Annotated in this window: 96 protein-coding genes, 2 tRNA genes, 2 pseudogenes and 1 riboswitch (1 of these 101 running past the window's edge); of the genes and pseudogenes, 74 read left to right on the top strand and 26 right to left on the bottom strand. The window is 41.5% G+C overall.

What is annotated here, in order from left to right; all coding sequences use genetic code 11:
* The 4 genes from nei to ACTWPM_RS10765 all read right to left on the bottom strand — a co-directional run.
* Positions 1-569, bottom strand: the 5' portion of a protein-coding gene (nei, locus tag ACTWPM_RS10780; protein WP_443133041.1) for an endonuclease VIII. The gene continues 271 nt to the left of window position 1, outside the view; only the first 569 of its 840 coding nucleotides appear in the window; its start codon is at positions 567-569; its stop codon lies off the left edge, out of view.
* 67 nt (positions 570-636) lie between these two features.
* Positions 637-1,506 (bottom strand): SDR family oxidoreductase, encoded by an 870-nt coding sequence (locus ACTWPM_RS10775; protein ID WP_443133040.1) that lies wholly within the window; start codon positions 1,504-1,506, stop codon positions 637-639.
* Positions 1,507-1,706: 200 nt separating this feature from the next.
* A complete protein-coding gene (splB, locus tag ACTWPM_RS10770) occupies positions 1,707-2,735 on the bottom strand; it encodes a spore photoproduct lyase (RefSeq protein ID WP_443133039.1) in 1,029 nt (342 codons plus the stop codon).
* On the bottom strand, positions 2,729-2,992 hold the full coding sequence (locus tag ACTWPM_RS10765; RefSeq protein WP_443133038.1) for a transcriptional regulator SplA domain-containing protein: 264 nt from the start codon (positions 2,990-2,992) through the stop codon (positions 2,729-2,731). The genes splB and ACTWPM_RS10765 overlap by 7 nt, the downstream gene beginning before the upstream one ends.
* 169 nt (positions 2,993-3,161) lie before the next feature.
* Here ACTWPM_RS10765 and ACTWPM_RS10760 point away from each other — a divergent pair, with 169 nt between their 5' ends.
* The 5 genes from ACTWPM_RS10760 to ACTWPM_RS10740 all read left to right on the top strand — a co-directional run bounded on the left by ACTWPM_RS10760 (position 3,162) and on the right by ACTWPM_RS10740 (position 7,181).
* Positions 3,162-3,698, top strand: coding sequence for a GNAT family N-acetyltransferase (locus ACTWPM_RS10760; RefSeq protein WP_443133037.1), 537 nt, complete (start codon positions 3,162-3,164; stop codon positions 3,696-3,698).
* A gap of 153 nt (positions 3,699-3,851) precedes the next feature.
* Positions 3,852-4,721, top strand: coding sequence for an ABC transporter ATP-binding protein (locus ACTWPM_RS10755; RefSeq protein WP_443133036.1), 870 nt, complete (start codon positions 3,852-3,854; stop codon positions 4,719-4,721).
* Positions 4,705-5,445 (top strand): ABC transporter permease, encoded by a 741-nt coding sequence (locus tag ACTWPM_RS10750; RefSeq protein ID WP_443133035.1) that lies wholly within the window; start codon positions 4,705-4,707, stop codon positions 5,443-5,445. The genes ACTWPM_RS10755 and ACTWPM_RS10750 overlap by 17 nt, the downstream gene beginning before the upstream one ends.
* A 5-nt stretch (positions 5,446-5,450) precedes the next feature.
* Positions 5,451-6,560 (top strand): sensor histidine kinase, encoded by a 1,110-nt coding sequence (locus ACTWPM_RS10745; RefSeq protein ID WP_443133034.1) that lies wholly within the window; start codon positions 5,451-5,453, stop codon positions 6,558-6,560.
* A 12-nt stretch (positions 6,561-6,572) separates the two neighbouring features.
* Entirely contained in the window at positions 6,573-7,181 is a 609-nt protein-coding gene (locus ACTWPM_RS10740; protein ID WP_443133033.1) for a response regulator transcription factor, read from the top strand.
* 45 nt (positions 7,182-7,226) lie between these two features.
* Here ACTWPM_RS10740 and ACTWPM_RS10735 read toward each other — a convergent pair whose 3' ends face one another.
* Together ACTWPM_RS10735 and ACTWPM_RS10730 are read right to left on the bottom strand one after the other, a co-directional pair.
* Positions 7,227-9,605 (bottom strand): immune inhibitor A domain-containing protein, encoded by a 2,379-nt coding sequence (locus ACTWPM_RS10735; protein WP_443133046.1) that lies wholly within the window; start codon positions 9,603-9,605, stop codon positions 7,227-7,229.
* A gap of 372 nt (positions 9,606-9,977) precedes the next feature.
* On the bottom strand, positions 9,978-11,174 hold the full coding sequence (locus ACTWPM_RS10730; RefSeq protein WP_443133032.1) for an MFS transporter: 1,197 nt from the start codon (positions 11,172-11,174) through the stop codon (positions 9,978-9,980).
* Positions 11,175-11,822: 648 nt separating this feature from the next.
* Between ACTWPM_RS10730 and noc the strand changes: the two genes are divergently transcribed.
* The 4 genes from noc (at position 11,823) to ACTWPM_RS10710 (ending at position 15,211) form a co-directional block, all read left to right on the top strand.
* Positions 11,823-12,686: a nucleoid occlusion protein gene (gene noc / locus ACTWPM_RS10725; protein ID WP_443133031.1), complete on the top strand. Its 864-nt coding sequence runs from the start codon at positions 11,823-11,825 to the stop codon at positions 12,684-12,686.
* 114 nt (positions 12,687-12,800) lie between these two features.
* Complete coding sequence (locus ACTWPM_RS10720) at positions 12,801-13,574, top strand: ParA family protein (protein ID WP_443133030.1); 774 nt, start codon at positions 12,801-12,803, stop codon at positions 13,572-13,574.
* A complete protein-coding gene (locus tag ACTWPM_RS10715) occupies positions 13,555-14,400 on the top strand; it encodes a ParB/RepB/Spo0J family partition protein (RefSeq protein ID WP_443133029.1) in 846 nt (281 codons plus the stop codon). The genes ACTWPM_RS10720 and ACTWPM_RS10715 overlap by 20 nt, the downstream gene beginning before the upstream one ends.
* 106 nt (positions 14,401-14,506) lie before the next feature.
* Positions 14,507-15,211 (top strand): DUF554 domain-containing protein, encoded by a 705-nt coding sequence (locus ACTWPM_RS10710; protein ID WP_443133028.1) that lies wholly within the window; start codon positions 14,507-14,509, stop codon positions 15,209-15,211.
* 62 nt (positions 15,212-15,273) lie between these two features.
* On the opposite strand, the gene yyaC is transcribed toward ACTWPM_RS10710, so the two are convergent.
* The gene (gene yyaC / locus ACTWPM_RS10705; protein ID WP_443133027.1) at positions 15,274-15,894 is read right to left on the bottom strand and encodes a spore protease YyaC; all 621 of its coding nucleotides are present in this window, start codon (positions 15,892-15,894) and stop codon (positions 15,274-15,276) included.
* A gap of 89 nt (positions 15,895-15,983) precedes the next feature.
* Between yyaC and ACTWPM_RS10700 the strand changes: the two genes are divergently transcribed.
* From ACTWPM_RS10700 to rpsR, 7 genes are all read left to right on the top strand, one after another.
* A complete protein-coding gene (locus tag ACTWPM_RS10700; protein WP_443133026.1) occupies positions 15,984-17,003 on the top strand; it encodes a YkvI family membrane protein in 1,020 nt (339 codons plus the stop codon).
* Between the two features lie 68 nt (positions 17,004-17,071).
* Positions 17,072-17,959, top strand: a complete 888-nt coding sequence (locus ACTWPM_RS10695) for a mechanosensitive ion channel family protein (protein WP_443133045.1) — start codon at positions 17,072-17,074, stop codon at positions 17,957-17,959.
* Between the two features lie 17 nt (positions 17,960-17,976).
* Entirely contained in the window at positions 17,977-18,174 is a 198-nt protein-coding gene (locus ACTWPM_RS10690; protein WP_089750468.1) for a DUF951 domain-containing protein, read from the top strand.
* A gap of 221 nt (positions 18,175-18,395) precedes the next feature.
* Positions 18,396-19,493 (top strand): redox-regulated ATPase YchF, encoded by a 1,098-nt coding sequence (ychF, locus tag ACTWPM_RS10685; RefSeq protein WP_443133025.1) that lies wholly within the window; start codon positions 18,396-18,398, stop codon positions 19,491-19,493.
* A 137-nt stretch (positions 19,494-19,630) separates the two neighbouring features.
* Positions 19,631-19,924 carry a 30S ribosomal protein S6 gene (gene rpsF, locus ACTWPM_RS10680; protein WP_014645361.1) on the top strand — a complete coding sequence of 98 codons (294 nt, stop codon included), beginning with the start codon at positions 19,631-19,633 and terminating at the stop codon, positions 19,922-19,924.
* Between the two features lie 12 nt (positions 19,925-19,936).
* Positions 19,937-20,437 (top strand): single-stranded DNA-binding protein, encoded by a 501-nt coding sequence (gene ssb / locus ACTWPM_RS10675; protein ID WP_224894886.1) that lies wholly within the window; start codon positions 19,937-19,939, stop codon positions 20,435-20,437.
* 22 nt (positions 20,438-20,459) lie between these two features.
* Positions 20,460-20,687 (top strand): 30S ribosomal protein S18, encoded by a 228-nt coding sequence (gene rpsR / locus ACTWPM_RS10670; RefSeq protein WP_014645359.1) that lies wholly within the window; start codon positions 20,460-20,462, stop codon positions 20,685-20,687.
* 54 nt (positions 20,688-20,741) lie between these two features.
* Here the strand turns inward: rpsR and ACTWPM_RS10665 are convergent, their stop codons facing one another.
* Positions 20,742-21,179 carry an Rrf2 family transcriptional regulator gene (locus ACTWPM_RS10665; RefSeq protein WP_443133024.1) on the bottom strand — a complete coding sequence of 146 codons (438 nt, stop codon included), beginning with the start codon at positions 21,177-21,179 and terminating at the stop codon, positions 20,742-20,744.
* Positions 21,180-21,973: 794 nt separating this feature from the next.
* Here ACTWPM_RS10665 and hmpA point away from each other — a divergent pair.
* Complete coding sequence (gene hmpA / locus ACTWPM_RS10660; RefSeq protein WP_443133023.1) at positions 21,974-23,197, top strand: NO-inducible flavohemoprotein; 1,224 nt, start codon at positions 21,974-21,976, stop codon at positions 23,195-23,197.
* Positions 23,198-23,214: 17 nt separating this feature from the next.
* Here hmpA and ACTWPM_RS10655 read toward each other — a convergent pair whose 3' ends face one another.
* Together ACTWPM_RS10655 and ACTWPM_RS10650 are read right to left on the bottom strand one after the other, a co-directional pair.
* Positions 23,215-23,841 (bottom strand): YczE/YyaS/YitT family protein, encoded by a 627-nt coding sequence (locus ACTWPM_RS10655; RefSeq protein ID WP_443133022.1) that lies wholly within the window; start codon positions 23,839-23,841, stop codon positions 23,215-23,217.
* Positions 23,842-23,975: 134 nt separating this feature from the next.
* The gene (locus ACTWPM_RS10650; protein WP_443133021.1) at positions 23,976-25,661 is read right to left on the bottom strand and encodes a peptide ABC transporter substrate-binding protein; all 1,686 of its coding nucleotides are present in this window, start codon (positions 25,659-25,661) and stop codon (positions 23,976-23,978) included.
* A 241-nt stretch (positions 25,662-25,902) separates the two neighbouring features.
* Between ACTWPM_RS10650 and ACTWPM_RS10645 the strand changes: the two genes are divergently transcribed.
* The 4 genes from ACTWPM_RS10645 (at position 25,903) to ACTWPM_RS10630 (ending at position 32,645) form a co-directional block, all read left to right on the top strand.
* A complete protein-coding gene (locus tag ACTWPM_RS10645) occupies positions 25,903-27,066 on the top strand; it encodes a pyridoxal-phosphate-dependent aminotransferase family protein (protein ID WP_443133020.1) in 1,164 nt (387 codons plus the stop codon).
* Positions 27,066-28,649, top strand: a complete 1,584-nt coding sequence (gene serA / locus ACTWPM_RS10640; protein WP_443133019.1) for a phosphoglycerate dehydrogenase — start codon at positions 27,066-27,068, stop codon at positions 28,647-28,649. The genes ACTWPM_RS10645 and serA overlap by 1 nt, the downstream gene beginning before the upstream one ends.
* A gap of 740 nt (positions 28,650-29,389) precedes the next feature.
* Positions 29,390-30,958, top strand: a complete 1,569-nt coding sequence (locus ACTWPM_RS10635; RefSeq protein ID WP_443133018.1) for a phytoene desaturase family protein — start codon at positions 29,390-29,392, stop codon at positions 30,956-30,958.
* Between the two features lie 169 nt (positions 30,959-31,127).
* A complete protein-coding gene (locus tag ACTWPM_RS10630) occupies positions 31,128-32,645 on the top strand; it encodes an AbgT family transporter (RefSeq protein WP_443133017.1) in 1,518 nt (505 codons plus the stop codon).
* 732 nt (positions 32,646-33,377) lie between these two features.
* Here the strand turns inward: ACTWPM_RS10630 and ACTWPM_RS10625 are convergent.
* On the bottom strand, positions 33,378-34,193 hold the full coding sequence (locus ACTWPM_RS10625) for a histidinol-phosphatase (RefSeq protein ID WP_443133016.1): 816 nt from the start codon (positions 34,191-34,193) through the stop codon (positions 33,378-33,380).
* 168 nt (positions 34,194-34,361) lie between these two features.
* Here ACTWPM_RS10625 and ACTWPM_RS10620 point away from each other — a divergent pair, with 168 nt between their 5' ends.
* The 4 genes from ACTWPM_RS10620 to dnaB (ACTWPM_RS10605) all read left to right on the top strand — a co-directional run bounded on the left by ACTWPM_RS10620 (position 34,362) and on the right by dnaB (ACTWPM_RS10605) (position 39,257).
* On the top strand, positions 34,362-35,306 hold the full coding sequence (locus ACTWPM_RS10620) for a YybS family protein (protein ID WP_443133015.1): 945 nt from the start codon (positions 34,362-34,364) through the stop codon (positions 35,304-35,306).
* Positions 35,307-35,339: 33 nt separating this feature from the next.
* The gene (locus tag ACTWPM_RS10615) at positions 35,340-37,313 is read left to right on the top strand and encodes a DHH family phosphoesterase (protein ID WP_443133014.1); all 1,974 of its coding nucleotides are present in this window, start codon (positions 35,340-35,342) and stop codon (positions 37,311-37,313) included.
* On the top strand, positions 37,310-37,756 hold the full coding sequence (gene rplI, locus ACTWPM_RS10610; RefSeq protein ID WP_443133013.1) for a 50S ribosomal protein L9: 447 nt from the start codon (positions 37,310-37,312) through the stop codon (positions 37,754-37,756). The genes ACTWPM_RS10615 and rplI overlap by 4 nt, the downstream gene beginning before the upstream one ends.
* A 139-nt stretch (positions 37,757-37,895) precedes the next feature.
* A complete protein-coding gene (gene dnaB, locus ACTWPM_RS10605) occupies positions 37,896-39,257 on the top strand; it encodes a replicative DNA helicase (RefSeq protein WP_014645346.1) in 1,362 nt (453 codons plus the stop codon).
* A gap of 125 nt (positions 39,258-39,382) precedes the next feature.
* Here dnaB (ACTWPM_RS10605) and ACTWPM_RS10600 read toward each other — a convergent pair whose 3' ends face one another.
* The gene (locus tag ACTWPM_RS10600; RefSeq protein WP_443133012.1) at positions 39,383-40,237 is read right to left on the bottom strand and encodes a Cof-type HAD-IIB family hydrolase; all 855 of its coding nucleotides are present in this window, start codon (positions 40,235-40,237) and stop codon (positions 39,383-39,385) included.
* Positions 40,228-41,007, bottom strand: a complete 780-nt coding sequence (locus ACTWPM_RS10595) for a DeoR/GlpR family DNA-binding transcription regulator (protein ID WP_443133011.1) — start codon at positions 41,005-41,007, stop codon at positions 40,228-40,230. The genes ACTWPM_RS10600 and ACTWPM_RS10595 overlap by 10 nt, the downstream gene beginning before the upstream one ends.
* A gap of 231 nt (positions 41,008-41,238) precedes the next feature.
* Here ACTWPM_RS10595 and ACTWPM_RS10590 point away from each other — a divergent pair, with 231 nt between their 5' ends.
* Both ACTWPM_RS10590 and ACTWPM_RS10585 read left to right on the top strand, forming a co-directional pair.
* A complete protein-coding gene (locus ACTWPM_RS10590) occupies positions 41,239-42,528 on the top strand; it encodes an adenylosuccinate synthase (protein WP_443133010.1) in 1,290 nt (429 codons plus the stop codon).
* A 75-nt stretch (positions 42,529-42,603) separates the two neighbouring features.
* Positions 42,604-43,158 carry a TIGR00730 family Rossman fold protein gene (locus ACTWPM_RS10585; RefSeq protein WP_443133009.1) on the top strand — a complete coding sequence of 185 codons (555 nt, stop codon included), beginning with the start codon at positions 42,604-42,606 and terminating at the stop codon, positions 43,156-43,158.
* A gap of 35 nt (positions 43,159-43,193) precedes the next feature.
* On the opposite strand, the gene ACTWPM_RS10580 is transcribed toward ACTWPM_RS10585, so the two are convergent.
* A complete protein-coding gene (locus ACTWPM_RS10580) occupies positions 43,194-43,676 on the bottom strand; it encodes a hypothetical protein (RefSeq protein ID WP_443133008.1) in 483 nt (160 codons plus the stop codon).
* A 155-nt stretch (positions 43,677-43,831) separates the two neighbouring features.
* Between ACTWPM_RS10580 and ACTWPM_RS10575 the strand changes: the two genes are divergently transcribed.
* From ACTWPM_RS10575 to ACTWPM_RS10520, 12 genes are all read left to right on the top strand, one after another.
* Positions 43,832-43,908, top strand: a tRNA-Asp gene (locus ACTWPM_RS10575).
* Between the two features lie 199 nt (positions 43,909-44,107).
* Positions 44,108-44,180 (top strand) — tRNA-Phe (locus ACTWPM_RS10570).
* Positions 44,181-44,492: 312 nt separating this feature from the next.
* The gene (locus tag ACTWPM_RS10565) at positions 44,493-45,803 is read left to right on the top strand and encodes a peptidoglycan DD-metalloendopeptidase family protein (protein WP_443133007.1); all 1,311 of its coding nucleotides are present in this window, start codon (positions 44,493-44,495) and stop codon (positions 45,801-45,803) included.
* Positions 45,804-46,467: 664 nt separating this feature from the next.
* Positions 46,468-47,172, top strand: coding sequence for a response regulator YycF (gene yycF, locus ACTWPM_RS10560; RefSeq protein ID WP_443123162.1), 705 nt, complete (start codon positions 46,468-46,470; stop codon positions 47,170-47,172).
* A gap of 7 nt (positions 47,173-47,179) precedes the next feature.
* Positions 47,180-49,015: a cell wall metabolism sensor histidine kinase WalK gene (gene walK, locus ACTWPM_RS10555; RefSeq protein ID WP_443133006.1), complete on the top strand. Its 1,836-nt coding sequence runs from the start codon at positions 47,180-47,182 to the stop codon at positions 49,013-49,015.
* Complete coding sequence (locus ACTWPM_RS10550) at positions 49,012-50,361, top strand: YycH family regulatory protein (protein ID WP_443133005.1); 1,350 nt, start codon at positions 49,012-49,014, stop codon at positions 50,359-50,361. Before walK ends, ACTWPM_RS10550 begins: the two co-directional genes overlap by 4 nt.
* Positions 50,362-50,378: 17 nt before the next feature.
* Positions 50,379-51,332 (top strand): two-component system regulatory protein YycI, encoded by a 954-nt coding sequence (locus ACTWPM_RS10545; protein WP_443133004.1) that lies wholly within the window; start codon positions 50,379-50,381, stop codon positions 51,330-51,332.
* The gene (locus ACTWPM_RS10540) at positions 51,329-52,123 is read left to right on the top strand and encodes an MBL fold metallo-hydrolase (RefSeq protein WP_443133003.1); all 795 of its coding nucleotides are present in this window, start codon (positions 51,329-51,331) and stop codon (positions 52,121-52,123) included. The genes ACTWPM_RS10545 and ACTWPM_RS10540 overlap by 4 nt, the downstream gene beginning before the upstream one ends.
* Positions 52,124-52,203: 80 nt before the next feature.
* Positions 52,204-53,427, top strand: coding sequence for a S1C family serine protease (locus ACTWPM_RS10535; protein WP_443133002.1), 1,224 nt, complete (start codon positions 52,204-52,206; stop codon positions 53,425-53,427).
* 670 nt (positions 53,428-54,097) lie between these two features.
* On the top strand, positions 54,098-55,117 hold the full coding sequence (gene ltaE / locus ACTWPM_RS10530; protein WP_443133001.1) for a low-specificity L-threonine aldolase: 1,020 nt from the start codon (positions 54,098-54,100) through the stop codon (positions 55,115-55,117).
* Positions 55,118-55,235: 118 nt separating this feature from the next.
* Positions 55,236-55,412 (top strand): hypothetical protein, encoded by a 177-nt coding sequence (locus ACTWPM_RS10525; protein ID WP_443133000.1) that lies wholly within the window; start codon positions 55,236-55,238, stop codon positions 55,410-55,412.
* Positions 55,413-55,613: 201 nt separating this feature from the next.
* Positions 55,614-55,717, top strand: a riboswitch (purine riboswitch).
* A 187-nt stretch (positions 55,718-55,904) separates the two neighbouring features.
* A complete protein-coding gene (locus tag ACTWPM_RS10520) occupies positions 55,905-56,774 on the top strand; it encodes a 5'-methylthioadenosine/S-adenosylhomocysteine nucleosidase (RefSeq protein ID WP_443133044.1) in 870 nt (289 codons plus the stop codon).
* A 65-nt stretch (positions 56,775-56,839) separates the two neighbouring features.
* Here ACTWPM_RS10520 and ACTWPM_RS10515 read toward each other — a convergent pair.
* A pseudogene (locus tag ACTWPM_RS10515) lies at positions 56,840-58,170 on the bottom strand (FAD-dependent oxidoreductase).
* Positions 58,171-58,417: 247 nt separating this feature from the next.
* Here ACTWPM_RS10515 and ACTWPM_RS10510 point away from each other — a divergent pair.
* The 5 genes from ACTWPM_RS10510 (at position 58,418) to rlmH (ending at position 62,327) form a co-directional block, all read left to right on the top strand.
* Entirely contained in the window at positions 58,418-58,879 is a 462-nt protein-coding gene (locus ACTWPM_RS10510) for an NUDIX hydrolase (RefSeq protein WP_443132999.1), read from the top strand.
* Positions 58,869-59,348: a hypothetical protein gene (locus tag ACTWPM_RS10505; RefSeq protein WP_443132998.1), complete on the top strand. Its 480-nt coding sequence runs from the start codon at positions 58,869-58,871 to the stop codon at positions 59,346-59,348. Before ACTWPM_RS10510 ends, ACTWPM_RS10505 begins: the two co-directional genes overlap by 11 nt.
* 81 nt (positions 59,349-59,429) lie before the next feature.
* A complete protein-coding gene (locus tag ACTWPM_RS10500) occupies positions 59,430-60,692 on the top strand; it encodes a M48 family metallopeptidase (RefSeq protein WP_443132997.1) in 1,263 nt (420 codons plus the stop codon).
* Positions 60,693-60,838: 146 nt separating this feature from the next.
* Positions 60,839-61,723, top strand: a complete 885-nt coding sequence (gene rbsK, locus ACTWPM_RS10495; RefSeq protein WP_443132996.1) for a ribokinase — start codon at positions 60,839-60,841, stop codon at positions 61,721-61,723.
* Positions 61,724-61,847: 124 nt separating this feature from the next.
* Positions 61,848-62,327 carry a 23S rRNA (pseudouridine(1915)-N(3))-methyltransferase RlmH gene (rlmH, locus tag ACTWPM_RS10490; protein ID WP_443132995.1) on the top strand — a complete coding sequence of 160 codons (480 nt, stop codon included), beginning with the start codon at positions 61,848-61,850 and terminating at the stop codon, positions 62,325-62,327.
* A 283-nt stretch (positions 62,328-62,610) separates the two neighbouring features.
* On the opposite strand, the gene ACTWPM_RS10485 is transcribed toward rlmH, so the two are convergent.
* Entirely contained in the window at positions 62,611-63,267 is a 657-nt protein-coding gene (locus ACTWPM_RS10485) for a hypothetical protein (RefSeq protein WP_443132994.1), read from the bottom strand.
* 463 nt (positions 63,268-63,730) lie between these two features.
* On the opposite strand from ACTWPM_RS10485, the gene ACTWPM_RS10480 reads away from it, so the two are divergent.
* The 5 genes and pseudogenes from ACTWPM_RS10480 to ACTWPM_RS10460 all read left to right on the top strand — a co-directional run.
* Positions 63,731-63,889 (top strand): hypothetical protein, encoded by a 159-nt coding sequence (locus ACTWPM_RS10480; protein WP_443132993.1) that lies wholly within the window; start codon positions 63,731-63,733, stop codon positions 63,887-63,889.
* Positions 63,890-64,063: 174 nt separating this feature from the next.
* Positions 64,064-65,113: a LytTR family transcriptional regulator DNA-binding domain-containing protein gene (locus ACTWPM_RS10475; protein ID WP_443132992.1), complete on the top strand. Its 1,050-nt coding sequence runs from the start codon at positions 64,064-64,066 to the stop codon at positions 65,111-65,113.
* A gap of 203 nt (positions 65,114-65,316) precedes the next feature.
* A complete protein-coding gene (locus ACTWPM_RS10470; RefSeq protein WP_443132991.1) occupies positions 65,317-66,165 on the top strand; it encodes an ABC transporter ATP-binding protein in 849 nt (282 codons plus the stop codon).
* Positions 66,165-66,866, top strand: a complete 702-nt coding sequence (locus ACTWPM_RS10465) for an ABC transporter permease (RefSeq protein WP_443132990.1) — start codon at positions 66,165-66,167, stop codon at positions 66,864-66,866. Before ACTWPM_RS10470 ends, ACTWPM_RS10465 begins: the two co-directional genes overlap by 1 nt.
* A gap of 185 nt (positions 66,867-67,051) precedes the next feature.
* A pseudogene (locus ACTWPM_RS10460) lies at positions 67,052-67,267 on the top strand (23S rRNA (pseudouridine(1915)-N(3))-methyltransferase RlmH); the annotation flags it as partial.
* A 90-nt stretch (positions 67,268-67,357) separates the two neighbouring features.
* Here ACTWPM_RS10460 and ACTWPM_RS10455 read toward each other — a convergent pair.
* Complete coding sequence (locus ACTWPM_RS10455) at positions 67,358-68,434, bottom strand: YkvI family membrane protein (protein WP_443132989.1); 1,077 nt, start codon at positions 68,432-68,434, stop codon at positions 67,358-67,360.
* A gap of 236 nt (positions 68,435-68,670) precedes the next feature.
* Here ACTWPM_RS10455 and ACTWPM_RS10450 point away from each other — a divergent pair, with 236 nt between their 5' ends.
* The 8 genes from ACTWPM_RS10450 to ACTWPM_RS10415 all read left to right on the top strand — a co-directional run bounded on the left by ACTWPM_RS10450 (position 68,671) and on the right by ACTWPM_RS10415 (position 78,456).
* On the top strand, positions 68,671-69,921 hold the full coding sequence (locus ACTWPM_RS10450) for a PucR family transcriptional regulator (RefSeq protein WP_443132988.1): 1,251 nt from the start codon (positions 68,671-68,673) through the stop codon (positions 69,919-69,921).
* Positions 69,922-70,024: 103 nt separating this feature from the next.
* Positions 70,025-71,155, top strand: coding sequence for an alanine dehydrogenase (ald, locus tag ACTWPM_RS10445; protein ID WP_443132987.1), 1,131 nt, complete (start codon positions 70,025-70,027; stop codon positions 71,153-71,155).
* Between the two features lie 60 nt (positions 71,156-71,215).
* Entirely contained in the window at positions 71,216-72,334 is a 1,119-nt protein-coding gene (gene alr, locus ACTWPM_RS10440; protein ID WP_443132986.1) for an alanine racemase, read from the top strand.
* A gap of 196 nt (positions 72,335-72,530) precedes the next feature.
* Complete coding sequence (locus ACTWPM_RS10435) at positions 72,531-74,279, top strand: PrpR N-terminal domain-containing protein (RefSeq protein ID WP_443132985.1); 1,749 nt, start codon at positions 72,531-72,533, stop codon at positions 74,277-74,279.
* 191 nt (positions 74,280-74,470) lie between these two features.
* Entirely contained in the window at positions 74,471-75,475 is a 1,005-nt protein-coding gene (locus tag ACTWPM_RS10430) for a 2-keto-3-deoxygluconate permease (protein WP_443132984.1), read from the top strand.
* Between the two features lie 29 nt (positions 75,476-75,504).
* A complete protein-coding gene (locus ACTWPM_RS10425; RefSeq protein ID WP_443132983.1) occupies positions 75,505-76,842 on the top strand; it encodes a four-carbon acid sugar kinase family protein in 1,338 nt (445 codons plus the stop codon).
* The gene (pdxA, locus tag ACTWPM_RS10420) at positions 76,805-77,803 is read left to right on the top strand and encodes a 4-hydroxythreonine-4-phosphate dehydrogenase PdxA (RefSeq protein WP_443132982.1); all 999 of its coding nucleotides are present in this window, start codon (positions 76,805-76,807) and stop codon (positions 77,801-77,803) included. Before ACTWPM_RS10425 ends, pdxA begins: the two co-directional genes overlap by 38 nt.
* 122 nt (positions 77,804-77,925) lie before the next feature.
* Positions 77,926-78,456 carry an RDD family protein gene (locus tag ACTWPM_RS10415; RefSeq protein WP_443133043.1) on the top strand — a complete coding sequence of 177 codons (531 nt, stop codon included), beginning with the start codon at positions 77,926-77,928 and terminating at the stop codon, positions 78,454-78,456.
* 130 nt (positions 78,457-78,586) lie between these two features.
* Here ACTWPM_RS10415 and ACTWPM_RS10410 read toward each other — a convergent pair whose 3' ends face one another.
* The 3 genes from ACTWPM_RS10410 to ACTWPM_RS10400 form a co-directional block, all read right to left on the bottom strand.
* The gene (locus ACTWPM_RS10410; RefSeq protein ID WP_443132981.1) at positions 78,587-79,330 is read right to left on the bottom strand and encodes an ABC transporter permease; all 744 of its coding nucleotides are present in this window, start codon (positions 79,328-79,330) and stop codon (positions 78,587-78,589) included.
* 17 nt (positions 79,331-79,347) lie between these two features.
* Positions 79,348-80,259 carry an ABC transporter ATP-binding protein gene (locus ACTWPM_RS10405; protein WP_443132980.1) on the bottom strand — a complete coding sequence of 304 codons (912 nt, stop codon included), beginning with the start codon at positions 80,257-80,259 and terminating at the stop codon, positions 79,348-79,350.
* Between the two features lie 950 nt (positions 80,260-81,209).
* A complete protein-coding gene (locus ACTWPM_RS10400) occupies positions 81,210-82,208 on the bottom strand; it encodes a tRNA dihydrouridine synthase (protein WP_443132979.1) in 999 nt (332 codons plus the stop codon).
* Positions 82,209-82,868: 660 nt separating this feature from the next.
* Between ACTWPM_RS10400 and ACTWPM_RS10395 the strand changes: the two genes are divergently transcribed.
* On the top strand, positions 82,869-84,866 hold the full coding sequence (locus ACTWPM_RS10395; RefSeq protein ID WP_443132978.1) for an Eco57I restriction-modification methylase domain-containing protein: 1,998 nt from the start codon (positions 82,869-82,871) through the stop codon (positions 84,864-84,866).
* Between the two features lie 87 nt (positions 84,867-84,953).
* On the opposite strand, the gene ACTWPM_RS10390 is transcribed toward ACTWPM_RS10395, so the two are convergent.
* Positions 84,954-87,749, bottom strand: a complete 2,796-nt coding sequence (locus tag ACTWPM_RS10390) for an HsdM family class I SAM-dependent methyltransferase (RefSeq protein ID WP_443132977.1) — start codon at positions 87,747-87,749, stop codon at positions 84,954-84,956.
* Positions 87,750-88,294: 545 nt separating this feature from the next.
* On the opposite strand from ACTWPM_RS10390, the gene ACTWPM_RS10385 reads away from it, so the two are divergent.
* Positions 88,295-88,456, top strand: coding sequence for a hypothetical protein (locus ACTWPM_RS10385; RefSeq protein ID WP_443132976.1), 162 nt, complete (start codon positions 88,295-88,297; stop codon positions 88,454-88,456).
* Positions 88,457-88,849: 393 nt separating this feature from the next.
* Here the strand turns inward: ACTWPM_RS10385 and ACTWPM_RS10380 are convergent, their stop codons facing one another.
* Positions 88,850-89,806, bottom strand: a complete 957-nt coding sequence (locus ACTWPM_RS10380; RefSeq protein ID WP_443132975.1) for a hypothetical protein — start codon at positions 89,804-89,806, stop codon at positions 88,850-88,852.
* A gap of 92 nt (positions 89,807-89,898) precedes the next feature.
* Here ACTWPM_RS10380 and ACTWPM_RS10375 point away from each other — a divergent pair, with 92 nt between their 5' ends.
* From ACTWPM_RS10375 to ACTWPM_RS10335, 9 genes are all read left to right on the top strand, one after another.
* A complete protein-coding gene (locus ACTWPM_RS10375) occupies positions 89,899-90,192 on the top strand; it encodes a hypothetical protein (RefSeq protein ID WP_443132974.1) in 294 nt (97 codons plus the stop codon).
* A 398-nt stretch (positions 90,193-90,590) separates the two neighbouring features.
* Positions 90,591-91,883 (top strand): metal-binding protein, encoded by a 1,293-nt coding sequence (locus tag ACTWPM_RS10370; RefSeq protein WP_443132973.1) that lies wholly within the window; start codon positions 90,591-90,593, stop codon positions 91,881-91,883.
* Positions 91,884-93,832: 1,949 nt separating this feature from the next.
* Positions 93,833-94,516, top strand: a complete 684-nt coding sequence (locus ACTWPM_RS10365; protein WP_443132972.1) for a hypothetical protein — start codon at positions 93,833-93,835, stop codon at positions 94,514-94,516.
* Between the two features lie 189 nt (positions 94,517-94,705).
* Positions 94,706-95,425, top strand: coding sequence for a DnaD domain-containing protein (locus tag ACTWPM_RS10360; RefSeq protein ID WP_443132971.1), 720 nt, complete (start codon positions 94,706-94,708; stop codon positions 95,423-95,425).
* Complete coding sequence (locus ACTWPM_RS10355) at positions 95,422-95,748, top strand: hypothetical protein (RefSeq protein WP_443132970.1); 327 nt, start codon at positions 95,422-95,424, stop codon at positions 95,746-95,748. The genes ACTWPM_RS10360 and ACTWPM_RS10355 overlap by 4 nt, the downstream gene beginning before the upstream one ends.
* The gene (gene dnaB, locus ACTWPM_RS10350; RefSeq protein ID WP_443132969.1) at positions 95,745-97,022 is read left to right on the top strand and encodes a replicative DNA helicase; all 1,278 of its coding nucleotides are present in this window, start codon (positions 95,745-95,747) and stop codon (positions 97,020-97,022) included. The genes ACTWPM_RS10355 and dnaB (ACTWPM_RS10350) overlap by 4 nt, the downstream gene beginning before the upstream one ends.
* 248 nt (positions 97,023-97,270) lie before the next feature.
* Entirely contained in the window at positions 97,271-99,991 is a 2,721-nt protein-coding gene (locus tag ACTWPM_RS10345; RefSeq protein WP_443132968.1) for an AAA domain-containing protein, read from the top strand.
* Positions 99,992-100,279: 288 nt separating this feature from the next.
* Entirely contained in the window at positions 100,280-102,022 is a 1,743-nt protein-coding gene (locus tag ACTWPM_RS10340; protein WP_443132967.1) for an MrcB family domain-containing protein, read from the top strand.
* Positions 101,994-104,468, top strand: a complete 2,475-nt coding sequence (locus ACTWPM_RS10335) for a DUF2357 domain-containing protein (RefSeq protein WP_443132966.1) — start codon at positions 101,994-101,996, stop codon at positions 104,466-104,468. Before ACTWPM_RS10340 ends, ACTWPM_RS10335 begins: the two co-directional genes overlap by 29 nt.
* 80 nt (positions 104,469-104,548) lie before the next feature.
* On the opposite strand, the gene ACTWPM_RS10330 is transcribed toward ACTWPM_RS10335, so the two are convergent.
* Positions 104,549-105,466 (bottom strand): DUF5655 domain-containing protein, encoded by a 918-nt coding sequence (locus ACTWPM_RS10330; protein ID WP_443132965.1) that lies wholly within the window; start codon positions 105,464-105,466, stop codon positions 104,549-104,551.
* A 145-nt stretch (positions 105,467-105,611) separates the two neighbouring features.
* On the opposite strand from ACTWPM_RS10330, the gene ACTWPM_RS10325 reads away from it, so the two are divergent.
* Genes ACTWPM_RS10325 through ACTWPM_RS10315 form a run of 3 tightly spaced genes read left to right on the top strand, consistent with a single transcriptional unit; the run spans position 105,612 to position 111,863 of the window.
* Entirely contained in the window at positions 105,612-106,808 is a 1,197-nt protein-coding gene (locus tag ACTWPM_RS10325; protein WP_443132964.1) for a DUF6361 family protein, read from the top strand.
* The gene (locus ACTWPM_RS10320) at positions 106,801-108,573 is read left to right on the top strand and encodes a phospholipase D family protein (protein WP_443132963.1); all 1,773 of its coding nucleotides are present in this window, start codon (positions 106,801-106,803) and stop codon (positions 108,571-108,573) included. The genes ACTWPM_RS10325 and ACTWPM_RS10320 overlap by 8 nt, the downstream gene beginning before the upstream one ends.
* Complete coding sequence (locus tag ACTWPM_RS10315) at positions 108,570-111,863, top strand: DEAD/DEAH box helicase (protein WP_443132962.1); 3,294 nt, start codon at positions 108,570-108,572, stop codon at positions 111,861-111,863. The genes ACTWPM_RS10320 and ACTWPM_RS10315 overlap by 4 nt, the downstream gene beginning before the upstream one ends.
* Before the next feature lie 142 nt (positions 111,864-112,005).
* Here the strand turns inward: ACTWPM_RS10315 and ACTWPM_RS10310 are convergent, their stop codons facing one another.
* Both ACTWPM_RS10310 and ACTWPM_RS10305 read right to left on the bottom strand, forming a co-directional pair.
* Positions 112,006-112,287: a hypothetical protein gene (locus tag ACTWPM_RS10310; protein WP_443132961.1), complete on the bottom strand. Its 282-nt coding sequence runs from the start codon at positions 112,285-112,287 to the stop codon at positions 112,006-112,008.
* 218 nt (positions 112,288-112,505) lie between these two features.
* Positions 112,506-112,871, bottom strand: coding sequence for a hypothetical protein (locus ACTWPM_RS10305; protein ID WP_443132960.1), 366 nt, complete (start codon positions 112,869-112,871; stop codon positions 112,506-112,508).
* Between the two features lie 226 nt (positions 112,872-113,097).
* On the opposite strand from ACTWPM_RS10305, the gene ACTWPM_RS10300 reads away from it, so the two are divergent.
* Positions 113,098-113,967: an alpha/beta fold hydrolase gene (locus tag ACTWPM_RS10300; RefSeq protein WP_443132959.1), complete on the top strand. Its 870-nt coding sequence runs from the start codon at positions 113,098-113,100 to the stop codon at positions 113,965-113,967.
* A 39-nt stretch (positions 113,968-114,006) separates the two neighbouring features.
* Here the strand turns inward: ACTWPM_RS10300 and ACTWPM_RS10295 are convergent, their stop codons facing one another.
* Positions 114,007-114,456 carry a hypothetical protein gene (locus ACTWPM_RS10295; protein ID WP_443132958.1) on the bottom strand — a complete coding sequence of 150 codons (450 nt, stop codon included), beginning with the start codon at positions 114,454-114,456 and terminating at the stop codon, positions 114,007-114,009.
* A 297-nt stretch (positions 114,457-114,753) separates the two neighbouring features.
* Here ACTWPM_RS10295 and ACTWPM_RS10290 point away from each other — a divergent pair, with 297 nt between their 5' ends.
* On the top strand, positions 114,754-115,119 hold the full coding sequence (locus tag ACTWPM_RS10290; RefSeq protein ID WP_443132957.1) for a hypothetical protein: 366 nt from the start codon (positions 114,754-114,756) through the stop codon (positions 115,117-115,119).
* A gap of 104 nt (positions 115,120-115,223) precedes the next feature.
* The coding region (locus ACTWPM_RS10285; RefSeq protein ID WP_443133042.1) for a helix-turn-helix domain-containing protein at positions 115,224-115,343 on the top strand (120 nt) is incomplete at its 3' end.

The raw sequence follows: 115,343 nt of genomic DNA, 5'->3' as shown, positions 1-115,343 counted from the left end.
CAATCCATTGGTCTTGAGTCAGGATGGATGTTAGCGGCAAATAGAATTTCACTCCGCAGATAATTCCCTACGCCTGCAATAAAGCTTTGATCCAGTAGTAAAGAACTCCATTTCCTTCGGTGGAATCGCTTCTCCTTAAATCGGTCGATCAGCTCTTTACGAGGAATGGAATCATTCAGCAGATCCGGACCGACTTTGGCTATAAACGGGTGCTCTTCTACTTCCTCATCCCTTAAAACTTCGATGTCAGAAGCACTGTATAACAGGGCAGACTTCTTCTCGTTATGAATAGCCAGCCTCAGCTGCCGATTGGTCTTCGGATAATTATAGGCATTCCGGACGTACCATTTTCCGTACAGCTGGTTGTGAGAATAGATGGTGTAGCCCTGATCAAATCGAATCAGCATGGCTTTTCCACGCGTTTCTACACGTTTGACCATAGCTCCCTGAAACACATCTTCATAATCCTTGAGCTGCTCAAACGCAAAAGATATTTCAAGCACAGGGCGGCCGCTCAACGCTTTTTCCACGTGATCAGCCGCCCTTCTTATTTCTGGACCTTCTGGCATATACAGTTCTCCTCTCTTCTTCTATTTATTTTGTAAAAGAAGAGAGCTTTTGGCAAGAAATAACGCTTTAGCTTGAAGTGTACAGACCGCCATTGATGTGAATGAACTGACCGGTCATGTACGTAGAATCATCGGAGGCAAGCAGTACATAGCTGCCTACGTGTTCAACGGGCTGGCCAGGGCGTCCCATTGGTGTATTGGTACCAAATTGCTCCACTTTGTCTTCTCCAAAGGTGGAAGGAATTAATGGCGTCCAAATTGGACCAGGAGCCACTCCATTTACGCGGATTCCTTTGTCTACGAGCTGTTTAGCCATGGAACGAGTGAAAGCTACTACAGCGCCCTTAGTTGCCGTGTAATCGACGAGATGCGGATTCCCTGTATAAGGGTTAATGGAAGCTGTATTGATAATGGAGCTTCCTTTTTTCAAGTGAGGAATCGCTGCTTTCGTCATATAGAAAATGGAATGAATGTTCGTTTTGAAAGTACTCTCCCATTGTTCTGCTGTGATATCCATTAAATCATCGGTTGGATGCTGTTCAGCTGCATTATTCACTAAGATGTCAAGCTGTCCCAGTTCATTGACTGTCCGTTCGACCGCGTCCTTACAAACGGATTCTTCTCCTACGTCTCCAGGAATCAGAATAGCGCGGCGTCCTTGCTCTTCTACTTGCTTTTTCGTGTATTCCGCATCTTCATGCTCCTCAAGATACGAAATCGCCACGTCGGCTCCTTCTTTTGCATAGCCAATGGCTACCGAACGGCCAATTCCGCTGTCTCCACCGGTAATAAGAGCGACTTTGCCCACTAATTTGTTTCCACTTTGATAGTCCTCATCAGCTTGGAGCGGCTGAGGATTTAATTGTCCTTCTACTCCAGGTTGTTTCTCCTGTTCTTGTTTAGGCTGACCTTGTGTTTGTTTTTGTGAACGATCCATATTGAAATCCTCCTTTTATTTTATCACTATAATTTCGTAATTATCTCATTCCACAATTAGGAAAAAGATAAACAAAAGGAGGGAATTCTAAAGGTATTGCAGAAACTTTTGAGAGGTAGGGTGATTGTTTACTAACCACTGCCATTAAGTAAAAAAGCTTCTCTGCCTCATACAATCACATGTAGAGGCAGCGAGCTCTTTTAGGTAAAGTATTCTAATTTGGCTTCAGGAAAGTACTGTTCAATATATCCGCCCAGTACTTCCTGCATTTCTTTTTGTTCATCCTTCTGGTAAACATATTTTCCGATGCCATAACGGCCCCACTTATACTTTCGCTTTTCTTCATCCATCTCAAGCTTGGTCATGGGGTAATTTTTTTGAATGACGCGTTTTGCCGGTTTAGTAAAACGATGTTGAATCAGCTCAAAGGTAAGGTCTTTCGTTGCTTTTTCCGGAAGCTTATCATACAGTTTCTCAAACAAAATTCGATAACCTTCTTTCCAATCATCATAAAGATAGATAGGAGCAATGATAAAGCCTAAGGGATAGCCTGCTTCAGCTACTTTCACAGCTGCTTCAATGCGGTCATCGAGCCGGGATGTACCTGGTTCCAGGTATTTGATTACATAATCCGCATTCATACTAAAACGGAAACGTGTGCGGCCATTGTGTTTTGCATCAAGCAAATGATCAACGTGGGCAAATTTGGTTACAAAACGTAAGCGTCCATGTTCGGACTGACCGAAGTACTCAATTGCCCGCTTTAAGGTGTGCGTCAGATGATCGACGCCAACGATATCGGAGGTACAGGAAGCCTCAAATCTCGTTTCTTCTGGGGCACGTTCTTTCATATAGGATTCTGCCGCTTCAAACACCTCTTCGACATTTACATACGTGCGGATATAAGGTTTACTGCCCATAGTGGTTTGCAAGTAACAGTAATGGCAATGGCCCATGCATCCTGTAGCAAATGGAATGGCGTATTCTGCAGATGGTTTGGAAGTATCGAACTTCAGCGTTTTTCTCACACCAACAACCAGCGTCGATTTCGCCATCCGATATTTTTGAAAATCATTTTCTCCAGGCAAATTGCGGACTTGGTTATGGGAGGTGGTCTCTCGAATCTCAATACCCATATTTTCAAATTTTTCTTTGAGTTCTTTACCCAGGGGATATTTGAGGGCTCCGGGTTCGATATAGACGAGTTCTGGTACAAATGGTTTTACCACTGTAGTCCCTCCGGTTCAATGCCGCCGCCAAATGTTTCATGATAGGCGCGTTCAGCTTCTCCCTGGGAAGCATATACAGCTATTTCAGAATCCAGCGGGAAATACGTCTCGTATAGAAAAAGTGCTAAACCACCCGGGTTTTCTGGATCTTTCACAACGGCTGCTTCCTGTACATTAGCCACATCATACGTATGCGGGTTGCGATAGATGACATACACAATATCTCCCGCACGATAGTTGGGTTGTTGAAATTCCATAATCACACCTGCTTTCCATAGTTTGTGTTCATTTTTCCACAAAACTTGAAATTTATTAGCCAAATGCTTTATTTTCGATTTTTAAAAAGAGCATTTACACTAAATGGGCGGATTGAGTAAGCTTAACTGAAAGCTAAATTATGATTTAAATTTAAAAAGGAGTTTTACTATGAATTGGCCGCTAACGACCGGACGTCTACATTTACAACCGTATGAACTGGAGCAAGCAGACCGGGTGGCAGAGCTTGCTGGTGACAAAGCCGTGGCAGCTACTACCTTCGTTCCTCATCCATACACCCTTGAAGATGCTCAAAACTGGATACGTACTCATGAAGAGTGGATCAAAGAAGGAAAGGCTTATCCTATGGCAATGGTATTGAAATCGACAAATGAACTGGTAGGCACGATGACTCTCCGAGTAGATCATAAACATCAGAAAGGCGAGCTTGCTTATTGGGTTGGGAGAGCTTACTGGGGAAGGGGATACGCCTCGGAAGCGGCAGCTCGAATGGTTGAGTATGGGTTTAAAACTTTGAATTTACATAGAGTGTGGTCTGCAGCAATGAGTGAAAACCCAGCTTCTACCAGGGTGATGCAAAAGGCTGGACTGAGTTATGAGGGGAGATTGAAGCACGATATCTACCACAGGGGTGAATACAAGGATATTGATGTTTATGGCATGATTGCTGATGAATATCGTTCATGAAAAGCTTACATACTCAATAGAAACAGCTGGTGATCTGTAGTCATCAGTTGTTTTTTTATGACAATTGTCATCTGAATAGGTGACAAACCTTTCTAACTCTTTTTATTAATCACCATTAGAATAATAAGTAACTTCTCAAAAGGTGGGATGAAGATGCTTTGTATTAACCATGTCTCTAAACATTTCAAAAAGCACAAAGTCCTGAATGACATATCTTTTTCGTTACAACCAGGCGAAAGCATTCTTTTACTAGGTCCAAATGGTGCCGGAAAAACGACGTTGCTGCGTTTGATTATGGGCCACCATCAAGCGGACGCAGGAAATATTGAGTGGAAAGATCCTCAAACGCAAGTAGGCTTTGTTCTGCAGGATGCTTCCTTAATGGATCGAGTGACAATTAAGGAATTAATCCAATTTACAAGAGGTCTCTATCCAAACCCTATAAAATATTCAGAAGCTCTGTCTCTTTCTGGACTAGAAGAGAAAGAATCCGTCAAAACGGAGCAGCTAAGTATTGGTCAGAAGCGGAAGCTGATCTTTGCCCTTGCTTTAATCGGTCGTCCCAAGCTTCTGATTATGGATGAGCCGACAGCAGGTATGGATGTATCAGCAAGAAAGCATGTCTATCATCAAATTCAAGAGCTTAAGGAAAATGGGATGACGATCTTGATGACTACGCATCTTTTAAATGAAGCCTCCTTATTAGGGGACCGTGTATTACTATTAGAAAAAGGAAAACTTGTCACTGACGAAGCGGTGGAGAGCATAGAAAGCTATAAAAAGTGGATACGATTCAAAACGGAAACTAATCATTCAGATTCTATGCTGAAAGCAGCTGGGTTCAACTGGAATCTATTATGGAAAAGGTGGGAGCTTCAAACAGAAGATACTGATGGGTGGGTCAGATGGCTGGTCGAAAAGGAGATTTTCTTTACGGAATTATCGATCGATAAACGCTCAATGGAGGAATATTTTGAAGAAATGACCAGTAAGGGAGGAGATTTAAATGAAGACGTTGTATAAAACTACTAAGATCGAATTATTGCGCATGTTCCGGAATAATTATTTTGTCGTTTTTTCCATCGTCATGCCGTTTATCTTCTATGCCATCTACACCTCGTCTATAAGCGGAAATATGGCGATTGAAGGTACGGAGTGGAAGGCTTATTTCCTTGTCTCGATGACCTGTTTCAGTTTAATGAGTTCCTCAGTTACTACAATGGGAATCCAGCTTCTTAACGATCGGCTGCAGCCCTGGATGAAGTGGCTTCAATCGCTGCCTATAAAGCGCTGGGAATACTTCATGGCGCGATTCTTGTCTTTGATGGTTCTTAATGGACTGATTATTGTCCTATTATTTACCGTAGCTGCAAATTGGAAAAATATTGAGCTCAGCCTGTTAGCGTGGGTGAAGATAGGCGCATGGGTGTGGGGTGCTATTATTCCTTTCCTGGCTCTTGGAACATGGGTGTCGGTATTTAAAACGACGGAAACGGCTGCTGGTTTTGCTAATGTGGCTACTTTAGGTCTCGCGCTTATTGGCGGACTGTGGATGCCGCTCAACCAAATGCCAGCCCTTGTGCAAATGATCGGTGAGTGGACACCAGGCCATTTGTATGCTCAGGGAGCATGGGCGCTATTAGCAGGAGAGGCCATTTCTTTTGCAACGATAGGTTTACTACTATTGTACTTTGCCTTATTTTTAAGTGGTTCTCTGTTAACTCATCGCTATCTTCAGAAGGAGTGACAGAAATGAATTTTCGGTTATTTCCCAGGAAATATGGAAATCTTCCTTTGCTGTGGTCTATCTATTTAATTTTCCCTTTGATTTATTTCTTAGGAATGGGAGGCTTAGAAGGAAGTGTTGGTCTCTTAGGCCTGTTCATTTTTATATACTTATACAGAGATATTTATTGGCATCCACCTCGTGCAGTTTTTCATATCATCATAATGACAGGAATTCTTGCCTGGATGATTTACTATTATCATGAAGGGCTTCTGTACACGGCTTTATATACAGCAAATATGCTCAGCTTTGTCCGAAAGCGGCTGCATTTCAGCTTGCTTTATGTTCTACAATTAGGTTTAATCGGGGAGATTTTTCTCCTGGATCGCCTGGCGATACGGGAGATCGGTTTTTCTTATATTTTTGCTGCCGTTATGATGCTGCTCGTAATCCCTTTGCTCACCCGGTATGAGATTAAGTGGGCAAATACTAAAAAAGAATTAGACAGAGCGAATGAGCGTATTGAAGAGCTGGTCAAGCAGCAGGAGCGCGAACGAATTGCCAGGGATTTACACGATACGGTAGGCCAGACTTTATCTATGATTACATTGAAAAGTGACATTGCCGGTCGAATGTTACATAAAAACGTCGAGAAAACTGAACAGGAGATTAGAGAAATTAATCATATTTCACGTTCGGTCCTTAATCAAATTCGTGAAATCGTGTCGGATCTTAAACAGCTGAATTTAGAAGAAGAACTTAACGTGTCCAACAAGCTTCTGCGTCAGGCCGGCATAGAGTCATATGTAAAAACTCCCGAACAAATGGGTGGGCTGAACCAGCTTTATGAGAATATCCTCGCCTATAGTCTTAGAGAGTGTGTAACGAACGCCATTCGTCATAGTGGTGCTACTCAATGCTTCATCACGCTTAAGGAGCAGCCAGACCAGATTATTCTTCAAGTATTGGATAATGGAGTAGGGTTCTCAGGCCGCAAGGGTAATGGACTGTTAGGTATGGAGGAAAGAATACATATGATCAGTGGAGCTGTTTCCATGAAAAACATCGATAAGCTGGGCTGTCAGATTGATATTCAGGTACCTAAAGTTCAAAAATCAGAAGATACAGCGTCTTAAGGGGGGAGAGAAATGATTCGGGTATTGATTGCAGAGGACCAGACGATGCTTCGCGGAGCTCTCTGCACGATTTTGGATATGGAAGATGATTTTGAGGTTACAGGTGCTGCAAGCCATGGAGAAGAGGCGTTGCAAATGATTCAAGACCATGAACCGGATATTGCCCTGCTGGATATCGAAATGCCTCTTCTTACCGGGATTGAAGTATTAAAAGAAATTCGGCGTCTGCAGTTCCCAACGAAGGTAATCATTTTAACCACTTTTTCCAAAAGAATATATATTAAAGAGGCGTGGGAGCACCAAGTAGACGGATATTTATTAAAGGATACACCTAGTGAAGAGTTAGCTAGAAATGTTCGTCAGGTATATAAAGGGCAGCAGGTCGTAAGCCCCTCCCTTGTCAGTCAAACTGTCCTAAATGATGAAAATGAGCTCACGGGAAGAGAAATAGAAGTTCTTTTGCGTGTGGAAAAGGGGTACAGCACGAAACAGATTAGTGAAGCCATGCATTTAACCAATGGGACGATACGAAACTATCTCTCAGAGACTATGAATAAATTAGATGCTCAAAATCGCACGGAAGCCGCCTTTATTGCCAGACAAAAGGGATGGCTTGATTGATAAAAAAAAGAACTCCTCATTTAAGAGGAGTTCTTTTAAAATTGATTATTTGTACATTAATACTTTACCTACAGTACCATCTTTACTTTGACCAGTTACACGGAACTTCAGACCGTAGTCAGGAACGTCACGTCCTGCATCTACCAATCCTTCATTCAAGTAGTTTTCACTGTCATCGAACAATGGTGTGCGTTTTGTGAAGTTATCTTTAATTGTAACCCCGTTAATCTCAGTATAATCAATAAACATTTTGTCTGTTTTATTTAAACTGAATGCCGCATCGTGAACCTGATAGCGTGTGCTCGCTACCTCTCCATTACTCCAATTAAGGGTGTGCTGGTCTGCATCGACAACGCCTACAAAGCCATCACCCGGGTGAATACCTGTCCAGTTTTCACTATATTGCTTATCGACATACCAGACCAGTAACCCGTCGTCGAACGTCATCAAGCTGTCACCACGGCGGATGTTGGCAAGGCCTTCATCAACACCATTGTGGCTGCGCCATTCTAGCAGATAGTAATGCTCAGAGCGTTTAATTCCATCATTTTTCGTGAAACCATCGAGATTAAACTTAGGCTCACCTTCAGCATCGTCGAACACGATTTCTTCTCCATCGACTACGAAGGATAAATCATCAGCGTATAAGCCAGGATTCGATACTGCTGTATCCGTTACATATTCAATGGCTACTTCAACTTCTTGTCCAGCATAAGCAGACAGATCGAATGAAGCATCAATCCAGCCATTGGATGACCCAGTAATTCCATTTCCAAGATTGGAATCATTTGGGTTATCATTGGTCGTGATATCACTAGCAATAGGCTCTCCGTTAACTGTTACATAAGCATAATCCCAGTCTTTTTCAATGTCATACCACGTTTTAAAATTAAACTCGGCAGAGGTGGCATCAGTTAAATCTACCGTTTTCGTCAAATAATTATGCAAATCATCCGCACTTCCGGAGAAATATTCATACTCCCCGCTTGCCGGCTCGTTGATAACCGTTTCTTTTTGCGGCAAATTAACCTTAGCGACGTCATTATTTGTCCCTTTGGTCACAGCTTCGTCGAGAAGAACTTCTGTCCCTTTTTCATTGATGTCTTCTACATTAACTTCTGAACCAGATAACCAGTTTCCTTCTGTCCCTTTATTATCTACGACGGCAGAAGCTTGAAGCATTTCTTTCATGTATGGGCTGAATCCAGTCGGCATCGTACCTGGAATATCTCCTGCCCAGCTTCCGCTCGACATAATTGACCAGTAACTGACCGGCTCGCCTTCCCCAGTGTACTGAGTATCGTATTCGTCAGGCAGACCTAAATCGTGGCCAAACTCGTGGGCCATGACCCCTACTGCCCCGTCTTCAGGTTCAATGGTATAATCGTATGCCGCCATAGAGCCGCCCCAATATCCAACAGTAGCTTCAGTATTACTAATTGGAGTCACTCCGCCCAGGTTCCATCTATGAGACCAGATAGCATCAGAACCAAGAGATCCTCCGCCTGCTTCTTCACCCACGCCGGAGTGAATAACCATTAGGTGGTCAACAAGACCGTCTGCTTCCAAGTAGTTTCCATCTCCGTCCAGATCATAACGATCCCACTTGTCGTAGTCAGCAATATTTACACTTGGATCGGCTGCGGCTAATTCAAGTGCTTCTTTCACAAGACCGCGGGCATTGACGTCACTGTCATCTTCAGTCGGATAGTTTCCGCCATAGGCTGCAGCTGGTTTACTTGCTGTGTACCAGCCCGCCACATCCCCTTCGACAGAATAACTACCGCCGGATTGTTTCTCATAGTACTGTTTCATGGAATCATAGGTTTCGCCATCTGGACCTGTCCAGCCGCCATCACCGAACAGCATGTCCTGATAATGCTCTCGGGAGTAAGCGTCTTCACCATCATAGTACATATCCGTTTCATCAGCGGTCATGGAATTAGTACGCTTGTCCGGATAATCGATGAGCAGGACCAGCACTTTGTCCTTACGCATCTTGCCATTGTAAGCTTCTTCCGTCACACCCTCGGGTGCATTTTTCTTCGCTTGACCCAGTTTATTTCCTTTTCCATTGGTTAAGCTGTTGTTTTTCATTTCACCCTGAAGCTTTTCTTTCGCTTCTTTTGCTTCGTCGTTTAATTCGCCTTTATCTTTCTTAGCTGCTTCAGATTTTGCTTTTAGGAATTTGTTTAATCCTTTTTGAGCTTCTGAAGGACTTGCATTTGGAGCAATTTTTCCATCCTCTTTCAACATCTCTATTAGCTTTTCATCATTCGCAATTGCGAGATCAAAAGGTGATCCCTCGTGCGAATGTGATTTATGTAAATCTTCGCCTTCATCTTGGTTTACTGTGCCTGCACTTGCACTTACGGGCCCGAAGGCTAGTATAAGGGCTAAAGCAGATGTGATAATTCTCCCCATTTTCTTCAAATTAATGTCTCCCTCCACATTTTGTAAAAATAAGCTACATTTACAAATCTACCAAAATTACAAAATTTATCAATATATTATTTTTAATTTTCTAAAAATAATGAATAGTGCCCAGAAGCGGATTTAAAGCGTTGAAGTGAAGCAGTGAATCCACTCTAAGAACACCGATGAAAGGTGTAAAATTACATGATTCGTTATAATGTGATATTATTTTACTGAAATAAAATTAGAGGCCCCGGTTTATCTCTGAACTACATATAGAAAAAGTAGGACATTGATCCTGTATACCGAAGACCTATATATAAGAAGAAAACAGCCCTTCCCTATGGAAATGGCTGTTTTTTTACTGGAAATTAATAGATTTCACTGATCTCCAATTATTCTCTTCGGCCGGATAGGGATGGAAACACCGATTAAAGCGATAACGGCACAAGCCAGGAACATCGGTGTAAATCCACCAAGTGCGATCCCGCTTACTGTCGTGAAAATCAGTAAATCAAATCCTGAATCAAGAATCGATAGTAAAGAAATAGTTGTTGCCCGCACATTAGATGGAATCAAGTCGTTGGATAGTTGAGAATAAATGGGATAGCGAATTGCGCTCACCAGTTTCAGGATGACGATGACTCCAAGAACCACCGAAAGGTACGTATTAAATAAGGCTGCTAGTGTGAGCCCAATTACTGCGAGGATTCCTGTGATCCCTAATAAAAGAACACGGTTCATTTTACTCGTCATCCATCCAATGGATCGTGAAGCAACAAAACCTAGGAAACCTGCGGCTGCATAGACGATCCCAATCCAGTACACCGGCAGTCCGGCATCTACGAGCAGCTTTTGATCGAATTTCTCAAATATTGCTGTAGCGGGTATAAATACGAGCGATATGTTTATAAACATCCATAACACTTGAGGAGTTTTTCGGATCGCCTTCACCCCTGCCCATATCTGACGGAACGGGGTCTGTTGCTCTCCCTCGTGCTGGGGTGGATTTTTTATCGACAGCAGTAAAAAGAACTGAACCGTCATAAATGCCAGACTTAAGCCAATCAGCAGCTGAAACTGCTGTTCTGTTAAATCTTTAGCGATAAAAGCTCCTATAACGACAGCGATGATGGAGACGATAAATGTAGCTGAACTAATTTGGCCGATCGCTTTATCCATAAATCTTTCTTCGTTAGAGAGCTTCAGAGATTCGTAAATAAGGGCTTCGTCTGCTCCACTAAAAAAAGTAGCAGCAAAACCAGTTAGAAAACTGCTTAGGAAAAACACCCAGGGCTCAAAGGCCACCAGTAGTAAACTATGACTGACAATAGCGAGTGCCGAGCCTATTAAAAAGGCCGCTTTTGGTCCGTACCTGTCAGCCAGGACCCCGGTTGGGATTTCACCGGTAAGAACGCCAATGCTGAAAAAGGTTAAGACCAGAAGAATTAATGACTCATCCAGTCCCCTTTCGAAGTAAAAAAGTGTAAGGACAGGTTGTATGAAGCGGACGCTTCCAAACAACTCGGCCCAAAATAGAAAACGAATATTATGAGCGGCTAATGTATTCTTTTGCAAAATGTTATCCTCCTGCTATACAGTAATAGGTCTGGTATAGATACAGGAGTAAAAAGCGTGCAGTGATTGTACTAATTTTTAGCTTGCTTTCACCCCTGCTTCTGAATGGGAAAATAAGATGAAAGTTTTTGACATGATTTGTTCCTCCCTGGTTAGATGTAATAGAAATCGGTTCCCCCTACTGGAAAAGTATTCTCCTTATAAGCGGAACCTTCAAGGATACATATTCATCAGGAAAATTTTTATTCCTGCTGACTTTTATACAAAAAGGTTTCCTGGGCATTAGGGGCACCTTCATTTTACAGCTATCATTTGAAGGGAACCGGAGGAACAGGTAAGCTATAGACAGAATGATTTTTCAGGAAAATATATCGACGAATTCTGCTACAAACAAAGGCACTTGGAAGGGATATAATCCTTATTACATACCGTTATCCATTAGTAATCTGTGTTTTTTCGACAACTAGAATGAATAATTCTTCTTCCCTTATGATACTTTTACTAGAATAAATATGATAAAATAGATAGAGAGTTAAAACGGCATATATGTGCGCAGCAGCCGAGAAGCCTGCGGCGCTTTTTCTATTTCAATTTTTAAGAAAAATATTAATGAGCATAAGCTCGATCGTATAAAGGTGGTGTCTGATCGTGTTACATCCTTTTGGTCGTTTGTTCGGATTGGGGGACAAAGCGGAACCGGAATCTGAAGATAACAACAGTGAAGAAGGCTACAGTCCTGATGAAGTGATGCAGGTTCCTGTAGACCGTGTTCAGCCGAACCGTTACCAGCCCCGAGCGATTTTTAATAATGAGAAGATCAGCGAACTTGCCCAGACGATACATACGCATGGGATGATTCAGCCGATTGTTCTCCGTCGGATAGATGAGGAAAATTATGAACTGATTGCAGGAGAGCGCAGGTGGCGTGCCGTCCAAACGCTGGGCTGGGAGACAATTCCCGCAATTATCCGTGATATGAATGATTCCCAGACGGCATCTGTCGCTCTTATTGAGAATCTGCAAAGGGAAGAATTAACGGTCATTGAAGAAGCTACGGCTTATGCCAAACTGATTGAACTTCATGAGCTTACGCAGGAAGCCCTTGCTCAGCGGTTAGGTAAAAGCCAGTCAACTATTGCTAATAAGATGCGTTTATTAAAATTGCCCGAATCGGTTCAACAGGCAATTATGGATAAGAAAATTACAGAACGCCATGCAAGAGCACTGATAGGAGTTAAAGATCCCGAACTGCAGGAAACGATACTCACTGAAATCCTTGAAAAACAGCTGAACGTGAAGCAGACGGAAGAACGGATCGCTAAGCTGAGTGACCCTAAACCTAAGAAGAAAAAACCGACACTTAAAGGTGTGAACAAAGATATGAGGATTGCAATGAATACCATTCGGCAGTCTCTCACCATGGTTTCGGATACAGGGATTGACTTGGAAACCGATGAAGAAGATCATGATGATTATTATCAGATCACGATAAAAATTCCTAAGAAAAAATAATGGACGGTTCTACCCATCTTGCCTTTTGCAGAGATGGGGCTTTTTTTAACTCTATCCCCCTGTTTTTCAATATAATAGTAAAATAAGAGAAAGAACATAGAGGCAGGTGACTTGATGGGTAAAGTGATTTCGATTGCTAACCAAAAAGGAGGCGTAGGGAAAACTACTACTTCCGTCAATTTAAGCGCGTGCCTGGCTTATTTAAACCATAGGGTCCTTCTTGTTGATATTGATCCTCAAGGGAACGCAACCAGTGGCACCGGTATTGAAAAAGGAGAAATTGATCAGTGTATCTACAATGTACTGGTGGAAGGATTAAGCGCAGAAGACGTCTGTTTACCAACTATGGTGGAAAATTTAGATGTCCTCCCCTCCACTACTCAGCTGGCACGTGCTGAAACTGAGCTCGTTCCACATATTTCGAGAGAAGTCCGATTGAAACAGGCTTTTTGGAAAATCAAAAAAGAGTATGATTATGTGATTATCGATTGCCCACCTTCTCTTGGTCTTCTGACTATGAATTCGCTCACAGCTTCAGACACCGTCTTAATCCCTGTTCAATGTGAATATTACGCGCTGGAGGGGCTTAGCCAGCTGCTGAATACCGTACGAGTCGTACAAAAGCACCTCAACAAACAATTGATGATTGAGGGGATTTTACTAACGATGTTAGATGGACGAACCAATCTTGGCCTTCAGGTGATTGATGAAGTGAAGAAGTATTTTCAAGATAAAGTCTATCAATCTATTATTCCCCGTAATAGTCGGCTGAGTGAAGCTCCCCGTTATGGCAAGCCCGTAATTTTGTATGATCCGAAGTCTCAGGGAGCAGAAGTATATTTAGAATTAGCAAAGGAAGTGATCGCGAATGGCGAAAGGGTTAGGTAAAGGGAGTAAAGCAGTATCTCAGGAAATGGAGCGTAAAGAGGAAGAACAGATCCAGGAAATTCCGGTCCATGAATGCCGCCCTAATCCGTATCAACCAAGAAAGCATTTTACCGATGAAGCCATCCAGGAATTGAAGGAATCTATAGAAGAACATGGCATCCTTCAACCATTGATCGTCAGAAAAAGCATTAAAGGTTATGAAATCGTGGTCGGCGAGCGCAGATTCCGTGCAGCGAAGCGAGCGAATCTGAATACGGTCCCCGCCCTGGTACGCGTCTTAACAGATGAACAGATGATGGAACTTGCTCTGCTTGAGAATTTACAGCGTGAGGACTTAACCCCGATTGAAGAGGCCAAAGCATATCAGAATTTAATGAATGAGCTTTCTTTAACTCAGGACTCACTTTCGAAGAGGCTAGGAAAAAGCCGTTCCCATATTGCTAATCTTGTGCGGCTGTTATCGCTTCCGCTGGAGGTAACCAGGAAAATAAATGAAGGAACTTTATCGATGGGTCACGGGCGGGCACTGCTTGGATTAAAAAATCGTGAACAAGTGATCGCTCTTGCCGCACGGATTGAAAAAGAAGGGCTTAATGTGCGTCAGGCCGAGCGGCTGATTTTTGAAAACAACCAAAAAAACCGGGCTGAGAAAAAGGAACAGCCTGCGAAAGATATTTTTATAAGAGATCGGGAAGAGAGTCTCAGGGAGCGTCTAGGTACGGGAGTAACGATTCATAAAGGGAAACGCAAGGGGAAAATTGAAATAGAATTTATGGATGAAGAAGACCTCGAACGTATCCTGGAATGGTTTGATAAAGAATCTTGAAACAAACCTGGTGACTCAGACCGGGTTTTTTTGTTGTTTTTAAAGAGTTCGCTGGCTTTATTATCTCTTGTTCCACGTGAAACAAAAAAATATAGGAGAGAATCTCATGGTATTATTAGGTACATTTGTGAATGGTTTATGTATTATTGTGGGTACACTTTTAGGGTTGTTTTTTACTAAGATTCCCGAGCGCTTTAAGGAAACGGTCATGAGCGGTGTTGGCCTGGCTGTTATATTAATCGGCCTCCAAATGGCCTTTGAAACAGATAACATTGTCATTGTCCTGTTAAGTTTATTAACCGGTGCGATTATTGGTGAAGCGGTTCATTTAGAAGATAAGCTCGAGTACATAGGAAGATTTATTGAACGGAAGTTTACCAAACCTGATCAGGAATCCAGTATGGCTCAAGGATTCATTACGGCGTCCCTCATTTTCGTTATAGGGGCTTTATCCGTCATCGGAGCCCTGGATAGTGGACTTCGTAACGATCATGAAGTCCTAATAACAAAAGCCATCATTGATGGATTTGTGTCGCTCGTCTTAACTTCCACACTTGGAATCGGTGTTATTTTTTCTGTCATTCCGGTCGTGTTGTATGAAGGATCTATTGCCTTATTAGCCACTCAGATCAACCGCTGGATTCCCCAGGATATGCTGGATTTATTCATCATGGAAATGACAGCTACCGGGGGACTGCTGATCGTTGCCATCGGTCTTAATTTATTGAAATTAACGAAGATCCGTGTAGCCAATCTGTTACCCTCTCTTCTGATGGTCGGCGTGGTGTTCTTTATTTACCAATGGTTCTAAGGGCTGCTGATAAGTCTTTGATAAGGCTTATGAGTAGCCTTTTTATTTGGATGAACAAACCGTCACTTCATTGTTTTAGGCAGTCGGTTGATGGTTCCTTTGAAAAAAGGTGCAGCCTCCATTGTTTGTTTTACACGTTTAGCATCGGATAGTTGAATACCTGCTGCAACTTTAGCTGCCATTTGCATCACCGTATGAAGACGGGTGTTTTGTAACACGACATGTTCCATGAATCCACTGACGTTGACCATCCCGCTAATGTGTAGGTCTCCTATAGGCGGCAGTTCTTTCTTTAAAGCGGATCCAGGGCAAATGGAGCCTTTTCCGAGCACCACAGAACCTACGGAGGTTGACTTACCTAAGCACGCATCTACCGCCAGGATAAAGGGGTGGTTGTGCTTTCGTTTAATCCGGCTTATTTTTTCAATTAAATTAAGGGCATGCAGCGGTTCTTCCAGTGTTCCATAGAGATGAAAGGTCTGGAGAGGTTGCTGCTTTAGCATCGAGCCCACCAGAGGGCCGAATGCATCACCTGTCGATCGGTCCGTTCCTATACAGGCAATGACGATGTTTTTAGAAGGGGGCAGCCATTCTTTCAAATGCAAACTAAGGGTCTCACTCATTTCAGGATCTTCTGTCTTGAGACGTCTTTCTTCCTTTGAGAACTTGTCTTTAAAATTCATAGCTTCTCCTCCACACACATAGTAGTAACAGTATATAAGGTTGTCCGTCGTTCTATACGTGGCAAATACATAGAGGTGGAGGATCGTTCATGATAAAAGCTGGGATTAAGTGGATGTTTTTAATTGTAGGAACGATGATTGGGGCGGGATATGCTTCAGGAAGAGAGCTATGGCAATTTTTTGGACAGGACAGCAGCTTGGCTATCTTTTTGTTTTCCATCATGTTCATTCTGTGTTGTGCCGTAATTATGAAGATCAGCTTTAAGAAGCAGAGCGGCGATTATTTACCTGTTCTGCGGGCGATTGTTGGAAAGCATTTAACAGGAATCTATGATTGGATGATCATCATTTATCTGTTTACGATGACTATCATCATGCTGGCAGGAAGCGGAGCCACCTGGCAGGCCTTTCATTTCTCCTACCGCTTCGGAGTCATGGCACTTGTCGTTCCACTAATTCTTTTGTTTGTATGGGATGTCAAAGGAATCGTTACTGTAAACAGTGTCGTGCTTCCATTATTAATTACCGGTCTAGTCTTTGTTTTGATTGTTTTTATTAATGATCAGCAGCTCGAGCTGTTCGGTCACCTTCATGAGATAACAAATTGGATGTCTGCTTTTCCTTTCACTGCTCTCAATATCCTTCCTTTGATTGCCGTGCTTGGGGCAATAGGGAATCAGGTGAAGCATAAGGGCGAAATATGGATTGCCAGCGCAGGGAGCGGTATTATTCTAGGGGTCATATCCTATCTTTATAATCAAAGTCTAATAGAGATTTCAGATGAGATTCTGCTCTATGAAATACCTTTATTCGCCATTTTGAAACATTATCCGTACGAGATGATGTTGTTTATGTCCGTCATGCTCTGGATTGCCATTTTCACTACGGCAGTATCAGGTACGCTTGGGCTTGCCACGCGCTTCCGCACCTATTTAAAACAGCCTCTTTGGATTGTGGCGTTGGCAACTGTTGCTGTTATGCTTCCATTTACATCGTTCGGATTTTCCACGCTGGTGGAGTACTTGTATCCCCTTTATGGAATCCTAAATTTATATGTCCTTTTCTCCCTTCTTTTTTATCCTTTACGTTCGCGATTCAAAATTCGCTGAAAACCTGTTAAAATGAATTTCATATTCATAGTCGTACAGGAGGGGAAGCGTTGAAAGCGGACGAAGCTGTGCAGGAAGCTTTAACCAGATGGGAGGAAGCAGTAGCTTATGTGACAGGGCCTGAATTATGGACTGCTCTAGCTATAGGATCCCTGAAAATCATCTTTATACTGTTAATCTCGTTTTTAGTGATCCGCATAGGAAAGCGAGTGATCTCGCAGTTTTTTGAAAATCGGCGGCGGGGACCTTTTAAAATTACCCAGCGCCGGGAAGCTACATTAAAAAAATTGGTGATCAACGCTTTGACGTATGTGGTGTATTTTGTCTCGTTTATTATGATACTTGAAGCTTTTACTTTGGATGTAGGCGCTTTGCTCGCAGGTGCAGGAATTGCCGGTCTCGCGATCGGTTTTGGAGCCCAGAACCTGGTTCGTGATATCATTTCCGGATTCTTCATCATTTTTGAAGATCAGTTTTCTGTAGGTGATTATATTCGCACATCCGGGGTCGAAGGATTTGTCGAAGAGGTAGGAATCCGCACGTGTAAAGTCAAATCTTGGACAGGTGAGGTTCACATCCTGCCTAATGGAAATGTCACACAGGTTACGAACTTTTCCATCCATAATAGTGTCGCAGTGGTGGACGTAAGTATTGCGTACGAAGAAGACATTGCAGCCGCCGAACAAGTGATTTTGGATCTGATGAAAGAGCTGCCAGCTCGTTATGAAGCGATGCTCGATGTACCTGAACTTCTAGGGGTACAAACTTTAGGTGCTTCCGATGTTGTCATGAGGATTATCGCAGATACCCAGCCAATGGAACATTGGGCAATGGCTCGTGCAATCCGGAAAGAAGTAAAAACCCGTCTAGACGAAAAAGGAATTGAAATTCCATTTCCGCGTATGGTTATGTATTCCCGTGAAGATGATAAAGCTTTACAGGAAGTTAATGAGTAAAAATAGGAGGGAACTCCATGGCAGACAAAAATTATGAATTGAATGATGTCGTTCAAATGAAGAAACCTCATCCGTGCGGGGAAAACCGCTGGAAAATCATCCGTATGGGAGCAGATATCCGCATTAAGTGTGAAGGCTGCGGCCACAGTGTTCTGATCCCGAGGAAAAAGTTTGAATCTAAAATGAAGAAAAAGCTGGAACCATCTGAACAGTAAATCCATTTCTCCCTTTAAAAGCTCCCTGAAATAGGTGAGCTTTTTAATTTTAGAGTGGAAAGTTTAATCAAACCTGGAAAATGGATAGAATGAATTTAAAAAACACGAAGGAAGACGCCTCTCATTTTGCTTTTCCACAGGTTGTTATTTTCAGACACAGTATCTATAATTGATATGACTAGCATGCATGTATGTAAATCCTTAAGGAGTGAAAGTCTTATATGGCACTAACAGCAGGAATCGTAGGTTTACCGAACGTAGGGAAATCTACGCTATTTAACGCAATTACACAAGCAGGAGCTCTGTCGGCCAACTATCCGTTTGCCACAATAGATCCGAACGTAGGAATCGTGGAAGTACCGGACAGTAGGCTGGAGAAGCTGACCGAGCTTGTTAAACCGAAGAAAACCGTCCCTACCGCTTTTGAATTTACCGATATTGCCGGCATTGTGAAAGGGGCAAGTAAAGGTGAAGGACTTGGTAACCAGTTCTTATCCCATATCCGCCAGGTCGACGCGATCTGCCACGTAGTCCGTGCATTCGAAGACGATAACGTGACGCACGTATCAGGGGAAGTCGATCCTATCACTGACATTGAAACGATCAACCTGGAGTTAATCCTTGCCGACCTCGAAACAGTTTCCAAACGAATGGACAGAGTAGCTAAGATGGCTCGTCAAAAAGATAAGGATGCTGTAGCGGAATACACGGTTCTTGAGAAACTAAAAGAATCATTAGAGGAAGAAACCCCGGCTCGCGCTGTTGAATTCAGTGATGATCAGGAAAAAATCGTGAAAGGCCTTCATTTACTCACTTCAAAGCCCATCCTCTATGTGGCGAATGTCAGTGAGGATGAAATTGGCCAGGAGGATAATGACAAGGTTAAACAAATCCGTGAATTTGCAGCAAAAGAGAATGCAGAAGTTATTGTTGTCTGTGCAAAAATTGAATCCGAGATTGCTGAGCTTGATGGAGAAGAAAAAGAAGAGTTCCTTGAGGATCTTGGTATTGAAGAATCTGGACTTGATCAGTTAATTAAAGCTACGTACAACCTTCTTGGGCTGGCCACTTACTTTACGGCTGGTGAGCAGGAAGTAAGAGCCTGGACCTTTAAAGAAGGAATGACAGCTCCACAGGCTGCTGGAGTCATTCACACGGATTTCCAGCGTGGTTTCATTCGTGCGGAGACAGTTTCGTATGAAGACCTGGTGGATGCAGGCACCATGGGTGTCGCACGGGACCGTGGCCGTGTTCGTTTAGAAGGCAAAGAGTATTTAGTGAGAGATGGCGACGTTATTCACTTCCGTTTTAACGTATAAGCGAGGATCCTTCCGTTTTAGTATTGTATTTCTTGGACAACTTTGTTATAATACTACATTGTGAGTAATTAAGAAAAGATTACTCCTTGCTCCTGTCAAGAATAGGAGCCGTTAAGTCCATAAGGAGGTGAAAACGGATGAGTAGAAAATACGAAATCATGTATATCATCCGCCCAGATATCGAGGAGGAAGCTAAAACAGGAATCATTGATCGTTTCAGCAATATCCTTCAAGATAATGGCGCGGAGGTAGAAGAAGTTAAAGAAATCGGCAAGCGTCGTCTTGCTTATGAAATTAACGACTACCGTGATGGTATCTATGTAACAGTCGACTTCAACGGTACACGTGAAGCGATTAATGAATTCGACCGTCAAGCGAAGTTCACGGATGATATTATCCGTCACATCGCAGTACGCGAAGATGACAAATAAGGAGTGGTTCTGATGTTAAATCGTGTCGTGTTAGTCGGCAGATTGACGAAGGATCCTGATTTACGCTATACGCCAAACGGAGTGGCCGTCGCCAACTTCACCATCGCGGTGAACCGACCATTCTCTAATAATCAAGGTGGTCAGGACGCAGATTTTCTTAACTGCGTGGTCTGGAGACGTGCTGCAGAAAACTTAGCCAACTTTATGAATAAAGGCAGTCTTGTAGGAGTTGACGGACGATTACAGTCCAGAAGCTTCGACAACCAGGAAGGCAAGCGTGTATTTGTAACGGAAGTAGTTGCAGATAGCGTACAATTCTTAGAATCCAAAGGAAGTTCTTCCCAGGGTGGAAGTAATCGTGGAGGCTCAGGATACCAGGCAAATCAGAATCAACAACCATCTGGAAATAATTTCGGATCAAACAACAACAACAATAACAATCAACGAGATGAGGACCCATTCGCAGATAATGGAGAGCCCATCGATATATCAGATGATGATTTACCATTCTAATTAAGAAAGAGGTGAATGCGACATGGCACGTCGTGGACGCGGAAAACGTAAAAAGGTGTGTTTCTTCACAGCTAATGGAATTACACACATCGATTACAAAGATGTTGATCTACTAAGACGTTTCGTTTCTGACCGAGGAAAGATTCTTCCTCGTCGAGTAACTGGAACATCTGCTAAATATCAGCGTAAATTGACCAAAGCAATCAAGCGCGCTCGTATTATGGCTCTATTGCCTTACTCTACTGAATAGTAGCGTTAATAAAAAACCGTGAAGTCTATTTTAGACTTCACGGTTTTTTTTTATTCAGGAAAGCTGCATAAGCGCGCGCAGTTCATCGCGGTTCGAGACAAGATCTTCTAAAGTATAACCGTCGAGAACTTGAAAGAAAGCTTGCAGCGCATCTTTCAAGACATGCCTAAGCTTACAGGCAGGCGTAATCACACATTCATTCGTCTGGCAGTCAAAGCACTCCAGTAAATAAAAGTCATCCTCCATAGAACGGACAACTTTTCCAATGTTAATGTCTTCAGGCTTATGAGCAAGCTTAATTCCGCCGGAACGCCCCCGCACCGTATGAATAAGCTCTAATTTATTTAATTCGTGAATGATTTTCCCTAAGTGGTTTTCAGAGATATTAAATACCTCGGATATCTCTTTTTTATTGGCAAGCTGACCTTCTCTCTTAGCAGCTGTGAAAATTAATACTCGCAGAGCATAATCTGTATATTTTTTTAAACGCATAGGTCAACCCTCACTCTTCTTATTTGTTCTGTATATTTCCGTGTGGATTTACAGTTAAGCTCCCAATACTGGAAGACTCAGTTTCGAGATAATTGGTTATGAGGAAGGTCCTCCGGGGGACGAATTCGCTTTCCGTGGGCATGTGCTGAGCCTCCTCAGTCTTCGACTTCCGGGGTCTCACCGATCATGTTTATCCCACAGGAGTCTACATCGTCCCCCTCCGGACCTTGCGATATATGGAGCTCGAAATCATGCTTGAAACGCTCCGGATTATGATGGAAATAAAATTATAACCATGAGCGTGTATGTGTCGCTACTTCCCACTATAGAAGCATTTGAGCCGAATCCTACACCCCAATCGCATACAGAAAGGTTCCGTTCACTCTTCAATCATAGGGTGGCGAAGGAAACAAGGAGACTCCCGCGGGAGAAGGAGCGAGGCGAGACCCCACAGGGAGTGTCAACGACCGAGGAGGCTTGCCAGTTCCCCCGCAGGAAAGCGAGTTGTTTCCGTAGCCGCCCTCATCCTACTTTTCGGCGACGGACCTGAATGATCTCGAAAATGAGTCTTACAGTAAACGGCCCGATTGCTTAATAAGGCTTTTTAATAAAAAATCAACAATAACGTTTAACAGAGCATTTTTTTAATCTTACCACAGCAGCCAATCCTATGTCTTATTTTCAGATTTTATTAGCACATTAACGGAATTGTCATAATTGATGTATTTATAATACACCTTTCTTCTGTATAATAAAGATATATTATAAATACATCTTTTACGGAGGGATTTTTAATGACTGCGCAAACTAACCAATTGTTAAATGACCAAACGATTAAAGTGATCAAATCAACCGTACCTGTGTTAGAAGAACATGGAGAGGCCATTACTACCCATTTTTATCAGCAGCTATTTCTGAATCATCCTGAATTGAAAAATATTTTTAACCAGACCCATCAAAGAAAAGGAGACCAGCCTCGGGCCTTAGCCAATACCGTGTATGCTGCAGCAAAGAACATTGAAAATCTGGAAGCTATTCTCCCAAGGGTTAAACAGATCGCTGAAAAACACCGGAGTTTGAACGTCTTGCCAGAACACTATCCAATTGTAGGCGAGTATTTGCTGAAAGCCATTAAAGATGTACTTGGAGATGCAGCGACTGATGAAATATTACAAGCATGGGGAGAAGCCTACGGGGTTATAGCTGACGTATTTATTAAAGTAGAAGATGGTATGTACAAGGATGTACGTCGTCAGGAAGGTGGCTGGACAGGATTCCGTGATTTTAAAGTGATTAAAAAGAAAGAAGAAAGCGATGTCATTACATCCTTTTATCTACAGCCGGTCGATGACCAGCCGCTAGCCGATTATAAGCCTGGCCAATACTTAACGATTAAAGCTGAAATTCCAGGAGACTCTTATGATCATTTACGTCAATACAGTTTGTCGGAGGCTCCAGGCCACCCGTACTACCGGATTAGTGTGAAAAGAGAAGAAGCAGGTGAAGAGGTGCCGGACGGGATCGTTTCTAACTGGCTGCACAAACAAGTAAGCGAAGGTGATATCATTCCTGTCAGTGCACCAGCGGGAGATTTTTATCTGGATGAACGTACAGAAAAACCGCTTGTTTTATTAAGCGGCGGTGTGGGGCTTACCCCGATTCTGAGTATGGGAAGAGCGGTGCGCGAGATGCAGCCTGATCGGGAAGTATATTTTATTCATGCGGCTCAAAACGGCTCAGTCCACGCATTTAAGAAAGATATGCAGACCATGGGAGAGAACACAGTAACAAAAATTATTTATGCTCAACCGACAGAGGATGACCGTCTGAACCAATCGTTTGATAAAGAAGGATACGTGGATCTTCCCTGGTTAAAAGAAGCGGTCCCTCAGGACAGCGAGTTTTATTTCTGCGGTCCGGAAGGATTTATGAGGGCTGTCAATCAGGCCCTGAAGGATTGGGATGTATCAGAAGATAGCATTAACTATGAATTCTTCGGCCCTCAGGGAGTTCTGTAAGTTTTATTGACCCGGTATTAGCTGCCAGCTGGAGCAAGTCTCTGGTCAAGCCGGTTTACGAGATTCATAAATCCGTGAATGGCTGGCCCGCTCAGAAGGGTGATAAGAATGGTCCCCACTCCAATGGCACCTCCAAAAAGAGCGGCGGCTATGACCAAAAGGATACTGATGAGTACACGTGAAGTAGTAATCGTCCACCCTGTCAGCTTACGGACCACCAGCATCATCCGGTCAAAAGGATTTGGGGCAAAATCTGCCTGAAGATTGATGGCAATACCTAAGCTGGCAAATAAAATACCAGTCAGTAAACAAAGAATTTGAGCCATAAGGTTTGGTGATAATATCAGGTCGTTTGACCGGATGATCCACAGCCATAGATCAATCCCTATACCGGTTAGAAGTGAGGTTGCAAGCGCCAATAGTTCAGGACGTTTCCGCTGGGCGGCTGCATTGAAAAGAATAATCGTGAGACCGACCACGATTTCCCAGCTGCCGATGGTCAGACCAAAAGACCGGTATAACCCCACAAGTAATGCATCAAAGGGAGAGGTGCCTAGTTGTGATTCAATGGTTAGGGCGATGCCTAACGTTAAGATAATAATTCCTAAAGAATAATATAAACCTCTTTGCCAGATTCGTAACATAGTCCCTCTCCCTTCTTAATATCCGACTTGATGTTTTGATGCTAGTCACTATAACGCTCAGAAGCTCAAGTTACAAGAAATTTGCACGTAAAAAAGGCCAGGAGGCATGTCTCCTGGCCTTTTCACTATTCTGATTAATTTTCTACGTGAGCCCATTTGAATTCAAATTCAGGACCGGTAGAGGTGGTGAATACCCCTTTAATGTTTGGTCTGAATAATTGAGCTTTAGCATCTTGATAAATTGGAGCTACAGCTTGATCTTCTTCAAGAAGTAATTTCTCTGCTTCCATGAAGGCTTCAAAACGTTTCTCCGGCTGCTGTGCATATTCTCCGTTGGCTTTTTCAATAAGAGAATCGTATTCTTCACTTGAATAGTTCATATTATTGTTCTGCCCGTCGGTCACATACATGTTCAAGTAAGTGTTCGGGTCTACATAGTCAGGTGCCCAGGTCGCAGCTTCCATTTCGAATTCAGAAGCACTATCACGACGTACACGTTCTTTAAATGGTACTTCCATTATATTAATGGTTAAACCATCAAGTGTGGTTTCCAGCTGGTTCTTGTAATAAGCCAATGTTTTCTTAGAGGTTCCTGTATCATCTCCAAGAAGTTCAATGGTAACTGAATCTGTACCTAGAGCTTCAAGGGCTTTCTGCCAGTGCTCTTTGGCTTTTTCTTTGTTGGTCTCTACCAGTGGGCCCTGTGCCTCACGGTATCCTGTATCGCTGTTAGGCATAGATACGAAATTAGAAGGCACATATCCTTCTGCAGGAACGGATCCATCATTTAAAATTTCATTTACCAGATCTTCCCGGTTAATCGCTAATGAAATTGCCTTACGTGCATCTACATTTGCCAGGGCTTCATTGGCTTCCTGGTTAAATTTAAAGAAGTACAAGTATGGTTTTTTCACGACTTCAAAAGCTTCGTCACTACGATACTGATCGACAAATTCAGCATTAAGTTCTGTCTGATCGATTTCTCCAGACTGATAAAGGTTTACCCCTGTAGAAACCTCTTTAATTACTTTAGCGTTTATGGTTTCAAGTTGAACAGTTTCAGCATCCCAGTAATCTTCATTCTTCACAACTGTCCAGCCTTCACCGTGACTCCACTCGGTCATCTTGAATGGACCGTTGGCTAATGTATGTTCGGCTTCTGTGGCGAAGTCTTCGCCTTTTTCTTCTACGTAGCTTTGGTTAATTGGCATAAATGTAATAAATACAGTCATGGATTTGAAATAAGGTACAGGTTTTTCAAGCTGTACTTCTAATGTTTTATCATCTACAGCTTTGACACCCAATTCTTCGGGTTCCACTTCGCCATTGCTGACGGCAGTAGCGTTTTTAATGATGCCTCCAAGGAAGTACGGTCCATATTCAGAACCTGTATCCGGGTTAACAGCTCGTCTCCATGAATAGACGAAATCATTGGCTGTTACTTCATCTCCGTTGGACCACTTAGCATCACGCAGTTTAAATGTCCACGTAAGGCCATCATCACTTACCGTGCCTTCTTCAGCCATTCCTTCTGTAAGGTTACTGTTTTCATCTAGACGGTAAAGACCCTCCAGTGTTTCGCCGGCCCATTGGAATCCGACTGAATCTGTAATTAAGGAAGGATCCATGCTTGGAATCTCACTTTTTGCTGTTACGGTTATGGTTTGATCGCCTGAAGCATTACCTTCTGAGCTTTCTTCTGTGTCATTTCCACCTTCACTAGACTCTGATGAATTGTCATCGCCTCCACCGCTGCATGCTGCTAATACAAAAATGAGCATAAGTGTGAAAAGCAACCAGATTTTGTGGTTTTTTCTCAAGTGTAACTCCCCCTATTTTTTCAAATATATGTACTTTTTGAATTATACAGATAATTATGAATTTTTTCAACGTAATTTTTTTGTAAAAACTGAGGAAAAAGCATCATTACTGAAAATTCAAATTAGATTGACAACACTAATTCTTTTGATAGGATAAAGGAATATCATTTCTTTTTCTAATCAGCAAACGACTAATAATAGGAAAAGAGAATAGAATTTTATGAGAAGGGTGGTTCTAGAAATGAACCGGGAATGGGATTTATTGCATACCCCTGGTCCGACGCCGATTCCGCCAAGTGTCGATCGGGCTATGATCCAGCCAATGATTGGTCATAGGGGACAAAAATGTAAAGATTTAATAAACAGAATTACTCCGCGCGTGAAATCAATTTTTGGTACCTCTCAGGATGTGCTTCTGCTAACAGGAAGTGGAACGTCTGCATTGGAATCAGCTGTAGTGAATACGACTAAGCCGGGGGATGAAGTCATCGCTGTGGTTGCCGGTTCTTTCGGTGCGCGCTTTGCACAAATCTGTGAGTCCTATGAACTGAATGTCCATCGGATTGAGCTGGAATGGGGAGATGCTGTTCAAGTTTCTCAAGTGGAAGAAGCTCTAAAGGCTCACCCTGAGACGAAGGCAGTCTTCCTGACTCATTGTGAAACTTCTACCGGAGTTATGCACCCAGTCGAAAAAGTGGCTGAGAAAGTGAATGAGATCAGTGAAGCTCTTGTATTAGTAGATGGGGTTTCATCCATAGGAGGAGCTAAGATTGAGATGGATCAATCTGGAATCGATCTCTTAGTGACAGGATCTCAAAAAGCCATGATGCTCCCTCCAGGTCTTGCTTTTGCAGCGGTCAGTGATCGTGCCTGGGAGGTAATTAATGCCAATGACCGACCACGCTTTTATCTGGATCTAAGAACATATAAGAAAAAGCTGAGCGATGGTCAAACTCCTTTTACCCCGGCTTTATCTCTTCTATTCGGATTAGAGGAAGTCTTAAATCTAATCGAAGAAGAAGGTCTGGATCATGTATTTGAGCGCCATCAACTCATGAAAAATATGACCCGTGAGGCTTGTAAAGCTCTTAATCTTCCATTATTAGTGGACGATGAGAGTGCTTCTACTACTGTTACTTCTATTCAGCCTTCTACTTTTGATGCTGAACAATTCAGGAAGCTTGCGAATGAAGAATTCGGACTTATGGTAGCTGGCGGGCAGAACCATATGAAAGGTGAAATCTTCCGAATCGGTCATATGGGATATTGCCGTCCGGCCAACGTTCTTCAGTATGTAAGCATTCTGGAAGTTATATTAAATCGATTAGATCATGAGTTTACACCTGGGGCTGGAGTTGTAGCAGCACAGGAAGTTTATCTCAATCACACCAGGGAGGGAAAATAATGTACCGCGTGTTAATTTGTGACCCTTTAAGTGAAGAAGGAATCCGTCCTTTACTGGATGCAGAGGATGTAGAAGCCATTGCAGACCCCTCTCTTAGTCATGAAGAACTTCTGGAGGCAGTAAAGTCTGTTCAAGCTATTATTGTCAGAAGCCAGACGCAAGTAACCAGAGAAGTGATTGAACATGCCGAAAACTTACAGGTGATTGGACGTGCTGGAGTTGGCGTGGACAATATTGATCTGGATGCGGCAACGGAACACGGGGTAGTGGTTGTTAATGCTCCTGATGGAAATACCATTTCCACAGCAGAACATACGATGGCCATGCTGATGTCGCTTGCACGCAATATCCCTCAGGCTTACCACCAATTACAAAATAAACGCTGGGATAGGAAGAAATTTGTCGGCGTTGAATTAAAAGATAAAACGATCGGCGTTGTCGGCTTTGGCAGAATTGGTCGAGAAGTAGCTCAGCGTGCTAAAGGACAAAGAATGAAAGTCATTGCTTACGATCCATTTCTCAATCAGGAAAAAGCTGATAAAGCAGGTGTAGACCACGGTACTTTGCAGGAAGTGCTGCAGCAGGCTGACTTTCTAACCGTTCATACACCTTTAATGGAAGAAACTAAACACTTAATTGATCGTGAAGCTATCCAGCTCATGAAACCTGGAGCCAGGATATTAAACTGTGCCCGCGGCGGAATTGTTGATGAAGATGCTCTGTATCAGGCTATTCAAAGTGGAAAAATTGCCGGAGCGGCGCTTGACGTGTTTGAAGAAGAGCCGGCAACTGAGCATCCGCTTCTTTCTCTTACAGAAGTCATCGCTACCCCGCACCTCGGTGCGAGCACGATAGAGGCTCAGGAAAATGTGGCTACCGATGTGAGTTACGACGTCATGGAGCATTTGAGAGGCGGAACTGTGAGGAACCCTGTCAACATGCCTTCCGTTTCTTCAGAAATGATGGAGCAGCTCTCCCCATATTTCAAGCTGTCTGAACGCCTGGGAGCTTTCTTATCCCGTGTGGTAGAAGGAACGCTTGAGCGCGTAAGTGTGTATTATTCAGGGGAATTGACGGATGTTGATACGACCCCGCTTACGAGAATCGCGATTAAAGGAATTTTACGCAGACACATCGGACAGCGTGTGAATGACGTAAATGCTTTTAAAACTGCCTCTGATAAAGGGATCGTAATCAATGAACAGAAGTCGACATCAACCAAAGGGTTTACGAACCTGCTTACGGTAGAAATTGAAACCGATCAGGAAAAACGAAGCATTGCAGGTACTTTGTTAAATGGTCTTGGAGCTCGTATTGTCCAGCTGGATCAATACTCCATTGACGTGGTTCCAGATGGAAACTTAATTGTTATCCATCACCGAGACCAGCCTGGTGCCATCGGACGTGTAGGTAGTCTCTTGTCCGAGCACAATATGAACATTGCTACCATGCAGGTAGGAAGAACCAATCAGGGCGGAGATGCTGTTATGGTTCTGACAGTGGACAAAGAAGTGGAGTCGGAGTGTCAGGATCGACTGGCAGAAATTACGGATATTAATAAAGTTCAGTGCTTAACTCTATAAGGTAGAATCTATTCCCGGGGACCTGCTCTCCGGGAATTATTTTATTAAAAAAAGGTATGAAAAGTGTTGGTACTCTTTCTAAGCGAGTTGTTCATAAGGCCGGTTTGTGGAGGACGTAGATTCAAGATATTGAGTGGAGAAAGGGGATCCAGGGAACGGCTTGCTTTCCTCGGCCCTGCACGACGCAGGATCGTTCGACGTTGCCACAGGACGTGGCGACCTTAGTCGAACATCCCATGTGCTGAGCTTCCTCGAGCTAACGCTCTCCGGGGTCTCACCGATCACGTTTATCCCTCAGGATTCTTCATCATCCCCCTCCGGACCTTGCCAAATCAGAAGCTCGAAAAAGCTTCATTCTTTACCAGCTTGAGAAGAAATAATCACGTGGGCGAGGATACATTTTTTAGCCTAGAACGATGCGGGATATCCTGTTATATAAGCATTTTTGGCAGGTTAAGGAGGAAAGGATACTCTCTTTCCCAAGGGCCCGTTCCCCCATAGGAAAGCGAGTTATTTCCACACCAACCCTTTCCTCCATTCTAGTAACGGGCCCAATTGTCTCGCAACTGAGTCTTCCAGTAACGGGAGCTTATCCCAAAGAATGAATTCAAAAAGTTAAGAGGATCTTTATTAGACCAGACCCCTAGTCCAATAGAAGCATGAAAAAGTTTAATTCGTCTTGTTTTTGGTAACAGGAGAGTAGCTGAACTCTCTACATATAAGGAAGAGGAGGAGACGAATTGACCAAAAAGTATGATGCCGTTGTAATTGGAGCCGGACATAATGGACTAATCTCCGCCATCCAGCTGGCGGAAAAAGGGTGGAAAGTGCTGGTCTTAGAAAAGTCATCGAAACCCGGGGGCGCTTCTAAGTCTGGAGAAGTAACGGAGCCTGACTATGTTCATGATTTATATGCGATGAATATTAATTTATTTTTAGGATCGCAATTTTATCAGAAATACGGAGAAGAAATGCAGCGTTTTGGTTTTGAACCAGTCGTAAATGATAAGCCCTACGCTAGCGTTTTTCCAGATGAAACAGGGATTGGAGCTTACCAGAATCGTAAGGAAATGTTCAAAAGCCTGGCTTATCATTCGACCGATGATACGTATGCCTGGAAACATTTAAGCGATTATTATGATCAAACCACTCCGCATTTTATGCCTCTCATGCAGATGGAACTTCCCTCCTATGAAGCCTGGAAGCATGTGTTAAAGTCCATGAAGCAGTTGAAACTGAATGGATTGATGGAACTTGGAAGTCACTTGCTGCAGTCACCCCGTGAATTTGTTGATCACTGGTTTGAAGACGATAAAGTGAAAGCAATGGTGGCGCCGTGGGGACTTCACTTAGATTTTGGTCCTGATGTATCCAACGGAGCGGTTTTTCCATTTCTCGAGTCCATTTTAAATCAGCGGAATGGCATGACTTTCTCCAAAGGCGGCATTCAGAAAATGATCGATAGTATGGTCAAAATGCTTGAAATTAGGCTGGGTGAGATAAGGACAGAAGCATCCGTGGAGCGAGTACTTGTCGAAAGCGGCCAGGCATATGGAGTGGTCCTGGAAGATGGAGAAGAAATAGTAGCCGATAAAGCTGTAATAGGTAATGTAACGCCCACCCAAATGGTGAATCGTCTGCTGAATGTGAACGAGATCCCGGATCACTATCTAAAACAAGCAGAAAATTACCGCTATGGACCGGCGACGATGATGATTCATCTATCACTGGACGAGCCTCTTCAGTGGAAAGCGGGAGAGAAATACTCAGAATTTGCTTACGTCCACATTGGTCCTTATGTGGAAGACTTAGCAAGAACTTATACGCAGGCTATGAATGGAGAGCTCCCGGACAGTCCCCTGCTGATCGTCGGTCAGCCGGATGTCATGGACGAGACCCGCTCTCCGGAAGGGAAATCAACGCTCTGGATTCAAGTGAGGGCCTTGCCTTCTCACGTGAAAAAAGATTCGCTGAATGAAATTGAAGCAGATGACTGGTCCAACATAAAAGAGGCTTATGCGGACCGGGTTATAGAGAAACTGTCTGCCTACACCCATAATAGTAAGCGCGCCATTCGAAAAAGAACCGTACTTTCCCCCGCAGATCTTGAGGGAGAAAATCCTAATCTTGTCGGAGGGGATAGTGTAAGCGGAAGTCATCACATCTTCCAAAACTACGTATTCCGTCCGTCTCCAGGTTATTCCCGCTATCAAACACCGATTGATCGCTTGTATATGGTAGGAGCTGCAACTTGGCCTGGTGGTGGATTGAACGGCACCTCTGGCTGGCTGCTTGCTGAAAAACTATAAAATGCCTGCCCTGGGAGAATTTCTTCCAGGGCTTTTTTCATTTGGCGCTTGAAAACGCTTGTATATACATCCTTTTTACAAATTAGTTTCAATGCTTTGACTTTCAACGGAAGACTTGTTAAATTAAATTCCGACCTAAATAATCAACATTAACAAGGAGGTCTGGTGTATGTCAGAGAAAAAAGCAACCCCATCGTCACCTCGAAGATTTTTATTTCGAATATTAGACGGCATTGAGTGGCTCGGAAATAAGCTTCCGTCTCCACTTCTATTGTTTGCAATATTAGCACTTATTGTAGTTATTATATCGGGTATATTTTCTTCTGTTTCCGTGACGAACCCTACGACAGAGGAAGTCATTCAAGTCAAAAATTTATTCAGCCTAAGCGGCCTGGAGTACATTTTTAACAGTGCCGTTGAAAACTTTATAGGATTCCCGCCGCTTGGAGCGGTTCTTGTTACCATGCTTGGGATAGGATTGGCTGAACAAACCGGATTAATTAATTCTTCATTAAAAGGAATTGTATTTTCTTTCCCTAATCGCTTGCTTACGGCAGCGCTCGTATTTGCCGGTGTCATGTCCAGTGTCGCCGTGAATGCCGGATATGTGGTCCTCCCACCTCTTGGCGCCGTGCTTTTTCTAGGATTAGGCCGCCACCCATTGGCTGGTCTGGCCGCTGCGTTTGCTGGTGTATCGGGAGGATTTGGAGCCAACCTGGCACTCACTTCAACCGATGCTGTACTGCAGGAATTGACCGTTGAAGCAACCCGCACGCTTGACCCTGCCTATGCGGAAACGATTACCGTTACGATGAACTATTTCTTTGCAGCAGTTTCTGTTCTCTTAGTGACTGTGGTCGGTACGCTTGTGACAGACAAGATTGTCGAGCCTCGACTAGGCCGCTATGAAGGCGGAGAAAATGGAGATATTGAGAAACTTACCTCTCTTGAAAAAAGGGGGATGCGCCTCGCAGGTCTAGGGTTCCTGATTACTTTTGCCTTGATGGTCTATCTGTCGTTCGGACCGCTTCGCGGCGATGGTGCTTACATCGATTCACCATTTTTTAATGCTCTGGTTTTCGTTATTTTCATATTATTCCTTGTACCAGGTCTGATTTATGGAATTGTAGTAAAAGAAATTCAGAATGATAAGGATCTTACGAAGCTGTTAGGAAAAACAATGGCCAGTATGAGTGGATATATTGCCCTGGCTTTCACGGCCGGTCAATTTATTGCTTATTTCCGTGAAACCAACCTTGGAACTGTGATCGCTTTTAAAGGAGCGGATTTCTTAAATTCCACTGGATTCGACGGAATCGGTCTCATCCTGACGTTCCTGGGTCTGACTATGGTTGTGAACTTCTTTATTGGAAGTTCTTCGGCCAAGTGGACCATCTTAGCCCCGGTATTTGTTCCGATTATGATGAACCTTGGCTATTCTCCCGAGTTTACAACTTTGCTGTACCGCATTGCCGACTCGGTGACGAACATGATTACGCCGCTGCTTCTTTATTTCCCGGTAATCATCGCCTTTGCCCAGCGTTATGATAAGAAGCTTGGTATTGGAACGTTAATTTCCATGATGATTCCTTACTCCGTCGCATTTCTATTAGCCTGGCTGGTTATGCTGCTGGTTTGGGTACTGCTCGGTATTCCAGTAGGACCAGGAGCTCCTATCAGTTATTAATAGGACGATTTATACAACTAAGAAAGCAGACTTCCTGACGAAGGAAGTCTGCTTTTTCATAGACTCATTTAATTATGATGGGTGATTTCCATAATAGTCTTATTAAACTAACGGGCCGTTTAGTTGACGACTCAGTTTAGAGATATCTTGGGTCCGTTGCCAAAAATAGATAAGGGTGGCTACAGAAACAACTCGCTTTCCTGCGGGGGAACTGGCAAGCCTCCTCGGTCGTTGACACTCCCTGTGGGGTCTCGCCTAGCTCCTTCTCCCGCGGGAGTCTCCTTGTTTCCTTCGCAACCCTATGATTGAAGAGTGAACGGACCCTTCTATAGGCGAAAAGGGGAGCTTGATCCTCAAATGCCTATACAACGGGATTCATCCAACTGGATAAGCTCGTTGTTAAAAATGTCTCTCCATCATAAACCAGAGTTTTTCAAACATGATTTCGAGCTCTATATATCGCAAGGTCTGGAGGGGGACGATGTAGACTCCTGCGGGATGAAAATGACAGGGGAGACCACGGAAGGCGAAGCCTGAGGAGGCTCCGCGCATTCCCGCGGAACGCGAAATCGTCCCCCTCCGGACCTTCCGCCCCTCCAATGTCTCGAAACTGAGTCTTCCACAAACGGGAGCGTATCTGAAAGAAACAACATCGATATTAACCAGTGGTTAATAAGGCAATAAATCCTGCTAAAAAAGAGCCGGTTCTCCGGCTCCTTTTTGTATTCCTATTTATTTGAGAGGATGGACGGAGGCCTCGCGGTTCGTAAACACATGGACTTCCTCATATCCAGCCGACTTAGCCAACTCAACTGCCTCTTCATACCGGTGACCCACATGGTCCGGTTTGTGAGCATCGGAACAGAGAACGATTCCAACACCCGCATCTTTACAAATTTGCAGCAGTTCAGGATCCGGATACATTTCCCCGACCGGCTTTCTGAGCCCGGCTGTACTAATTTCAATGCATGTACCTGTAGAAGCCAGTGCTTCAGCTGCTCGTTTATACTGTTCACGCAGGAATTCCTGATCGTCAGGACGGTAACCAAACACTTTAATCACATCAATATGACCGACAAAATCGAATAGTCCGGATTCCGCAAGCGTCACGACGCGGTCGAAGTACTGGCGGTAGACTTCATACAGATCCCGTTTTTCGTATTCCTCCCGGAAAGTAGCAAGGTCAATCCCCCACTCATCAATCCAGTGTACAGAACCGATGACGTAGTCAAAAGGGTGCTCAGAAATAAAAGCTTCCATTTCTTTTTCTTTTCCAGGCATGTAATCCATTTCGATGCCCATTTTGATCGTCAGCCCTTGCTTTTCGGCCTCATCAAACATACTCTGATAAGTACTGAAATCGAGTGTTCTGCGGTTTTCTACCCATGGATTAGACAGAATAGGTCTTGTTTCTTGAAAAAAGTAGGCATGTTCGGAGATGCCTAATTCCTGTATTCCTTCTTCTTTTGCTTTTTCAATGTAAGTTTTTAAATAATCGACCTCCAGGTTGCCGGTTTCAGCCATGTGTACATGATAGTCGGTCCGCATGATCATCCTCCTTAAAATTCGCAATATTACATTTAATCATATCAGAGAATAAGCTATTCTACCAAAATCGTCACTTTCTATAAGAAGTATGAGAAGAATAGGAAAAACGATATATGTTAAAATAGATAAGCTAGTAGATGGAAGATAGAAATAGAGGTGTTTCTGGAAATGAATGACACAAAAAGAATTACGGAAGGGGCTTTAATGACAGGCGTTTATCTGCTATTGTTATTGGTAATTATTTTCATGCCAATCTGGCTTGGACCTGTCCTGTTATTTACGCTTCCCGTTCCTTTCATATTTTACAGCTATCGGCATAATTGGAAATCAGGAGCTTTAATGTTCATAGCTGCCTTATTGTTTACCCTGCTATTTGGTCCGGTTTTTTCGATGTTCACTTTATTAGCTGGGGTGGGTGGAGTCTTCTTAGGCGGAGCTCTGCATAATAAACAATCTTCCTTGGAGGCATGGGCTGCCGGGTCAGTCGGCTTCAGTATCGGCACAGCCGGTATTTATCTGGCTTCTCAGTTATTGTTCGGTGTGAACTGGGGGGAGCAGATCAGAAACAGTCTGAATGATGCTCTGGCCAGAACAGATAATATGCTCTCTAATATGCTCGGAGGCGAGAATACGGAGGAGCAATTAGGAGCGGTAGAAGAGCTGGTTGAATTTTTACCGGATATTATTCCGAGCATCCTTGTTATGACAGGGATTGTGTTTGCTTTTGTCAGTCAGTGGCTTGCGTATAAGGTGATTAATCGAGTGGAGCAAAAGCAATTCCGCTTTCCACCTTTTAAAGAGTTCAAGCTGCCGACCGCGGTTTTGTGGTATTACTTTTTTGCATTGATTTTGACGTATATTCCTACGGAAGAAGAAGGAATGCTCTATTTAGGAGCGATCAACGTATTCACGTTAGCTGGCGGCCTTCTAGTACTGCAAGGGTTCTCTTTTATCTTTTACTATGCAGAAGTAAAGAAGTGGTCAAAGACCATACCGGCGGTAATTGTAGTTATTTGCCTTTTACTTCCACAAATACTACTGTATCTTGTGCGAATCTTAGGTATAATTGATATAGGATTTTCCTTGAGAGAACGGATACAAAGAAAGAAATGACGAGCTCGTATATGATGGTAGGAGCTGAATGGAATGCCTAACTTTTTTAAAAAGCCAACAATGAGCGGACACTTATGGATCATTTATGTGATTTCCTTAGTCCTGCTTGCATTTATTTGGTATTATCAGTGGACGCTTGGGATGATGATGACGCTGTTCTTAGCAGCCTCGATCTTCTACAGTGTCCGAACTGAGCAGAACATGATTAACGAAACGGAAGAATATATTTCGACTCTTTCCTATCGAGTGAAGAAAGTAGGAGAAGAGGCGCTGCTTGAGATGCCTATCGGTATTATTTTATTTAGTGAAAACTATAAAATTGAATGGGCTAACCCTTATATGAATCGGTTTTCTAAGGATGACACCATCGTAGGTAAATCTCTTAAGCAATTATCTGATCAGTTGATAGCTCCTATAAAAGAAGATGAGAGTGAAGTTTGGATTACTGTGGGTGATTATAAACTTCAGACGATTATTAAAAAAGATGAACGACTGCTTTATTTATTTGATCGTACGAAACAAACAGAGATTCATAATCTCTATAAAAACGAACAAACCGTTCTGGCTATTATCTTCCTGGATAATTATGAAGAAATTACGCAGGGAATGGATGATACGGCCAAGAGTCATATCAACTCCCAGGTAACTTCTATTTTAAATAGGTGGGCTGGGGATTATGGCATCTATTTGAAGCGGACCTCTCAAGAACGTTTTGTGGCTGTAATGAACCAGGAAATCCTGAAGAAATTAGAAAAAGCCAAGTTCGAAATACTTGATGATGTCCGGGAACTGATTACAGACCAGAATGTGCCTCTTACGCTGAGTTTCGGTATTGGTGTTGGTCCGATCAGTCTGCCTGAACTGGGAGAACTGTCTCAGTCCAGCCTGGACCTTGCTCTCGGCCGTGGCGGTGATCAGGTCGCGATCAAGGATGATACAGGAAAAGTACGGTTCTATGGCGGTAAGACGAATCCTATGGAAAAAAGGACGCGCGTTCGAGCCCGTGTTATTTCCCACGCCATGAAAGAACTCGTCCAGGAAAGTGAAAAAGTTCTGATTATGGGGCACAAATCACCGGATATGGACTCGGTAGGGGCTTCTATCGGAATCTTGAAAATTGCTCAGGCCAACGATAAAAAAGCAGCGATTGTCCTCGATCCGGATGATATTGATACCGGTGTTCAGCGCATGATCGAAGAAATTGAACAGGATGAAGAGTTGTGGCAATACTTTATCGCGCCGGAAGATGCCCTGGAAATGGTGACAAATGACACCTTGCTCGTAGTGGTAGATACGCATAAGCCTTCCTTAGTTATGGAAGAGAAATTATTATCAAAAACGGAGCACGTGGTTGTGATTGACCACCACCGCCGGGCAGAAGAATTCATCTCTGATCCTACGCTTGTCTATATGGAGCCGTATGCTTCCTCGACAGCGGAACTAGTGACGGAATTGCTAGAATACCAGCCTAAGAAACTCAAGCTTTCAATGCTTGAATCCACGGCTCTGTTGGCGGGAATTATTGTCGATACCAAGAGTTTCACGCTCCGGACCGGATCACGAACGTTTGATGCTGCTTCGTATCTGCGTTCAAAAGGAGCCGACACGGTTCAGGTGCAGAAGTTTATGAAAGAAGACCTGGACGTTTATATCCGAAGAAGTAAATTAATTGAGCGAGCGGAAGTGTACCGTGATGGAGTAGCCATATCAACCGGTAATAAAGGGGAAACCTATGGCCCCGTCATTATTGCGCAAGCTGCCGATACTCTTCTCACCATGAGTGGTGTGGCCTCATCCTTCGTTATATCAGAGCGTAAAGATAAACGTATTGGCATTAGTGCCCGTTCTCTAGGCGATATTAATGTTCAGGTTATTATGGAACGAATGAATGGGGGCGGTCATTTAACCAATGCTGCTACCCAGCTTGAAGACACAACGATTGAAGATGCGAAAGCATTATTGCAAGATATAATTGACGAATATTTTGAAGGGGGAGACACAGAATGAAGGTAATTTTTAATCAAGATGTTAAAGGAAAAGGGAAAAAAGGCGAAATCAAGGACGTATCTGATGGCTATGCCCGCAACTATCTTCTTAAAAATAACTTAGCGGTCGAAGCTACTAAAGGAAATGTCCAGGCTCAAAAAGCGATCGATGCGAAGCAGGAGCAGAAAGCTCAGGCTGAAATCGATGAAGCAGAAAAGCTGAAAGAAACCTTAAAAGATATGGAAGTTAATTTAACAGCTAAGTCCGGCGATAATGGTCGTCTGTTCGGTTCCATTACAAGCAAGCAGATTGCTGAAGAATTGAAGAAAGCTCATAATATTAAAATCGACAAACGAAAAATCGAACTGGATGATCCTATCCGTAACCTTGGTTACACGAATGTGCCGGTAAAACTTCACCCTGAAGTCACTGGTACGATCCGTGTTCACATCGAAGAAAAATAAACGACCTGACTTGGACTTGAACTTTCGTTTATGAAGCATCTATTATGAGCACCTGGCCTTTGAACCCTCAGCACAAATGTGTGAAGCAGTAAAGGTTTCGGGTGCTTATATTTTGTTTGAACCAGAGGAGGAACAGCTAGTGAGTGAAGTATGGAATGATCGCACGCCGCCCCATAATATTGAAGCTGAACAGGCGGTACTGGGTGCGGTCTTTTTAGAGCCTGAAGCCATGTCCACTGCCTCAGAATATTTGCTGCCCGAAGACTTTTACCGTGCCAGCCATCAACGGATTTTTGAAGTGATGATGACGCTCGCTGATAAAGGCGAACCGATTGATCTGGTGACGGTAACTTCAGCTTTATCCAATAACAAAGTCTTAGAAGAAGTGGGAGGGGTTTCCTACCTCACTGATGTGGCTAATTCTGTACCCACGGCAGCCAATATTACGTACTATACGAAGATTGTCAGCGAGAAATCTACGTTAAGAAGTTTAATCAGGACAGCCACGAACATCGTCACGACCGGTTATTCGGAAGAAGAAGATTTAGAGGATGTCCTGAACTCGGCTGAAAAAGACATTCTGGAAGTGTCCCAGAGGAAAAATTCCAGTGCTTTTAAGAGTATTAAAGACGTATTAATAGATGTGTATGATAATATCGAACAGCTTCACAATCAGGAAGGCGGGGTAACTGGAATTCCGACGGGCTATCGTGACCTGGACAATATTACTTCCGGTTTTCAGCGAAATGATTTGATTATCATCGCCGCCCGTCCTTCCATGGGTAAGACCGCCTTTGCTTTGAATATTGCGCAGAATGTGGCTGTTCATACAGAAGAGAATGTTGCTATTTTCAGTCTGGAGATGGGCGCAGATCAGCTCGTTTCCCGTATGCTGTGTGCAGAAGGAAACATTGATGCTCAGCGGCTTCGTACGGGTCATATGGAAGCGGAAGACTGGAATAAGCTGACCATGGCTATGGGGAGTTTATCGAATGCCGGAATTTATATTGATGATACACCGGGTATCCGTGTGAGTGAAATTCGCTCCAAATGTCGTAGATTAAAGCAAGAACACGGTCTTGGTATGATCCTGATCGATTATCTTCAGTTAATTCAGGGAAGCGCCAATTCCAAGGAAAACCGACAGCAGGAAGTTTCGGAGATTTCACGTTCCTTGAAGGGGCTTGCGCGTGAGCTTAACGTTCCTCTTATTGCCTTATCTCAGCTTTCACGTGGCGTTGAATCCCGACAGGACAAGCGTCCAATGATGTCTGACTTGCGTGAATCAGGCTCAATCGAGCAGGATGCCGATATTGTGGGTTTCTTATATCGTGATGATTATTACGATCAGGAATCTGAGAACCAGAACATTATCGAAATTATTATATCCAAACAAAGGAATGGCCCTGTTGGTAACGTCGAACTTGCCTTTGTGAAGGAGTATAACAAGTTCGTAGATTTGGACCATCGCTATAGTGAAGCGGACATTCCTCCGGCCTAATCATAGGAGGCATAAACACCCCCGGCATAAGCTGATCAACAGTTCATGCCGGGGGTGTTTTCTGTCTATCCATATTTATTTATGGATAATATTGTCACCTCAGGTCATCCATATATTGGGAATCTTTAGCTCAGCCAATGATAGATGGCTTCGGCTACTCCGTGTTGGTCATTATGGGAGGTTGTAAAATCACTGGCTTCTTTTACTATATCTTTCGCATTTTCCATGGCTGCACTATGGCCGGCCGTATGAAGCATGGAAAGGTCATTCGGACTGTCTCCGATAGCGGCGGTTTCGCTGATGGGAATACCTAAATGGTCAGCCAGCTTTTGGAGTGCGAGGCCTTTGGAAGCATCTTTATGCTCGAATTCAAAGTTATGATTGGCTGAACTGACAAGAGTAAGATCGGGATTTGATTCAAACGTGCGCCAGCCTTTGTCCAGCTTTTCCTGTTCAAATGAGAAGGCGAGTATATTATAGATGGGGGATCCCGACTCCGTAATATCTTTATAGGAATCGATATGATAAAAACCGGTCTGACTGAATTGTTTCTCCAGTGCTTGTTCCAGCTCTTCTAAATCAGCATCAGGATTAGAACTCTTGATACGATCCATTTCTATTTGTAATAGATGGCGACCATTTTGAGGGGTTAATATGGAAGAATCACTGAATACTTCATAATAAAATTTTTCTTGTTCCAGCCACTTTAAAATGGTTTCTGCATCTTTTTCTTCAATAGGTACGGAATTGAACAGGGTGCCGTTCGGCCGGTGAATGGTAGCTCCATTTGCACCAATGACCCAGGTGGCGAGACCTGTATGGGCGAATACTTGTCGAACATCGAATTCCGCTCGTCCGGTAGCGACCACTACTTCTACCCCTTTTTGCTGGGCATGCTTTATAGCATCTATATTCTCCTGGCTAATTGTGTGGCTGCTGTTTAAAAGGGTTCCGTCTAAATCAATCGCAATTAACTCCATATGTCTTTCTCCTCCTCTGTTACAAGTAAGTCCACTTGATTGATTTCAAGCAGCTCCTGAAATTTACGGTCCGGCATGCGATCCGTAATAATGACATCAATATCTCCTAAGGTGGCGAACTGGAAGAATTCCGTGACTCCGATCTTAGTGTGGTCAGCAAGTACAATCACCCGCTTGGCTTGTTCCATCATCTTGCGCTTAACCATGCCATCTTCTTCATGACCGATGGTTAACCCTTGCTCTGAGACCCCTACCACACCTATAAAGGCTTTATTTACATGATATTGGTTCAGTTTGTCGATGGTAGAGGTTCCATACAGAAAACCGTGTTCTTTATGCAGTTGTCCGCCAAGAAGATGAATTCTAACATGATCTTTATTTGATAGAATTTCAGCCTGGTGGATGGAGTTCGTGATCACTGTGATCTCTGTGTCTTCTATTTGATCCGCACAGGCCTGAACAGTTGTCGAAGTATCAAGAATGACGGTTTCACCTTCTTGCAGGAGAGCAGCGGCACGCTTTCCAATTTCTCTTTTTTCAGCCGATACGGTGTGAAGACGATGACGATAATTTCTGATCTCTGGGTCGGTTTCAGGGGAGATCGCTCCCCCTCTGGTTCGGACAATCGCTCTTTTATTTTCTAATTTTACAAGGTCTCGTCTTGCGGTGTCTCTGGAAACATGAAATAGTTCACAGATTTGATCCACGGAGATCCGACGGTGTTCGTTTATGTAATCCACGATTTCAACCAATCGTTCTTCTTGATACATCGATTCCCTCCCTCCCTGCATTCATTATATAAGTCATCATAAGTCAGTGAGGATAATATTTCAATCTATATAAGTAAATGTAAGCAATTATAATGAAATGCGATGTGTGATAACCGAACTATTAATTGTAATATTTGACTTATTGTTCGGAAATTGCGTTGACTTGCAAGGATATCATTGGTAAACTGACGGTGGAAATAATATAAAACAAATTTTTGGCGGAGGTGCCTTATGTCGTCAGTAGTTGTAGTCGGAACCCAATGGGGAGACGAAGGAAAAGGCAAGATTACCGATTTTCTATCACAAAATGCCGAGGTTGTTGCACGTTATCAAGGTGGAAACAACGCGGGCCATACGATTAAATTTGATGGCGTTACTTATAAATTGCATTTAATACCTTCTGGAATCTTTTTTAATGATAAAACGTGTGTACTTGGAAATGGCATGGTCATTGATCCTAAAGCGTTGCTCGAGGAACTGAAATACTTACATGATAAAGGAGTATCTACAGAGAACCTTCGAATCAGCAACCGTGCTCACGTCATCCTTCCTTACCACTTGGAGCTTGATGCTCTGCAGGAAGAGCAAAAGGGTGCGAATAAAATTGGTACCACGAAAAAAGGAATCGGGCCAGCCTATATGGACAAAGCCGCACGTATGGGCATACGTATAGCTGATCTGATGGATAAAGAAAGCTTTCAGGAAAAGCTGGAACAGAATCTGGAAGAGAAAAATCGTTTGTTTGAAAAAGTTTATGAAACTAAACCGTTCACTGTCGAGGATATTCTCGAAGAATACTACGATTATGGCCAGCAAATTGCAGAATATGTCTGCGATACCTCCGTTGTTTTGAATAACAACCTGGACGAAGGACGCCGTGTGCTATTCGAAGGCGCTCAAGGGGTTATGCTTGATATTGACCAGGGTACCTATCCTTTCGTTACCTCTTCCAACCCAATTGCCGGCGGAGTGACCATTGGTTCCGGTGTCGGCCCGTCTAAAATTAAGCATGTGGTTGGTGTGTCTAAAGCGTATACGACACGTGTAGGAGACGGTCCTTTTCCAACCGAACTGGATAATGAAATTGGTGACCAGATTCGTGAAGAAGGGAAAGAATACGGCACTACGACAGGAAGACCCCGCCGTGTCGGCTGGTTTGACAGTGTAGTAGTCCGCCACGCCCGCCGCGTGAGCGGAATTACAGACCTTTCTCTTAATTCTGTGGACGTATTAACAGGAATTGAGACGTTGAAAATTTGTACGGCTTATAAATACAAAGGTGAAATTATGGAAGAATTTCCGGCTAGTTTGAAAGTGCTGGCTGAATGTGAACCGGTGTATGAAGAAATGCCGGGCTGGACAGAAGATATTACCGGTGCCAAAACATTGAGTGATCTTCCGGTTAATGCACGCAATTACATCGAACGGGTTTCACAGCTGACGGGCATCCCGCTTTCCGTATTTTCTGTAGGACCGGATCGTAACCAGACCAATATTGTACGAAGTGTTTACAGCGAATAAATTAAGTTATAACGCCTGACTTGGCTAAGTCAGGCGTATTTTGCTTAGGATAAGAAGAGAAGGAGAGTGTTTCACGTGAAACAAATATGTGTATTTGCGGGCTCAAGTGCGGGTCACAATCCAGCGTATGCCGAAGGAGCCAAGAAACTCGGGAAAGCATTTGCTGAAAAAAATATTGAGCTGGTATATGGCGGAGCTAAAAGCGGTTTAATGGGGGTGCTTGCAGACAGCATACTCGAGCAGGGAGGAAAGGTAACAGGAGTCATGCCTACTGAGTTATTTGACCGTGAAATTGCCCACACGGAACTCAGCGACTTTATTGAAGTGAATACGATGCATGAACGAAAAGCGAAGATGAGCGAACTTGCTGATGGTTACATCGCCCTCCCTGGTGGATTTGGAACATTTGAAGAGCTGTTTGAGACCGTGAGCTGGGCTCAGATAGGACTGCACCAGAAGCCTGTGGCTTTATTTAATATTGAGGGGTATTATACGCCTTTGAAACGATTAATTGAGCATGCCATTGAGGCAGGATTTGTCCCTGAAACGAATCGGAGCATCATTGTAGATTCCGCTGACCCCTATGGACTATTAGATATGATGAACAACTACGATTCGAGGAATCAATAAAAAAACAGACCAGCCGCTAGCGTTGGTCTGTTTTTTTACACATTTATTGTTTTCACAAATGAAAGCCCCAGGTAACGATAGGTCACGTTAATCCGTTCAATAGGAGTATTCTCTGTTATGCTCAAACCATAGATCCTTTCAGGGGTTTCAGAATCAGCTTTTGCCTGCTTGGAGAATGGAATCGGAGCACTTTTGGGTTCGAGTGTAATCGTCTCGTAGTCTTGCATTCCGTATTCTTCTTCATAAGGCTGATAGGTATCTGTAATAATAAATCCTTTAGTAGAGTTACTGACCTGCATGCGAACTTTTGAGGGAGCTTCATTTGCATTGATCGAAACATCGGTAATATGGATGTCTCCTAATAGATTCTTGTTTCCAAGGGCGACAATCACCGATAACTTGTCGCTAGTCGTTCCAATCGAACCCTGCGTGAGGGGCGGGTTCATTTTTAAGTAGCCGAGCAGTCCAATTATTAAAATTATAAGTACAAAAGAAATAGAGCGTAGAATTTTCTTCAAGGGATCCCTCCTTCCTATAAAGTAGTTTTATAAAAGTATATGTGTATTCCCGTGGGTGATATGAAAAGCAAAATTCAGCCCGTAAGAAAAAATAGTATTGCGCCCGGTATATGCATGTGATATGATGTTAAACGTCGCAGTAAGAAAGCCATCATGGTCCGGTAGTTCAGTTGGTTAGAATGCCTGCCTGTCACGCAGGAGGTCGCGGGTTCGAGTCCCGTCCGGACCGCCATTGCTATTATAACACGTGGATCGTTAGAAATTTAACGAATGAACGTGAATAGTTTTTGACAAATAAATGCTTTTTTACTTAATGAACGTGCTGAAAATCGTTCAACTGCGAATGAATAAGGAAAACTGTGGTTCAGTCGCTAGTGTAAATGTCGAAAATTAGCTGGGTTGAGTGAACAAAGAAGAAAACTTTATATTACGGCTCGGTAGCTCAGTCGGTAGAGCAACGGACTGAAAATCCGTGTGTCGGCGGTTCGATTCCGTCCCGAGCCACTCTCTGTAAAAGTCTGCGATAAACTCGCAGGCTTTTTTTGTAGAATCAAATTATTCAATTCTTTCTTATATTACTAATTTTTTCATATAGTTAAAGAAAAATACCAGAATAGTTGTATATTTTATAGTGTTTTCGGGCATGTTAAAGGCGAAAATATTAGCATTAATACCTTGTTTTGGTAAGTATATGATATTAATATTACATTTTTTCTCCCCTATTTTATTAATAATTTTCATATGATAGGTTTATTAAGTGAAAATATAACTAATAATAATAAAAAATAGATAAATAGATTCGCAGGGGGAAAAGAAATGAAGAAAGATAGAAAGGCGATTATGAAAAAGGCCGCTTTTACAGGAGTACTGGTATTAAGCTTAACTGCGGGGACTGCTTATGCAGAGAAGAACCTGAATACGGTGTATAAGGTGTACGTAGATGAAGAAGCGATCGGGACCGTAGAAAAAAAGGAAGACATACAATCGTTTATTGAAGATCGTATCCATAGAGCAGAAACCACGTACAACGGACAGAATCTTAAATTGGATGAGGATATTACATTTAAACCAGAAACAAATCTATCTGCTGATACCAATAAAGCTAAGGTCCTGGAGCAATTAGATAAATCGACTTCTATTTACGGTGAATCCGTTAAAGTAACCATCGATGATCGCACGGTCGCTCATCTATCTCCCGATGCGGAAGTAGAGGAAGTTAAGCAAAGGTTAAAAGAAAGTTATGTGGAAGAAGAAGCTCTTGCTCAATTAGAAACCAAAGATACCAAAGGTAAACATATAGAGAATGATGAAGAGGGGCCCACAGTCATGTCGGTTGAGCTAAGCCATGACATTAAAGGAGAGAGCTCGAAGGTACACCCTTCCCAACTCTCTTCTGTTTCACAAGCCGTGCAAAAGGCGAAAGAAGGGGCTGTTGTGGAAGCTCGTAATGAAGTCCAAGTGGGAAATGTACCGGTTGGACAGGGACCTGCCGAACCCCTGACCGAAGTAGTGGTTAAAGAAAAAGAGGTTCAGGAAGAAACCATTGAACCCTCCCGAAAGGTTGTAAAGACCAACGATTTATTAAAAGGGGAGACGGAAACGGAACAAGAAGGCAGCGAAGGAACAAAAGAAATTCATACATTGATTACCAAAAAGAATGGCACCGTGGAGACGAAAGAAACCGTAAAAGAAGAAGTGGTGGAAGAGCCTGTTGAGGAAGTCATACTTAAAGGGACGAAAACGATCCCTTCTCGCGGCACTGGTACTTTCGCCTGGCCTGCAGTCGGCGGAACGATTACCAGCCATGTGGGTGAAAGATGGGGAAGGTATCATAAAGGGATTGATATTGCGGGAGTGGATGATCGGACGATCAAGGCTGCTGATAACGGAGAAGTCGTTACGGCTGAATATCAGTCTGGATTTGGTAATAAAGTAGTGATCGATCATAATAACGGATATCAAACGATTTATGCTCATCTCGATACGATTGATGTGGAGGCTGGAGAAACCGTCCGAAAAGGAAATAAACTTGGCATGATGGGGACGACTGGCAACTCTACAGGTATCCATCTGCATTTTGAGATTCACAAAAATGGAAATCTCGAAAATCCAGCCTCCTTTTTCTAATGATCGCTTTTATATTTTTGTGGGGATATTAAAGAAAAGCTCCCGATACTGGAAGACTTGATTTCGAAATATTGGTGGAGCGGAAGGTCCTGCGGGGGAAGATTTCGCTTTCCGCGGGCATGTGCTGAGCTTCCTCGGGCTTAACAGCCCTGCGGGATCTCACCGATCATGTTCATCCCGCAGGAGTCTACATCGTCCCCCTCCGGACTTTGCCAAATCAGCAACTCGAAACCACTTAAGATATCTTCTTGATGAACTAAAAGATCATGGGGACATGAGGATTTTTCATGCTATAACGATGTGTAATAGCCAGAAGCATTTAATACCAGTTAAAAAGGAGAGCATTCTCTCTTCTGGCAGGGTCCGTTATTTCCCCGCCAACCTTCTACCTTTTAAGTAACGGACCACGTTTATCTCGAAACTGAGTCTTCATAATCCGGCTCTATTGTGCAGTAAGCTTTTTTGAAAAATCAACAAGAATATTTAATCGAATATTTTAGTTAGAAACCGCTATGGATCGTTGCCATAGCGGTTTTTCTGTAGAAATAATTTATTTTTTCTGAATGCATTTGCCATAACTTTTTATTAGAAAAAGACATTTTTCCATAAATAAGTTAAAATGATAGAAGGTATATAGAAGTCGAGGAAAGGGATGTGACGGTGTATGGCACTGAAGATCTTAGTTGTAGACGATGAAAAGCCGATTGCAGATATATTAAAATTCAATTTGGAGAAAGAAGGATATGAAGTTGTGTGTGCTTATGATGGTGATGAAGCCATTCAAAAAGCAGACGAAGAAGATCCTGACTTAATCTTATTAGATATTATGCTTCCGAATAAAGACGGAAACGAAGTCTGTCGTGAAGTACGTAAAAATCATAATATGCCGATTATTATGCTGACAGCTAAAGACGCTGAAATAGATAAAGTATTAGGACTTGAAATGGGTGCCGACGATTACGTGACCAAACCATTCAGTAATCGCGAGCTGATTGCCAGAGTAAAAGCTAACTTGCGTCGTCAGCAGCAGGAGCCGGAAGACAGCTCCCAGCAGCCTAAAGACATAACGATAGGAAGATTATCCATTCATCCAGATGCTTATACAGTAACGCGGGACGGCTCTTACATTGAACTGACGCACCGTGAATTTGAATTACTACATTACTTAGCCCGTCATATCGGACAGGTAATGACGCGTGAGCATTTGCTGGAGACCGTCTGGGGCTACGACTATTATGGAGACGTAAGAACCGTAGACGTTACCGTGCGACGACTGCGCGAGAAGATCGAAGAAAATCCAAGTAATCCTGTCTGGATCGTTACCAGACGCGGAGTTGGTTATTATTTAAGAAATCCAGAGCAGGAGTAATGTTTTCATGAAGAAAGTAGGTTTTTTTCAGTCCGTCAGACTGAAGCTGATTCTCGTTTATATTCTGCTTCTACTATTAGGCATCCAAGTAATTGGTGCCTATTTTGTTGATAGGCTGGATACTAATCTGACAGAAAACTTCACAAATTCGATTGAAGACCGCTTAAATACACTCACGTATAGTCTCCAAAATGCGTTTGAGGCAGAAAGAAGCGAAGGTGATCCCACTTTACAGGCCGATGTAGAGGGGCTGATCAATGAATTCAATGGTTCCGATATCAAAAAATTACAAGTGATTGAAAAGTCAGGACCGAATATTATTGCCTCGTTCGACAGCGACAGTGATGAACGAGAAAACGTCGGGAAAAAAGTAACAGATTCAAGGATCACCAAAGTGTTTATTCTGGGGGACACAGATCCGCGGACCGTACAGGAGGAGGGGACAAACAACCGCTTGTATGTAGGAGAAAAACCCATTACAAATGAAGCCGGGGAAATTGTAGGGGTACTCCATTATCAAGCTCGCATGAATAGCATCTACGAGCAAATGCAGTCCATTAACAGTATATTTGCCAAAGGAACCCTTCTTGCTATAACGGTGACGGCTCTGCTAGGCATCCTGGTGGCCCGAACGATTACCAAGCCCTTAACTGAGATGAAAAAGCAGGCTCAGATTATGGCTACCGGTGATTTCTCTCAAAAAGTGGATGTGAAAGGTAATGACGAAATTGGACAGCTTGGTCTTACGTTTAACGACCTGAACGATAAGCTGAAGTTAGCCCAGGCGACAACGGAAGGGGAGCGTCGGAAATTAAGTTCCGTTTTGTCGAATATGTCGGATGGTGTCATTGCGACAGACCGAATAGGAGCGATTATTTTAATGAATGCTCCAGCCTCGAGGCTGATCGGTCAGACGTTTGAAGAAGTCCAGGGCCAGTCTTTAATTGATGTACTCGATCTGAGTGATCAAATGGAGGATATCTCGGAAGTGGAAGAAGCAGGATCGATGATCATTGACCTCAGCAGTGAAGACAAACACTTACTAATTAAAGCGAATTTCTCGGCTGTTGAGGACGAGAATGAAGAAATGGATGGGTTTATTTCGGTGATTAGTGACGTTACCGAACAGGAGAAGGTAGAGCAGGAACGCCGGGAATTCGTGTCTAATGTTTCCCACGAGTTGCGTACACCGCTGACGACGATGCGGAGCTACATTGAGGCATTATATGATGGAGCATGGCAGGATCCGGAGATTGCTCCAAGGTTCCTTGACGTTACCCAAAACGAAACCGACCGTATGATTCGCTTAGTCAATGATTTGCTGCAATTAACGAAGATGGACCATAAGGAAACCACTTTGATGAAGGATCGAGTCGAATTTGTCGGCTTTTTTAGTCAGATCATTGATCGATTCGAGATGAATAAAGATGAGAATTTGACATTCGAAAGGAACCTTCCTAAGAAAAATATGTACGTCTGGATGGACAAAGACAAATTAACACAAGTGTTGGATAACGTTATTTCCAACGCTGTGAAATATTCGCCTGAAGGCGGTACAATTCGCTTTGATGCGTACTCTACGAGAAAACAGCTGCGAGTGAGTGTGACCGACCAAGGTATCGGAATGCCGGCAGATACAGTCGATAAAATCTTTGATCGATTTTACCGTGTAGATAAATCACGAGCCAGAGAAATGGGCGGCACCGGTCTTGGCCTCGCTATTGCCCGGGAAATGATTGAAGCCCATCACGGCAAAATATGGGCAGAGAGCAGAGAGGGTAAAGGGACCTCGGTACACTTTACACTTCCGTTAATGAGTCAGAAGCGGAGGGGAAATTCATGAACATTGAATCATTGAAGTCCGTGATTTTGGTGATATTGATTGCTTTAAGTCTATTGTTATCTGTCGCTTTATGGAACTATCAACCGAGCGGTGAAGTGGTGGAAGAGGGAGAAGAAGTGATCGATACGACTGAATTAGATGGAGAAGAAAACGATTTGGTAAGCCTGGTGGAGCCGGAGCAGTTCGTCTTTCATGAAATCGGAGCTTCCTATGCCTACAAGGAGCCCCAGGAAAAATCGGATATGTACGACAGGATGAAGCAGTGGGAACTATTGAATGTGGATAACACTCCAGAGCAGCCTAACTTTGAGAATAATCGTGTTGTGGAAGCTATTTTCCCTGAAGAGCTTCCTTTAAAAGTACTGGAAAACATCTTTACGGTAAACTCAGGTGAGCTTTCGGAGACCGAAGGATTTAACCGACTGTTCTTTGTACACAGTCATGATAGTAACTCTTCTTATTATGAGGTACTGGCTGTAGACACAACGGATGATGCGGCGCCAGCCAAGCTTCAGGCTAATATTGATGAAGATGACGGCAGCCGATTATTTGATGAATTGGATGACAAGGATGACTTAATTGAGCAGATTGCATTGGATGGTTCGATCTCTCTCCTGGATAATTCAGAAATCGAAAACAATGTTTATCTTCCTGAAGATCGCACTACTTATCCAGAAGAAGTGTTACAGACCACCCCGATTCCGCTCGTTCCGATCCAAAATGACCTTTTCCCAGCCAATGCTGTGGTCTCGTCTTCAACGATCTCTGGACATCGCCGTCTGGCTACGACAGACCGAAGATTGGATGTTCTGGATAATGAAACGAGACTAAGATATGAGTACATGATCCCGAACCGCGCTAACCCAAGTCCAATGTTTGAGTATGAGTTACTAACGAGAAGTTTAAGTGATGTTAATAACCATGTGGGCTGGACCAATACGTTTTATCTGGATAGCATTTCTTCGACTATGGAAGAAGCTACTTATCGGATGCATTTCAATGGGCTGCCTATTCTTTCAAGCGATACGGATATAGAAATTATGTCTATCAAATATGAACAAGATTCTATTCAGGAGTACCTCCGTCCACTAGTCAGTTTTGAACGCTATCCCTATGATAATACAGCTTCGGATGAGCTTGTTTCAGGAGTAGAAGTCAGGGAATTCCTTAATGAATCTGATCAATATGACATCGAAGAAATAGAAGGCTTGAAAATAGGCTATCAGTTAAAGGAACAACGCCCAAATCTTGCTTACTCCCTTTTTCCTAGATGGTTTATCAAAATTTCTGGCAGCTGGAGCCCTTTGGAAATGGAAGAGATGTCTCAAAATGAAGAAATATCCTAGGAAGGGGGCGGGTAATTATGCAATGGGGACAGATTAAAGTTCTATTCATTATTAGCTTTTTGATCCTGGATCTTTTTCTGCTTCAACAGTTTCTGGAAAAGCAGCAGACTTCAGAAATTGGTCCTATAGCTACGGCTAATGAGGAAGACTTTGAAACGGAGCTTGAGAATAATGAGATTACCGTTTCCTGGGATAATATCCCTTCAGAAACCCCTTCCGTCCCTCAAACGATGACATCTGGAGGGGAATTCTCAGAAGGAGTCCTTTCCCAAATTCAAAATTTGAGAGAGGGAGATCAGCAGAGTGTGGTTGTACAGGAAGATATGGTTTTAAAAGGAGAACTGAATGAACCGGTGGAAATAGACGAGGAAAATATAGAGAATCAAGTGAACAACATCGTTCCTTTCAGCAATCAGTACGAGCTGTGGAATTGGAACGAAGAGGAAGGTGTATTGTTGTTTTTCCAGAAAAAGAATGATCGTACGATCTTCTTTAATACCAGAGGCTTCTTAATGCTTGAGGTTAAAGACGGAGAAATAACAAACTATGTGGCAACTCTATTGTCTTTTGCGGATACAGAGGAAGAGGACACACCTTCCACGATTCAGGATCCTCAGTTGATTCAACCGCGTAAAATTATTCAGAAATTGATGGACGAAGACCAATTGACTGCTGGTGATGAGGTGACCAGCATGGAAATTGGTTACTACAATAGTATTAATTTAGTGCCGGGAGAGGAAAATGGCCCTCAAGTATTCGCTCCAACGTGGAAAGTAACGGTAAATGGAGAAGAAAATCTGTTTGTCTTTGCAATAACGGGAGCCATTATTGATAACGATGAGTCCGACTTTATTCAAAGAGTAAAGAGCTCTTTTGACTTAAATGTAGGTAATGAGGGAGAAACTTCCTTGCCTCTTGTGGATAATGAAAGTAGCGACGAAGAAACAAACAATGGAGTGTCTAATGAATGACTTTACGTATGAGTGTACTAGCTTCAGGCAGTACAGGTAATGCTTTTTATATAGAATCTGGGGAAGAAAAGATTTTAGTCGATGCAGGATTAAGCGGGAAGCGTATCGAAGGTTTATTGCAGCAAGTGAATATTGATCCTAATGACTTATCCAGGATTTTAGTTACGCATGAGCATAGCGACCATATAAAGGGGCTTGGGATCATGGCGAGACGCTATAATCTGCCCGTCTATGCGAATGAGAAAACGTGGCACGCCATGGAAGGGCATATTGGTAAACTGTCGTTAGACCAGAAATTTCATTTCAATATGGAAGAAACGAAGACATTCGGCAAGCTCGATATAGAATCGTTTGCGGTCTCGCACGATGCGGCGGATCCTATGTTTTTCACGTTTCATCAGGATGGCAAAAAAGTAGCTCTTGTCACGGATTTAGGTTATGTATCGGAAAGAATCAAAAAAACGGTAGAAGATGCCGACGCTTATATTTTTGAGTCCAACCACGATGTGAGTATGCTCCGCATGGGGAGATATCCTTGGAATGTGAAACGTCGTATATTAGGAGACTCCGGCCACGTCTCGAACGAAGACTGCGCTCTTGCCTTAACGGATATTCTGACGGACCGCACGCAGCGCATCTATCTGGCACACTTGAGTCTTGATAATAATATGAAGGACCTGGCGCGGATGTCCGTGCGAAACATTTTGGATGAACGGGGATTCCACATTGGCTCTAACCTTGAGCTTCATGATACGGATCCTAAACAAGCGACACCTATTTATGAGGTATAGCTGCGTTTTATTTTTGGTAAAACAGGAAAGAATACGTGAGTAGATCCATAAACGAGCGAAGAAAGGATGGGTGAAGCCGCGTGGGTTATTATGATGACCACTCCCCAGCTGCCCAGCAGAAGAACAACCGACGACGTTGGGTCATGCCTACGATTGTAGGCGTGATCCTTGGTGCAGTATTAATTTTGTTAGCACTTCCAGCTCTTGTTCAGACGGAATTACTCCCTTATGAGATTACCATTCCTGAAGATGAGAGCGGGCTAGTCGAGGATGACCAGGGGCTTACAGGAGACACGACGAAAAATGTGAAGCTGGATGTAACTTCTCAAATTACAGATGTTGTAGATAAAGTGACTCCTTCTGTCGTAGGGGTTGTGAATCTTCAATCTCAGCAGGATTTCTGGGAACAGAATGGTTCCAATCAACAGAGTAATGTAGGTTCAGGCGTCATCTACAAAAATGAAGAGGGAACAGCTTATGTCGTGACTAACAATCACGTCATTGAAGGGGCCAATGAAATAGAAGTGGTACTTGCCGATGAGACGAGAATTAAAGCTCAGCTTGTCGGAAGTGATGTGTTTACAGATTTAGCAGTACTTAAAATGCCTGGGGATGAGGTTGAGCATACGATTGAATTGGGGAGTTCGGACAATCTTAAAGTCGGAGAACCGGCCATTGCCATCGGTAACCCATTAGGACTGCGCTTTTCCGGATCGGTCACTCAAGGAATCATCAGCGGTAAGCAGCGTGCGATTCCGCAGGACTTTAATGGTGATGGCTTAGAAGACTGGCAGGCAGAAGTTATTCAAACGGATGCCGCCATTAATCCAGGAAACAGCGGGGGAGCGTTAATTAATCTAGAGGGTCAATTGATCGGGATTAACTCTATGAAGATTGCTCAATCGGCTGTGGAAGGGATAGGATTCGCTATTCCTATTGATTCCGCCAAACCGATTATTGATGAACTGGAACAATACGGACAAGTGAACCGTCCTTATATCGGTGTCGAAGCTTATGGACTCAATGAAGTGCCGAGCTCGGAGTGGGAAGGTACGTTGAATTTACCAGAAGAAGTTGAAGGCGGACTCTATATACGAAGTATTAAACAGATGTCGCCGGCAGCTAAAGCCGGATTGCAGCCACTTGATGTCATCACTTCTCTTGATGGCAACAAAGTGAAGGACATTATTGATCTTCGCAAATACTTGTATAATGAAAAAGATGCAGGAGATGACCTGGAGATCACGTACTACCGGGATGGTGAAAAGAACACTACCACCGTAACCCTTGGTTCACAAGAATAGGAAATGAAGAAAGAGGTATTCTTAAAACTACACATTTAAGAATACCTCTTTTATTGTCGAAAAACCTCATATTATATCCACAGCCTGTGAATAGTGTTCTGGATAAATAGCATATATGGTGGCGAACGTAAATTCTACTACCATATACCCCGTCGAAATTGTGCATATGTGGACAGTTTTGTGGATAACCTGGATACCTCCGTGGAAAACCTGTGAATATTAGAAAATTAACAATAGTTGTGCATAAGTCTGTGGACAATTGTGGGTAACTAAAATCGTTAGTTAGATTTTCCACATGTGGGTAACTTTTGACCCTTATATTTTGAAGCGCATGTAAGGATAATGAATGCTTCGTAAAGGATGTAAAAATAAACGAAGGGTAAATTTATACTCTAGTTGTAGTTGGACTCCAATTTCTCTAACGATTTTCGAAAGTGTGGATAAATATCACTTGATTGTAGATATTCGAAACTTTTTCCGGTAATAACGAGAAAAGCCAAAAATTAATGGTGTCAGGACTAGCGTTGGTAAAAACCACAAGAAGATGCTGATCGATGAAATATTCAATAAGCGCGGGGCTCCAAAAACTGTGAAGCAAATCATCTTAGTTATTCATATATTTCCATCTTCCTGAATTGTTTCGTACAATAACAGTAGAGGAGGAGATAACGTGATTGATCTACGGAGTGATACTGTAACCAAGCCTACCCGCGCCATGCGTGAAGTTGCCTTTAAAGCAGAGGTGGGAGATGATGTATATGAAGAGGATCCCACGGTAAAAAAGCTTGAGAATCGAGCTGCTGAGATTACAGGGAAAGAAGCCGCTCTTTTTGTGACGAGTGGTACGCAGGGGAATCAAATCTCTGTGCTGACCCATTGCAGTCCTGGGGATGAAGTTCTGATGGAAGCGAGTGCCCATCTATTTTTATACGAAGGGGCCTCCATGTCTGCCCTGGCCGGCGTCCAGCCGAGAACGCTGCAGGGAAAAAGAGGGGCCATGAACCCTCATGATGTAAAAGCTGCGATCCGTCCCGATGATATTCATTTTCCGGAAACGGGGCTGATCTGTCTGGAAAATAGCCATAACAAGGCTGGAGGAGCGATTCTTCCTTTAGAAAATATGCAGGAAATTTATCAAATGGCACAGGAATCTGGTATTCCGGTTCATCTGGACGGAGCAAGAATATTCAATGCTTCCGTGGCTGCCGGTGTTTCTATAAAAGAGTATGCCGAGCAGACGACGACCATTCAATTCTGCTTATCCAAGGGGTTAGGAGCTCCGGTGGGATCCATGATTGCCGGATCAGAAGATTTTATCCGAAAAGCGCGCAAATGGAGAAAACGTCTCGGCGGCGGTTTACGTCAGGTGGGAATGATTGCGGCTCCGGGTCTTGTGGCGCTGAATGAAATGGTGGAGCGGCTTGCGGAAGATCACGAGCATGCTCAGCAGTTAGCGGAAGGGTTAGGAAATATAAAAGGACTGGAAATTGAGAATAATGTGGATACGAATATTATCCTAGTCAATGTGGAAGGACGGGGAAAGACTTCGCATGAATTTCTCGAGGAACTGAAAAGTAAGGGTGTGCTTGCTGTACCTTTTGGACCTCACACGGTCCGGTTTGTTACCCACTATGATGTTTCACGTGAAAACATCGATCACGTGATTGAACGAGTCAATCAGTGCTTGTAATATATGGAATTGTACATATTGAGCGGCTCTCCATCATAAAGTGAAGTATGAGATCACCTGGAGGCAGTTCATCAGTCAAAAGAGGGACTCGAAAGTTTACACTTTGGAGGTGAGTTCCATGCCGGAACTTGAGACTGGTCAAAGTACGAGAAAGCATCTGTCAGCCGCCCAGCACCGCATTTTCGCTGAAATGTTTGATAAGGATCGCTTTGTGGACGGTATTCCATTGGATGAACTCAGTAAGCATGTCAGGAAATCTAAATCGTATAAGAAAACCACTAAGCGAATGAAATGACCTCCCCTCACCCCTTTGGAGAAATCCGGAGGGGTTTTTTTATTAAGAAGCTCTACATAGTGGTTTAAAGTATAATATTTAGCTGGGAAGGCTAATGCAGGTTCCTAATTTTTGTATAAAAACGAACGTTAATAAATTTATTTTAATTTTTGTTCGTATTTTTGTTGAACGTGTCAAAAGAGTCTGCTATATTATCACAGTAGCCCAATTACATATCCAACTCGTATATTCTCGGAAATAAGGTCCGAGCGTCTCTACCCGGTTCCCAATGAAAGAACTGGACTACGAGTTAAAGTACACCCATGTTCAGCAGGTTTCTTATGGTTTCGTTTACCATACTTTAGCCGTGGTGTGCTTTGACTTTGTAGGTCTAGAAGGTAGAGAACTCTCTACTTTTCTAGGCCTTTTTTTATGGACTGAGTAAGAGAGTGTGAGGAGCGTATGAGGGTTCAGAAAGCTATTATTATATTTGTTAAGGAGAGATTTATTTTGATGAAAAAATATGCACCACTCGCTATTATTTCTATTCTATTAGTATCATTACTTGCGGCATGCACATCATCCGATCAGGCAGCGGCCGAAGATGAAGAAAGCACCAAGCAGCCGATTATTGTTCAAGGTCCAATGCCGATTGAAGCGGAAAAGTTTGCTGAACGCTTGGAAGATGTGGAAGAAGAGAAATCCGGATCGTTTGTTTTTTATAAAGGAACCGTGAATGATTATCCCGTCATCGTAGCAAAAACCGGAAAAGGGATGGAAAACACAGCAGCAGCTACGGCCATCGCGATTGAAAAATACGATCCGGCAGCGATTATTAACCAGGGAACATCCGGCGGACATGACCCGGACCTGCATGTCTATGACATCGTCTTAGGAGAACGTACGACGAATATCGGATCGTTGAAAACAGGAAGCAGAGAAGATGGAGAAGGGATCGCTCCGAAAGAATGGATTCCTATGGACCTTATGGCTTCTGAAGGAAGCGCAGGAGAAGATCCTGATGCAGAAAATATTCGCTACTTTGAAGCGGACGAAGACCTACTTGCTGCCGCTCAGGCTGTGAAAGATGTTCACGAGAAAGGGAAAGTAGTTGAAGGTACGATTGGCTCGGCGGACGTCTGGAACAATGAAGTGGACCGCATACAGTGGTTCCATGAAAAGTATGGAACTTCCGTTGAGGAAATGGAAGGCGCGGCGGGCGCACAGATCGCCAAGTCTTATGACGTGCCATACTTAGGTATCCGCATCCTTTCCAACAACAAAGTTAACGGGGGAGAGTACGATCCGAATACAGCCGAAGCGAACCAGGCTTATGTGTATGAAGTCGTGAAAGAATATATCTCTACCCAGACAGGCGAATAAGATAGGAAAAGCCCCTGGTCAAGCTGCTAAACTGACCAGGGGCTTTTTTGTATTCTTCATATCATTTATAGAGATGCTTGCAGCCCGGCTTTATTAATAAAGTTCCAGGGCTGATTAAAGTGCGGCTGGAAGAAGAAATCTACGTAGCCGAGTTCTTCCATCGTCATTCCGCTTTGGATGCAGACACTCATAGTATTGATCGATTGCGTAACGTCTGCTTTGGAAATCACCTGTGCACCTAGTACCCGGTGGGTGGCCGGATCAAACGTGACTTTTAATTGAACGTGTTCAGCGGTCGGCATAAAGCCCGGACGGTGCGTATCTTCAATTGTGATGCTTTTCACATGAGTGTTTAACAGTTGAGCTGATGTTTCCGTTAATCCGGTCGATGCCATATTCAGATCATAAATGTGCAGTCCTGAAGTTCCTTGCGTGCCCACATGCTTCATGGTCGGCTGCACGAGGTTTCTCGCTGCTAAGGTTCCCATGCGCACGGCGTTGGTAGCAAGCGGAATGTAAGCATGCTCGCCTGTCGGGTTGTATTTTACTGCACAACAGTCCCCGGCTGAGAAAATCGCTGGGTCACTCGTCTGCATATACTCATCCACTTTGATTGCCCCGTTCGGCAGCATATCCACTTTTCCTTTAAGCAGATCGGTATTCGGGCGGAAGCCGACACACATAATCACAAGATCAGTTTCATATGCGCCATGGTTCGTGAAAACTTTCGTAACGGATCCGTCAGTACCTTCAAACCTTTGGACCGTTTCGTTCATCGCAAGCGTAATGCCGCGGTCTGTGAAATCTTTTTCTACGATATCGGTAAATTCAGGATCTAAATATTTATTTAAAATCCGGTCAGCGCCATCGATTAAGGTCACCTGTTTACCGGCTTTTTCAAAGGCTTCGACCAATTCCACTCCAATGTAGCCGGCACCTACGACGGTAACTCGCTCTACGTCTTTGGTGCGTTCAATGATCGTATTTGCCTGAGTAAAGTTTTTGGCTAATAAAATGTTCTCCAGGTTGATCCCTTCAATTGGAGGGGTGATCGGCCAGGAACCTGTCGTCATGACTAATTTATCATAAGCATCGTGAACCGTTTCTCCGGTGACTAGATTCGTCGCCGTTATGGTTTGATTGGTGGCATCTATATCTTCTACGTCATGCTGCATCTTCATCGTAATGCCGAGCTTCTGGAGCTCTTCAGGAGAGGAATAAAACAACCCTTGAGGATCTTTGACCACTCCGCCTACATATAGGGCCAGTCCCAAGATAGAAAGGATACATTGTCATTTCGCTCATAAACCGTAATGTCAGCGTCAGGGTAAAGATTTGCCATATTTGTAACCGCAGCCGTTCCTGCGTGAGTACTTCCAATAACAGCAATTTTCATGATGAAATCCTCCTTAGATGTTGTATGTGAAATAATTCACATAATCAACTATGAATCTATTATATAAGCGGATCGAATAAATAGCAAGAGTTTTGTTCAACATTTCACATGGTTTCCGTGTGGTATTTTTTGTCACCTCAGGTCATCCATATTCTGGTTAATCCATAATCTGGATGACCTGAGGATCCAGATTATTCCTGTGTGTGATACATTAGTGGGTAGACGATTATATGGGGGAGGAATGGGCATGGATGTAAAGTTTCAAACGGGTTCGAAGCGGTTTAATTATAGGGCGGCGGGCATACTGATCGAGCAGGATCATGTGTTACTACATAAGCAAGTGGACGACACGCACTGGGCGCTCCCCGGAGGAAGGGTTGAGCTCGGTGAACAGGCAGGGGACACGATCGTAAGGGAGATGAACGAAGAACTTGGATATGAGGTGGACGTCGCTAGTACTCCGTGGATCGCAGAGAATTTCTTTCACTATGATGGACATGACTATCATGAGCTTGGCTTTTACTTCTATTTAATCTCTGGTCGGTCTCATTTTCAGGAAGGGCCTTTCCAAGGGCTGGAAGGGGAGCGGCTCATCTATCAATGGATTCCGATTACGGAATTGAACGAACTCATCGTGCAGCCTGAATTTCTGACTGCTGGACTCGGCAGGCTGCCAGAACATACGGAGCATGTGGTCATTGAGAATTAAAACCATCCTATTCGTGCTGCTCATCCCGGTTCTCCTGCCAGGGTGCAGCTCGGAAGTGCCACTTTATGATTACGATCGAAGTTCAGTCGTTGAGGAGTCCGAGAAATTGCCTGAAAAGGCTAAGCTCCCTAAACAGCTGCCTTTTAAGGCGTTCGACGTTCAAGTTAGTAATGATATGGTCGGCGGGGGCTCTGTTATATCCTTCATTAATGAACACAACAGTGTATTACGTGTTCTGGTCAGTGATTATGATTTTCAATCGAATAATGCCCTTTCCTATGAATCAAAACCAATTAAAATCTCCGATGAATGGAGGGGCGAGTACATTTTAGATGCCGAGGGGCACTCGATCTTATGGAAGGAAGAGAATCTTTATTACAGACTTGATTACCACTCGTTTTCTAGTGAAGATGATCTCTCCAGAGAACAAGTCCTCCAGGTGATTCGGCAGTTTGAACCTCTGCCCTAATCTTGTGACCAAAAGCCTTTTGTTCTAAAATGATTTCAAAGCTCGTACAATAAGGGGCAGAAAACTTCCGGAGGTGACGAAGTGAAGAAACGATTCCTCACTTGGACACTCATACTATTTGCGATATATGGCGTCCTTATCGGTCTATACTTATTTCAATGGGCCGGGTTTGGTGTGCCCGAAGCTTATCAAGGGACATCGGCTGACCCGGCTACTTTTATGACGGAAAAAGAACTCGCGCAGAGTCAGGACTATTCCCGTTATAAAGATTTTCTCTACTTTGTCAGTCTGCCGCTCGAGTGGATCATTTATTTAGGTGTGATGATCTTTGGAATATCCACGGTTTTTAAACAGTCCAGCGAGAAAGTGTCCCGTTTTTCGATCGTACATATCCCGGTGTATGTCCTGCTTCTTTCCACATTAACCTGGATACTTACGTTTCCGGTTGATTACATCAGCCGCAGACTGTCACTCAGCTATGGCATATCCACACAGACGTTTTCCGACTGGATGAAAGATGAGTTAATCAGCTTCTGGGTGGGCTATATCATTATGGCGCTGCTCATTACGGTTTTGTACACGCTGATGAGAAAGTTCGAAAAACGCTGGTGGCTGTACGCATCGATTTTAATGGTGCCGTTTTTAGTGTTCATGATGTACCTGCAGCCGGTGGTCATTGACCCACTATACAATGAGTTCTCCGATCTGAAGGATAAAAACTTAGAAGCAAAGATTCTGACCCTTGCGGATGAAGCGAATATTCCCGCCGAGCGAGTTTATGAAGTTAATATGTCCGAAGAAACGAACAGTATGAACGCTTACGTGAACGGAATTGGCTCCAATTTAAGAATTGTTCTATGGGATACAACGCTCAACCGCCTGCAGGAAAAAGAAGTGCTGTTCATTATGGCCCATGAGATTGGCCACTATGTGATGCATCACCTGTACTGGAACCTGTTCGGAGCGGTCGCTGCCGCATTCATTGGACTATATCTGGCGTATCATCTTATGAAATATTCAGTACGTAAGTGGGGAGATAAACTAAACATAAAGTCAGTCTCGGATATTTCCGGACTGCCGGTCCTCTTCATCATTCTATCGTTACTAAGCTTTGCAGCCACACCTGTAGAGCTTGCAATTTCAAGAAACGCAGAGATGGATGCGGACGTGTACGCGATTGAAATGACGCAAAACCAAGAAGCGGCGGTCGGCGCCTTTCAGGAGTTGACGGTGAATGGACTTAGTGAAGTAAATCCTCCGGCATTAGTAAAATATCTGCGCTACGGTCATCCGACGATGATGGAGCGCATTCACCTGCTCGAACAATACCAGCAAACCGAATAAAAGTAGTGTTTCACCTCAAGTCATCCATTTTCTGGATGAACTGAGGTGGTAAAAATTAGCACCTTCAAGGGTGCTTTTTTATTTGTGTTAGCTGTATTGGTATGATGGTTATAGAGAGAATATTCCCGCATGAAAGGAGTCCAATTATGGAGAAGAGACCCAAAGTTACCGTAATCGGCAGTATTAATATGGATTTGACCGTCCAAACGTCCATTATGCCTAAGCAGGGAGAGACGGTGCTTGGCGACCACTTTAATACTTATCCAGGCGGAAAAGGAGCCAATCAGGCTGTGGCCGCTGCGCGTCTAGGGGCGGATGTCTGTTTACTGGGAGCTATCGGTGATGACGATTTCGGTGCGAACCTTCTAAACCATTTACGGGAAGAAGGAATTAACACAGCCTCTGTATCTATGCAGGAGAACGTATCGACTGGTACAGCTACCATTATCTTATCGAATCAAGATAACCGTATAATTGTGGCTCCAGGAGCCAACCGAATGGTTACTCCTGATTATATTAAGGAACATCTACACGTCATAAAAGAGAGCGACATCATTCTGACGCAGTTAGAAATTCCCATCGACACGATTACTTATCTAGCCTCTCTCTCAGAAGAATTAAAGGTCCCTATGATCTTAAATCCTGCCCCTTACCAGCCTCTGCCTGCTTCTGTCGTCGAAGCCTTTCGCTACATAACTCCAAATGAAACGGAAGCAGAGCTGTTCAAAAAAGAATTACAAGAAGGAATCAAAGGGGATCAATGGATCACCACCAAAGGGAAAGAGGGCGTCAGTATCTATAAAAAAGGAGAAGAACTAAAGATTCCAGGCTACCCTGTGAACGTAGAAGATACGACAGGTGCGGGTGATACCTTTAATGGAGCCTTGGCTGCTTATCTTGGCCGTGAGTACACCCTCGAGGATTCAGTGAGGATAGCGAATGCAGCCGCTGCTTTATCGGTGACACAGAAAGGCGCCCAGAGCGGGATGCCGACCCAGGAAGCTGTGGAACGCTTCATGAAAGAGAACTAAGATGAAGAAAAAAACATCCACCTCAGGTCATCCATATTATGGATGACCTGAGGTGGTTAATTATGGAATGGGGTAAAACATGATAAAATAGATACAAAACGCGCGACGGACGGAGGATGAAATCTTGAAAATTAGTATCGTAACTGTAGGTAAACTAAAAGAGAAATACTTAAAGCAGGGAATCGAAGAATATGTGAAGCGGCTCGGACCTTACGCCAAAGTGGATATTATCGAAGTTCCGGATGAGAAAGCTCCTGAAAACTTAAGTGAAGCTCAAATGGAAGAAGTAAAACAGAAAGAAGGGGAGCGGATCCTGTCTAAAATCTCAAACGACACATACGTGATGACGCTTGAAATTGAAGCGAAACAGCTGACTTCTGAGAAACTGGCCAGCCATATGGACGGGCTTGCTACGTATGGGAAGAGTAAAGTGGCGTTTGTGATTGGCGGATCGCTTGGGTTGAGTGATGATGTGCTGAAGCGGAGTGACTTTAGTCTGTCATTTTCTAAGATGACGTTTCCGCATCAGTTGATGCGGTTGATGTTAGTGGAGCAGGTGTACCGGGCGTTTAAGATTATGAAGGGTGAGCCTTATCATAAGTGATGGCAAAACAAGGATTATTAAAGATGCTTCATTCTTATATATAATTTCAAGAGTGTTCACTCCAAATATCCAATAAGCCCTTTACGATAAAAATGCGAGAAGGAAATTGAGGACCATTTATCTTCTCGCCGTAAATTCTGATATATTATTCATCATTCTTTCCTTTTTCTGCGGGGAAAGCTTAAGGCTCTACTACAAAAGAGTTAATATAGAATTTGATTCGGTTGAGCCATGAAGATTCCCCGGGTGCACAGGTAAATTGAATCGCATGAGCTATTACATACTAAAAGCTACCGTCTAGCAATGCATTCCATTTTAGTCGAGTTGCGCGCTCCACGCTCCCTGCTACGGCGCAGAAACCGAGTCCAACGTTGATCCACACCGGTAGAGTAATGGGTGAGTTGAAGGTACCGAATCGCTGAGCTATCAGGGGCACCTGAGTGGCCGCTTCAATAATCTGAGGGATGGCTAGAACTATTGGAACAATGAGCATCATTAACGAAATAAATCCAATACATCGGCTCAAAGTCGGATGCTCGCGATCAAGACGAGCACGCCGACCTTCAGCAGAACTTTCATCCGGGATAAGCTGGTGCACCGTTCCTTCGTCGGTGACGAAATGGCAACGTTTAAGGCCAAAAACCGTGGACGCTACCTTGATCCTGCCTCCAGCCACGGCGAACTCGGCAGGTAGTTTAGACTCTGCGTAATGTTTGCCATCGAGGTATAGGTGTGCCTTTCCTTTCCCGTCATCTGAGAAAAACTGTTGCCAATACGAGACTTCAACTGCGAACACCTTTTTTTGGCCAGCATCGTTTGTCAATGTGAGGTAAAACAAGGCGCGGGAGAACGGCTGCCACCAGCGGAACCTCTTTAGCGGAAGCCCGTTCCCGGCCTTGACTCGTCGTGCGGCTTTATATCTACTTATCTTTTTGAACATTTCCTTACCTCCCTTAGTATATTAAATTAACCACTAGGGAACCCTTCCTTATTTTCTTCATTCTATGCTTTCACTGACGCCACACATTACTGAATCCGAATATTACCCGAACCTGTCCCCACAATTGGAATGGTTGCTTTATTTAAGCGAACCAACACTACCCTAAGTTTAAGAGGAACTTAAGATTACAGCATTAAACCAAGCATGAAAGGAAGGAATGATGGGGTGAATGGAGCTATACGACTGTGAATGGAACACTCCCAACGCCTTAATTGGTGTCTTCGGTATGGAAATTATAGATTAAATAGTAATTGATGGTCGTAATGCAAAGCCGGATCAGGCAGAGGAGATCATCGAAATAGGGGTGAGAATAGGGGCAGTAGAGCCGGATTAAATTAGGCAGAGAATTTATTGAGGATGTTTCTGTAATTTATAATGACAAAGTAATATATTGAGAATGTTGATGGAAAACTATGAACCATTGACCGTCAAGTATCTGGTGGGATTCGGCCTCCTATTTAATCAGTCTAGGGCAGAAGAGCATTCAGGTGAGTCCATTTGTGCCTTACCTGTGCTGAGTAAGGAAGTTCTATTGATGATGGGGCAAGTAATAGCTTGTTAACAAGAAATGCGATTTCTTATAGAACAAAAATTTGTTTATAATAAAATGTACTATAAAATAGTACACAAGATATTTCTCTCTTATCTTAATGTAAACTAATATTCACCTATTTTTCACACCGTGCAGCGTAGTACATAAAAGCGAGAAATTTATTAATCCTGGAGTGATTCTTCCATGTCTCAGAAACCCATTATAGAAATAAAAGAACTAGGCAAAGTCGATGGAGATAAAGTATGGTTTCACCCCTTTACCTTCCAGCTCCACCAGGGCGAAGTAGCAGCCATCCAATGCGACCATGTGGTTGGTAAAGTACTTTTAAGCATCTTGACCGGGCAAGACGCAGGATCAGGAAAGGTTTCTTATTTTGGCCAAAGTAAATACCCTCCTTCTCGCTGGAAGCGATATAGTAATCGAATTGGATTAGTGCAGCATGAGGAGGGGATCTATGAGCGGTTAACTCCTTATGAATATTTGAAATTTTACCAGCGGCTTTACGACAAACAGACGGATATTGATGAATTATTACATAAAGTAAATTTATCCAGTAAGAAGTCTCAAGGTATTAAAAAGCTCACATTCTCGGAAAGAAAGCGCCTTTCCTTTGCTAAGGCCCTTGTTCACCAGCCCGATCTGGTGATTTTGGAAGAGCCGGATCAAAATATTGATTTAGAGAGCAAGGTGATCTTGCGGAGCTTGATTAATGACCATAAAGCAGAGGGCAGAGCGGCTTTAATTCTAACGAGCAATATGGAAAGTGCCATCATTATTACGAATGAAGTGTACCGTTTAAATGAAGAAGGATTAAAGAAAATGGATGTGCAGGAACCTGATGAGCAACAGGAAGAAGTTGAAAATGATCAACAGGAACCAGAATCCAGTACTCAGGTTCATTTGGAGAGGATTCCTGCAAAGGTAAAAGAAAAAATTATTCTTTTTGATCCTACAGAGATTGATTACGTGGAAAGTGTAGATGGCACCGTTCAGCTGCATGTAAAAGGCGGAGTATTTCCTTGTACGATCACCTTGCAGCAGTTATCGGAGCGGTTGGAGCCATTTGGATTCTTTCGCTGTCATAGATCCTATATTGTGAACCTCCAAAAGGTACGAGAAGTCATGACGTGGACGCGAAACAGCTATAGTTTAATTCTGGATGACCACCATAAAAGCAATATACCTTTATCAAAAGGGAACCTGCAGGATCTAAAGAATGTATTGCGGATGTAAGTAAATATTTCCCGGGAAATGTCGGGAGAAGTCGTTTGCTGAACAGATTTTGATTACGTAAGACATTGCAGTGTTCCATTCACAGTCGTATAGCTCCATTCATCCAATCATACCCTCCTTCTATGCATGATTTAATGCTGTGACCATAAGTTCCTTTTAGAATTAGGATAGTCGCTTGCGAAAGCAGGAAAGGGGAAATGGTGATGAGTGAGATTATTGAGGTTTCAAATGTTATTAAAGATTTTGACGGGAAGCGAGCACTGGATGATCTGTCGTTCTCCATCCAATCAGGAGAAACATTTGGATTTTTAGGGCCAAGTGGGTCTGGAAAAACGACGACCATTAAGCTGCTGACGGCGCAAGAAGGTTATCAGTCAGGGAGCATTCAAGTGTTTGGAAGACATGTAGAAGGCTTAAAAGATCCGAAGCAAATGAAACGAATTGGTGTATTAACGGATAATACAGGGTTATATGAACGTTTAACGGTAGATGCTAATTTAAAATTATTTTGTAAACTGTACGGTGTGTCCTATAAGCGTATAGATGAGGTGCTGGAAGAAGTGGGATTAACAGGGGAAGAATCTAAAGTGGTCAGCAAGCTGTCGAAGGGAATGAGGCAGCGTGTGACGCTGGCGCGGACGATTCTGCATAAGCCGGAACTGTTATTTCTGGATGAACCGACGTCTGCCCTGGACCCTGTCAGCACCGAGCGAATTCACCGCATTTTACGAACGTTGAATGAAGAAGGAACCACCGTTTTCTTAACGACCCACGATATGTATGAAGCGGAACGGATCTGTGATCGAGTGGCTTTTCTAAATAAAGGAACCATTCAATTGCAGGGGCCGCCACGCGAACTGCGGGTCAGACATTCGGATTCATCCATCACTCTCTTGTTGAAGGATGGGAGAGAACAACTCGTCGGTAACGATCATGCGGGAGCGGAACGTATTCAGGAAGTGATCGCCCACCAACAGCTGGCTTCTGTGCACTCCAATGAGCCAACCTTAGGCGATATTTTCGCACGAGTTACAGGAAAGGAGCTGTTATAATGACTTCCATCAGACGAATCCAAGCCGTATTTATAAAGGACTATCGTGATTTTCTTAAAAATGCGTACATGCTTTCGACGGGTGTTATACCGCTGTTCTTTGCTTTTATATTCAACCAGGGAGAAGGGGTTCAGTCAGAGGCCGCTTTTATGCCGATCGTCCTTTCCATGGTGATGGTAGGTTCATTTATTCAGGCAGGGGTCATTGCGGAAGAAAAAGAGAAGAACACGCTAAGAGGCCTCCTTCTTTCCCCGTTGAACACCGCAGAAATCTTCATTGGAAAAAGTTTACTTTCGGCCCTCTTAAGCGTAATTATGATTGCTGCTGTAATTTTCATAGGTGAAATCCCTATGCCTGCTCAGATCTTCCTCGTTGCTGCAGCGATCCTGATAAGTCTCGTGATTTTTATCAGTATCGGGACCATACTTGGTCTGATTTCCCGCACGGTAATGGAAACCTCGGTCATCGGCATCCCTGTGTTATTTATTTTCGGTATGGGAGATATCTTTCAAACGATGATTGAATCCGAGCGGGTGATTCAAGTGATGGGCTATCTGCCGGATCAGCAATTTGGTCATTTGCTTATGCAGTTAAGGGATGGACAGTCAGTTGGGGAGCCGTTCCTGGTTTTATCTCTGTGGGCTTTGGTGAGTGTAGGAGTTACCTTCTTTATATTTAAGAAGCGCCGTTTTGATAAATAAATCATTATAGAGGAGAAGAGAGCTGCGGTGGGGTGAAGTACTGCAGCTTTTTTGTTATTCCAACTATAAATCGTGAAGAGGTGAGACGTTGTATAAAATCTGCGAGCTTAATCCAAATTCTCTTTAGATTTCACTTTATGTTTTCTATTCTTAACCTCGGTAAACAGGTTATCTGAGTCACCTTACAGCTGACATCTGAAAGGCTTGCCAGTCATATGGACAGTAAAGTGGCGTTTGTGATTGGCGGGTCGCTTGGGTTGAGTGATGAAGTGCTGAAGCGGAGTGATTTCAGTCTGTCCTTTTCCAAGATGACGTTTCCGCATCAGTTGATGAGGCTGATGTTGGTGGAGCTGGTGTATAGGGCGTTTAAGATTATGAAAAACGAGCCTTATCATAAGTAAGTTAAAAGCATATCCGAAGCGAAGTAGAGAACGTAGAAAATCCACCTAAATAATGAAAAAAGGCCACCAATGTAAAGTTGGCCTTTTCGTTTATGCTGATAAACGTTCTTCTTTCTGTTGTGATTTTTTCAATCGGAACGGCGCTGTAATCAATGCTAAGATCAGGAACAGCCCCATGTATCCAATTAAAGGATAAAAGAATGCGACAAGTTCCGTGAACCCTACAAAGCTAAGTCCGAAAGCTACAACACCAGTAACCAGCACAAATTTCTTGTGATTGCTTGTTCCGACTTTTGTATAACGAGCAGCAAAAGAGAAGAACATGCTGACGGCTGTATTGAAAACCATCCCGAACAACACAACAGAATAGAACATGCCCAGTACCGGGGATAGGTTATCGACAAGCGCGAGAAGAGGCATATCATAGGCAGCTACTGTATCGACTTTCGAGAAAATCGCCAGGTGACTGAGGACAATCATGATGCCAAGTCCGAGACCTCCCAGTAACCCGCCAATAGCTGACTTCCGCTCGTTCTTCTCGTTTCCTCCCATCAGTAACGACATGGATGCCCCCACGGCTACGTTAAAGGACACGTAATTAATAGCAGATAGAAACCAATTTGATAAGGCTGAAGGCTGTTCGACTGCTGCAGAATTTAAATCACCAAAGGACTGGTCCATCGTAAACAGACTGTAAACAGATATGATCATGACGGTCAAAATTAAAAACGGTGTAATGCTGCCAATAATATTGACCACTTTGTTCACGTTCATCATGATGGTTGCCATAACGATAACGCTCATAATAATAACCCCTACAAGCGGAGACATGCCGAATTGTTGACTGGGAATGGATCCCGCTCCTGCGATCATGACTACTCCGACACCGAACAAGGTCAGAATAATGACGTAATCTACAATCACTCCTAAATATTTGTGTCCACTCACTTTGTAGATCGCTTCTTTATGCGAAGTGGCCTGTGTTCGCGTGCCGAGTTTGACCAGCATCATCCCCATGTAGGCGAACAAAGCGGTTGAAATAATTGTACCGATCGTTCCTAAGTATCCGAAACTCGTAAAATATTGCAGAATTTCCTGCCCCGATGCAAAGCCGGCACCGACGATGATTCCTATGAATGCGCTTGCAATTTTAAGTACTTGTTTCATGAATGGATCCCCCTATGTACAGTAATGTTTCTTGAGTCTTCCATTTATAATGAAGCGTTTTCATATGGAAGAAGTCTCTTAACCTTATCATGAATGCGTTTTCAAAGGTTTGGTGGAATCTACAAATCCACTTCCTTATATTCGTTTATTTTGACAAAGATTTCAATAGAAGAATGGATTGTGTACGTAAAAAACCATGATAATATAAGAGTATCCACCCGATAAGGAGTATTATTATGAAACCATCCCCAAATTGGACATATTCATATAAAGATTTCATCGATTCACCCGAAGGACTTGCAGATAGCATTGCGGATATCCTGGGATGTCCGGTAACCATTGAAGATGCTAATCATTTCATTGTCTCCTATAGCAAACATGAACAGAACGTGGATCATGCACGAACCGCGACCATTATGAGACGGAAAGTACCAGAGCATGTGATTAACGGGCTATGGAAACACGGGTTTATGGCCAAGCTTTTTGAAAGTGAAGAGCCCGTAGTTGTTCATAAAATTGATGACATCGGCCTTGGGGATCGCCTGGCTATATCTGTTCGTAAAGACAATGAAATTCTCGGCTTCATATGGGCGCAGACCAATGACTCTCCGGTTACTTCCGAGCATTTGGAAGAAATGAAAGAAGCGGCCCAGTGGGTGAGTCACTATTTACTTAGACAGCAGGCTAAGAAGAAAAAGACCGACGAAAGCAGCAAAGAATTTTTCTGGCAGCTGCTGACAGGCTCTTTAAATAATCCGGCAGAGATCAAACGGATGGCGAAAAAGTATCAGATGAACTTGAATGGCCAGCTTTGTGTAGCCGTCTTCGAATTCACAGAAGACATGAGTCAAGCTGTTGAGCGACATGCGTATTATTTAACGGAAACCCTTCATCAAACGCGGGTTGTGAACCGGATATTCGATGATCGACAGCTTATTCTGCTTGTCCGAATCGATAATAAAGAAGGTGCGAATGAGATGAACCAGGCGTTCATTCGTGAATTCACACAAAAAATGAAAGAACGGCTTCATTTTGAGGATTTAAAAGGGGCGTTCGGGTTGATTTACGATTCCCCGTCCTTCATTAGCGACAGCTATAAGCAGGCCCTGAAAGTTCTAAAATTGAAGGAGCAGTATTCCGAAGGTCTAAAGCATGTCGACAACTATCAGGACCTCGGGGTCTACCAATTCATTCATGAACTGGCTGCCCTGCAAAAAAAGGAAAACTATAAAAACGACGCTCTCAACCATATCCAAATATACGATGAACGCCAAAACTCCATGCTGCTTGAGACCTTGAAAATCTTTCTTGAACATAACAGTAATGTCCACCAGGCCGCTGCCCACATGCATATTCATACGAACACACTGAACTACCGCTTAAAACGGATCAAGGAAATCGGAAACATTGATTTTAAAGATGTGAATCAAAAAACGATGCTTTATTTAGATCTATTGATTTATGAAAACGAACAGGAGGATTTGTGATTTTACACAAATCCTCCTGTTTATTTTTTCAGTTTCACCTAAATAAAATGAACAACAGAAGAGCTATACTTTACTTACATACAACTTGAAAGGTGGACTCCCCATGATTATCGGAATTCCAAGAGAAATTAAAAATAATGAAAACCGCGTAGCTATTACGCCTTCAGGTGTCGTCAACCTCATCCACGCAGGTCACAAGGTTCGTGTCGAAACACATGCAGGTACTGGCAGTAATTTTACAAACGAAGAATATCGTGATGCTGGTGCTGAGATTGTTGAAACCGCTTCCGATATCTGGGCGAATTCTGAGATGGTCATGAAAGTGAAGGAACCTCTACCATCTGAATACGGATACTTCCGAAAAGGACTGGTTTTATTTACGTACCTTCACCTTGCAGCTGAACCTGAATTAACGAAGGCATTAGTAGAGAATGAAGTGACAGCGATTGCTTATGAAACCGTTGCTATCGATCAGAAATTGCCGCTTCTGACTCCAATGAGTGAAGTAGCGGGCCGCATGGCTACCCAGGTAGGAGCGCAATTCCTGGAAAAATCATTCGGTGGAAAAGGTATCCTGTTAAGCGGCGTCCCTGGTGTTTCACGTGGAAAAGTCGTCATAATTGGCGGAGGGATCGTCGGAACCAACGCAGCTAAAATGGCGATCGGAATGGGAGCTCACGTTACGATCGTGGATCTGAACCCGAATCGTCTTCGCGAGCTGGATGACCAGTTCGGCTCAGACATCCAAACCTTAATGTCCAACCCATTAAACATTGCACAAGCTGTTAAAGAAGCGGATCTTGTCATTGGTGCTGTGTTGATTCCAGGAGCTAAAGCACCGAAAATTGTGACGGAAGACATGGTTAAAGACATGAAAGAAGGCTCAGTCATCGTTGATGTAGCCATAGACCAGGGAGGCAACTTTGAAACGGTCGATCATATTACGACCCACGATGATCCGATTTATGAAAAGCACGGCGTCCTTCATTATGCCGTCGCAAACATCCCGGGAGCGGTGCCGCGCACATCGACCATCGCCCTGACAAACGTTACCATTCCTTACGCGCTGCAAATCGCTTCTAAAGGCGTGAACCAAGCAGTCGAAGGAAATAAAGCCATTGAAGCCGGAGTGAACACGGCGAACGGACACTTGACGTATGAAGCCGTCGCGCGTGATCTTGGTTATGAGTACAAACCAGTTCGTGAAGCACTTCAGCCAGTCGCACACGTATAAGTTTAACCTGCTCCTCCACAGCTGCTGGAGGGGCTTTCTTTATAGACAGGAGGAATAACCATGACGAACTACCGCCCCACATGGGCCGAAGTTTCCCTGGAAGCTCTCAAACAAAATGTAAAAGCGTTCAAAAATTATATTAGTCAAGACTGTCAGCTGATGGGGGTGGTCAAAGCAGATGCCTACGGCCATGGACTTGTTCCGTGTGCCCATTCAATGATCCAGGCAGGGGCCAACCGCTTAGGCGTAGCGATTATGGAAGAAGCGATTGAGTTAAGAAAAGCAGGCATCACCGTCCCCATCCTTATATTTGGCTATACGCCGAGGGAGGCCGTTCAGGAAGCTGTTGATCACGAGCTTACGCTGACGGTGTTTACAGACGAAATTATGGAAGAAGTCATTCGGGCAGCAGAAGAGAAACAGAAGCAGGTGAACATCCATATCAAAGTCGATAGCGGCATGCATCGAATCGGACTAAAAAAAGGGGCAGATGTCCTCCAACTCTTAGAAAAAACCGGCTCCCCTTACGTTAATGTAGAAGGGATTTTCACCCATTTTTCCGATGCGGATAATGAAAACCCTGATTATACCGAGCGGCAATTCCACCACTTTCTGTCTGTCGTGGAAGAGGTGGAAAACATACATGGGAACATTCCCATTACCCACTGTTGCAATAGTGCAGCCACCATTACCTTTCCTTCGATGCACATGGATATGGTGAGAGTGGGCATCAGCTTGTATGGCCTCTATCCCGGGGAGCATATGAGAAAATGGATTTCGCTTCAACAGGTGATGAGCCTGAAAACGAAACCTGTCATGATCAAAACGGTCTATCCCGGTGAGCCCATCAGCTATGGAAGATCCTACGAACCAGAGCAGCCAATAGAAGTGGCAACCGTCCCCATCGGCTATGGAGACGGACTTCCCCGTGCCCTATCCAATCAAGGACACGTCGTCATCAACGGCCAAAGATGCCCGATTGTAGGGAAAATATGTATGGACCAAACGATGATTGATGTAAGTTCCGTGGAAGAATCCAGCAGAGATGCTGTCTACACTTTTTTTGGAGAACCTGAAGAAGGGAACATATCTCTTAAAGAAGTCGCTGATCAGCTGCAGACCATTCATTACGAGGTCACATGCCAAATTGGTCAACGTGTGCCGAGGATAAATATTTAAAGTAGATTTTCATTAACTAAAAGTTACCAGACCAGGTCTTACAATCATTTCCTTTCAATTTCTAATTTAATTGAAAAAGTGTCTTTATAATGGCTGTGTCATGGAGGGGCGCTCCTCTTCTTTGTTATTTAGTTCAGAACCCTTTATAATGTGAAGAAGTAAACTGTTTAAATATGCAACAAACGAGGGTGACTTAATGATAAAAACCTTATTCATTGCTCCATACCAGGGGCTTGCCGAAACTGTAAAAAACCTACGCAATTATGATGATGAGTTACATATAGATGTGAAAGTGGGCAACTTGGAAGAAGGAATCCAGATTGCTAAAGCTGCTGAAGCGGAAGGCTATGATTTGATTATCAGTCGCGGTGGTACTGCCAGCCAGATTGAAGAACAGATCAATATCCCGGTAGTAGATATTAAAATCAGTGGCTATGATATGCTGCGAGTTTTTGCCCTGCTCAAAGGTGTGCAGGGTAAAGCTGCATTAGTAGGATTTCCGAACATTTCTCGTGGTGCATCCACAATCTGCAGCATCCTCGATATGGATGTAAAGACGATTACAATCAGCAGTCGTGAAGAAGTGACGGAGCTTCTCTCTGAACTGAAAGAAGACGGCTTTTCTGTCGTAATTGGAGATGTCGTTACCGTTCGGCAGGCAGAGCGAGTTGGTCTTCAAGGAATTTTAATTACCTCTGGAAAAGAAGCGGTAATGGAATCTTTTGAAGAGGCGAAGCGGCTTTATCACCTCACTCAGAAGATGCAGGCGCAAGCAGCCGTTTACTCTGATGTGATCGAGAACTTTCCGCAATCGGTGATGATGGTGGATCATGATGGAGAAGTGGTGTTGAGAAATCGGCGTTTTCGAGAACAATTCGATATAAAAATAGCAGAGGAGCCTGATTTGCTGGAGGTTCTAAAAACTGTCCAGACAGAACGAAAAGGAATCTGGAGGTCTGCTTCCTTACAAAAAGAAAAATATCATGTTTATGGATATCCAACGAGTGAGGATAAGTCTCAGGTCACTTTTCTTTTACAAAAACAATTCATTGGAGAAGAGCAAGGGTTAAAGATAAGGAATAGCCTCTCCTATATCCCCATTTCTGGAGAGACTCAGGTTGCTAAAAATATGAGGGAGAATCTAAAGCGTTACGCGGAATTAGAGGAACCTATCTGGATTGAAGGGGAGCCTGGTACGGGACGGATGATGTTTGCCTGCAACCTTCATTTTGAAAAGTATGGTCAGCATGCTCCGTTGCTGTCGTTTGATTTATCAGTAGCTGATACAGAAGTCATAAGAGAATATTTTACGAGCCCAAATAGTCTGCTGCCTAACGAAGCAACCGTGGTTTTTGAAAATGTTCACTTGCTTGCGAAAGAAAAGCAGGAATCTTTAAAGATATTGCTTCATGATCTTCCAGGAAACTTTAAAATCATTCTTGTATCTGATCATTCCATAGGCACGCGGGTCAGAAATGGTGACTTCGATCATGATCTTTTTTATAAAATTCCTGCCGTAAACGTTTATATTCCTCCGCTACGTGACCGTGTGAAGGATATTAAAGAACTTGCCCAGGCGTTTATCACCCAAAACCATATGAATTTTGGTTATGAAGCGGTAGGAATCAGACGGGATGCTCTGAACCCTTTAATTAATTATCATTGGCCGGGAAACATCACCCAGCTGAAGCAGACCATCGATAAACTAATGATTACGAGCAACCAATCCTACATTGAAAAAGCGGATGTTGAACATATTATGACCGATCTTACTCGAGAGAAAACCGTTTCTATGAAAAACGGGATTTCCATAGAGGGCACCTTAAAAGATATGGAGAAACAAATTATTTTAAAAGTGATGGAACAAGAAGATCATAACCAATCGAGAGTAGCAAAACGATTAGGAATGAATAGAACGACACTTTGGCGCAAGCTCAATTCATGAGCTTGCGTTTTTTGTTGCAAATTTAAACGAAAATAACGACTTACCCAAAAAATAGCAATGAAATGTGAATAAAATTCGAAATTAATGTTGCAATTATAAAAAATATCCTCTATCGTTATAAATGTAAACGCTTTATATCTTGTTAATTGTTTATTTTTGAAACACATATGATACGATAAGGAGGAAGAAAGATGAAAATTAAGTCAACATTGGAAAGAATCCCTGGAGGAATGATGGTTGTACCTCTTTTATTAGCGGCAGTACTTAATACAATTGCACCGGATCTATTGCGTATCGGAAACTTCACGCAAGCACTATTCGTAGATGGAGCAGGTACATTAATTGCTTTGTTCCTATTGTGTACAGGAGCACAAATCAATTTGAAGACAGCTGGAGTCAGTTTGGGCAAAGGTGCCACTCTTTTGACAGTCAAGTGGGTAGTCGGTGCAGGGTTTGGTTTGCTTGCTTATCTACTTGCTGGAGAGAATGGGCTGTGGTTAGGACTTGCGCCAATTGCGATTGTAGCAGCCATGACGAACAGTAACGGCGGGTTATATATAGCAATTGTAGGTCAGTACGGCAATAAAACGGACCGTGCGGCGTATTCACTCCTTGCATTGAATGATGGACCATTCTTCACGATGGTTGCCCTCTCGATCTTTGGGGCAATGGGCTTTGTAGATGGCTTATTCTCTTTGACTTCTTTCATCGCCGTATTGCTTCCAATCATCGTTGGTATGGTGCTTGGTAACTTGGATGAAGAAATGAGAAAGTTCTTGGATCAAGGAAGCTCCATGTTAATCCCGTTCTTCGCCTTTGCTTTAGGTATGGGAATCGATTTTGGGAAAATTATTGAAGGTGGATTATCTGGCGTAATGCTTGGGGTTGCTACGACCTTGATTACAGGTACAGCTGGTTACTTAGTATTTAAGGCATTTAAATGGAACCCAATTGCTGGAGCGGCAGAAGGTTCTACTGCAGGTAACGCTGTTGCTACTCCTGCAGCGATTGCTGCTGCGAATGCTAGTTTTGGAAGTGTAGCCCAATTGGCAACCGTTCAAGTCGCTGCATCTACGGTTACGACGGCAGTTTTACTACCGATATTCATTGGGTTCCTAGTAAAACGGCTCGAAAAGAAAGGGGTACAGCTGCCCGAGGATTACTCTGAAGAATCAGGGGATAGGGTAAGCGCATAGCGAGTTTTCATAGAAGTGGGGTATGACAGATGAGATTTCGTTTTGGAATGATCGCAGACGATTTAACTGGCGCGAATGACAGTGGCGTCCAGCTGAAAGAGAAAGGACTCGAAACTTCTGTTTATTTTGAAGTTCCTGAATCGGGGCAACAGTTAGATGAAGCCATTGTAATTGACACAGATTCCCGCGCACTAGACAAGGAAAGCGCCTATGAGGTTACGAAATCTGCTGCGGAATTTTTGAAGGAAAATGGATATCAGCATATATATAAGAAAATGGATTCAACATTAAGAGGGTATATTGGTACGGAGTTGAAGGCGTTAGATGATGCCTTCGCTCCGACTTTCATTGTAGTGGCTCCTGCGTTTCCTCCGTACGGTCGGACAACTAAAAATGGGGTTCATATGTTACACGGGGAACCCGTTTCGAATACGGAACAGGCCAACGATCCAAAGCACCCTGTAAAACAAGCCCATCTTCCTTCTTTGATAGAGTCAGAGACGGGGGGACAAACCGCATTAATAACTGAGGAATTATTGAAGGGGTCTCCCAATGAGTGGTTGAGGGCATTAAATGAGTTAAGAGAGAAACAGGTCAAATATTTGATTTGCGATGCTTCTACAATAGAAGATTTGCGTCAGGTTGCAGACATGATTCATCGATTTAGTACAAATATCATTTGGTCTGGATCGGCAGGTTTAGCAGAAGTTTTACCAGGCGTTCTAAAAGTCGAAAAGGAAATAAATGAGAATAAGGTCCATAGCGATAATGGCGGTGCTGTGATGACGGTGTGCGGTAGTTTATCTCAAACGACGCAGGAGCAGGTTCGTTATGCAGCAGAACAGCCTGGTGTAAAGCCGATTATCATCGATACTGAAAAGATTTTTATGGAAGATTGGGAACGTGAAGCTGAAGCATACTATCAATCTATTGATGTTAGCTTCAGCGAAAATAAAGATGTCGTTTTATATGTTCCTTCTACAGAAGAAATGCGTGAAAAAGTGAAGCAACGTGCCTATGAACTGGGGTTGTCCCCATTTGAGATCGGAAAGCGCATTTCCGAAGCTTTAGGTCTCCTCACGAAAAAGGTTGTAGCTAATTTTTCTGAATTGAATTCATTAGTCCTTACAGGTGGAGACACGGCCAAAGATGTTGCCAAAAGCTTAGGAGCTAAAGGGTTCAGTCTGAACTATCAACTGGAAGCGGGCATTCCGGTCGGCCATCTCATCGGAAGTGAACGTTCCATCCAAGTGGTGACGAAAGCTGGAGCATTTGGAACAGAATCATCAATTTATCAAGCCATGATGGCATTGAAGGGAGCGAACCAGGATGAGCAACAAACCGATCATCGGTATCACTATGGGTGATGCTGCCGGGGTAGGACCGGAAATCATCGTCAAGGCTCTTCAAAGTGACGAGGTCATCCAACAGTCGGTGCCACTTGTCATCGGAGACCAGAAGATGTTGGAGCGTGCAGCTGACATCTTAGGAGCGGATCTTTCATTTAAAACGGTAGACAAAGAAAATTCATTTGAGCAGCAAGATTCGAACGAAGTGTTGTGTCTGGATCTCAATCTGCTGCCTGATGATTTAGCGTTTGGGGAAGTATCTGCTGAAGCTGGTCATGCCGCCTATGAATATTTGAAAACAGCTATAGAATTAGCGAATGAAGGTAAGATCGATGCAATTTGTACCGCTCCTCTCAACAAAGAGGCCTTGCATAAAGGTGGCCATAAGTATCCAGGTCACACAGAAATTTTGGCTGAGTTAACAGGTACAAGTGACTTTGCCATGATGTTATCCTCGCCAAAGCTTAAGGTCATCCATGTAACAACTCATATAGGAATCCGTGACGCCATTGACCGCATCGAACCGAATCGCGTGTATGATGTCGTAAAAATGGCGCATGACACCTTGAGCCAGTCAGGGATTGCACAACCGAGAATAGCGGTTTGCGGGATCAATCCGCACGCAGGTGAAAATGGCCTCTTCGGCTACGGTGAGGAAGAAGAAAAAGTGATTCCGGCCGTAGAACGCGCTGAAAAAGAAGGAATTGATGTAGTGGGTCCACTCCCTGCGGATACTCTATTCTTCCGCGCCGTTCGTGGTGATTTTGATATCGTGGTCGCCATGTATCACGATCAGGGCCACGGACCAATTAAAGTCCTTGGTCTGGATGCGGGAGTAAATATCACGGTCGGATTGCCAATTATCCGCACAAGTGTCGATCACGGAACAGCCTTTGATATCTCAGGAAAAGGCATAGCCGATGAAAAGAGTATGCTTGAAGCGATAAGGCAGGCTATTGAACTAGCTCCTCAAAAATAAGCATAGGAAACTAAAGGAACACTCCTTTCGATTAAACAATCGGAGGAGTGTTTTTTTTCGGGGTAAAATCTAAGAGATTCTTAGAGTAACTATGAAATTCCTTTTCTCTTAATGAGAGCAATCTGGTTCTGAACCATTCAGTAGTCTTCTTCAACCAGCTTACCTACTCCCAGAACCTTTCCTGTCAACCTCCCATAGAATACAGGACAGGGAAGGAGGGGATTATCATAAACGAAAAGAACCTGTTACAAAGACTCATCGCCGTCGGATTTGAACTCATGGTCGCCGGCTTTATTGCCGCCTTATATACGCAATGGCAAGATACCGGTCGGGGATTCGAGCCGAATCCAGTTTTTTGGAGAGCTTTCATCATCACCCACTTCACTTTCTTAATAGCCATTCCACTGTTCGCAAACGGAAGGACACTGGGCATGCTGCTGATGAATTTATCGGTCACATCTAACAACGGAAAGAAACCGAACTTCTTCCAAATCATCTTGCGGGCGGTGCTTGGATTCGGACCCGTTATTCTCACGAACGGGCTGTGGTACTTCGTTTCTTTGATCACTGGTTTGGTCGATAAGAAGGGACGTGGATGGGGAGAATTGATCTCTTATACCACCGTAAAACGAAAGGAAGAGCCTTTTGATTAAGTACTGATAAGGATCAGTGCTTTTTTGTGTTTGAAAAAGGGGAGGATCGGTTCATGTTTCTCATCAGCAATAAAAGCCCCTCAGGCCTCCGGGAAAAGGGAAGTCCTTAAGGAGCTTTATGAATCAACCACTAGCTTCGCGACTGCCGTAAAAACCGTGGATAAGAAACCAAAGCAAGCACTCCGCCAGCCACACCTGCAACAATCAAGAACACCAGATGCAGCCAAATATCACCGACCCCGCCGCCAGAAAGAATTATCTCTTTGTACCCCTGCAGCGCCCAGTATTGCGGCAGGGCTTTACTAATGTTCTGAACCACCTCAGGCATAAACTCGACCGGCATCCAAAGACCACCGAGCAGCGCCCCGCCTAAGGTGAGAATCTGTGTCATGGCAATCCCCATATTTTCCGTTCGCACAATAACGGCCATCGCCATGCCCCATCCAGTCACGATAAACGCAAGCGCCAGGGATAAGAGAATGAGAGCAAAGGGGTCTCCAAGCGGCAGGTCATAGACCACAACACCAAACCCAAACAGGACCGTAATTTGAACAAGCACGACGATCATAAACGGCAGCCACTTACCGAAGAAGTATTGGTGGATTGAGAGGGGAGTGCTGGCAATCCTTGCGACCATCCCGCGCTCACGATCTTTTACAAAAACAATGACCATGGAAATCATAATAAAAAAAGCGAACATGATCGTGTAGCCCGGGATAATCTGGGTCACCACTTCTTTATAGCTCGTGCTCTCATCACCGGAGAAAATCGCGACAAACGCCACAATAAATACAATCGGGAGAACAAATGTCCAGAACCACAGCCCTTTATCCTGGACCGTCTTTTTCAATTCCGTACGAGCAATTGCCCACATAGGGATTCCTCCTTTTCCTAAGCGTCTCTTAATTGCGTGCCGGTCAAATTGAAGAAAATATCTTCGAGGCGCGGTTGGTAAAGCTCCAGCCTGCGTGGCTCCAAACTATGCTCGCGACAGTGCGTAACCAATTTTTCTAAAGTAAGAATCGGCTCGTCACTATTCAGTAAATAGCCGATTCCTTTCGTTTCCGCCTCTCCAAAGTTTTGCAGCATCCCGAGCTCAATGCCCTCTCCCGCAACAAACAACGAAGGCTTTGCGTACTTCTCTAACAACTCTTCCATCTGGCCGAACTCCATGAGCTGCCCCTTATCAATGAGGCCAATGCTGTCACATAGCTGCTCGACCTCTTCCATATAGTGACTGGAGTAGATGATCGTGCTGCCCTCTGTCTTCAGTTGATGAATAATCGAAAAAATCGAATTCCGCGACTGCGGATCAATGCCGACAGTCGGCTCATCCATAATGACGATGCCCGGTTTATGCAAAAGCGCACAGCCGATATTCAGCCGGCGCTTCATACCGCCTGAGAACGTCACGACTTTATCCTTCACCCTTTCGCTTAAGCCGATCTGATCAAGCACCTCATCCATCCGGCGTTGCAACTCTTTTCCTTTTAGTCCATACAAGTTGCCAAAAAGGATCAGGTTGTCACGAGCGGTGAGCGTATCCTCCAGGCAGATCTCCTGAGGAATATAGCCGATCTGCTGTTTAATCTTGAGGCGGTCCTTCGAAACCTTCCCATCTCTTACGTGGATGTCCCCATCAAAATTAAGTAAAATGCCGGATAAAATCTTCATGAGCGTCGACTTGCCGGCACCGTTTGGTCCAACGAGTCCGAAGCAGGTGCCTTCGGTGATGGTGAAACTGATGTTGTCGAGTGCTTTTAGTGAGCCGTAGTGCTTGCTGATGCTTTCTACTTTGATCACAGAACTGTCTCCTTCCCTCTAACGCTCCAATTGTATTAATTACTTCTTATACGTATGCTAGGAATTATAGGTTTCAGAATTTTGGGAAAATAAAGGAGGGCATATTTTTACTAAAATTTTTAGCAACAAGTACGTGAGGAAGATAGAGATTGAAGTAAAGGATCTTTATTTCTAAGCTACTTACCAGAAGGGGCGGGATTACTACTTATGGGAGAATAAGAGATATTGTGATTGGAGAACGGATAGGGAAATGGCGTAATTCTATATTGGGTTGACCTTAGTATGTGATTTTTATTTATTAAAAAGAGAAAAAAGCACGAATGGCTCTACTATACTGTAAAAATAAAAGACTACTCTAACGAGAAGAGAGTTGAGTCATAAAAAAAGATGGGTGAATGATCACCCATCTCTAAAAGTAGCCCCAACATAATTTAGGCTGATTATAAAGGGAGAAAGCTACTTTTATATCATTTTACTATACTTCCTTATTGAATTAAAGCTTTTAACACGTGCTGTCCAAATATATCTATCTTTGAGGTTTTATAAGACAAATGAGTGTTATTTAGTAATAACTTTCTTGCTTATCGTTGCTGCGAACTAACTTCTAAAATTTTTAACAGATTGTTAAAAGTGATCTATACCCAAAAAATAGATATTAGCTTAAATATATTTATAAAGAATTAAGGAAAGAGCAAATTCATGAATTTGCCACGATACTTATAGGAAGGATGCTTGAAATTGAAGCCAAAAAATTAATCTTTGAACTTTTAAATAGTCATTTGAGTAGCTTTGTAAATGAGGGAGCGTTCATGCGGAATGATGAGATAATGAAGCGAAGTGTATTTTTAGCCTGTACTTTCTTTTAGTTCGTAAAAAAGAGAAAAGCACATAAGGCTTTTCTCTCCTGTAAAAATCTAGTAATTATTCGGTTAGAACAAAACGGTATTTACTTAAGAAGTAGAAAAACTTTCCTCTTCTTTCACGCCATTTTTCTCCGTAACCTCCTCAAGCATCGCGCGTACTTCATCAGTAGAATTTGCACTCATCAGCTCATTTCGTAAGGCACTCGCACCGCTGAATCCGCGAACATAGATCTTAAAGAAGCGGCGAAGTGGTTTGAACATCCGAGGTTCCAGTTCTTCAGAGTACTTATCATGAAGATCGAGTTGCAGGCGCAGGAGATCAAGAAGTTCCTCACTGGTATGCTCTTTCTTCTCAGTTTCGAAAGCAAACGGGTTATGGAAGATCCCTCGGCCGATCATCACGCCATCTACGCCATATTTCTCCACTAGTTCAAGTCCTTTCTGACGATCAGGAATGTCACCGTTGATCGTCAGAAGTGTATTTGGCGCCACTTCATCACGAAGTTGCTTGATCTCCGGAATCAGCTCCCAGTGAGCCTCGAAATTACTCATTTCCTTTTTCGTACGGAGATGGATGGAAAGATTCGCTATATCCTGTTCCAGAAGGTGCTTTAACCAGTCGCGCCATTCCTCAACCTCCGTGTACCCGAGGCGGGTCTTCACACTTACGGGTAGTCCTCCCGCCTTAGATGCCTGAATGATTTCCGCTGCAACATCTGGACGACGGATCAACCCGCATCCTTTACCTTTGGCTGCAACATTCTGTACAGGACACCCCATGTTGATATCTACGCCACGAAACCCCATTTTAGCCAGACCAATACTCATCTCCCGGAAGTTTTCAGGCTGATCTCCCCAAATATGGGCAACGATTGGCTGTTCATCTTTTGTGAACGTCAGGCGCCCCTGTACGCTGTCTTTTCCTTTCGGATGGCAGTAGCTTTCCGTATTCGTAAACTCTGTAAAAAACACGTCAGGTCTCGCTGCTGCACTCACGACATGACGAAAAACGACATCTGTCACAGCTTCCATCGGTGCCAGAACAAAAAACGGCTTCGGCAACTCGTGCCAAAAATTATCTTTCATAATATATCTGAACCCTTTCCTTAAGGGAAACAATGTTTCCAAAATTAAAAAGTAAAAATGTAGCTATCTTATCCATGACCAGATAGGTAGGATTTCAACCATTATATACTTTAATCGCATTTAACGAAAAGTGCAAGGGACGGGTAATGTTGGTTTGAAAAGATTTTGCCTGTTATTCAAAGTGTGCATAGGCTATTAAGAGGCAGGGAAAAAAGGAGAGGCGTAAGTAGGTTAATTACTTTGGTTCAACATCTATGAAAAGTATCCTTTGGTCTTCTATACAAGAATCCTAAGAGTTTATATCAATCAAACTATCTTCCTAATTGCTTTTAGGAACTAGGTAAAAGAGTATAGGTATGTTCGACTTCCATAAGAGAATTAATATTAAGTACTTATCAAAATATAATGAGCAAATTAAATTTAGAAAGATGGGAGAAAAACCACTCATCTTCAAAGTAGTCTCAATAATATTTAGGCTGAATATAAAGGAGAGACCTACTATATTCCATTTTACACTAGACCCTTAACTATACTTAAATCGATATTTATAGGTTATTTAATCTCTATATTAGAAAGGTAAAGCAGTAAAATATGTAATTATATACTGAGTTGATTTAATTGACTCAGTATAATAAAATATTATTTAAAGGGGGGCGAAAAATGTATAAATTAGTCGAACTACTAAGCAAGCATTGGGATCATACTTTTGAACAAAATGACGCACTAAACCCAGTTAATAAGGAATTAAAACTATCGATAGGGATTGGTAGATCAATTCTAATTAATAATTTAAAAGCAATAAGCTTAAATGATAATGAGCAAAAAGAAATAATAAATATTTATGATCAAATCTTTGAAGCTTCTTCCGATGATATATATCCTTTAGATACCCAGGAAGTTATTGACCCTATCAAGTTTGATGTGATTGGCAGAGTATATGAATCTCATATACATAATAACGGTACTAGGAAATCAACTGGCCAATTCTATAGTCCTACCGAAGCAGTTAACTATATTGTAAGAGGTCTCTCTCTTGAAAAAGAAAAAGTATTAGATTCTAAAAATTTTATAGATATAGCATGTGGAACGGGTGTATTCCTAATAGGAGCACTAAAAGAATATAAAAGTGCTTTAGAGTTAAGAGGTGTACCAGAAAGAAAAATAATCAAGCTATGTTTAGATAATATTTATGGATTAGATATAAATCCAGTATCTTGCATGATTACCAAGATAAATATTTTCAACTATATAGTGCTTAACTTTAAAACACAAAGCGTTATAAATGTTGACTATTATCATTTTAATATATACAACACCGATTCTCTAGAAAACCGGTCTGATATTTTTTCTGCCGGCACTAATCTATCTGTCGCAGATAAAATAAAGCAGAGATCAGATGAGTTCGTTGAGGGGTTTGACTATATATTAGGTAACCCACCTTATCTAGAAGCGAAAACAATGCCCAAAGAGTTAAAAGAAATATGTAGAGCAAATTATAAGGATGACATGTTTGGAGCATTTGATCTATACATGGCTTTTTTAGCGCAATGTAATAGGCTTGTTTCCAAAGAAGGGATAATTAGTTTAATATTACCAAACAAGTTTACCGTAGCCAAATACGCTAAAAAGTTCCGAGGAAAGTTGTTATCTGATTATAAACTGTTAGAACTAGTTGACCTTTCAGAAATGGATATATTTAATAAAGCTGGCGTATACCCAATAATCTTTAGTTATCAAAATAGTAAAGCAGAAGAAGAACATAAGCTGAAAACAAAAATGTCAGTAACTAATTATATAGAGCTTTTTGATGACACCTTTAATACACATGTACCTCAAACTCTCTATGAAAAAATTGGAGAGATGAACACTTTCTTTTGTTTACCAAGGGACAAAAGTGGGGATTTTGAAGCCTTCTTTGTTGATTTATTTAATCGTCATGAAACATTGTCGAGCTATTTAGAGTTTCGTTCAACTGTTTCATTCCACAAAAAAGGTTTAAGAGAACAATTTGTTAAACATTCATTTGAAAATGAAAAAGTAGAGGGCAAAATTAAAAAGTACCTTGGTGGACTTAGTTATTCTAAGAAGAATGAAGTCAGCCGTTATTCTATTGATTGGAATGGATTCTATATTAATTACGATAATAGTTACCTGAAGTCTATTGGTAATTCTTTACCACCTATAGAAAATTTTGAAAGACCAAAAATTATTTTCTGCCAACATGCAAAAGAAATCGCTGCTACATTTGATGAAAGTGGAGAGTGGGTTTCTAAAGATGTGTTTCCAATTGCGTATGCAAAAGATCAGTTAATAGAATCTAAGCTCTCCATTAAATATTTCACTGGGTTATTAAATTCCATCTTGTATAGTTTTATTTATGGTATTGTATATAAAGGTATACAAATATCTAGTGGCTATTACCATTATTTACCTACTTGGATGAAGGTGATGCCAATTATTATACCAAGTGGAGACGAAATAGTTCAGGTGGAAAAGTTAGTTGATCAAGCTGTATTAGAACCAAATAATCAAACTATCGTAGATAAAATCAACGAAAAAATATTTGATATTTATAAAATTAATAAAGAGCAACGAAAGATCATGTATTCGTTTTTTAATTACTCAAATTCTGATTCGCCTAAATTAGTTAAAAGTTAAAGGAGAGCAAATTTTGCTCTCCTTTTTGTATTAAAATAATTAATGAGGTTTTATAAAAATCTCATCCTTTTCCACTTTCTAATTCGACTAATTGTTTTTTTTTACAGACATCCTTATTTTATGGATAGTTTGTAAAGAAGTAATAATTTCTTCTTTTAAATGGGCGATACCATAGGCTTCAAGAACCGTGTTATCAAAATCTTGTCTATCCTCTTGTTCCCATTCCTGTTGTATCGAGAGAATTTCTCGTTGTTTTAGCCTACAGAATTTTTCTTTTATCTCTTCAGATTGCTCTTTTGTTAATATATCGGGGTTTAACATGTGTAGTCTAGATTTGATATCAGAAGACCTTAAATCTAATGCTCCTAAACCTCTGCCAAAACCTAATGATTCTACGTAGAATAATCCTACAATACTGTTTAAAAGGGCATGACATAAATCAATATCAGTGTTAGGATCTTTCCTACTTAAACCGGCAAGTCTTTGGTTGATGAAGGAGTACTTATCCAATTTGGCAAAAAACAGTCTTTGCCCAGGATTGATGCTGATAACGATCTCTGCTAATTGAGTAGGTAGCATTGTGTACCATCTTTCTTTCGCAGAGGAGTGTATTGATTCTGGAAGGGGGATACCTCTTTGATTAACACCATTCTTAAAATGGTTAATCCAGTTTAAAGCACCTGTATGACCTAATTCTTTCAATTCTTCTTCATCTAAGTCACAGCAAAATGCAACAGAAGTTGCCTTAGTTTCAAGATGGGTAATATCTCTTGAACTGCGAAGAACAGGTCTTAAATACTCGCTTTCGATGCCGTGCCCTTCTTTCGGGTAAAACATTTTATCCCATCCTTTGCGGACACCACGAATTGTATAAAAGACTTGGTTTGCACTTACAAGCTTATCTTGAATGTCTAAAATCCAACTAGGGTTTGAAAAAATAGAGTGTAAGCCAACTCCCATTGTAGTAAATGAATCTATTTCAGATGGTGTGTATGAAGACATTACAAGATCTTCATAGGTCATAGGATTTTGTGTTCTAATTATTGAGGAGAGTGTATTCGTCTTATCAAAGTCTACCTCCCCGTTTTCATTATTAATCAAATCCTGCAATGATTTATTAAAAGTGACAAAAGTTGTTTTTTCACTAAATGGAATACTTCCATGTTTGACATCATTTTCTGACCTCTTATTTAAAATGATAATGTTCGTGACAACTTCAGCATCTTTAAACCACCTCGTTTGCCCTGAAGTAATAATACATTCCACGTGGAAAAAACGTTTTAATAACTTATAAAACGTACTCCCCCATCTACTTGATAACCATGAGTTCGAGATTATTAAACCCATACGCCCACCTTCTTCTAGTAAGGACCATAGTGAGAAAGGAAAGTAAGCTAATAAATCGCTTTTAGGAGCCAATTTATATTTTGTTCCAACAAGTCGTTCTATTTTTTTATTTATTCCTTCCAAGACCTTAGGGTTCATTTTCTCAAAGTCTTCGTGTTGGACAAAAGGTAGGTTAGATACGATATTTTGAAATTTTGGAAGTGGTGTTGATATTAAACTTCCATCATTAGGGTTATGTAAATTTATTGTCATATTAGGAGATAAATGAGTAGCATCTTCTCTAAATATATTTATTAACTCTCCTATGTTTTGTGGGGAAGTTAGAGACATTGTTGCGATGTGTATAGGGAATGAGAATTTGTCACTAGCCCATGTATGTTTTAGTGCGTTACTTGTTGATATTCCAGCATGTACTTTTAAATCGTAAGCTGCTTTAGGAATCGTACCTGTTCCACAACATGGGTCAATAATATTAGATGATCTATCCATCATAGTTAGTGAAGTAAGGAGAGATGCTAATTCTCTAGGTGTAGAAAATTGCCCGGCAGCTTTTCTTTTTGCGCGAAAAACAGTGTACCTTAGTATATCTTGTAGGAGTGATTGGTCAACCCCTTCTAATCTTAAATCTGTTAATAAATCGTTGAATTCCACTAATCCATTCCAAGCATTTTGGGGAATAAACTCTTCTCCTAGGTTTGGTTTGAAAATGTTCCAGAAATCACAGCTTTTTGATATTTTATTAATCTTTTTTAAAGCATTAGGTACTGTTATACCCCCGGTAATATTGTTTATTTCATTTGCCTCTTCATTGAAGCCTTTTAATAAATGTCCAAAAACTAGCTTATTAGTCCATGATATAAGTAAAATTCTAGAAAGTGGTCTCCAAGGTTGATTTTCTTCGGGGTATTCATTTTTATTTTCTATCCACCATATATTCACTTTATCGAAAAATTCTCCGCTAGACTGAGCTTTATTCTTAAGATGATCAGCAACTTCTACTGAATTATTTAAAATGAAATCTGAAATACCGTTCCCGGTAATTGAATCAATTAAAGAAGCGCTTTTTATGGTACCATTACTAAAATAATAGTTAAGGTCCTCTAAAATGCTTTTAAGCATGGCTCGCCATTTATCATCATGTTGAACCACTTGATTTCTTTTACTAATATGGTTTAAATCACTCCAAGATTTTATTATATGATGTTCCCCATCCTCGTTTATTATGTATAATGCTGCATTAGATACATTCCACAATAAGAAGCTATTAAGACCAAGTATATCCGCTTTTTTTCTTGCATTTTTTATAGTTTCTATATCGCTAATTGGTGTATCAGGAAACTTCAGCTCCCAACCTTGCAGTATTCTTGATTGGTCATAAAGTAAAACGTCAGGGAAAAGTCTACCTTTACCTGTGTTAAGAGTGTTCTCCCCACCAGCTCTTTTCAATGATACGCTTCGACTTTCTGCCCATTTATTGATTTCATATATCACATCTATTGCCCAACTTCTTTCATTATAAGTGGTGTTTTGACTCATTATTTGCCCTCCATATAAAAAGTATCTATACATAGTACTTTTTCATGATATCATGAAACTGAAGAAAAGCTGTCCATAATATTACGAAAGTTTAATAAAGCGTAGTGTTATTATAAGAGGAGTATTTTGGCATTAAATCCAACTTACTTAGAAGATCATTATAACCAGCTTATAGGACCGAGAGCTATAATGGTACCTATTACATATGAAGAGTGTTATAAATTAAGAGTAAAAGCATTGAAGTTTGCTGTGCCAAACACTACTATAGGCAAAGAAGCAGGGAGTATATAGGATCAGGCGACTGGTAAGCTAGCAGAATTAATAGTTAAAAATTAGCACCGTCAGCAGAAATGAACACTTTAGATGAAGAAGTTTATGGACATGTTACTAAATTAAAACCCTATTGTATTAAAATTTAAAATAGATGTGAAATGCAGAGCCGGAGGTAGGAATTTTCAATACGCCGTATAATGGTAGAGAAACAAAGCATAATTTGTATACAAGACCACTTTTAGGTGAAAGTAATAAATACGATGTAGATGTTTATGTATTTTGCCATTTCAAAAAAGAAATACAAAATATCAAAAATAGAAGAGCTAAAAGAAATAGTAAATGCACATCCGAATATAGACGGAATATTAGATCAAACTACTTCCTTACCAGGGACAAAGCTCCAGTATAAAGCTTGGAATTTATTTTTTGGTTAAGTAAAGAGAGACCAAAATAAGCATATTATTTACCCAGTGGTTCTTTATCCGAGAGCGGAAATTCTTGGATGAGATACAGAGCTGATAATGTAGAATTATTTCATAAAAACGTGACACATCCAGATAAAAAATTCATATTACTAGTGTGGATTTAGTTAGAATTATTCATGATCTGGAATAAAATATATATTATTTGAGAATAAATAGATTTTTGAATGAGTTAGGCAGCCTTACGGTTATATTAAAGTAGAGAATTAGAGCGGGGCAATGAACGTGTTGGAACAAAAATATGGAATTAAAAACGCACGAAATCGAGATTTTTAAATCTGATTTCGTGCGTTTTTAATTCCATATTTTCAAGCTCCGAAGGTAACTATATACTTATATGGCGTATTAAATCATATTTAAGAGCTCGCGCACTACTTTTTCTTTATCGGACTGATTATAAGGAACAGGTACGTATTTAATGTCTATAGATTTCAATGAGCCTACATCTCCTGTAATTTTCTCAAGTTTAATAACATTTTCATCTGTGTTATCTGAAATCCAAGTTGGGTAATATAAATTAATTATAGGTAATTTTTTGTTAACAAAATCCCTTAATATTGCAAGACGGTTGTATTTTCTATTGTCTTCTGCTTTTCCCTCCCTGTAGTAATTCGAAAGTTTTTCGTTTTCAATAGGACGGTGTTTATCTTTTCCTGGCTTAATTGTGTTCTTTTTTAACTCAATAATAGCAATGGGTTCTTTTTTTTCGTTAAATAATAGTAGGTCTACATCTCCTGGCCATGCGGCTCCTGTATTATCGTTAGTAAGGTGACATTCAAGCATTGTGTGTGCATATTTTAATTTCTTTTCCACAAATACTTCTCCACCAGAAAGTCTCTGAATCTCACTCTTTAGAAATTCAATGTTATTCTTTTGGATCTCACTTATTTGCCCTGATTTATCTAATTGTGTCGTAATGATTGATGCTGGGTAGTCTGACCAATTCTTAGAATCGTGGAATAATTGGTATTTTGCTTTCACTTTTTGCGCGGAGCAGAATGCACCGAACCTTTCTAATAACAATTCTCCTTCACTTTGCACAAGAGCCTTCCATAAAGTGTCCTGATCTTTATTTGGCCAATAATCAAACTCATTTTTATCGACTATTCTTTTTACCCAAAATTCATTTGAAATATAATTTCCTTTCCCCCAACAAACGAAGAAATCAAATGTAAGTGTAAAATAGTCAGAGGGCAAATAGCTTCCGCTAAACCATTCTGTAGGTTCTGTGGTGCTAGGGTGTGTGCTCGCTTTACAAGTTCTTTTCTTACAATTTGATAAATATGGTTTTAAAATCATCATTTTGTCACTCCTAATTAATTCATTGAATGGTATAATTATCCTGTATTTTCTGCTTAAGTTCAATAAAATCAGAAAAAAGGATGGATATATGAATGGAATGGTCTAAAAAAGACATTGAGTTATTTAATATTTTAAATGTAGAAGTTGGTAGCACGGGTTATAAAGGAGGAGATTCAGGAGCTGGAGGTAAAACAATTCTTCGTCTGCAAAACGGAGGTTCAACAGTTTGGACTCTTAAGTATGAAGATGAATATGGAAGTACGAGTGTTATTGAGCAACCTCAAGTGATTGAAATTGAAATGAAAGGTGATTCAGAAATGCAATCATTTATTGAGGCCTTAGAATTTACAATTAATGAATTGCGACACTTTAAATACGGAAAATAGTTTCCTGATTCTTTCATAATAGTAATGTAATTGGATTCGTTGCCCCGACTGGGAACAATATTTGAAAAGCATTTAGAAATTTCCTTAAGTATATTTATTAATATTCTTAAGGAAATTTCATTTACTCATTACTGGAGAGGAGATAATTATGTTAGACCTTTAATGAGAAGAGAACTTCAATCTGATTTTACTCTTTTAGAGTAATTAACAAATCTGGAATTTAAGGAGAATTAGTTGCCGGGTTTAACATTATTAAGACAGGAAGATAACCTCCTTATTATAAATCTCTAACTTATTTATTGGATATATATAGTTCCATTATACTAAAATGGGGAAGCAATGTCCTTACACTAACACGTTTGCTAATTGATTAATCGAAAAAAACAGAGGTGAATTTTGTGGCGACGATGAGAGAGAATCTTCAGTGTGAAGTTTGTGGTGCAAAAACTCTTGTACGAATTCAAGTGGGATGGTTAGATATGCACCCGATCCGATTTAACTGTGGAAGATGCGAAATTTTGATCACTGGAAATATGTTTCAAGACCAGTTGAATGCTGTGGCGCATACTAAATTTGAAAATGTTATAAAAGTACCTGATAAAGATGATTCAGATTTTCACATAGAAGTATCGGGTGAATTTTTAACACAAAAGCTTCAATCATATCAATTTAGTAATACTTTTTTTCCACCTTTCTTTACAAGTGGTATGTGGCTGATGGAAGAAAATATGGGAGAATTTAAGAGGAAAACTTTAAGGTTTCTATCTACATTAAACAATGACTGGCCAAAATATAGAAGGGTTAATGAGTTATGGTTAAGAGGTAATTACCAATATCTCTATAAAGACTTAAATAAACAAATTCGCAATAAGCAATTTCCCTTGAAAAATGAATTACATTATTTAATTGCAATTCGCCAAACAAATATTCGCTTATTATCAAGTACATTAAGTAAAAATTTCTTTGAAAAGCAAATAAGATTTATAGGAGAAGAAGTGTCAAATCTTTCTAAAAACAAAAATAAAGAATTTTCAACCCTCCTTGAATATTTCTCTAATTCAATACATAGAAACGAGGAAAAAATATTTGAATCTATTAAGCAGTTTATTAATATATTCAGATTTATGATTCCGGTTTTCGGTATGGACTTTTATAAAAACTCGACTGACGTAGAATTAGATGAAAAAGGTATTACTACCGTGTCCTTTGAGGAACTAAAGCAGTTTTATGTAGATATTTATGAGGTAATAACCGAAATGTTAGAGCTAATTGTGGCTTATAATAATCTTAAATATCGTGGTGATTTCCAACTTATGAAAGAAAAAAGGAAAGATGTCGTTAGGTTAGAAGACTTTAAAAAGAAAAGTAAGGGGGCGAAATTAGAATTTATTGATGGAAATGAGGAGTATGATAATATAGTCTACCCTTATTTAAATAATAAACTACGAAATGCAATTGGCCATAATACATATAAAATGGAAATACAAAGCCAGCAAATTACTTATTTTCCGAAAGGAAATGAAGATAATGAAGAACCTCTAGTTACTTCATTAAAAGACTTTACACGCTGTTGTTGGGATATATTTCAGTCATTAATGAACCTTTCAGAACTAGTCTACCAAACTAGAGAATTTTATTATTTGAGTCAAGGTCTTACTCCAACATCTGAACATATTTTTGAAGAAAAATAAAAAACTAATAGTAAGCGAGGTATTGAAAAGCAAAAAAGAAAATCGAGAAATAAGAATAGAAAATAGGAGTTTTATATGAGAGTAGAATGAATCTTTCAGATAGAAGACAGTAAAGTGGAATACTCTTTAACACAATACTGTATAATTTTGTTAATTCTGTTATTATCAGGGCATTAACTGTGAATCTAATAAGCATTGTTAATAACAATCAAGTTAGATTCTAGTTTCTATTATCAACCTAGATTATACCTTGGGGCGCTGATGCGATTACGCCCTCCCTTTAATACGATAGGATTTTATCACATTTAAATGTTGTTACTGGACTTTTCTCTAAAAAAGTTTTAAAAACTTAAAGTCTCCTTTAAGATTATCGATCTTAAGGAAGATTTTTAGTTTATAATTTCTTATTCTACCACTAAGGGTATGGGCGATGGGTATCTAACCTTTAGCACTCCCCAACTTAATTGATAGAGCACTAGTTGCAATTTAAAATTCTTTGAATATTGTTTCGAATGTGCGTAGCATGATAGAAAAATTTAACAATCAGGATTCAGAAAGGGTACAAAGTTCATTAAAATAATGAAAAGGTACAAGAGTGTAACATACTTAAATTAGGAGATTCATGTGTCCGATTTTTAACTGAAATAGATCGATTACAAAACAAAGTTAGTTTTAAAAGAAGAGGATTGAAATAAACCTTTTCCTTCAATTATTTAGTAAGCTCGTATTAAAGGATTTTTAACCGAATTCTTCAACATCCATAATTTTATATCATAATTCAACCTAGCAAAATACAATAAACCTAATAACAACTGTTATATTCCATACAAATAAAGCTTAATACTTAGGTATCATGGCTGTCAATCTAGAGATCATTTAGCGATTTCTCTATCATCTGATAAAGGTTGAATGAAGAGTGGGTGATAGGCCAATGGAGTATATATCAATATAATAAGTTTGTGACCTTTTAAGGCTCCCTTCACAAGACCTCCTTAATTTATTTGGATTTTGGCTGGAGTGATTTTTGTCATCTATAATTGTTTGATCTCGTTTTTCTCTCAAAGCAATACCAAGTGATCTACACTCGATCCGTTATTGTAAGTTTCAGCTATATCAAAAAATTAGTCTCAAGATAAAGCACTTTATCCACATAAATAAATTAAATATATACAATATCCTTCACGTTTAAGTATTTTAATCTATGAAGTTTACACTTTTGTGATAAAGAAAATACATAGAAAATTCTTTTACCTTGGTGGTCTACATCTCTTTCGACAATTACGGTACAATTCTGCCTACTATATAATTGTTTTGCTAACTTTGTTGCTTTCCATTTTCTATCCACTTTAATATATCTATCACAATTGCATATCATACGAACTCCTCTTTTCTTGAAGTAGATTAAATATACTTATTTTAAATAACATTGAGCATAAGAATAATTTAAAATATTACGAGAAGCCGGTGCTTAACTAGAAGATGCAGAATTAACGGAGTAAAGGGATGCAATTAAAGGGTTTTGGGTAAATAAATAGTTAATAGTCAATTGCTTCTTGATTATGAATTTAGGTAGTTATTTTTCTCTAAACGCTCGACTTTTTAAGGATAGAAGACTTAACTTACCTAATTAATACCTTTAATCCTTGCTCAGCTTTAATTGTAGGAGAAGTTGCAAAATGATGCCCTTTTGGTGGCTAGTTTTTTTATCCTTAGAATTATAAACTCTCTTCAGGAGTTTTTCTCCTGCCAGTTTATGGTATATTATTTATTTATTTATTCCATTCCTTTTTTAAGATTCTCCAAAACAAAGTCAAAACCTTTTTAATTTACCAGTTATTGGGCCTTTATTAGTCAATAGTCGGTGGAGGTGATGGAGGATTTTTTTATTTACATATACGAAGATATGATAATATAAGTGTAATAATATTTTAGTAAGGTGTGTCTAATAAATGTATACCTTTAATTACATGTCACTTGAAGAGGATGATAGAAACTATTATCTATTCGATTTACAAAAATTACCTGAATACTGCCCGAGATGTAATAATAAAAGTCAAGAGCCTACTATGTTAGAAGCTTATAAGTATAGAAAGAAAACTATAGAGGCTATTTTCAAATGTAACTCAAAGTACTGTGGTGAGATATTTTTAAGTAGGTTAACAATTTCTACACCTCCAGATTCACCATTAGTGGAATGTTATGTTGTAGAATCTTATCCTAAAAATCCAGTAACAAAAAAGTTTAATGAATATATTGAACAACTATCTTCAAAATTTGTTGAAATCTATAATCAAGCAAAAGAAGCTGAAGGTAGGGAGTTAGAACATATTGCAGGTATGGGTTACAGAAAATCCTTAGAGTTTCTGATAAAAGATTATTTAATAGAATTTAAGGATCTTGATAGGAATACCGTCATAAAAACTCCCTTAGGTACATGTATAAATAATTATTTATCAAACAACGTCAAGGAAATCGCTAAACGTGCCGCATGGTTAGGGAATGATGAAACACACTACCATAGAGTTTGGGAAACTAAAGATATTAAGGATTTAAAAGTGCTTATTGACATAACTGTCCATAATATTTCCTCAGAAATCCAAACTCAAAAGTATATCAATGAAATGAGGAACTAGCTAAAGGGGAATGATGGAAATAGAGTAAAGAATATCAGAGGGGCTACATGAAGATTTTAAATAAAATTTTCTAGCTCCAAAAATCTTTTCTATAAATATTATAAAAAAATGACACCAACCAGACCTTCCTCTCGATTCTAGAGATAAGAAGGTCTATTTTTTATGCCTTCAAAATAAAGGAGGAGAAAAATGAATTACCTAAAAGAATTGAACGCGTTTTTAGATCAGCTGGAATTGGAGGAGTTATCTTTACCCGCTTCCATGCTTTGGATTTCGTTAATGCATTTCAATAACAAAGTGGGATGGAAAAAAGAATTCGCGGTTCCGACAGCGACCCTCATGACCAAGGCTCGTCTTACGGAGAGCACTTTTAAACGTGCACGCACAGAACTGAAGGAGAAGGGTTACATTAAGCACACGTTTATCAACCGAAACCGTGCGCCATTGTATGAAATGATCTCACGTATAAACCAGAACGTGACCGAAGAAGCGGGCGATGGGGTGAACGCAGGAGTGAGCGTAGGAGCGGACGTAGGACTGGTCGCTTTATTTAAAAGAAAAGAAAGAAAAAGAAAAGAGCGAGATGAGGAAGCGGCCAGAGGTCCAAATCCTCATGAATTTTATGAACAGAATATCGGAATGCTGACTCCCTATACAGCTGAGAGTATTACACAGTGGTGTGAAGAGTTGTCCGACGAATTGGTCGTGGAATCAATGAAGCGAGCCTTGCAGCATAACAAGCGCTTTTATAAATATTGTGAAGCTATTTTAAAACGATGGCAGGCAGCGGGGGTTACAACACTCAAAGGGGCGGAGGCCCTGGCACTGGAACAGCGCCCGAATATTAAGGGTGCAGATAAAAAAGAAGATGACATTTTTGAGCAGATTAGAAGGGAGAGAAATGTATGAATTATGAAGAAGCGGTAGAAGTATTGAAAACCATTGAGGAAGTGTATGCAGGCAAATTTCCACTCACTAAAAGGAAGGTTACCCTATGGACTGCTGAGCTTGAGAAAATGAAATATGATCCTGTGATGAGACGTTTAACGAACCACGTGGTGAAATCACCGTTTCCGCCAACGCTATCAGAAATCGCCGTATATGAGGTGTCGGATAATGGAATGGCCGAAAAGATGGCACGTTGGAAAAAAGAAGCGGCAGAAGTATCGGAGGAAACGAAACGGCTGTTCTTAGAGAAACTAGATGAAATGGAAAGGAAGATGGACAAATGATTTTCAATCAACAAGCAGAACAATCAGTTATCGGCACCCTGTTAATGGAAGGATCGCTGATGGATGATGTCATTCTTTCACCGGAACATTTCTCCGATAGAAGGCACTTGAAAATTTTCCAGGCGATGAGAACCATCTATGAAGCCAATGATCCGGTCAACATAGTCACAGTGACCACAGTGTTAAAAGATAAGATAAGAGAGGCGGATAGTGTCACCTATATGACCGAGCTTGCTACATCAGTCCCAACGACAGCTACCTTTAAACATCATCAGCGTCTGGTGCTTGAGGCGTACAGGCACCGCATCACTAGGGCAGCGGCAATCCGATACGTCAAAGATCCCGACGATGAGACGTATGATACGTTAAGTGCGAATATGGATTCATATCGAGAGGTTGGCATCAAGGAAGATGAGGGTTCGGTAAGAGAGGTCCTCATTGAGATTGCGAAGGAAATGAAGAATCCAGTAAAAGATGGCATGACTGGTTTTTCAACAGGATATGAAGAACTGGACCAAATGACAGGCGGCACCCAGAAAGGCGATTTAATCATTCTTGCGGCTAGACCTTCGATGGGGAAAACAGCGTTTGCGCTCAACCTTGCTTCCCACCACTGTAAAGAGGGAGGAAGCGCACAGATCTTCAGTCTGGAAATGGGGAAAAGGCCGCTTATAAAGCGGATCCTTTCCTCCGAAGCTTTAGTGGATGGAGCGAAATGGCAATCCATGGATTTTAACAAGCAGGATTACATAGACATTCTAAATGTCATGGGCCCAGTTTCCGAATGGCAGATCAACATTGAGACCCAACCAAGAACCGTCAGTGATATCCGTGCAAAAATCAGATCCCATATGAAGAAAATAAAGAATGAACGCCATCTGGTCATCATCGATTATCTTCAGCTTATGTCCCCCTCCACACGCTCCGAACGTCGTGACCTTGAGATCGGCCTCATTACAAGAGAACTGAAGTTATTAGCTCTTGAACTGGAAATCCCTATTGTATTACTGTCTCAATTATCCCGTGCTGTAGAACAAAGACAGGATAAGCGGCCACTCATGTCCGATTTACGTGAATCGGGCAACATTGAACAGGATGCTGATGTTATCGCGTTCCTGTATAGGGAGGATTACTATAACTTGCAGGAGAATGATGACAAGATTGAATTGATTATCGGTAAGCAGCGGAATGGTCCGGTTGGGAAGGTGAAGCTTCAATTTCAGAAGGAGTATGGGAAGTTTGTTGGGAAAACGTCTCAGCTTGCTATTTATTAAAGTATGATAAGTTTATCTATGCTTCTCTTAAAAGAATTGGTGAAAAAATAATGATTTTTGAAAAAGAGAAATTCTAGGAAGAAATAGAGAAAAAATTTTGGCGTCTTCATCTGAGGAGTTCCCATGGAAACTCCTCAGATGAAGACGCCTTTTATTTGATATAGCGCTGATCAATAATGTGCTAAAATGTCTAAAAGGAAAAAGATGTAATCGGAATTCATATTGGTTAAAAAAGAGGTGCTTTAAGAGTGAAATTAGACAGTGAACTGGTCCTTATAAACGGAACAGACAAAACAGATCAAGTTTCATTTTGTAATTTTAATAATGGCAATTGGCATATTAGGTTTAAGAGGTCCAATAAGGTCTACAAATATAATGAAAATAAAGTAGTTTGGTATCGTGATCCAAAAAGGTTGGAAACAGCTTCTAAAATAGTATATAACAATAATCAACCTATAAATGGAATTAATGATATTTTGGTTTTCGAAGCGCATGTACGATTGATTTTTAATAGTGGTTTCAAAAAAACTTATTCCCGAGAATCATTGACTATAGATGAGGATAGCTTATCAAATCAAAACGCGATTATTTGTTTTGATTACTTAAAAAAACTATCTCAACAGATAGATTCTGAAGAAGAGCAAGGTCGGAAATTATTAAGTAAACAGTATGATAGTTTAACGACTGTCAGTTCCCAAAGTGTTTTATCTGCTTATTTAGAAAAAAAACCATTAAAAAGTGAAGAGAAAAAAGAAAAAGTTATTTTCCCTTTTGGATTTAATGTTAGCCAGAAGTCAGCTACTATAAAAGCGATGAACGAACAGCTTAGTATCATTGAAGGCCCCCCGGGTACAGGAAAAACGCAAACGATTCTTAATATTATTGCCAACGCTATTATGAATGATAAAACGGTTGCGGTTGTTTCGAATAATAATTCTGCTACATCCAATGTATATGAGAAATTGCAAAAGTATGGAATTGATTTTTTGGCTGCTTATTTAGGGAAAAGGGAAAATAAGAAAAAATTCTTCTCTAAGCAAAGTGTGGCGTATCCTAGCATGGATCATTGGGTGCTAGAGGATACTCAAGTCCAATTCATCAGAAGAAAACTAGAGGAATCCGAGCAAGAACTGAACCAAATGCTAGAGTATAAAAACAAGCAAGCTTCTTTGAAGCAATCATTATCTTCAATCAAAACAGAGTATAAATATTTTAAAGACTATATTTCAAAAACAGAACTAGAACTTTTACAAATAAAATCCTATTACAAATTAAGTTCGGATAGAGTACTGCAATTATTAATTGAGTACGAGCGATCAATACAGAGTGGTAAAATTACATGGGGGCAAAAGTTATTTTACCTAATGAGGTACGGTATCTATAACTTTGAGCTATATAAATACTCCTCAGAGAAACTTATTTCTAACTTACAAAGGCTCTATTACGAATTAAAGGTAAAAGAGTTGGAGACCGAAATAAATAGATTAGGTAAGAAGCTGAAGAATTATGATTTTGAAGCTGTCATGAATCAGTATAGTGAAGACTCTATGAAGTTGCTCAAAGGAAAGTTGGCAGCCATTTATGGAAAGAAAAAGAAAAGGATTTTATTCGATGAGAAGGCTTTGTGGAATAATTTTGGTGAATTTTCTAAGGAGTATCCTATCATTTTAAGTACCACTCATTCCCTGAGAAAAAATGCACCTCAAAACTATCTGTTTGATTTTGTACTTGTCGACGAAGCTTCGCAAGTGGATTTAGTAACTGGCGCACTAGCTTTATCTTCCGCAAAAAAAGCGGTAGTCGTAGGAGATATGAAGCAGCTTCCTAATGTCATTACTTCAGAAATTAAGAAAATAACGACAAGAATATTTGAGGATTTTAATGTTGATGAAGGATATCATTACGCAAAGCACAGTTTATTATCATCGGTCGGGGAAGTATTTAATGATGCTCCAAGAACGCTGCTAAAAGAGCATTATCGATGCCATCCAAAGATTATTGGTTTCTGTAATCAAAAATTCTATAACAATGAGTTAGTAGTGTTGACAGAAGAAGAGGAAAAAGACCAACCTTTAGTAATATATAAGACAGCCAAAGGTAACCATGCCAGGGATAAAATTAACGAAAGGCAAATAGACGTAATTTTAAAAGAAGTACTACCACAACAAAAGATAGAGTTGGGTTCTACGGGGATAATTTCGCCATACAGATTACAAGCGGATACAATCCAAGATACACATGGACACTCTGAATTGGAAGTAGATACTGTCCATAAATTTCAGGGAAGAGAAAAAGAAACAATCATTCTGACTACGGTTTCTAATAAAGTCAAAGCAAATGACTTCGTAGATGACGCTAAACTTATAAACGTATCTGTATCACGTGCAGAGAAAAAGCTAATTGTCGTAGTAGCCGATGGGGGCGAGCGTTGGCACCGAACGAATATAGGAGATTTAATTAGATATATTAGATATAACAATTTTCAAGTTATAGAAAGCAAAATTCATTCCGTTTTTGATCTTCTCTATAGTAGCTACTCAGAAAAATTATTAGATGTAATGAAAAAAAGTAAAAAAGTTTCTAAATACACTTCAGAAAATTTAATGAATGTAGTAATCGAGGAAGTGTTAAGTGATGAAAAATTCATGAGCTTGGATTTCCTTCTCCATCAACCACTTCGAATGTTAATTCAGGACCCTGAAGGACTTACAGAATCAGAACGAAAATATGCTATGAATCCATTAACTCACACAGACTTTGTTATATTTAACAAAATGGATAAAATGCCCCTGCTAGTTGTAGAAGTCGACGGCCACGCTTTTCATTCCGAGAACCCTGTGCAGCTTAAAAGAGATCAATTGAAAGACCAAATTTTAAAAAAGTATGGAATTCCCGTAATTAGAATGAAAACGACTGGTAGTGAAGAAAAAGAAAGATTACATAAGAAACTTTTGGAGATTTTAAAATAAGAGCTGAGTGAGGCGGAATTCCTCTCTACCGGCACTCTATTTATCCTTCAAAGTAAATTAAAAAAGAAGAGAATGCCTTTTTAACAAGAGGAGTCGTTCTCTTCTTTTTTTACTTTCAAAACACGAATTCATCGTTTAGAGTTAGTGATAACTATGGATTATTTTTGAAAATATTCGATGGAGCAGAAGTGACTAAAATAAATCAGGCTATATATAAAATGTCATGGCATTAGACATATGGTTCCTTAGGGTGTAATTATAAACTTGATTTTGAGGAGAGTTGGACCAGTGAATGATCAAGCAAATTTAGAAAGTAAAGACAAGATTCACTCGATATTAACCAAGATTACAAATGAATATTTAACAGAAAAAAACAAGCAATTTAAATCCAATTCATTAGGTCAATTTGTTCGAACCAATGCTCCAAAAGTGATTAACTCGCTGGACTTTATCGATCAAGACCGTTTTATTGTGAAAGGTTCGGTGGGACAAGGGAATTGGGCTCAAATTCCTTGGATTACTATCTTAGATAAGCATGTAACAACAAGTACGCAACAAGGCTACTATTTAGGGTATTTGTTTAGTGAAGATATGGAGAGGGTCTATCTTTCATTCGCTCAAGGAATTACAAAAGCTTCGAAAGAACAGCTCAAGCACATCTGTGAAGATATTAGAAGTACGATTCAGACAGATCGTTATCTTACTTCATCACCTATACACAAAGATGACGCGATTAACATCGGGAGCAGCTCCAAGGGAAAGAGCTATGAAGAGTCTACGGCACTGTATATTGAATACGACCCGAACTCCCTGCCTTCAGAAGCTGATCTACAAAAAGATTTATCGTCCATGATTGAAATCTATGATGACTACGTCCGCGTTCAAAGTGAACGTGTAGAGGAAAATGACACAGATCACAAGATAGAGTGGACAGATGAAAAAATCATCGAACATATACACTCTTACATAAAGAATCAAGGGTTTTACTATCAATTAGAAGATGTGAAAAATTTGTTCCTCTCGCTCAGAACAAAGCCTTTTGTGATTTTATCTGGTATTTCTGGAACAGGGAAAACTAAGATCATAGAGTTGTTTTCTGAAAGTTTAGGAGCAACAGAGGAAAACAAGCAATTTACTTTAATCCCAGTAAGGCCCGACTGGAGTGACGGATCTGACATGCTAGGCTACACCGATATAAGAGGAGTATTTCAGGAAGGACCGTTAACCTCTGTGATTAAGGAAGCTAGGCTACATAAAGACCACCCTTACTTTGTCGTTCTAGATGAAATGAACTTGGCACGTGTGGAGTATTATTTTAGTGATTTTCTAAGTGTGATGGAAAGTAGGAAATGGGTGGATGGAAAAGTTCAAACCCTCCCGATTATGAGTGAAAACCAAGCGGGGGAACGGCTAACGATCCCGCCCAATTTATATATTATTGGGACAGTGAATATGGATGAAACCACTCATCCGTTTAGTAAAAAGGTATTAGATCGTGCGAATACCATTGAATGGAACGACGTTCATTTGGATACCTTGTTTTTTCTTAAAGAAGATGAAGGACAACAGGAACAAGTAAACCTTCCTAATCAAAGGGTACAATCAGAATACCTTCGTTTAAAAGATGCCTATTCAGCATCAAACAAAGAAACGGTGGAACATGTAACGACAGAGTTAGTTCAGATCAACGAGATCCTTAAACCCATTCAGGCACATGTGGGTTATCGTGTCCGTGATGAGGTTTGTTTCTATACGATTTATAGTCGCTATTTAATGGCTGAGGATGAAGCGTTAGACTTTCAGTTTTACCAAAAGATTCTTCCGCGACTCACAGCTAGTCATGGACAAGCTTTTCAGGTGTTAATGAACTTATTTACTTACTTTACGAACCATACTTATGAAGAAGGTTTATCATCAGATCAGATCGAGGACATATTGGGCCAGGCACGTTTTCCAAGAAGTGGTCGAAAGGTTTATGAGATGATCCGGCGAGGTGATTTAGATGGATTTACTTCCTTCTGGAGCAGCTGATGAAAGAGAACTGATTGAAATAGAGACGGACGCTTTTTCCCTCTACATTAAAGGAAAGCCGTACCACAGTCGTTATGAGAGTTTGAAGCAATACAAGGCTATTCAGCCGTATGAATCCATGTACTTTTCAGTAAATGGAGAAGCTATTGAATCCGTTAGAGTCTTCGATGTGCGTGAAGAGAAGCTCACGGAACATACTAATGTCCCACCTTTATTTTTTGAAAATGGAGTTTATCAACTCGTGGTAACGCCTAAAAGTCACGATTCATTAGAGTTTGAGCATGAACATCCTGCTTTAAGGAAAGCGGTCAGTAAGGTAGGGAAGCATCCTCATCAACTATTAATGGGGAATTTATCCTTTACGAATGAAGTAGGGTACACCACTTTTTCTATCCTTAGTGAAGGGAAAAAGCAGTTGGATGTAACTTTGGAAGTCTTTCCTTCTAAACTGTCGTATAAGGAAGATTACCAACAGCTTTTAGAGGAAGTGAATGAGGAAGTTTATAACTTAGCCTATCATTTCGTTAAGAAAACCTATTTGGGAGCTACCACCACGCAAACGGCCGACCCTTCCTGGGCAGAATTTTATCGATTAGTAATGAAATACTTCCAACAGTTTACAAAGGCCGTTACACAAGTCGAAAAGCAACCCCACCACCAATTGAAGAAAGAACATCGCTTAGTGAGGGGCGACCAGCTTAAAAGGCAGGACACGGTCGGTTTGAAATATCTGCGTAAGCGTCCTGGTCTATTTGTGGAATCTCCCCATGGCATTCCCATTCATGAAAAAAAGATGATGCCGATGAAAGGGATAAATGTTCAAAAAGAACCAACCTACGACACGTTAGAAAACCGTTTCGTCAAATGGATGATGGTGAGGCTTTCGCATAAATTGAATTCATTAAAACGAAAGCTGGGGGAGAGAAAACCCTTTGATGTACAAAACCCTAATCAAGATAAAATAAAAGTAGTCGAAGAGATGGAATCGTCTATCCAAAGAAAGCTTGCCTCTCCCTTTTGGAGAAGCATAGGGAAGCTTGATCGCTCTGTAATGTCTCTCGTGCTCCAAATGGCTCCTGGATACAGAGAAGCTTATCAAGCCTACCTGACGCTATCTCGTGGTTTAGTTTTGCATGGAGAATTAGCGAGAATGTCTGTCAAAGATGTGGCAACCCTTTATGAATATTGGACGTTTTTAAAGTTAGGGCAGATATTAGCTTCAAAGTATAAGATGATCAGTCAAGATATTATTAAGGCCAATCGTGATGGGCTTTTTGTAACGTTAAATCAGTCGAAGTCGGCGAAAAGAGTCTTTCGTCATCCTCATACGAATGAAAAGATCACCTTACATTTCCAAAAGCATTCAGGAACATTGCCAACGGTAAGACAAAAACCAGATTCAATGTTAAGCATAGAAAAAGTTGGGAAAGATCATACCTACGAATATGTCTTTGACGCCAAGTATCGCGTCGATTTTGCAGCAGTAGGAAGTTATTATGGCCGGACTTATCATAGTCCCGGTCCTTTGGAAGAAGATATCAACACGATGCACCGCTATAGAGATGCAATAGTAGAAAATAATGCTAGCGCTTATGAACGTAATACGTTTGGTGCCTACGTATTATTCCCTTGGGCCGAAGAACATGAATACGAAAAACACGCGTTTTACCAAAGCATTCAAAAAGTAAATATAGGCGGCTTTCCTTTTCTACCTCAATCAACTGCATTAGTGGAGCGTTTCTTAGATCGATTAATAGAGTGCTCCCCTAAACAGTTACAGGAAGAGGGAATTTTGCCTAAAGGTACGCTTGAAGAGTGGAATTCTAGAGTGAAAGAGAAAGTATTAATCGCAAAGGTGAACGGTGAACAACAGTTACGGAACATCAACCAGTCAGGCCAGATGTTTATTCCGGGTTCGTATTTATGTAAAGGCTGGAAGGAAGCAAGTTACATAGCTTTATATAAACCGAAAGTTATCTTTGCAGAGGATGGTGGGATCTACCAGTACGCTAAACTACGTGATTTAAAAGTAGATTATCAACGTGGTGGAATCCGTCTATACATGGATACGTGGAAAAGACTCAAGCATTCGATCAAGCCAGTCGGCTATGGAATTAGTACTTCCACTTTAACTACTTTATCGGATTTGAAGGCAGCTAAAGAATTACCTCAACTCTATATGAAGAGTGCTATGGAAAAACAGCTGTGGGAAGTGTTAAGAAGGTTTTCTAAAGATATTCGTATGGACTTAGATTTTATGGAGCTTGAAAAGGCTGGCAAGGTTACCTCTTTCCGTACCCTTACTAAAGGAATAACGGTAGAGGTGGATGAATCGGTTGTTAATATACGAGCAGATAAGGGCGCCTTATCTTTTTCCTGTGAAGATGTGGTGCACAACGTGAATAAAGTATTCAGGGAAATAGTGAACCTCCAGTCGAGAGGGTAATGAAGTTTTCCTTCGGTTCCTTGATAGTAGACAAAGTGCCTGTGCCCATGAAGTTAATAGTGGGGCAGGCACTTTTTAAATTAACTATTATCATAGCTCCAATCAATATAATGTTTTGCTTTCTCAATATCCTCATCTTTCGTTATGACAATTTCTAAATCGCCTGTTCCAAAGTGCCCAATATTTCTCACATCACGGCTGAAACCAGGTTCTAGCTCAACTTTTTCAGGGTTCACTTTTAAATACAATAAAATCTTTCCTGAACCGGGATGAACCTCTACACACGCGAAGTTTTTAATGCGTTTAAAGGCGATATAGTTTTTCAATGTTTTGACTTGTACGTCATCGCCAAGCGCTGTCATATAAGCTTTGATTAATTCATAGCGATCGGTCAGTTCGGTACTAGCTTGTTCAATAAACTCACTAACTGTTTTATACTTATTAGGTTTTGTGCTATTTGAAGGTGAGGAGCCTGTGATCTGAACAGGTTGCGTGGTAGTAGCATTGACTAAATCAAGCAGTAAGTAACCATCTTCATAATGCTTGTATTGGTAGAGTTCAATATTTCGATTAATCTGTTGAACGGCATGTTCATCGTATTTCGTGAATCCTCCGGCAATACAGAGTAGCCTCGGACTGCTCCAATCAATATTGTCCGATGCTTCTGCTCCAAATTTTTTCATGACCATTAATTCAAATTCTGCTTTGTGGTCAAGTAGCCAGTCTAAATAAAACAAGCCTTGGTTGATCACATTTTCATTAACAGAACGTTTGTATTCAATGATCACGGGGGCATGGTTTTCATCAATTCCTAATGTATCTATTCTTCCGGCATGTTTTTTGCCTGTACTATATTCAGAAGATAGAAAACGCACCCCTAAGAAGGCTTCTAAATGCTTCTCCAGGATTTTTTGTAACGATTTTTCAATAGCTACGGCCTGTCCTTCTAATTCTTTTACACTATCGTTATGTAATGAGAATAATTTTATATCACCCATATCCTTCTACACTCCTTTTATTACCATAAGTATATCAAACGTGTTGGTAAACCTTCCATTATTGATATCTCATTTTTCAAATAACTTTCAAGATTCAGTCAAGTAATTTAAAATAACACCAACAGAATTTACTAGGAGGCTTACAGTGACCCCTCTACAAATTGGTTGGATTGATTATTCTAGCGAACATAGAAACAAAGTCATGGCGGTTCTAGATTTACTTTCAGATAAAGGTGCGGTAGATGAACTGGGAACAGGAATGATTCGAGATGGTTTTGGAGATGTCTGCTTTCCTGGCACATCGACCATCCAAACTCGAGCGAAATACTTTTTTATTGTTCCTTATCTCATGATGGAACTAGAAAGGGAAAAACATCCGGATTACAAAAGTTTTCTTGATAAGCTCGCGGAAAGGGAAATAAACCTGATTGGTACATTAGTTGAAACGAATGCTGATAGGGTTATTGGAGCTCGAGCACGTAAAAAGCTCAAGCGAAAACCGTCTAGTATTTACTGGAATGGTCTAAAAACCTTCGAAATATTCAAGCATAACCATCTGTCTTTAGAAAACTATGCAAAGGCAGTTATTTCTCTGCAGAAGAAACAGGAGTCTGCTTATTCACTAGGGAATGAAGAAGAAGATGCTGTGGATTCCGAAGCTGTTGAATACAATAGTACTTTTTGGCAGTGCCTGCTTCCCGACTCTAATTGGAGAAACTCTCTTTCTATGGATCTTACTTCGGATGAAGCTATGTTCCTAAAGGAGAAAATAATAAAATCTCAAAAATCGAAAGATAGTCTCTTTTCCTATTTACTCCAACAAAGTCCAGAGAAAGTACAGGATATAAATACATTTGAGGAAATTGGGAGGCTCAATCTTCCTTCACATATTAGAGCAGACTATACGTTGGCTGAGCAATTCAGCAAATTTATATCTGGTGCGAATATAAGGTACAACGTTCTTCTTTCTAATTATGAAAATGAGCGAGCTGTTCGGAAATGGGAAGAATGGAAAAATAGTGATTTTGTTAAAAATGAATTTGCGGCATTCCGTTACCGTGATGTTCTTTTTCGCTTAAAAATTAACAATCCTTTATTAAGTAGATTTCTTGAACAATGGCAAAGAGCAGTCGTCTCGGGAGATGAACAAAAGATTGATGAGCTTCTTGTAAAGCGTGAGATTGAGTTAAAATCAAAAGATCGTGCTAAGTTGTATAACTCTAAGTATTACGCTTATGAAGAGGGGGCTTGGCTTGGAGCGGAAAAACTTCAATACCGTTTTCCAAATTCAATGATTTTAATCGAGGATATTTTTTCTGGAATGGGTGATGATTATGCTTAAACCAGATAAGGATCGTCTTAATTATAGTGATCTATTAACCCCTCCGGCAGGGTACGAAGTTGTGTTTGCTGCAGGGACTACATATTCGTTAGATTTAGAAGCTTTAATTGGTGTTCCTGTGGCATTAAGCCTCTCAGAGGAGATGGACCAGACATTTCAGGAAGATCCAATTTATATGTTGGAGGGATTACGTCAGACGGCTGATCACATGGCCATTTTTTGTGAAGCCGGCCAAATAAAAGTTCCTAAAGAGGGGAATTCCTTGTTTGCTCTGATGGAAGATAGTGTGTTTGAAGTAGCCCTAGAGAACGAAAGATCTTTCCATCCGAAATTGTGGTTGATCAAATATCAGGATAAAGATCGTAACGTTTTATACCGCCTGCTCGTTTTATCTAGAAACCTTACCTTCGATCGAAGCTGGGATATGGCAATTGCACTGGAAGGGGAAAAACAGCCAAAGCCTACAACTAAGAATCAACCTTTAGTCGATTTTTTGAAGTTTCTTGTTTCTCAAACCCCACACCATGAAAAGCAGCAGTATTTAAGGGCTATGATAAAGGAGCTGCCGTATATCCATTTTCAATCAGGTGATAAACATGTGCCCGACTTTGAGTTCCACCCTCTAGGTATAGAAGGATATGATGGGGAGGATATCGGGCTCTTTGATAGCTATCATCATCTAATTATCATATCTCCGTTTCTCTCGGAAGCCATTATATCTGAATTACATGAGAATGCACTATCGCAGGCAACCCAAGTATTAATTACTAGAAGATCAGAATTACCTAAACTCACGTATGAACTTATTAATGCCTTCAAGGTTTACGTGTTAAAGGATACCATTGTGGAAGGAGAAGGTGCTTTCAGTGAAGAGAGTGATGCAGTGGATCTCTCGCAGCTTCAGGATATTCATGCCAAATTCTATGCTAGGTCTAAACATAATCAACACCGTATTTATATGGGATCTGCGAATAGTTCGACCAATGCCTTCGAAGGTAACGTTGAATTTTTGTTAAGCATGCAGTATAAGAAGTACGGTTTCAAGCTGCATCATCTGCTAGAGGAATTGTTTGGAGATAAAGAGGCGGACAATCCATTCGAAAAAATCGAACACCTTCCTGAGGAACAAGAGAAGGAGGAAGATCATAAGGATCAGTTACAAAAGGCGATTAAGACACTCTGTCGAACAAAATCTCACGCCGTTGTGCAGAAAGGCAATGAGAATTACTCCATTCGTCTCTTTTTTGAGTCCCTTCCAGAAGACATGGAGTTCACTATTGGACCGCTATTAAGTAAGAAGGTCTGTGAGATGAAAAAGGAAACGGTAATCGAACAGTTGAGTCTACTAGAGTTAGGTGAATTTTATAAGGTTAAGGCAGAAACCAATGGGGAGAGCATAGAACGAATTATAAAGATACCTACCCAAGGGATACCGGCTGATCGTGAGCAGGCTATATATCGTAAAATCATTGATAACCCTGTGGCTTTCTTACAGTATGTCGCCTTTTTATTAGCGGACGATTTCCTACTAGCCGCGCTAGAACAGATGGAAAAAAAGAGTATGGCAGCAGTAGATTGGAGTTCGCAAACCGGCAATTATCCAATTTTATATGAAAATATGCTAAAGGCAGCCGCTCGATCACCTGAAAAGTTGGAGGATATCCACCACATTATTGAAATGATCGACCATGATGACATCATTCCAGAGCAGTTTTTCCATTTGTATGAAACATTCAGTCATGCAACAAAGGGGATGAAAAAGTGATTGATTTACAGCAGAAAGAAGAGGAGATATTAGCTGGATTAAAGGACTTTCAAAAATCAACGGTAGAGCGGGTATATGATTTACTCACCCATGATTACACACGGGTATTAGTGGCGGATGAAGTAGGTCTTGGTAAGACGATGATCGCTAGAGGGGCTATTGCGAAAATAGCTAGATATCATCAAGAAGTTCTGAAGGACCCTTTATTCAAAGTGGTGTACGTCTGTTCCAATCAAAGTATTGCCAGGCAGAATATACAGAAATTGCAAATTGATAAGAAGGTAAAACTGGAGGATTCCTCTGACACCCGATTATCGATGCAGCATTTAAAAATTTATGAGAATAACTACGATCAAACTTTAAAGGAAAAATATATTCAATTAACTCCCTTGACTCCTTCCACCTCTTTCACAATGACCTCAGGGTGTGGAAGTGCAGCAGAACGAGCTTTGATTTTTGCTGTTTTAAAAAGACACGACCGTTTTAAAGAGCTAATCAATCAATTAGATGTATTGTTGATGGACATAGCAACAAAGAGCTGGTCGTGGAAAAAAGAAGAATATCTTGAAAGGGTAGATAAGCTAAATGTACGAAGTGGCGGCATCTATTTAGAAAAGATGTTAGACTCCATTGATTCGTTTTTAGAAAAAAGTCACTCCCTGACTGCTGATATTGAAGAAGTCTGTCAGCGAATTAAAGAGGATGAGGAAAGGGGTGTTCGGGTTGAGGGTGCTAATCTAGTTATCTACCAGCTGCGTAGAATGATGGCTGAGATTAGCGTAGACATCATGGATCCAGACTTAGTCATTATGGATGAATTTCAACGATTTCCTGAGCTTGTTAATGCGGAGGGCGGAAGTGAAACGGCATTGCTCGCAAACAAATTTTTTAATAGTCCAAGAGAATCTGATGAGGAAAGAGTAAAAATCTTACTGTTATCAGCTACCCCTTATAAACTTTATTCTACATTGGAAGAAATCGCTGAATCGGGCGAAGATGAACATTATAAAGAATTTCTACAGGTTACTCGCTTTTTGTTTGAACATCATCCTGAGCATAAAGAGCACTTTGAAAGCGTGTGGGAAGATTTTTCTAGCTCCATGCGTTTATATACACATATGGATACGGCTGTTTTACAAGCAAAGAAGCAAGAGGCTGAGAATAGTTTATACAAAGGAATTGCTCGTACGGAACGAACGACGGTAGACGGGGCCAGCGAGCTGATTCAATCCTCCCTCATCCCCTTAGACATTACTAAAGAAGATGTGTTGTCCTATGTATTCATCGATCGCGTCCTACAAGATCTAGGTCTCAATGAAAAAGTTCCTGTCGATTATGTAAAATCTACCCCATACTTAATGTCCTTTATGGAGCACTATAAATTAAAGCAGAAAATTACTCAATATCTACAAAAGTCTCCTGGTCAAGTAAATAAAGTAAATGTACCCCATCTATGGATGAATGAGTCTGTCATTAAACATTACAAGAGGTTACCTGATAAGAATGCTAGACTATCCAAAATAAAAGAGATCGCTCTACCCACGAATGCTGAAAGACTTTTATGGATCCCGCCATCTTTACCTTATTATGATTTTGGCGGCTGTTACAAAGGAATGGAGCAGTTTTCTAAGCTTCTCATATTTTCAGCATGGGAGATGGTCCCTCGAGCTGTCTCAACGATGGTGTCATATGAAGCTGAACGTTTAACTGTAGGAGAACTTGTTAAACGAACCTCTAAGCGGAAAAAGCGAGAAGGAATGGAGTATTTTTCTCAGAGGCGGTTCCCTCAGCCACGGTTGTCATTTTCGATGAGGGATAAGGAACCTGCAAACATGAATCATTTAACACTCCTATATCCATCTGTGACCTTATCCCGGCTCTTTAATCCTGCTGATGTGCTATCTAGGAGGCTCAGCTTGAGCGAGCTGAAAGCGGAAATAGAGGAAAAGGTTCAAATTTTACTCGATGGATTAAATTTTCCAGAGATTGAGCAGACCTCTAGAGAAGATGAGAGATGGTATTATATAGCACCTCTTTTATTTGATAAGCAGGAAGGTGTAATAAGAGAGTGGTTCAGTAATGATTCTCTTCTTTCTGGATTAAATGATGAAAAAGAAGAGCAAGGAGATAAGGCAGCTTTACTCAAACATTTAGAAGCCCTGCGTTCCATATATCATGCCGAAGACCCTCCAGAATTGGGGAGGCCGCCATCAGACTTAAAAGAAGTTTTAGTCAATATGACTCTAGCCGCACCAGGAGTCTGTGCTCTACGAATGCTAGGTCATTTGGATAGTCATTCCTTATCTCATGTGGTTCATTTGGCAAAAACGGTTATTGATAGGATGAATACTCAAGAAGCGATATCTGTGGTCGAGTTAGAGTATGGCTCAAATAGAAGTGGTGTTCGAGTGCCACACTGGAAAAATGTGCTCAGCTATTGTGTAGATGGGAATATACAGTCCATGCTAGATGAATATGCGCATATGTTGGTTGAGGAAGCGGGTATTAAAACTATGGAAACGGAAGAGAGTACTGAACAGCTCCTTCAATTAATGGTTGGGGCATTAAATACCCATACAGCCAGTTATAACGTGGATACTTATAAAAGTTTTAAAGATCGGGTTAAGGGAAAGCATGACACAAAACATGGGATGAGAATACGTACTAATTACGCTGTTGGCTTTGCGGATCAACGCAATGAAGAAACCGCTCATAAAAGGAAAAAGAATGTGAGATTAGCCTTTAACTCACCTTTCAGACCTTTTGTACTAACGACTACATCGGTCGGGCAAGAAGGATTAGATTTTCACTACTATTGCAGAAAAATAGCTCACTGGAACCTCCCTTCAAACCCTGTCGATCTTGAGCAACGAGAAGGACGAATCAATCGATATAAGTGTTTTGCTATCCGTCAAAACATTGCTAAAAGGTACGGGGATCTCTCATTTCAAAGTGATATCTGGAAAGAGATGTTTAATCAAGCAAATGAAGAAGAACGAGACGAACGAACTCCTGAATTAGTTCCATTTTGGTCTCTGCCTGAAAACCAAGATATAAAAATAGAGAGAATTGTGCCTGTGTACCCATTCAGTAAGGATGGAGCTAAATATAATCGGCTTATGGAAATTATGCAACTCTACAGATTGAGTTTAGGGCAGGCGCGGCAAGAAGAGCTGCTTGAGTATTTGTTTGAGCATCAAATAGGGAAAGAGAATCTAGAAGGTTTATTTATGAATTTGAGTCCTTATTATAAAGAGATGAAAAATAGAGGAGCATTAATTAATATCTGATTCTCTATGAGTTTTTCTTATCACGAATTTTGGCTTAAATGAATAATACAATGAAAAAACTGATGTACGTAGGATTCGTCCGCTTCGTACATCAGCTTTATTTATTTTATAAGTGGCCAGAATTATGAAAAATGAAGGTTCTTTAAGCTCCAAAAGTACTTCCTGTTACTATAAATCTCGCTAAAAGAATTATATATCCTAAACCAACCAAAACACTCACCGTACTAAGGAGCTTTAACGTTCCCTTATCTTTAATCAGACCGACGATCCCAAAAATCATTCCAATAAGGCCAGTTACCAGGGTGAACAAGAAGATGGCAAAAGTAGGCAGGTTAGGCTGTGAATAAAACAGCACCAGAATTAAGGCTAATCCTAAAGAGACCCCGCTTATCAATATGGATATACCACTGGATTTTTTCAACATATATGATCCCCTCCTTGCATCCTTTATTTTCAAAATCGATAATACTTACATATTCCCGTTTAGGGCTAGTAGGAAAACAAATAACTGTTAAACGCACCTCCATTTATTTTAATTATTATTCAGTTCAAACCTTTGGGGTGAATGCAAGAGAAAGGGAAGCATTTTCCGCGAGCCTTTCATAAAAAATAGCCCGCATGACACTTTCATGCGGGCTGTTTTTAACTTTTATCTACTTGAAACAGAAGATAAGTCCTGGGGTCATCCTCGTTTTCTTGCTGTGTTTTTCTTATTAATTCCCTAGTGTCATATTGAATTTGGCATATGAAGAGTAACACGGAAAGGATAAACATGGCGGAAGCTAAGACGAAGTAGGCAGTGGAGTGGGTGCCGTTAATGATGAAATTATACGCATCTCCACCGACATAAGCATTTTTAGGCTCTTCGCTATCATCATCAAATAAATAGGACTCTTCACTGTCCGGGTTATTATAATTGTGCATTCGGTCAAATCCTAAAGTTAGAAAGGTGATACCGGTAAGCAAAAGTATGAAGCTGAGGTAAGTAAAAATCTTAAATTCTTTCATAACCAAAACTCCTTTTATGAAATGAATTTTCTCCATAAAATATTTTAGTAAGGTGGAAGTGTTTTTATTCCATAAAAGAAGGAGGGCTTTTTTATAAGGAGTTCTTCTTTTACTAGGTTATTTTTCTTAATTATCCAGAATATGAGACTTCCTAATTGCCCTTTCCTGTGAAGAGGAGTACAGTGGCACCATATTGAAAGTATTTGTAAGAAAGGTGGTAGGAATCATGCAAGAAGGATATGTGAAAGTCAATGACGTCAATCTTCATTACGTCACAGAAGGAGAAGGCGAACTCATGCTGTTTCTCCACGGGTTCCCTTACTTCTGGTACAACTGGCATCACCAAATCGAAGAATTCTCGAAGGATTACCGTGTCGTCGCGGTGGATATGAGAGGGTATAACCTTTCAGATAAACCGGAAGAGGTTTCTTCCTATGATATGTCCATTCTGGTTGAGGATGTGAAGCAGCTGATTGAAGCTTTTGGGGAGAAGGACTGCATTTTAGTCGCTCATGATTGGGGCGGGGCGGTTGCTTGGACGCTTGCGTACACGGAGCCTGACTATGTGAAGAAACTGATCATGTTTGATGCGCCTCATCCGTACACGTTCAGGCGTGAACTGAAGGAGAATCCAGGACAGCGGGAAGCGAGCAGTTATATGGGCTTTTTCCAGCGACCAGATGCTCATGATAAGCTGCTGGAAAACAATGCGGAGCGGTTGAGGAAGATGATGACGGAACCTGGAAAGAAAAAAGGGTATCTGACCGAAGCGGAAGAGCAGAAGTACATAGAAGCGTGGATGCAGCCGGATGCGATGAAATCGATGCTTCATTATTATCGGGCGATTTCTTTCTATCCGTTTGAGGAGCACGTGAAACAGCCGCTGGATCTCCCTTATCGAATGTTTGAGTCACCAACGTTGATCATCTGGGGCGACGGGGATCCTGCTTTTGAAAACAGTAATCTAGACGGGGTGGAAGACTACGTGCGTGACCTTACGATTCATCGTATGGAAGGGGTCAGCCATGCCCCGCATCATGAACAGCCGGAAACGGTCAATCGTTATATGCGGGAGTTTTTAGAAGAAAAGAAATAAGCGAAAGGGCGGTCCTCACGGAGAGGATCGCCCTTTTTACTATTCAGTGACACATATCCATACATCCCCATTGGTTATTTCGGCGTACACATCCCGGTCGCAGCCGGTGAGGATATGATCAGCTTTCAATTCTGTGGTTGTATCCTGCGATCCCTCTTTTACTTGGATCGTTTCACCGTCTCGTTCTTCGATCTCTCCGTAGTTTTCTACATAGTAGCCGTCTTCGCTCGTCCATTGGTCTAACGCTCTATTGTTTTGCGAGAAGGTGACTTCCCCGTCTGCAAGCGTAAATAATGCTATCAACACTCCTATGAACACGAGTGCCCAGGACCCGTAGCGCAGGCGGTCGATTTTCACCCGTGGCAAGTCAAACTTTCCCTTCGAAATAGCGATCGATAAAGCTACGCCTCCGGCCGCAATCAGGATCGCTAACACCAGCCAAATCCACGCCGTTCCAGTTGAGCCGTAATCCCGTAAAAGTTCCTCCACACGATCTCCTCCCTATTTTTATAAACTTCCCCTAATGTAGTTTAAAGAAAACGTGAAAAGACCTAAATTTTACATAAAAATAGGTCTTCAATCACGTTTTTCAAGGAGTTCGTTTGGTGGGTAGGTGCATACAATGTTCGTAGAAAAAAACAGCAAGGGGGGGCGGTCCTCAACGATAGGATCATCCTTTTTGTTCTTAATCATGTTTTGACCGGGCCAAAAGAATTAGAGTAAAATGTAGAGTAATAGATTCGATCACCAGGAAACTCTCCAAAACGACAATAAGGGGCAGAAGACATGGAATATTTCGTGCAATTTCAATTGAACGTGTTTGCAATTGTCATTCTTGCGGTGCTCTTTATGATCATGAGAACGAAATCCACGGTGAAGAGTTTCAGTAAGAAGCTCTTGAAGATGATTATGGTGGCAGCGGCTGTCGCCATTATTTTTGAACCGCTGACGTGGATCTTTGACCGCAAACTCTTCTCAGGTGCCTATGTCTTCGAATACTCTACCAACTTTATTCTTTTTCTAATTGGGCCGGTTCTCGGCGGCCTCCTGCTTTCCTATGTCGATTATCACCTGTTTAAGAATTCTTCCCGCATTTATCATTCATCGGAAGAAGACTCCCTCTTCAAGCGCCGTGTCGAAGACCGATGGTAAGGGGGAGATGAATGCCGTCGCCGTAAGGCGAATGCCTTTGAATATTCTCCCTTCCGTGATATCCTAAAGTAAGAACATACGTTCCTGATTAGGAGGGGGAAAGGTTGAAGCATAAAGCGTATAACTTTCGTATCTATCCAAATAAAACCCAAGAATCGCTCATCGCTAAGACAATCGGTTGCGCTCGTTTTGTCTTCAATCATTTCCTCTCCGAATGGAGCCGT

The organism is Halobacillus sp. K22, assembly GCF_052246795.1.
Taxonomy (GTDB): Bacteria; Bacillota; Bacilli; order Bacillales; family Halobacillaceae; genus Halobacillus.
The sequence above is the reverse complement of the archived record's forward strand: the minus strand, read 5'-3'. Positions and strand labels throughout refer to the sequence as shown.

Bases quoted from the DNA above. Each gene is read 5' to 3' on its own strand.
- ACTWPM_RS10775 (WP_443133040.1), bottom strand. From the start codon at position 1,506: ATGGATCGTTCACAAAAACAAACACAAGGTCAGCCTAAACAAGAACAG.
- ACTWPM_RS10765 (WP_443133038.1), bottom strand. From the start codon at position 2,992: ATGGAATTTCAACAACCCAACTATCGTGCGGGAGATATTGTGTATGTC.
- ACTWPM_RS10760 (WP_443133037.1), top strand. From the start codon at position 3,162: ATGAATTGGCCGCTAACGACCGGACGTCTACATTTACAACCGTATGAA.
- ACTWPM_RS10755 (WP_443133036.1), top strand. From the start codon at position 3,852: ATGCTTTGTATTAACCATGTCTCTAAACATTTCAAAAAGCACAAAGTC.
- ACTWPM_RS10750 (WP_443133035.1), top strand. From the start codon at position 4,705: ATGAAGACGTTGTATAAAACTACTAAGATCGAATTATTGCGCATGTTC.
- ACTWPM_RS10745 (WP_443133034.1), top strand. From the start codon at position 5,451: ATGAATTTTCGGTTATTTCCCAGGAAATATGGAAATCTTCCTTTGCTG.
- ACTWPM_RS10740 (WP_443133033.1), top strand. From the start codon at position 6,573: ATGATTCGGGTATTGATTGCAGAGGACCAGACGATGCTTCGCGGAGCT.
- ACTWPM_RS10735 (WP_443133046.1), bottom strand. From the start codon at position 9,605: ATGGGGAGAATTATCACATCTGCTTTAGCCCTTATACTAGCCTTCGGG.
- ACTWPM_RS10720 (WP_443133030.1), top strand. From the start codon at position 12,801: ATGGGTAAAGTGATTTCGATTGCTAACCAAAAAGGAGGCGTAGGGAAA.
- ACTWPM_RS10715 (WP_443133029.1), top strand. From the start codon at position 13,555: ATGGCGAAAGGGTTAGGTAAAGGGAGTAAAGCAGTATCTCAGGAAATG.
- ACTWPM_RS10710 (WP_443133028.1), top strand. From the start codon at position 14,507: ATGGTATTATTAGGTACATTTGTGAATGGTTTATGTATTATTGTGGGT.
- yyaC (WP_443133027.1), bottom strand. From the start codon at position 15,894: ATGAATTTTAAAGACAAGTTCTCAAAGGAAGAAAGACGTCTCAAGACA.
- ACTWPM_RS10700 (WP_443133026.1), top strand. From the start codon at position 15,984: ATGATAAAAGCTGGGATTAAGTGGATGTTTTTAATTGTAGGAACGATG.
- ACTWPM_RS10690 (WP_089750468.1), top strand. From the start codon at position 17,977: ATGGCAGACAAAAATTATGAATTGAATGATGTCGTTCAAATGAAGAAA.
- ychF (WP_443133025.1), top strand. From the start codon at position 18,396: ATGGCACTAACAGCAGGAATCGTAGGTTTACCGAACGTAGGGAAATCT.
- rpsF (WP_014645361.1), top strand. From the start codon at position 19,631: ATGAGTAGAAAATACGAAATCATGTATATCATCCGCCCAGATATCGAG.
- ssb (WP_224894886.1), top strand. From the start codon at position 19,937: ATGTTAAATCGTGTCGTGTTAGTCGGCAGATTGACGAAGGATCCTGAT.
- rpsR (WP_014645359.1), top strand. From the start codon at position 20,460: ATGGCACGTCGTGGACGCGGAAAACGTAAAAAGGTGTGTTTCTTCACA.
- ACTWPM_RS10665 (WP_443133024.1), bottom strand. From the start codon at position 21,179: ATGCGTTTAAAAAAATATACAGATTATGCTCTGCGAGTATTAATTTTC.
- hmpA (WP_443133023.1), top strand. From the start codon at position 21,974: ATGACTGCGCAAACTAACCAATTGTTAAATGACCAAACGATTAAAGTG.
- ACTWPM_RS10655 (WP_443133022.1), bottom strand. From the start codon at position 23,841: ATGTTACGAATCTGGCAAAGAGGTTTATATTATTCTTTAGGAATTATT.
- ACTWPM_RS10645 (WP_443133020.1), top strand. From the start codon at position 25,903: ATGAACCGGGAATGGGATTTATTGCATACCCCTGGTCCGACGCCGATT.
- serA (WP_443133019.1), top strand. From the start codon at position 27,066: ATGTACCGCGTGTTAATTTGTGACCCTTTAAGTGAAGAAGGAATCCGT.
- ACTWPM_RS10630 (WP_443133017.1), top strand. From the start codon at position 31,128: ATGTCAGAGAAAAAAGCAACCCCATCGTCACCTCGAAGATTTTTATTT.
- ACTWPM_RS10625 (WP_443133016.1), bottom strand. From the start codon at position 34,193: ATGCGGACCGACTATCATGTACACATGGCTGAAACCGGCAACCTGGAG.
- ACTWPM_RS10620 (WP_443133015.1), top strand. From the start codon at position 34,362: ATGAATGACACAAAAAGAATTACGGAAGGGGCTTTAATGACAGGCGTT.
- ACTWPM_RS10615 (WP_443133014.1), top strand. From the start codon at position 35,340: ATGCCTAACTTTTTTAAAAAGCCAACAATGAGCGGACACTTATGGATC.
- rplI (WP_443133013.1), top strand. From the start codon at position 37,310: ATGAAGGTAATTTTTAATCAAGATGTTAAAGGAAAAGGGAAAAAAGGC.
- ACTWPM_RS10600 (WP_443133012.1), bottom strand. From the start codon at position 40,237: ATGGAGTTAATTGCGATTGATTTAGACGGAACCCTTTTAAACAGCAGC.
- ACTWPM_RS10595 (WP_443133011.1), bottom strand. From the start codon at position 41,007: ATGTATCAAGAAGAACGATTGGTTGAAATCGTGGATTACATAAACGAA.
- ACTWPM_RS10590 (WP_443133010.1), top strand. From the start codon at position 41,239: ATGTCGTCAGTAGTTGTAGTCGGAACCCAATGGGGAGACGAAGGAAAA.
- ACTWPM_RS10565 (WP_443133007.1), top strand. From the start codon at position 44,493: ATGAAGAAAGATAGAAAGGCGATTATGAAAAAGGCCGCTTTTACAGGA.
- yycF (WP_443123162.1), top strand. From the start codon at position 46,468: ATGGCACTGAAGATCTTAGTTGTAGACGATGAAAAGCCGATTGCAGAT.
- walK (WP_443133006.1), top strand. From the start codon at position 47,180: ATGAAGAAAGTAGGTTTTTTTCAGTCCGTCAGACTGAAGCTGATTCTC.
- ACTWPM_RS10550 (WP_443133005.1), top strand. From the start codon at position 49,012: ATGAACATTGAATCATTGAAGTCCGTGATTTTGGTGATATTGATTGCT.
- ACTWPM_RS10545 (WP_443133004.1), top strand. From the start codon at position 50,379: ATGCAATGGGGACAGATTAAAGTTCTATTCATTATTAGCTTTTTGATC.
- ACTWPM_RS10540 (WP_443133003.1), top strand. From the start codon at position 51,329: ATGACTTTACGTATGAGTGTACTAGCTTCAGGCAGTACAGGTAATGCT.
- ACTWPM_RS10525 (WP_443133000.1), top strand. From the start codon at position 55,236: ATGCCGGAACTTGAGACTGGTCAAAGTACGAGAAAGCATCTGTCAGCC.
- ACTWPM_RS10520 (WP_443133044.1), top strand. From the start codon at position 55,905: ATGAAAAAATATGCACCACTCGCTATTATTTCTATTCTATTAGTATCA.
- ACTWPM_RS10510 (WP_443132999.1), top strand. From the start codon at position 58,418: ATGGATGTAAAGTTTCAAACGGGTTCGAAGCGGTTTAATTATAGGGCG.
- rbsK (WP_443132996.1), top strand. From the start codon at position 60,839: ATGGAGAAGAGACCCAAAGTTACCGTAATCGGCAGTATTAATATGGAT.
- ACTWPM_RS10485 (WP_443132994.1), bottom strand. From the start codon at position 63,267: ATGTTCAAAAAGATAAGTAGATATAAAGCCGCACGACGAGTCAAGGCC.
- ACTWPM_RS10480 (WP_443132993.1), top strand. From the start codon at position 63,731: ATGGAAAACTATGAACCATTGACCGTCAAGTATCTGGTGGGATTCGGC.
- ACTWPM_RS10475 (WP_443132992.1), top strand. From the start codon at position 64,064: ATGTCTCAGAAACCCATTATAGAAATAAAAGAACTAGGCAAAGTCGAT.
- ACTWPM_RS10470 (WP_443132991.1), top strand. From the start codon at position 65,317: ATGAGTGAGATTATTGAGGTTTCAAATGTTATTAAAGATTTTGACGGG.
- ACTWPM_RS10465 (WP_443132990.1), top strand. From the start codon at position 66,165: ATGACTTCCATCAGACGAATCCAAGCCGTATTTATAAAGGACTATCGT.
- ACTWPM_RS10455 (WP_443132989.1), bottom strand. From the start codon at position 68,434: ATGAAACAAGTACTTAAAATTGCAAGCGCATTCATAGGAATCATCGTC.
- ACTWPM_RS10450 (WP_443132988.1), top strand. From the start codon at position 68,671: ATGAAACCATCCCCAAATTGGACATATTCATATAAAGATTTCATCGAT.
- ald (WP_443132987.1), top strand. From the start codon at position 70,025: ATGATTATCGGAATTCCAAGAGAAATTAAAAATAATGAAAACCGCGTA.
- alr (WP_443132986.1), top strand. From the start codon at position 71,216: ATGACGAACTACCGCCCCACATGGGCCGAAGTTTCCCTGGAAGCTCTC.
- ACTWPM_RS10435 (WP_443132985.1), top strand. From the start codon at position 72,531: ATGATAAAAACCTTATTCATTGCTCCATACCAGGGGCTTGCCGAAACT.
- ACTWPM_RS10430 (WP_443132984.1), top strand. From the start codon at position 74,471: ATGAAAATTAAGTCAACATTGGAAAGAATCCCTGGAGGAATGATGGTT.
- ACTWPM_RS10425 (WP_443132983.1), top strand. From the start codon at position 75,505: ATGAGATTTCGTTTTGGAATGATCGCAGACGATTTAACTGGCGCGAAT.
- pdxA (WP_443132982.1), top strand. From the start codon at position 76,805: ATGAGCAACAAACCGATCATCGGTATCACTATGGGTGATGCTGCCGGG.
- ACTWPM_RS10410 (WP_443132981.1), bottom strand. From the start codon at position 79,330: ATGTGGGCAATTGCTCGTACGGAATTGAAAAAGACGGTCCAGGATAAA.
- ACTWPM_RS10400 (WP_443132979.1), bottom strand. From the start codon at position 82,208: ATGAAAGATAATTTTTGGCACGAGTTGCCGAAGCCGTTTTTTGTTCTG.
- ACTWPM_RS10395 (WP_443132978.1), top strand. From the start codon at position 82,869: ATGTATAAATTAGTCGAACTACTAAGCAAGCATTGGGATCATACTTTT.
- ACTWPM_RS10390 (WP_443132977.1), bottom strand. From the start codon at position 87,749: ATGAGTCAAAACACCACTTATAATGAAAGAAGTTGGGCAATAGATGTG.
- ACTWPM_RS10385 (WP_443132976.1), top strand. From the start codon at position 88,295: ATGTATTTTGCCATTTCAAAAAAGAAATACAAAATATCAAAAATAGAA.
- ACTWPM_RS10380 (WP_443132975.1), bottom strand. From the start codon at position 89,806: ATGATGATTTTAAAACCATATTTATCAAATTGTAAGAAAAGAACTTGT.
- ACTWPM_RS10375 (WP_443132974.1), top strand. From the start codon at position 89,899: ATGGAATGGTCTAAAAAAGACATTGAGTTATTTAATATTTTAAATGTA.
- ACTWPM_RS10365 (WP_443132972.1), top strand. From the start codon at position 93,833: ATGTATACCTTTAATTACATGTCACTTGAAGAGGATGATAGAAACTAT.
- ACTWPM_RS10360 (WP_443132971.1), top strand. From the start codon at position 94,706: ATGAATTACCTAAAAGAATTGAACGCGTTTTTAGATCAGCTGGAATTG.
- ACTWPM_RS10355 (WP_443132970.1), top strand. From the start codon at position 95,422: ATGAATTATGAAGAAGCGGTAGAAGTATTGAAAACCATTGAGGAAGTG.
- dnaB (WP_443132969.1), top strand. From the start codon at position 95,745: ATGATTTTCAATCAACAAGCAGAACAATCAGTTATCGGCACCCTGTTA.
- ACTWPM_RS10335 (WP_443132966.1), top strand. From the start codon at position 101,994: ATGGATTTACTTCCTTCTGGAGCAGCTGATGAAAGAGAACTGATTGAA.
- ACTWPM_RS10330 (WP_443132965.1), bottom strand. From the start codon at position 105,466: ATGGGTGATATAAAATTATTCTCATTACATAACGATAGTGTAAAAGAA.
- ACTWPM_RS10320 (WP_443132963.1), top strand. From the start codon at position 106,801: ATGCTTAAACCAGATAAGGATCGTCTTAATTATAGTGATCTATTAACC.
- ACTWPM_RS10310 (WP_443132961.1), bottom strand. From the start codon at position 112,287: ATGTTGAAAAAATCCAGTGGTATATCCATATTGATAAGCGGGGTCTCT.
- ACTWPM_RS10305 (WP_443132960.1), bottom strand. From the start codon at position 112,871: ATGAAAGAATTTAAGATTTTTACTTACCTCAGCTTCATACTTTTGCTT.
- ACTWPM_RS10300 (WP_443132959.1), top strand. From the start codon at position 113,098: ATGCAAGAAGGATATGTGAAAGTCAATGACGTCAATCTTCATTACGTC.
- ACTWPM_RS10290 (WP_443132957.1), top strand. From the start codon at position 114,754: ATGGAATATTTCGTGCAATTTCAATTGAACGTGTTTGCAATTGTCATT.